At 48.3% G+C, this 107782-nt stretch carries 110 protein-coding genes, 4 tRNA genes and 1 pseudogene; 36 read left to right on the top strand and 79 right to left on the bottom strand.

Going from position 1 to position 107782, the window contains the following annotated elements:
- The 4 genes from B7990_RS14000 to B7990_RS13985 all read right to left on the bottom strand — a co-directional run.
- On the bottom strand, positions 1 to 178 hold a 178-nt coding region (locus tag B7990_RS14000), incomplete at its 3' end, for a GTP-binding protein (RefSeq protein WP_254917547.1).
- Between the two features lie 23 nt (positions 179 to 201).
- Positions 202 to 273 (bottom strand) — tRNA-Thr (locus tag B7990_RS13995).
- 42 nt (positions 274 to 315) lie between these two features.
- A tRNA-Tyr gene (locus B7990_RS13990) sits at positions 316 to 398 on the bottom strand.
- Positions 399 to 406: 8 nt separating this feature from the next.
- A tRNA-Thr gene (locus B7990_RS13985) sits at positions 407 to 479 on the bottom strand.
- Between the two features lie 385 nt (positions 480 to 864).
- Here B7990_RS13985 and B7990_RS13980 point away from each other — a divergent pair.
- The 6 genes from B7990_RS13980 to B7990_RS13955 all read left to right on the top strand — a co-directional run bounded on the left by B7990_RS13980 (position 865) and on the right by B7990_RS13955 (position 9141).
- Entirely contained in the window at positions 865 to 1278 is a 414-nt protein-coding gene (locus tag B7990_RS13980; RefSeq protein ID WP_088641493.1) for a thioesterase family protein, read from the top strand.
- 18 nt (positions 1279 to 1296) lie between these two features.
- Complete coding sequence (locus B7990_RS13975) at positions 1297 to 2592, top strand: replication-associated recombination protein A (RefSeq protein WP_088641492.1); 1296 nt, start codon at positions 1297 to 1299, stop codon at positions 2590 to 2592.
- Positions 2593 to 2720: 128 nt separating this feature from the next.
- On the top strand, positions 2721 to 4427 hold the full coding sequence (locus tag B7990_RS13970) for a DUF4153 domain-containing protein (protein ID WP_088641491.1): 1707 nt from the start codon (positions 2721 to 2723) through the stop codon (positions 4425 to 4427).
- Positions 4428 to 4430: 3 nt separating this feature from the next.
- Positions 4431 to 6017 carry a DUF4153 domain-containing protein gene (locus tag B7990_RS13965; RefSeq protein ID WP_088641490.1) on the top strand — a complete coding sequence of 529 codons (1587 nt, stop codon included), beginning with the start codon at positions 4431 to 4433 and terminating at the stop codon, positions 6015 to 6017.
- A gap of 206 nt (positions 6018 to 6223) precedes the next feature.
- Positions 6224 to 7684, top strand: a complete 1461-nt coding sequence (gene ahcY, locus B7990_RS13960; protein ID WP_088641489.1) for an adenosylhomocysteinase — start codon at positions 6224 to 6226, stop codon at positions 7682 to 7684.
- A gap of 311 nt (positions 7685 to 7995) precedes the next feature.
- A complete protein-coding gene (locus B7990_RS13955) occupies positions 7996 to 9141 on the top strand; it encodes a hypothetical protein (RefSeq protein WP_088641488.1) in 1146 nt (381 codons plus the stop codon).
- 392 nt (positions 9142 to 9533) lie between these two features.
- Here the strand turns inward: B7990_RS13955 and B7990_RS13950 are convergent, their stop codons facing one another.
- The 10 genes from B7990_RS13950 to B7990_RS13910 form a co-directional block, all read right to left on the bottom strand.
- On the bottom strand, positions 9534 to 9722 hold the full coding sequence (locus tag B7990_RS13950) for a hypothetical protein (protein ID WP_088641487.1): 189 nt from the start codon (positions 9720 to 9722) through the stop codon (positions 9534 to 9536).
- 44 nt (positions 9723 to 9766) lie between these two features.
- Entirely contained in the window at positions 9767 to 10615 is an 849-nt protein-coding gene (locus B7990_RS13945; RefSeq protein ID WP_088641486.1) for a hypothetical protein, read from the bottom strand.
- Between the two features lie 8 nt (positions 10616 to 10623).
- Positions 10624 to 10767 (bottom strand): hypothetical protein, encoded by a 144-nt coding sequence (locus B7990_RS14985; RefSeq protein ID WP_015731986.1) that lies wholly within the window; start codon positions 10765 to 10767, stop codon positions 10624 to 10626.
- A 21-nt stretch (positions 10768 to 10788) separates the two neighbouring features.
- Positions 10789 to 12126, bottom strand: coding sequence for an ATP-dependent 6-phosphofructokinase (locus tag B7990_RS13940; protein ID WP_088641485.1), 1338 nt, complete (start codon positions 12124 to 12126; stop codon positions 10789 to 10791).
- A gap of 69 nt (positions 12127 to 12195) precedes the next feature.
- On the bottom strand, positions 12196 to 14115 hold the full coding sequence (locus B7990_RS13935) for a cell wall metabolism sensor histidine kinase WalK (RefSeq protein WP_088641484.1): 1920 nt from the start codon (positions 14113 to 14115) through the stop codon (positions 12196 to 12198).
- Positions 14097 to 14825: a response regulator transcription factor gene (locus tag B7990_RS13930; protein WP_088641483.1), complete on the bottom strand. Its 729-nt coding sequence runs from the start codon at positions 14823 to 14825 to the stop codon at positions 14097 to 14099. The genes B7990_RS13935 and B7990_RS13930 overlap by 19 nt, the downstream gene beginning before the upstream one ends.
- Positions 14826 to 14870: 45 nt before the next feature.
- On the bottom strand, positions 14871 to 15656 hold the full coding sequence (locus tag B7990_RS13925; protein WP_088641482.1) for a hypothetical protein: 786 nt from the start codon (positions 15654 to 15656) through the stop codon (positions 14871 to 14873).
- A gap of 106 nt (positions 15657 to 15762) precedes the next feature.
- Positions 15763 to 17160, bottom strand: coding sequence for a hypothetical protein (locus B7990_RS13920; protein ID WP_088641481.1), 1398 nt, complete (start codon positions 17158 to 17160; stop codon positions 15763 to 15765).
- A 151-nt stretch (positions 17161 to 17311) separates the two neighbouring features.
- Complete coding sequence (locus B7990_RS13915) at positions 17312 to 17917, bottom strand: penicillin-binding protein activator LpoB (protein ID WP_088641480.1); 606 nt, start codon at positions 17915 to 17917, stop codon at positions 17312 to 17314.
- A 105-nt stretch (positions 17918 to 18022) separates the two neighbouring features.
- Positions 18023 to 18568 (bottom strand): PEGA domain-containing protein, encoded by a 546-nt coding sequence (locus B7990_RS13910; RefSeq protein ID WP_088641479.1) that lies wholly within the window; start codon positions 18566 to 18568, stop codon positions 18023 to 18025.
- Between the two features lie 145 nt (positions 18569 to 18713).
- On the opposite strand from B7990_RS13910, the gene B7990_RS13905 reads away from it, so the two are divergent.
- The 3 genes from B7990_RS13905 (at position 18714) to B7990_RS13895 (ending at position 22553) form a co-directional block, all read left to right on the top strand.
- Positions 18714 to 20450 (top strand): ABC-ATPase domain-containing protein, encoded by a 1737-nt coding sequence (locus tag B7990_RS13905; RefSeq protein WP_254917546.1) that lies wholly within the window; start codon positions 18714 to 18716, stop codon positions 20448 to 20450.
- 106 nt (positions 20451 to 20556) lie between these two features.
- A complete protein-coding gene (locus B7990_RS13900) occupies positions 20557 to 21978 on the top strand; it encodes a T9SS type A sorting domain-containing protein (protein ID WP_254917545.1) in 1422 nt (473 codons plus the stop codon).
- 137 nt (positions 21979 to 22115) lie between these two features.
- A complete protein-coding gene (locus tag B7990_RS13895; RefSeq protein WP_254917544.1) occupies positions 22116 to 22553 on the top strand; it encodes a hypothetical protein in 438 nt (145 codons plus the stop codon).
- A 34-nt stretch (positions 22554 to 22587) separates the two neighbouring features.
- Here the strand turns inward: B7990_RS13895 and murJ are convergent, their stop codons facing one another.
- Positions 22588 to 24180, bottom strand: a complete 1593-nt coding sequence (gene murJ, locus B7990_RS13890; protein WP_088641476.1) for a murein biosynthesis integral membrane protein MurJ — start codon at positions 24178 to 24180, stop codon at positions 22588 to 22590.
- A gap of 72 nt (positions 24181 to 24252) precedes the next feature.
- Between murJ and B7990_RS13885 the strand changes: the two genes are divergently transcribed.
- The gene (locus tag B7990_RS13885) at positions 24253 to 24831 is read left to right on the top strand and encodes a hypothetical protein (RefSeq protein WP_088641475.1); all 579 of its coding nucleotides are present in this window, start codon (positions 24253 to 24255) and stop codon (positions 24829 to 24831) included.
- A gap of 70 nt (positions 24832 to 24901) precedes the next feature.
- Here B7990_RS13885 and B7990_RS13880 read toward each other — a convergent pair whose 3' ends face one another.
- Complete coding sequence (locus B7990_RS13880) at positions 24902 to 26083, bottom strand: GDSL-type esterase/lipase family protein (protein WP_088641474.1); 1182 nt, start codon at positions 26081 to 26083, stop codon at positions 24902 to 24904.
- A 91-nt stretch (positions 26084 to 26174) separates the two neighbouring features.
- Positions 26175 to 27578, bottom strand: a complete 1404-nt coding sequence (pta, locus tag B7990_RS13875; RefSeq protein WP_088641473.1) for a phosphate acetyltransferase — start codon at positions 27576 to 27578, stop codon at positions 26175 to 26177.
- Positions 27579 to 27847: 269 nt separating this feature from the next.
- Between pta and B7990_RS13870 the strand changes: the two genes are divergently transcribed.
- Positions 27848 to 31753: a fibro-slime domain-containing protein gene (locus tag B7990_RS13870; protein WP_088641472.1), complete on the top strand. Its 3906-nt coding sequence runs from the start codon at positions 27848 to 27850 to the stop codon at positions 31751 to 31753.
- Positions 31754 to 32091: 338 nt separating this feature from the next.
- The gene (locus tag B7990_RS13865; protein WP_254917543.1) at positions 32092 to 35781 is read left to right on the top strand and encodes a fibro-slime domain-containing protein; all 3690 of its coding nucleotides are present in this window, start codon (positions 32092 to 32094) and stop codon (positions 35779 to 35781) included.
- A gap of 208 nt (positions 35782 to 35989) precedes the next feature.
- Here B7990_RS13865 and B7990_RS13860 read toward each other — a convergent pair whose 3' ends face one another.
- Positions 35990 to 37525 (bottom strand): Rne/Rng family ribonuclease, encoded by a 1536-nt coding sequence (locus B7990_RS13860; protein WP_088641471.1) that lies wholly within the window; start codon positions 37523 to 37525, stop codon positions 35990 to 35992.
- A gap of 416 nt (positions 37526 to 37941) precedes the next feature.
- Between B7990_RS13860 and B7990_RS13855 the strand changes: the two genes are divergently transcribed.
- Together B7990_RS13855 and B7990_RS13850 are read left to right on the top strand one after the other, a co-directional pair.
- The gene (locus B7990_RS13855; RefSeq protein WP_088641470.1) at positions 37942 to 38637 is read left to right on the top strand and encodes a hypothetical protein; all 696 of its coding nucleotides are present in this window, start codon (positions 37942 to 37944) and stop codon (positions 38635 to 38637) included.
- A gap of 10 nt (positions 38638 to 38647) precedes the next feature.
- Positions 38648 to 39331 carry a hypothetical protein gene (locus B7990_RS13850; protein ID WP_088641469.1) on the top strand — a complete coding sequence of 228 codons (684 nt, stop codon included), beginning with the start codon at positions 38648 to 38650 and terminating at the stop codon, positions 39329 to 39331.
- 35 nt (positions 39332 to 39366) lie between these two features.
- Here B7990_RS13850 and B7990_RS13845 read toward each other — a convergent pair whose 3' ends face one another.
- The gene (locus B7990_RS13845; RefSeq protein ID WP_088641468.1) at positions 39367 to 40188 is read right to left on the bottom strand and encodes a M23 family metallopeptidase; all 822 of its coding nucleotides are present in this window, start codon (positions 40186 to 40188) and stop codon (positions 39367 to 39369) included.
- Positions 40175 to 40456: a hypothetical protein gene (locus B7990_RS13840; RefSeq protein ID WP_088641467.1), complete on the bottom strand. Its 282-nt coding sequence runs from the start codon at positions 40454 to 40456 to the stop codon at positions 40175 to 40177. The genes B7990_RS13845 and B7990_RS13840 overlap by 14 nt, the downstream gene beginning before the upstream one ends.
- 63 nt (positions 40457 to 40519) lie before the next feature.
- On the opposite strand from B7990_RS13840, the gene B7990_RS14980 reads away from it, so the two are divergent.
- The 4 genes from B7990_RS14980 (at position 40520) to B7990_RS13825 (ending at position 43458) form a co-directional block, all read left to right on the top strand.
- Positions 40520 to 40669, top strand: coding sequence for a hypothetical protein (locus tag B7990_RS14980; protein WP_159462327.1), 150 nt, complete (start codon positions 40520 to 40522; stop codon positions 40667 to 40669).
- A gap of 3 nt (positions 40670 to 40672) precedes the next feature.
- A complete protein-coding gene (gene dnaN / locus B7990_RS13835; RefSeq protein WP_088641466.1) occupies positions 40673 to 41794 on the top strand; it encodes a DNA polymerase III subunit beta in 1122 nt (373 codons plus the stop codon).
- Positions 41795 to 41902: 108 nt separating this feature from the next.
- Positions 41903 to 42625, top strand: coding sequence for a tRNA 2-thiocytidine biosynthesis TtcA family protein (locus tag B7990_RS13830; protein WP_088641465.1), 723 nt, complete (start codon positions 41903 to 41905; stop codon positions 42623 to 42625).
- 137 nt (positions 42626 to 42762) lie between these two features.
- Entirely contained in the window at positions 42763 to 43458 is a 696-nt protein-coding gene (locus tag B7990_RS13825) for a hypothetical protein (RefSeq protein ID WP_088641464.1), read from the top strand.
- Here the strand turns inward: B7990_RS13825 and B7990_RS13820 are convergent.
- The 5 genes and pseudogenes from B7990_RS13820 to B7990_RS13800 all read right to left on the bottom strand — a co-directional run bounded on the left by B7990_RS13820 (position 43419) and on the right by B7990_RS13800 (position 46300).
- On the bottom strand, positions 43419 to 44147 hold the full coding sequence (locus B7990_RS13820; RefSeq protein ID WP_088641463.1) for a hypothetical protein: 729 nt from the start codon (positions 44145 to 44147) through the stop codon (positions 43419 to 43421). The genes B7990_RS13825 and B7990_RS13820 overlap by 40 nt on opposite strands.
- Positions 44135 to 44512, bottom strand: a complete 378-nt coding sequence (locus tag B7990_RS13815; protein WP_088641462.1) for a PEGA domain-containing protein — start codon at positions 44510 to 44512, stop codon at positions 44135 to 44137. Before B7990_RS13815 ends, B7990_RS13820 begins: the two co-directional genes overlap by 13 nt.
- Positions 44513 to 44552: 40 nt before the next feature.
- A complete protein-coding gene (locus B7990_RS13810) occupies positions 44553 to 45188 on the bottom strand; it encodes a fibrobacter succinogenes major paralogous domain-containing protein (RefSeq protein WP_088641461.1) in 636 nt (211 codons plus the stop codon).
- Between the two features lie 215 nt (positions 45189 to 45403).
- A pseudogene (rhuM, locus tag B7990_RS13805) lies at positions 45404 to 46069 on the bottom strand (RhuM family protein); the annotation flags it as partial.
- 69 nt (positions 46070 to 46138) lie between these two features.
- The gene (locus tag B7990_RS13800; protein ID WP_176407340.1) at positions 46139 to 46300 is read right to left on the bottom strand and encodes a hypothetical protein; all 162 of its coding nucleotides are present in this window, start codon (positions 46298 to 46300) and stop codon (positions 46139 to 46141) included.
- Between the two features lie 156 nt (positions 46301 to 46456).
- On the opposite strand from B7990_RS13800, the gene B7990_RS13795 reads away from it, so the two are divergent.
- The 4 genes from B7990_RS13795 to B7990_RS13780 are packed head-to-tail and all read left to right on the top strand — an operon-like array spanning position 46457 to position 51226.
- Complete coding sequence (locus B7990_RS13795) at positions 46457 to 47497, top strand: ATP-binding protein (RefSeq protein WP_088641458.1); 1041 nt, start codon at positions 46457 to 46459, stop codon at positions 47495 to 47497.
- Positions 47497 to 49713, top strand: a complete 2217-nt coding sequence (locus tag B7990_RS13790; protein WP_088641457.1) for a S8 family peptidase — start codon at positions 47497 to 47499, stop codon at positions 49711 to 49713. Before B7990_RS13795 ends, B7990_RS13790 begins: the two co-directional genes overlap by 1 nt.
- Positions 49714 to 49734: 21 nt before the next feature.
- Positions 49735 to 50517 (top strand): hypothetical protein, encoded by a 783-nt coding sequence (locus tag B7990_RS13785; protein ID WP_088641456.1) that lies wholly within the window; start codon positions 49735 to 49737, stop codon positions 50515 to 50517.
- 34 nt (positions 50518 to 50551) lie between these two features.
- The gene (locus B7990_RS13780) at positions 50552 to 51226 is read left to right on the top strand and encodes a hypothetical protein (RefSeq protein ID WP_088641455.1); all 675 of its coding nucleotides are present in this window, start codon (positions 50552 to 50554) and stop codon (positions 51224 to 51226) included.
- Positions 51227 to 51296: 70 nt separating this feature from the next.
- Here the strand turns inward: B7990_RS13780 and B7990_RS13775 are convergent, their stop codons facing one another.
- The 9 genes from B7990_RS13775 to B7990_RS13735 all read right to left on the bottom strand — a co-directional run bounded on the left by B7990_RS13775 (position 51297) and on the right by B7990_RS13735 (position 64554).
- The gene (locus B7990_RS13775; protein ID WP_088641454.1) at positions 51297 to 51599 is read right to left on the bottom strand and encodes an AbiH family protein; all 303 of its coding nucleotides are present in this window, start codon (positions 51597 to 51599) and stop codon (positions 51297 to 51299) included.
- A 101-nt stretch (positions 51600 to 51700) separates the two neighbouring features.
- Positions 51701 to 52681: a hypothetical protein gene (locus B7990_RS13770; RefSeq protein WP_088641453.1), complete on the bottom strand. Its 981-nt coding sequence runs from the start codon at positions 52679 to 52681 to the stop codon at positions 51701 to 51703.
- 1 nt (position 52682) lies between these two features.
- Entirely contained in the window at positions 52683 to 54887 is a 2205-nt protein-coding gene (locus B7990_RS13765; protein WP_088641452.1) for an ABC transporter ATP-binding protein, read from the bottom strand.
- 39 nt (positions 54888 to 54926) lie between these two features.
- Complete coding sequence (locus tag B7990_RS13760; RefSeq protein WP_088641451.1) at positions 54927 to 56732, bottom strand: hypothetical protein; 1806 nt, start codon at positions 56730 to 56732, stop codon at positions 54927 to 54929.
- Between the two features lie 149 nt (positions 56733 to 56881).
- Positions 56882 to 58084: a restriction endonuclease subunit S gene (locus B7990_RS14975; protein ID WP_176407338.1), complete on the bottom strand. Its 1203-nt coding sequence runs from the start codon at positions 58082 to 58084 to the stop codon at positions 56882 to 56884.
- A 60-nt stretch (positions 58085 to 58144) separates the two neighbouring features.
- Positions 58145 to 58420, bottom strand: a complete 276-nt coding sequence (locus B7990_RS13750) for a hypothetical protein (RefSeq protein ID WP_088641450.1) — start codon at positions 58418 to 58420, stop codon at positions 58145 to 58147.
- A 270-nt stretch (positions 58421 to 58690) separates the two neighbouring features.
- Positions 58691 to 60340 carry a class I SAM-dependent DNA methyltransferase gene (locus B7990_RS13745; protein WP_088641449.1) on the bottom strand — a complete coding sequence of 550 codons (1650 nt, stop codon included), beginning with the start codon at positions 60338 to 60340 and terminating at the stop codon, positions 58691 to 58693.
- Complete coding sequence (locus B7990_RS13740; RefSeq protein WP_088641448.1) at positions 60341 to 61366, bottom strand: Fic family protein; 1026 nt, start codon at positions 61364 to 61366, stop codon at positions 60341 to 60343.
- Between the two features lie 11 nt (positions 61367 to 61377).
- Positions 61378 to 64554, bottom strand: coding sequence for a type I restriction endonuclease subunit R (locus tag B7990_RS13735; protein WP_088641447.1), 3177 nt, complete (start codon positions 64552 to 64554; stop codon positions 61378 to 61380).
- Between the two features lie 209 nt (positions 64555 to 64763).
- Between B7990_RS13735 and B7990_RS14970 the strand changes: the two genes are divergently transcribed.
- The 3 genes from B7990_RS14970 (at position 64764) to B7990_RS13725 (ending at position 65605) form a co-directional block, all read left to right on the top strand.
- A complete protein-coding gene (locus B7990_RS14970) occupies positions 64764 to 64928 on the top strand; it encodes a hypothetical protein (RefSeq protein WP_170861492.1) in 165 nt (54 codons plus the stop codon).
- A 72-nt stretch (positions 64929 to 65000) separates the two neighbouring features.
- Complete coding sequence (locus B7990_RS13730) at positions 65001 to 65177, top strand: type II toxin-antitoxin system HicA family toxin (RefSeq protein ID WP_088641446.1); 177 nt, start codon at positions 65001 to 65003, stop codon at positions 65175 to 65177.
- Between the two features lie 8 nt (positions 65178 to 65185).
- Positions 65186 to 65605 (top strand): type II toxin-antitoxin system HicB family antitoxin, encoded by a 420-nt coding sequence (locus B7990_RS13725; protein WP_072830610.1) that lies wholly within the window; start codon positions 65186 to 65188, stop codon positions 65603 to 65605.
- Positions 65606 to 65643: 38 nt separating this feature from the next.
- On the opposite strand, the gene B7990_RS13720 is transcribed toward B7990_RS13725, so the two are convergent.
- Entirely contained in the window at positions 65644 to 66549 is a 906-nt protein-coding gene (locus B7990_RS13720) for a LysR family transcriptional regulator (protein WP_014546052.1), read from the bottom strand.
- A gap of 140 nt (positions 66550 to 66689) precedes the next feature.
- Between B7990_RS13720 and metE the strand changes: the two genes are divergently transcribed.
- The 4 genes from metE to B7990_RS13700 all read left to right on the top strand — a co-directional run bounded on the left by metE (position 66690) and on the right by B7990_RS13700 (position 72076).
- Positions 66690 to 68957 carry a 5-methyltetrahydropteroyltriglutamate--homocysteine S-methyltransferase gene (metE, locus tag B7990_RS13715; RefSeq protein ID WP_173468505.1) on the top strand — a complete coding sequence of 756 codons (2268 nt, stop codon included), beginning with the start codon at positions 66690 to 66692 and terminating at the stop codon, positions 68955 to 68957.
- A gap of 403 nt (positions 68958 to 69360) precedes the next feature.
- Positions 69361 to 70572 (top strand): cytosine permease, encoded by a 1212-nt coding sequence (locus B7990_RS13710; protein WP_088641445.1) that lies wholly within the window; start codon positions 69361 to 69363, stop codon positions 70570 to 70572.
- Between the two features lie 13 nt (positions 70573 to 70585).
- Positions 70586 to 71416 carry a pyridoxamine kinase gene (locus B7990_RS13705; RefSeq protein ID WP_088641444.1) on the top strand — a complete coding sequence of 277 codons (831 nt, stop codon included), beginning with the start codon at positions 70586 to 70588 and terminating at the stop codon, positions 71414 to 71416.
- On the top strand, positions 71417 to 72076 hold the full coding sequence (locus B7990_RS13700) for a TatD family nuclease-associated radical SAM protein (RefSeq protein WP_088641443.1): 660 nt from the start codon (positions 71417 to 71419) through the stop codon (positions 72074 to 72076).
- Positions 72077 to 72140: 64 nt separating this feature from the next.
- Here B7990_RS13700 and B7990_RS13695 read toward each other — a convergent pair whose 3' ends face one another.
- The 3 genes from B7990_RS13695 to B7990_RS13685 form a co-directional block, all read right to left on the bottom strand.
- Positions 72141 to 73025, bottom strand: a complete 885-nt coding sequence (locus tag B7990_RS13695; RefSeq protein WP_088641442.1) for a hypothetical protein — start codon at positions 73023 to 73025, stop codon at positions 72141 to 72143.
- A gap of 9 nt (positions 73026 to 73034) precedes the next feature.
- A complete protein-coding gene (locus tag B7990_RS13690; protein WP_088641441.1) occupies positions 73035 to 73445 on the bottom strand; it encodes a hypothetical protein in 411 nt (136 codons plus the stop codon).
- A gap of 114 nt (positions 73446 to 73559) precedes the next feature.
- Positions 73560 to 74879: an aspartate kinase gene (locus B7990_RS13685; protein WP_088630034.1), complete on the bottom strand. Its 1320-nt coding sequence runs from the start codon at positions 74877 to 74879 to the stop codon at positions 73560 to 73562.
- 259 nt (positions 74880 to 75138) lie between these two features.
- On the opposite strand from B7990_RS13685, the gene B7990_RS13680 reads away from it, so the two are divergent.
- On the top strand, positions 75139 to 76083 hold the full coding sequence (locus tag B7990_RS13680; protein WP_088641495.1) for a sigma 54-interacting transcriptional regulator: 945 nt from the start codon (positions 75139 to 75141) through the stop codon (positions 76081 to 76083).
- A gap of 10 nt (positions 76084 to 76093) precedes the next feature.
- On the opposite strand, the gene B7990_RS13675 is transcribed toward B7990_RS13680, so the two are convergent.
- The 3 genes from B7990_RS13675 to B7990_RS13665 all read right to left on the bottom strand — a co-directional run bounded on the left by B7990_RS13675 (position 76094) and on the right by B7990_RS13665 (position 79728).
- Positions 76094 to 77008 (bottom strand): PorV/PorQ family protein, encoded by a 915-nt coding sequence (locus tag B7990_RS13675; RefSeq protein WP_088641440.1) that lies wholly within the window; start codon positions 77006 to 77008, stop codon positions 76094 to 76096.
- Positions 77009 to 77128: 120 nt separating this feature from the next.
- The gene (locus tag B7990_RS13670) at positions 77129 to 78637 is read right to left on the bottom strand and encodes a phosphomannomutase (RefSeq protein ID WP_088641439.1); all 1509 of its coding nucleotides are present in this window, start codon (positions 78635 to 78637) and stop codon (positions 77129 to 77131) included.
- Positions 78638 to 78792: 155 nt separating this feature from the next.
- Entirely contained in the window at positions 78793 to 79728 is a 936-nt protein-coding gene (locus tag B7990_RS13665; protein WP_254917542.1) for a M48 family metallopeptidase, read from the bottom strand.
- A gap of 73 nt (positions 79729 to 79801) precedes the next feature.
- Here B7990_RS13665 and rsmA point away from each other — a divergent pair, with 73 nt between their 5' ends.
- The 3 genes from rsmA (at position 79802) to B7990_RS13650 (ending at position 82065) form a co-directional block, all read left to right on the top strand.
- The gene (rsmA, locus tag B7990_RS13660; protein WP_088641438.1) at positions 79802 to 80587 is read left to right on the top strand and encodes a 16S rRNA (adenine(1518)-N(6)/adenine(1519)-N(6))-dimethyltransferase RsmA; all 786 of its coding nucleotides are present in this window, start codon (positions 79802 to 79804) and stop codon (positions 80585 to 80587) included.
- A gap of 42 nt (positions 80588 to 80629) precedes the next feature.
- Positions 80630 to 81463, top strand: coding sequence for an MBL fold metallo-hydrolase (locus B7990_RS13655; protein ID WP_088641437.1), 834 nt, complete (start codon positions 80630 to 80632; stop codon positions 81461 to 81463).
- Between the two features lie 110 nt (positions 81464 to 81573).
- A complete protein-coding gene (locus B7990_RS13650) occupies positions 81574 to 82065 on the top strand; it encodes a hypothetical protein (RefSeq protein WP_088641436.1) in 492 nt (163 codons plus the stop codon).
- Positions 82066 to 82253: 188 nt separating this feature from the next.
- On the opposite strand, the gene B7990_RS13645 is transcribed toward B7990_RS13650, so the two are convergent.
- Positions 82254 to 83045 carry a YggS family pyridoxal phosphate-dependent enzyme gene (locus B7990_RS13645; protein WP_088641435.1) on the bottom strand — a complete coding sequence of 264 codons (792 nt, stop codon included), beginning with the start codon at positions 83043 to 83045 and terminating at the stop codon, positions 82254 to 82256.
- A gap of 281 nt (positions 83046 to 83326) precedes the next feature.
- On the opposite strand from B7990_RS13645, the gene B7990_RS13640 reads away from it, so the two are divergent.
- Both B7990_RS13640 and B7990_RS13635 read left to right on the top strand, forming a co-directional pair.
- Complete coding sequence (locus B7990_RS13640; protein ID WP_088641434.1) at positions 83327 to 83782, top strand: type II toxin-antitoxin system VapC family toxin; 456 nt, start codon at positions 83327 to 83329, stop codon at positions 83780 to 83782.
- Positions 83772 to 83993 (top strand): hypothetical protein, encoded by a 222-nt coding sequence (locus tag B7990_RS13635; protein ID WP_073442676.1) that lies wholly within the window; start codon positions 83772 to 83774, stop codon positions 83991 to 83993. Before B7990_RS13640 ends, B7990_RS13635 begins: the two co-directional genes overlap by 11 nt.
- A gap of 40 nt (positions 83994 to 84033) precedes the next feature.
- Here the strand turns inward: B7990_RS13635 and lon are convergent, their stop codons facing one another.
- The 5 genes from lon to B7990_RS13610 form a co-directional block, all read right to left on the bottom strand.
- Positions 84034 to 86385, bottom strand: coding sequence for an endopeptidase La (gene lon / locus B7990_RS13630; RefSeq protein WP_088641433.1), 2352 nt, complete (start codon positions 86383 to 86385; stop codon positions 84034 to 84036).
- 91 nt (positions 86386 to 86476) lie between these two features.
- Complete coding sequence (gene clpX, locus B7990_RS13625; protein WP_088641432.1) at positions 86477 to 87730, bottom strand: ATP-dependent Clp protease ATP-binding subunit ClpX; 1254 nt, start codon at positions 87728 to 87730, stop codon at positions 86477 to 86479.
- Positions 87730 to 88320 carry an ATP-dependent Clp protease proteolytic subunit gene (locus B7990_RS13620; protein ID WP_088630022.1) on the bottom strand — a complete coding sequence of 197 codons (591 nt, stop codon included), beginning with the start codon at positions 88318 to 88320 and terminating at the stop codon, positions 87730 to 87732. Before B7990_RS13620 ends, clpX begins: the two co-directional genes overlap by 1 nt.
- Before the next feature lie 12 nt (positions 88321 to 88332).
- Positions 88333 to 89592, bottom strand: a complete 1260-nt coding sequence (gene tig / locus B7990_RS13615) for a trigger factor (RefSeq protein WP_088641431.1) — start codon at positions 89590 to 89592, stop codon at positions 88333 to 88335.
- Positions 89593 to 89637: 45 nt separating this feature from the next.
- Positions 89638 to 89717: transfer RNA gene (locus B7990_RS13610), tRNA-Leu, on the bottom strand.
- A 66-nt stretch (positions 89718 to 89783) separates the two neighbouring features.
- On the opposite strand from B7990_RS13610, the gene B7990_RS13605 reads away from it, so the two are divergent.
- Positions 89784 to 91013, top strand: coding sequence for an oligosaccharide flippase family protein (locus B7990_RS13605; protein ID WP_088641430.1), 1230 nt, complete (start codon positions 89784 to 89786; stop codon positions 91011 to 91013).
- Here B7990_RS13605 and B7990_RS13600 read toward each other — a convergent pair.
- From B7990_RS13600 to B7990_RS13445, 32 genes are all read right to left on the bottom strand, one after another.
- Positions 90957 to 92312, bottom strand: coding sequence for an O-antigen polymerase (locus B7990_RS13600; protein WP_088641429.1), 1356 nt, complete (start codon positions 92310 to 92312; stop codon positions 90957 to 90959). The two genes, B7990_RS13605 and B7990_RS13600, sit on opposite strands and share 57 nt — an antisense overlap.
- Before the next feature lie 3 nt (positions 92313 to 92315).
- Positions 92316 to 93515, bottom strand: a complete 1200-nt coding sequence (locus B7990_RS13595) for a lipopolysaccharide biosynthesis protein (protein ID WP_088641428.1) — start codon at positions 93513 to 93515, stop codon at positions 92316 to 92318.
- 3 nt (positions 93516 to 93518) lie between these two features.
- Entirely contained in the window at positions 93519 to 94697 is a 1179-nt protein-coding gene (locus B7990_RS13590; protein WP_088641427.1) for a polysaccharide biosynthesis/export family protein, read from the bottom strand.
- Between the two features lie 201 nt (positions 94698 to 94898).
- On the bottom strand, positions 94899 to 95372 hold the full coding sequence (gene rplQ / locus B7990_RS13585) for a 50S ribosomal protein L17 (protein ID WP_088641426.1): 474 nt from the start codon (positions 95370 to 95372) through the stop codon (positions 94899 to 94901).
- 2 nt (positions 95373 to 95374) lie between these two features.
- The gene (locus tag B7990_RS13580; RefSeq protein WP_015732009.1) at positions 95375 to 96349 is read right to left on the bottom strand and encodes a DNA-directed RNA polymerase subunit alpha; all 975 of its coding nucleotides are present in this window, start codon (positions 96347 to 96349) and stop codon (positions 95375 to 95377) included.
- Positions 96350 to 96367: 18 nt separating this feature from the next.
- Positions 96368 to 96793 (bottom strand): 30S ribosomal protein S11, encoded by a 426-nt coding sequence (rpsK, locus tag B7990_RS13575; RefSeq protein ID WP_049858437.1) that lies wholly within the window; start codon positions 96791 to 96793, stop codon positions 96368 to 96370.
- Between the two features lie 26 nt (positions 96794 to 96819).
- On the bottom strand, positions 96820 to 97188 hold the full coding sequence (rpsM, locus tag B7990_RS13570) for a 30S ribosomal protein S13 (RefSeq protein WP_014546096.1): 369 nt from the start codon (positions 97186 to 97188) through the stop codon (positions 96820 to 96822).
- 9 nt (positions 97189 to 97197) lie between these two features.
- The gene (gene rpmJ / locus B7990_RS13565; protein WP_014546097.1) at positions 97198 to 97314 is read right to left on the bottom strand and encodes a 50S ribosomal protein L36; all 117 of its coding nucleotides are present in this window, start codon (positions 97312 to 97314) and stop codon (positions 97198 to 97200) included.
- A gap of 27 nt (positions 97315 to 97341) precedes the next feature.
- A complete protein-coding gene (infA, locus tag B7990_RS13560) occupies positions 97342 to 97560 on the bottom strand; it encodes a translation initiation factor IF-1 (protein ID WP_014546098.1) in 219 nt (72 codons plus the stop codon).
- Positions 97560 to 98921: a preprotein translocase subunit SecY gene (gene secY / locus B7990_RS13555; protein ID WP_088641425.1), complete on the bottom strand. Its 1362-nt coding sequence runs from the start codon at positions 98919 to 98921 to the stop codon at positions 97560 to 97562. The genes infA and secY overlap by 1 nt, the downstream gene beginning before the upstream one ends.
- The gene (gene rplO, locus B7990_RS13550; protein ID WP_088641424.1) at positions 98921 to 99361 is read right to left on the bottom strand and encodes a 50S ribosomal protein L15; all 441 of its coding nucleotides are present in this window, start codon (positions 99359 to 99361) and stop codon (positions 98921 to 98923) included. Before rplO ends, secY begins: the two co-directional genes overlap by 1 nt.
- Before the next feature lies 1 nt (position 99362).
- The gene (rpmD, locus tag B7990_RS13545; protein WP_073442653.1) at positions 99363 to 99542 is read right to left on the bottom strand and encodes a 50S ribosomal protein L30; all 180 of its coding nucleotides are present in this window, start codon (positions 99540 to 99542) and stop codon (positions 99363 to 99365) included.
- Positions 99543 to 99555: 13 nt separating this feature from the next.
- The gene (gene rpsE, locus B7990_RS13540; protein ID WP_015732010.1) at positions 99556 to 100038 is read right to left on the bottom strand and encodes a 30S ribosomal protein S5; all 483 of its coding nucleotides are present in this window, start codon (positions 100036 to 100038) and stop codon (positions 99556 to 99558) included.
- Positions 100039 to 100049: 11 nt separating this feature from the next.
- Positions 100050 to 100421 (bottom strand): 50S ribosomal protein L18, encoded by a 372-nt coding sequence (gene rplR, locus B7990_RS13535; protein WP_014546103.1) that lies wholly within the window; start codon positions 100419 to 100421, stop codon positions 100050 to 100052.
- Between the two features lie 9 nt (positions 100422 to 100430).
- Positions 100431 to 100970, bottom strand: coding sequence for a 50S ribosomal protein L6 (rplF, locus tag B7990_RS13530; protein WP_088630198.1), 540 nt, complete (start codon positions 100968 to 100970; stop codon positions 100431 to 100433).
- 2 nt (positions 100971 to 100972) lie between these two features.
- Positions 100973 to 101368 (bottom strand): 30S ribosomal protein S8, encoded by a 396-nt coding sequence (gene rpsH, locus B7990_RS13525; RefSeq protein WP_014546105.1) that lies wholly within the window; start codon positions 101366 to 101368, stop codon positions 100973 to 100975.
- 12 nt (positions 101369 to 101380) lie between these two features.
- Complete coding sequence (locus tag B7990_RS13520; RefSeq protein ID WP_014546106.1) at positions 101381 to 101566, bottom strand: type Z 30S ribosomal protein S14; 186 nt, start codon at positions 101564 to 101566, stop codon at positions 101381 to 101383.
- 9 nt (positions 101567 to 101575) lie between these two features.
- A complete protein-coding gene (gene rplE / locus B7990_RS13515) occupies positions 101576 to 102115 on the bottom strand; it encodes a 50S ribosomal protein L5 (RefSeq protein WP_014546107.1) in 540 nt (179 codons plus the stop codon).
- A gap of 9 nt (positions 102116 to 102124) precedes the next feature.
- Entirely contained in the window at positions 102125 to 102424 is a 300-nt protein-coding gene (rplX, locus tag B7990_RS13510; RefSeq protein ID WP_073442651.1) for a 50S ribosomal protein L24, read from the bottom strand.
- Positions 102424 to 102792 (bottom strand): 50S ribosomal protein L14, encoded by a 369-nt coding sequence (gene rplN / locus B7990_RS13505; protein ID WP_015732011.1) that lies wholly within the window; start codon positions 102790 to 102792, stop codon positions 102424 to 102426. The genes rplX and rplN overlap by 1 nt, the downstream gene beginning before the upstream one ends.
- Before the next feature lie 20 nt (positions 102793 to 102812).
- Positions 102813 to 103067 (bottom strand): 30S ribosomal protein S17, encoded by a 255-nt coding sequence (rpsQ, locus tag B7990_RS13500; protein WP_088630015.1) that lies wholly within the window; start codon positions 103065 to 103067, stop codon positions 102813 to 102815.
- A 17-nt stretch (positions 103068 to 103084) separates the two neighbouring features.
- Positions 103085 to 103276 carry a 50S ribosomal protein L29 gene (gene rpmC, locus B7990_RS13495; RefSeq protein ID WP_014546109.1) on the bottom strand — a complete coding sequence of 64 codons (192 nt, stop codon included), beginning with the start codon at positions 103274 to 103276 and terminating at the stop codon, positions 103085 to 103087.
- On the bottom strand, positions 103276 to 103689 hold the full coding sequence (rplP, locus tag B7990_RS13490; RefSeq protein ID WP_014546110.1) for a 50S ribosomal protein L16: 414 nt from the start codon (positions 103687 to 103689) through the stop codon (positions 103276 to 103278). The genes rpmC and rplP overlap by 1 nt, the downstream gene beginning before the upstream one ends.
- Positions 103690 to 103691: 2 nt before the next feature.
- Complete coding sequence (rpsC, locus tag B7990_RS13485) at positions 103692 to 104351, bottom strand: 30S ribosomal protein S3 (RefSeq protein WP_014546111.1); 660 nt, start codon at positions 104349 to 104351, stop codon at positions 103692 to 103694.
- A gap of 2 nt (positions 104352 to 104353) precedes the next feature.
- A complete protein-coding gene (gene rplV, locus B7990_RS13480) occupies positions 104354 to 104704 on the bottom strand; it encodes a 50S ribosomal protein L22 (RefSeq protein WP_014546112.1) in 351 nt (116 codons plus the stop codon).
- Positions 104704 to 104985, bottom strand: coding sequence for a 30S ribosomal protein S19 (gene rpsS / locus B7990_RS13475; protein ID WP_014546113.1), 282 nt, complete (start codon positions 104983 to 104985; stop codon positions 104704 to 104706). The genes rplV and rpsS overlap by 1 nt, the downstream gene beginning before the upstream one ends.
- A 3-nt stretch (positions 104986 to 104988) precedes the next feature.
- A complete protein-coding gene (rplB, locus tag B7990_RS13470; protein ID WP_014546114.1) occupies positions 104989 to 105819 on the bottom strand; it encodes a 50S ribosomal protein L2 in 831 nt (276 codons plus the stop codon).
- Positions 105820 to 105821: 2 nt separating this feature from the next.
- Entirely contained in the window at positions 105822 to 106124 is a 303-nt protein-coding gene (gene rplW / locus B7990_RS13465) for a 50S ribosomal protein L23 (RefSeq protein WP_088630014.1), read from the bottom strand.
- Complete coding sequence (gene rplD / locus B7990_RS13460) at positions 106124 to 106744, bottom strand: 50S ribosomal protein L4 (RefSeq protein ID WP_014546115.1); 621 nt, start codon at positions 106742 to 106744, stop codon at positions 106124 to 106126. The genes rplW and rplD overlap by 1 nt, the downstream gene beginning before the upstream one ends.
- Positions 106744 to 107361 carry a 50S ribosomal protein L3 gene (gene rplC / locus B7990_RS13455; RefSeq protein ID WP_014546116.1) on the bottom strand — a complete coding sequence of 206 codons (618 nt, stop codon included), beginning with the start codon at positions 107359 to 107361 and terminating at the stop codon, positions 106744 to 106746. Before rplC ends, rplD begins: the two co-directional genes overlap by 1 nt.
- A 5-nt stretch (positions 107362 to 107366) precedes the next feature.
- Entirely contained in the window at positions 107367 to 107675 is a 309-nt protein-coding gene (gene rpsJ, locus B7990_RS13450) for a 30S ribosomal protein S10 (protein ID WP_014546117.1), read from the bottom strand.
- Between the two features lie 9 nt (positions 107676 to 107684).
- On the bottom strand, positions 107685 to 107782 hold a 98-nt coding region (locus B7990_RS13445), incomplete at its 5' end, for a hypothetical protein (protein ID WP_141099263.1).

Here is a 107782-nt window from a genome sequence, read left to right as displayed (position 1 = left end):
CACGAGCCTTTTCTTCCGGAGCGTTGTCGATTTCATCGAAACGCTTTGCAGCGGCGAGACCCTTAGCAGCAAGAGTCGTGCAGATTGCTGCAGTAAGAGTGGTTTTACCGTGGTCAACGTGACCGATGGTGCCGATGTTGCAATGCGGCTTACTTCTGTCAAAATGTTCTTTTGCCATTATTCTATCTCCATTTTAGTGAGAGCCCAGATCGGGAGTCGGACCCGAGACCTCTTCCTTACCAAGGAAGTGCTCTACCACTGAGCTACCTGGGCATAAGCCCTACGATGCCTTAGACACCGTAGGGCTGATTGTCGTGGGCCGTCGTGGTTTCGAACCACGGTAGGCGTAAGCCAACGGATTTACAGTCCGTCCCCTTTAACCACTCGGGCAACGACCCATTATGCAAGCCAAAGATAGGAATCGAACCTACGACCGGCTGATTACAAATCAGCTGCTCTACCAGCTGAGCTACTTTGGCACTCTTTTGTTTCAGTTCACTTGAAGAACTAAAGCGTGGCAAATTTAATAAGATTTACCGTACCTTGTCAACAAGAATTGCGTTTTTTCTTGAAAAAAAATGAATTTTTTCAAAATACACGTAAACAAACTAGAGTAAAGAGTGTTGGTTGACTGTTGATAGATTTTTAAGTGAAAAAATGAGCACTATTTTTAGCGGTTTTTAGTCATTAGTTATTGGTCATTAGCTATATTTTGTTTAGTTATTAGAAGAGCTTATATCAAAATGCTTTAGCAACTATCGACCAACGACCATTGACTACTGACTAATGACTATTGACCAATGACTAAATTCTAATTAACTACTTTATACAACCGAACTTATACCCACCCCTATATAATTACACATGGAAAACAACTTTTCTTTCAAGACCCGCATTCAAGTCCGCTACGCAGAAACTGACGCTATGGGCGTCGTGCACCACGCCACCTACCCCATCTGGTTTGAACAGGCCCGCGTAGACTTTTTCCGCGCTGTAGGCGCCCCCTACGACGAAGTGGAACGCGAAGGGTTTGCAAGCCCGGTTCTCGAACTGAACGTGCAATACAAGCGTCCGTGCCGTTTTGGCGATTTTGTCGATGTCGAAACCAAGCTCGTCCACGAAGGCCGCTGCAAATACAAGTTCCTCTACCAGGTGACCTTGAACGGCGAAATCTGTACAACCGGCTATTCCGTACACGTATTCACGAAAGGCGGAGTTCCGACACGCGAAAAGCCAGAATGCATCAAGAAAGTCGAAGACAAGATCTTTAGCGACTAATTTTTATATAGTATAACCATGGACGCACCCTTAGCAGAACGCCTACGCCCGCAAAACCTCGACGAGTTTCTTGGGCAGAACAAGATTCTCGGGCAGCAGAGTTTGCTTCGCAAGAGTCTTGAAAACGACTCCATCCCCAGCATGATTTTCTGGGGACCTCCGGGTTGCGGAAAGACGAGCCTCGCCCACGTCATCAAGCAGCATACCAAGAAGCGCTTTGTTGCGCTCTCGGCAGTCGCAAGCGGCGTGAAGGAAGTCAAGGAAGTTCTCGCGGACGCGCGCCAGATGAAGCATGCGTTCATGGATACAATCCTTTTCATCGACGAAATCCATCGTTTCAACAAGGGGCAGCAAGACGCGCTCCTCGGCGCCGTGGAAGACGGCACGGTGACGCTCATCGGCGCGACTACGGAAAACCCAGGATTCGAGGTGAACGGGGCTTTACTCAGCCGCTGCCAGCTGATCCTTTTTGCGCCTCTCAGCAAGGAAGACTTGCGCACTTTAATTTTCAGCGCACTGCGGGACCACCCGCGCGGTTTACAGCTCAAGGACGTCGAAGTTGAAGACGCCGTTGTCGACAAGCTCATCGCACAGTCTGAAGGCGATGCAAGATTCTTGCTGAACCAGCTCGAATGGATTGGCAAGAACCTCGGCGACAATAAGATTATCGACGAGAAGCTGCTCGAAGAATTCCAGTACAAGAAGCCGCTGCGTTACGACAAGAGCGGCGAAGAGCATTATAACCTGATTTCAGCATTGCACAAGTCCGTACGCGGCTCTGACCCGGACGCGGCCCTTTACTGGCTCCACAGAATGTTGCAGGGCGGCGAAGACCCGCGATTCATTTTGCGCCGCCTGATGCGCATGAGCATGGAAGATGTGGGACTTGCGGATCCGAACGCGCTACTGCTTGCAACAAGCGCTCGCGAAGCGTACGACTTTATGGGCATTCCGGAAGGCTTGATCGCACTCGACGAGCTTGCGATTTACTTGGCGCTTGCGCCCAAGAGCAATAGCGTTGAACTTGCGGGAATGAAGGCGGATTCTATCGTAAAGCAAACCGGAACGCTCCCCGTGCCGCGAGCCTACCGCAATTCCGTCACCCGCGTCGGGAAACAGCTCGGCTACGGGATCGGCTACGAGTACGATCACGACAGCCCGGGCGGCTACTCTGCGCAGGAGCACCTGCCCACGCAACTTGTCGGCACGACGATTTACGAACCCAAGCCGTACGGGCGCGAAAAGGCGCTCGGTGAAAAACTCGCGCAGTTGAAGCAAATGAAGAAAGAGCGGAAAGAACGGGAAGGAAAGTAAGAAGTAAGAAGGAAACGTCATCCTGAACGAATGTGAAGGATCCAGTCATTTTTGTTTATGCGTTACAAGACTTCACTGGATGCATCGGCTTCGCCTCAGCATGACGGGAAAACAAGAGAGGAGGGAAAATGGACTTTACTAAAATCAAGAAATACCCGAGTCAAATCACGAGCGCGTTTAAGCGGTTTCCGCTTGCAGTGGCGTTTGCCATTTTCGCGACCATCGCTTTCATTTACGTTTATGAAAACAGCCTTTCGCCAACTCATAGCAAATTAACTTATTGGCTATTCATCTATCCGATTGCGGCCACGATGATAGCCCTCACGATTTCGCTGGTCCATGAATCCCGAAAAAAATTTAGCATCATTCCCCATATCGTCGCCGAAGCCGTATGGTTAGCCATTTCCATCGCACTAGTCTTTTACCATTTTTCAACCAACAACTATACCGAACACATTTATGTCTTGGTAACATGGCTATTTATCTATACAACCGTTTTCTTGAGCCTGTTCGTTGCCCCGTTCTTCAAGCAAAAAGACGAAAACGGATTCTGGATATTCTTGATGAGGAATGCCAAAGCCGCTGTCAACGCTATCACCATTTCTGTAGTCCTGATCCTCGCCATTAATTGGCTCCTATTCGGATTCTTCAACCTGTTCGACATTAAAGTCTCAGACAAACCTTATGCCTACTCGGCGATTATCGGTTTATGTACCATATTCCCCATCTTGTTTTTCTCTGGCATTCCCTCCATTGATGAATGCCTGCAAGAAACACCAGCTTTGAACAAGTTCCAAGCCAGCACGAACAAGTTCCTATTTTTGCCAGTACTTTCGCTCTACATCATCCTTCTTTACGCCTACATCGCAAAAATCATCATCCAGTGGGAAATGCCCAAAGGAATGGTCTCCTACCTCGTTTCGGCATCCATGATGCTCATGCTTCTGCGGGTCACGCTGACGCTCCCCGAACGCATCAACCCCAAGCCATCTTTCGAAAAGAAGCTCCTAAAAATTCTCCCCGCCGCCTGCATCCCCCTCGTCATCCTGATGTCCGTCGGCATCATACGCAGAATCTCCGATTACGGGATTTCAGAAGACCGCTATTACATCACGGCAATCAACATCTTCTATTACATCATTATTGCCATTTTGCTCATAGACAAAATCAAGTGCAAATCCAAGTACATCACCATCGTTTTTTGCGGCATGTTCCTTATCCTCACGAACGGCCCCCTGAGCGCCATTAACGTCACGCACCGCGTCTGGATAAATAGCGTCAAGGCCGCTCTCGTCGAAGAAGGCTACAACAAATTTCCGCTAAACGACGAGGACTCCAGAGAATTTATCAACCGATTAGAAGCCAAGAACACCTCCCAAACGGAAACAATCCTCTCACGAATAAAAGCACTCAATATAAGAGGAGACAAGGAACTTGCCCAATACGTAGATCACGGCATTGTAATATTACATATTGACAATTCTACACATCACAAAAAAAAGCAAGCCTCAGTCCTCAAAGCATATATTCGAGAGTCCAAAGACAACTTTTTCGACATTCCTCAAAACGTATCCAAAGTTTCTTACTTTTACAAGACTTTCCGTCAAGAGGATTACGAATTCCGCAACGACACGCTCTTTTTCCAAATCAAACCCCAAAAGCTCGACAAGACATTCAAGTTTTTTATAACAAAAGAAGTTTTGGAGCAAAAAAACGTGCGGTTCCTAGAAACCGAAGGGGCTAAAATCGGAGTCGAAAAATTAGACGTCAATATCATAAAAGACGACAAAAAAGAGAGCTATTTCAACATCCACGGTTTCCTTTTCCTAGAGTAAATTATGGTTTTAACAGCAATCAAAAAATACCCGAACCAAATTTCGAGTGCGTTCAAGCGGTTTCCGCTTGCATCATTATTCGCCTTTTTCACATTCATCGCGCTTGTCGCCGAAAGCGAATTCATTACAGCATTCAGCGGGGATCACACCAAGCCCTTTATATGGCTTGCCATCTATCCCATCGCAGCATTGCTCATTGCCCTCGCGACATCGCTCATCCAGGAATCCCGAAAAAGTACAAGCATTCGACCGCAAGCTATCGCAAGCGGCGCATGGTTCTTGATTTCCATCGCACTCGTTCTCGGCTTGCCAATCGACGACGATCCTTTTTACTTTGGATGCACCGTCACCCTCATTTACTTAATTGCCATCCTTGCAGTTTTTCTCGGACCATTCTGGAAACAGCCCAACGAAAACGGCTTCTGGAACTTTTTGCATAAGAACATCAAATCTGCGATAATCGCCATTCTCGTCTCGGCCATTTTGCTTGGCGCCATTGAAGGTTTCTTCTTTGGCTTTGCGGATCTGTTCGACTCCGACCCCGGCGAAATGCTCTACCTTTACATTTTCTATTTCTGCGCAAGCGTTGTCGCCCCAATACTTTACTTTTCCGGCATCCCGTCCATTGACGAATGCATTGAAGATGCGCCCACCCTGAACAAGTTCGCATCAAGCACCATCCGGTTCCTTTTCATTCCGGTGCTCGCCATTGGCATCCTCCTCTTTTACGCCTATATTATCAAGTTTATCATCTTGTGGGATATGCCCGACGAAGGGACCGCATCTGCATTCGTCTCGGGATTTATCATTTACTTGCTCGCGCTCATCACCGCCATGCACCCGATGCGACTCTCGACCGAGCAGACCACCGAAAAGAAGCTCCTGAAAATCTTCCCCGCCGCATGCATCCCGCTCGTCGTCCTGATGTCCATCGACGTCATGCACATATTCATCCAAGAAAGTCTCTCGCCAGAAATCATCTGGGTCATCGTCATTAACATCTACTTCTATATCATCATTGCCATCCTGCTGAAAGATAAAATCCAGCGCAAATCGAGATACATCGCCATCGCTTTCTGCGTACTGTTCTTCATCACCACCATCAGTCCGCTAAACGCACAGAACATCGCAGATTTTGCAGGAATGAAAATAATCGAGAACGAGCCAACCCAACAAAGCAACACCAAGACAACTCCAGTCAAAGAAGACACGACCGAAGCATTCAACTCCTTCGAAGCGGATATATCAAATTCCGACATCATTTCGTTCATCATTCCCGAAGGTGCCAAGGAAGTCGCCATCTTGGACCATTATTTTGACAAAAGCGAATTTGAATACCGGGGCGACACGATTACCTTCCGGATTACGCTCTCGGAAGATGACGAAAGTGTAGCGGATTCAAGTGTCGCAGATTCCGCAAAAACAAAAAGCAAGGTTTACAGCTTCTACACGACAAAGCAAGAGCTGAACGATTCGCTTGAATCCATCGCCTCGGACCACGCCGCCATCGGAATCAAAGAACTGCATACGAGCCAATGGTCCGAAAAAGGGCGCTCGCTCCGCATCAAGGGACTGTTGTTTACTGAGTAAACCTAGTTGTTGGTCATTAGTCAATAGTCATTAGTTGTTGAAACAGGCATCCTCGACCAACGGGAGGGGATCTATACAGCTCGAATCTATTTTTAGTCTTGACTGTATTTATGCATATAACTATATTTACGCATAAATAAGAAATGCGCGATTTTACGCAATTATGAATTGGTCGCAAAAATCGTGCCGCAAAAAAAGGATTCTTTATGGAATACAAAATTAAGGATATCAACCTTGCGATCGAAGGCCGCAAGGAACTCGACCTCGCCGAAACCGAAATGCCGGGCCTCATGGCTCTCCGCAAGGAATATGCAGGCAAGAAGCCGCTCGCAGGCGCCCGCATCATGGGTAGCCTCCACATGACCGTGCAGACCGCCATCCTCATCGAAACGCTCGTGGACCTCGGTGCTGACGTGCGCTGGGTCTCCTGCAACATTTTCAGTACGCAGGACAACGCCGCAGCCGCCGTCGTGGTCGGCAAGAACGGCAGCGTGAGCAACCCGCAGGGCGTACCTGTTTTCGCATGGAAGGGTGAATCCTTGGAAGAATACTGGGAAAACACCGCCCGCGCACTCGTATGGCCGGACGGCAAGACCGCAGACCTCATCGTCGATGACGGTGGCGACGCCACCATGCTCGTGACCTGCGGTGCCGAATTCGAAGACGCGGGTTCGGTGCCTGAATTCAACCCGGAAACCGACAGCGAAGAATGGGGCGTGTTCCTCGCCACTTGCCGCAAGATTTTCGAAAAGGATCCGAAGCAGTGGACCCGTGCCCGCGAAACTCTCCGCGGCGTTTCCGAAGAAACCACTACCGGTGTGCATCGTTTGTACCAGATGGCCCAGGCTGGCCGCCTGAAGTTCCCGGCAATCAACGTGAACGACTCCGTGACCAAGTCCAAGTTCGACAACCTCTACGGCTGCCGCCACTCCCTCATCGACGGCATCAACCGCGCCACCGACGTGATGATGGCTGGCAAAATCGCAGTCGTCTGCGGCTACGGCGACGTGGGTAAGGGCTGCGCCCAGTCCCTCCGCGGTCAGGGCGCTCGCGTGATCATCACCGAAATCGACCCGATTTGCGCACTCCAGGCCGCCATGGAAGGCTACGAAGTCAAGACCCTCGACGAAGTCGTCAGCTACGCAGACATCTTCGTGACCACCACCGGCAACACCGGCATCATCAGCGCCGCTCAGATGGAAAAGATGAAGCACCGCGCCATCGTCGGTAACATCGGTCACTTCGACAACGAAATCGACATGGCAGGCCTCAAGAAGATTCCGGGCATCAAGCGTAACGAAATCAAGCCGCAGTACGACGAATGGATTTTCCCCGACGGCCACAGCATCCTCGTGCTCGCCGAAGGCCGCTTGCTGAACCTCGGCTGCGCTACCGGCCACCCGAGCTTCGTGATGAGTGCCTCCTTCACGAACCAGACCATCGCACAGATCGACCTCTGGCTCAACGCCCAGGGCAAGGACACCGTCGCCGGCATCAAGTACGAAAGCGGCGTCGTCTATACGCTCCCGAAGATCCTCGACGAAAAGGTCGCACGCCTCCACCTCGAAAAGCTCGGCGTTCACCTCACCCGCCTCACGCAGGCCCAAGCCGACTACATCGGCGTGCCGGTCGAAGGCCCGTACAAGGCTGATCACTACCGCTACTAGTGGTTAGTGGCTAGTGGTTGGTGGTTAGGAATAACTACTAGAGACAAAAGAAGATAAAGTTCACGAAGGTCGGTGAGCCTGCCGAACCGCCGAAGTGAACTTTATTTTTTTAAGGGACTTTCTAAACATGCGTCATTTCGAGGGGCGAACGCGCCCGAAGCAAAAGTGTGCAAGGCGATTCCAGTAAAATATGCTTGCATATTTTTATTGGTGAGCCGTAGCCACGGACGCCAAAGGCGTCATTCCACCCCTGATTTGTCATCCCCGCCTCCGGGCGGGGATCTCCTTTTTTATTATATATTTCCATTGATATGAGTTCTAAAGAAGAAAAAATTATTGCGGCAATAAATACAACTGGATTTGTATTTGAAAATAAGGTTGTTGAACTTTTAAGGAAAAATAATTGGACTGTAATTGGGAACAAATATTATGAGGATGATTTAACACAAACAGTCCGAGAAATGGACATCCTCGCATATAAAAATTCTCACATTGATGAAAATAATGTTTCGGTTGTTACTACGTTACTCATCAGCTGCAAGAAGAATGATAAAAACTCATGGATTTTTTTCACGAGGCCATCAAATCCAGAAGATCCTAATAAAGATTGGAAACCCCTTCGTTTTTGGACCAATGAGAAAAGACTGAAATATTCCATAGAAAATTTAAAATTTGGTAAAAATTATCTTGACGGAATGGTGGATGAATGTTCTCCAATTTTTAGCATTCCTGAAAAAGAATGTTTCGCATTTCAAGAAGTTGAATTGGGGATTGATTGTGCTAAATGCATCACCAACAATAAGAAAGGGGCATCAAAAAATGATTCGAACATTTTCAATTCAATCACATCGTTATTGAAGTCTCAAGCTTACGAAATGAGTAGCTTGGACAAACGTATGAAAAAAAGCCGAATTTATCAGTTCAATTTATTATCATTATCTGATGTTCCGGGTATGTATGAAGTTGACTTTTCTGATGGGCAAAATTTGAATGTTAGAGAAATAGATAATGTTAACTATTTGTCCAGTTATATTATTAAGAGGCAAGAGTCCTTTAATCGAATTCGTTTTTTATCATATGAATCTTTTGAAAGGGCAATATCTCAATACGACGAACTTCACAAATATAATTGTGAAACATTGGATGATGTGCTAGAGGAATTCTATGCTAATCTTGATACTGGTAAATTACGATGCCTACAACAGGATTTTAAGGACGAAATCCTCCGCAATCTTTTCTTTTATATGTATAATCAAAAATATATTGATATCAGAAAAATATTTAACGAAGCGAGCCTATACTTTGATGAAGGCCAAGTTGAAATATGTGTTGATGTCGATGGCGAATTATTAATTGATTTACAAGAAAATCAAAAATTAACACGAATTATCGCAGATACATTGAAAAAAGTGTACCGCTATGAAGGAGGTTTTTCAATTGTAGACCTGCCATTTTAGGAAAATTCAATATGAAATTTTTTCCCCGCTGAGAATTACATCAACTTGATGAAATAACGCATCACTCAACACCAGTACATCTTTGGAATCTCGCAGATTCGCTGCGCATTAGCCCTTCTTCCTAAAGCATCTGAACTCGGCTAAATCAGAAATCATTTCTTGTTCGCTATCCCAGCCTTTGTCGTCGGCAAAAATTTTCTGGTTTTCGCAAGGATTTTCTTTGTGCCAGTAACCATAAAATTCCCCCTCACCCCGCCACTTTCAACAGTTTCGGGTTATTCTGGATATCCTTCTCAATAAGCCCGCTAGGGCAAAGTTGAAGGATCAAACACGAGATGCGCAGCACTTTATACAAAACGGGACTCCATAAGGAGTCCTATTTTTTATGCTTATCACCTATTCCACCCGGAATGTCCATCACCATAGACGACTCCGCCGCCGCCATCATCATAACCACCAAGCGACGAAGTGCTTTTCACGCCCAACCAGCCGCGCATGCGCTTGATACGTGCGGAAGAAGGCGCCTGAGACGGCGTAGCCTTATCTGCCGGAGTTTGTTTTTCGTTTATGGAATCAGCCATGTAAAGAAAGATAGAACTTTTATGGAGAGATAGAACAATAAATTTTATTTCTTCTTCCCAGCTCTTTGCGCTTCAATAGCTTTTTTAATCTGCTCGCTATCTTCCAGGTGCTTTTGAGAAATCTCGTCTTTATGCTTGTAGTAGATTTTTTTCCAGAGTTCTTTTAGATGCCAGCGGGCGCGTTTGTCTTCAAGAACATAACCTGGGCGCACACCTTCGTCAAGTCCCTGCACAATCAGGTCCATCGCATCGTCATAGCGGTCCTGGTCATAGCGCAGGTCAGCAAGGAAATAATAGTTGTAAATATCCTTGCGGTTCTTTTCAAGCGCCATAGTCAAGTACTTGTCGGCAAGCTTCTCGTCCGGCCACGACAGAAGCAACGGTACATAAGGCAATACAAAGTGCGCACGACCAAGAATCTGCCAGTCTTCTGCCGCAGTCGCGACATCGCGAACCTTGCCAGCAATGCCCTCCTTCAGCGAAGAAAGCACATTGCGTTCCGAACCCCACATCGAAAGAGTCGAGGCATAAATGTGCGCGATCTCCTTGTTCTTCGGGAATTTCTCGTAGGCGCTTGCGCTTGCCTGCATCAGCGTATCCAGATGGAGCTGGCGCTTCTTCTCATCGAACTGCACAAACCTGAAGCAAAAATACAGCGTCTTGACATAGCCTTCGGTCGCAGACTCCAAAACGGAGGAATCGCCCATCGCCTTGCGGTAGGCTTCCTTCATGATTTTTGCATTCTTTGCATCGGCCTTGTCGCCATTTGCGCGCAAAGCCCGTGCCGCATAGCAGGAATCCGCTATACGCAAATCTTCGTTTGCACCTGCAAAACTGATTGCAAGCAAAAGCGAAAACGAAATCGCAAAAACAATGTTGTGCGTAATTCTCATGAATACGCTTAGACTTTCCAGTTCTGGAGCAACTTGTTCACAGTGGCAATGCGAGTCTTTTCTTCATCGGTGCCATGGAATGTTTTGAACAAAAGATTGCGGTATTCCATCAATGCTGTGCGGATAATGACTTTTTCTTCTTTTTTAAGCATGGCGATAAATTGTTTAAAGGATTACTTGCTGCGTTTGCCCTTGCCGGAGAAATAGTCCTGCTGGCGCGTGATTCCGAGAACGGCATGCCACAGGGTCCCGTTGGGGTTGATTTTCTTGCGTTCGCTGACGGCATATTCGATAGGCACGTGCGAGAAGACATTGTTCATGCTGCCAACGACCATGTCCGTCTTACCAGCCATGCCTGCATGCACGGCAGCTTCAGCGAGCTGGAAACAGAAAATGGCGTCAGTGCCCTTGGCAGGGATGCTACGCACCATGTAGCTCGGGTCAAAATACTTGATGTTGATTTCCTTGCCGACTTTGTCGAAATGTTCCTTGATTTTGTGTGCGAGGAATTCACCGATATCGTTCTTCAGGATGTTGCCGCTTGCGTCCCTGCGTTCTTCCTGGTTCTTGAAAAGCTCCTGTCCAGCGCCTTCGGCAACAGCAATCACGGCATGCGTCTTGCCGTTTGCGTAACGGCTTTCGAGAGCCCTGAAGAGTCCGTCAAGCGTAAAGGGAACTTCTGGAACAAGGCAGATGTTCACGACGGTCGTTGCAAGCGATGCGTACGCCGCGATAAAGCCAGAGTCACGACCCATGAGCTTCACAAGCCCAAGGCCATTGTAGGCACCGTTAGCTTCAATGTGCGCACTCGTAATTACGTCTGTCGCACTGAGCACGGCGGTTTCAAAACCGAACGTCCTGTCGATCAGGTTCAAGTCGTTGTCGATCGTCTTCGGGATGCCGATAATCGAGATGGGCTGCTTACGCTTCTTGACTTCTTCAGCAATGGCATGTGCGCCACGGAGCGTACCGTCACCACCGATGCAGAACAGCACGTTGATGTTGAGTCGCATGAGCGTATCGACCATCACCGCCGGATCCTGCATTCCGCGAGAACTTCCAAGAATCGTGCCGCCATCTTCCTGAATGGCATCGACCACATCCGGGTCAAGCACTATAGGAGAGTAACCGTAGCTCGGGTTCAATCCGCGATAGCCGTACGGAATGCCGAAGATGTTCCTCACACCGTAGTCAAACCAGAGCACCTGAACAAGGCCCTTAATGACATTGTTCAGACCAGGGCAGAGGCCACCGCAGGTCACGATGCCTGCGCGCGTCCAAGCCGGGTCATGGAAAATTGTTTGGCGAGGGCCGGCCGCCTCAAGAGACGGAACCGGAATGCCCTTGGCAAGATATTCAGAGATGAGCTTGACGTCAGTAGTAAGGCTGACCTTGTCATTTTCGGAAACAAAAGGAACACCGTTCATCGGGGACTTTAAAGTGCCCTTACCAACAGTTTCGATAGAAAGATCATAATCCGACGGATTCTTAATGATATCGTCCTGTGTCATACCGCGCCTCTTTGAATTTTTAGGTAGCCGCTACTTGAACGGCACACCTCAAAAATACATAATGAAACCTTAAATGGACAAGCTCGGGAAGTGTATTTTTGTGCGCAGACCGGGATTCGCGTTTTCCAATTCTATGCTCATATTACATAAATTGCACAATTTCTTTACCATCGAAAGGCCAATGCCCGTACCGCTCGTCTGTCGGGTCATCTCATTTTCGACCCTGTAGAATTCCTGGAAGACTTTCTTCATTTCGCTTGGCGGAATGCCCGGACCGTAGTCGCGCACGGCAAGGTACATGTCGGTACCCTTGATGCGCAGTTCCACGTTGATCATCTTGTAGTCCGCATTCTTGGAGAACTTGAGCGAGTTATCGACAAGGTTCATCAAGATCTGCATGATAGCATCGCGATCGATCATGAGGCTTATGTTGTCGGCATCCGTGTCCGAAGAAACCGTAAGCTCGAATCCCTGCTTCTCGACATTCTTGCTGTAAGTCGAAACGAAATCATCGAGGACCTGCTTCGGCTTATCCATACGGAGCTGCACGTTCCAGCGGTTGCCATCGAGCTTCGAGAGATTCAACACGTTCTGGATGAGCCTGGAAAGGCGGTCCGCCTCGCTGGCGATTTGTCCGTAATACTTCTGCTTTTTCTCTTCGCTTGCGACCCAGGAGTTCTGCAGGAGTTCTGCATACATCTTGATTGCCGTGAGCGGAGTCTTGAGTTCATGCGTAATGGCAGAGACGAAGTCCTGGCGCTTCGCGGCAAGCTTCACGCGGCTCTGCGTCACATGGTAAATCGAAATAAGACCAATCGCAAGCACAGCAAGCATCAGAAAACCGATGAACACGACAAATTCACCGCCGGGAGCGCGCTGCGTGGTGTACATCTTGAACGTGATCTCAGAAAGCGGAGCCTGCAACGATTCCGAAAGCAGTTCCGTCGTGATGTTGTTGCGTTCACCGAAAGCGACAAACGGCTTGTTCTTGTGGATAAACGCAAGGACAAGCGGATCTTGCTGATTGCCCTTGGTAACGCCCTTGTACTTTTCAATTTCGTTCTTTACCAAGTTCGTGAGGTAAGCACGGGCATCGACAATAAAGCCCTGGATGAACACATCCGTGCCGCGCCTGACTGTACGATGGAAGATAATGTAGTTCGAGTCAACGATTGCCTGGAAGAAATCGATTTCCGCTTCCATCGAGTGCGTCGTTTCCGTATTGATCAGGCGAACCAGAAGACCGGTCGTGTCAAGCTTTGTCGATTCGACGCCAAAGGCAAAGTCGCCCGTCTCGGTAATTTGTTCAACACGCGGCTTGTTAACCTTCTTCTTTTTGCGCGAACTTGCAATATCGAGATCTTGTTTGTAAATCTGGTCAATGAGCCTGCTATCGTTCTTGCGAGTCGAATCAGCCTTTTTCTCGGAACTGCTCGAAGTCGCTACAACAGCGGACGAAGAAATAGCCGAAAAGCCCGACGTATTGAGGATCAGGCTAATCTTGTTGCGGATTGCAAGGCGCTTGTCCCTATCCATCATAGGGATTCTTTCAAGGACGCCATCCGGGAGAACCGGCGTACTCAAGTTTCCGGCGGGGTCCAGCTGGAAATGCCCGACGAGGCCGACGTAATGACTCCTCTGCGGAAATTCCGCAAGCTCGGACATCGTGATCTCTTCACCGCCAAACACAGGAACCGACCGGATGAATCGGTAGTCGGCGTAAGAACGCCTGTCTTCGATGGCGAGGTCAGCCGTGATGTTCTTGTTCAAATTCTGGAGCACAGAGAACGCATGTTCCTTGTAGCCAAAGAGCGACGACGTTTGCAGCTGTGCATAGGAATGGCTTAAAAGCATTATTACGGGAATCGCAATAATGATAAAAATCGCCACAAAAATGAGACGATCTTTGGAGGCAAGGATAAGGCTCCGAAGAGCCTTGTACTTGCTAGAGAGGTATGTAGAGAACTTGTTTATACTGTTTTCTCGCATTCTGGTGCCGAGCGCATCTGGTAACCTTCACCGCGGAAAGTGACGAGCAGCTTCGGGTGTGCCGGATCGTCTTCAATCTTCTTGCGGAGCTTGGTGATGTGAATATCAACCGTACGAGTATCCACGGATTCAGCGTTTTCGTAACCCCAGACCTTGCGGAGAAGTTCGGAACGCGGAATGGCATGGTCGCGATTGTTCCAGAGGTATTCAAGAATTTCAATTTCCTTGCGGGTGAACGCGAGTTCTTCCGTACCGCGAACGCCAGTGTATTCGCGGAAGTTCACGCGGAGATTGCCAGCAACAAGCTTGCCTTCGTTTTCCATCGTCTGGCGGCTACGGCGAAGCACGGCTTCGATACGTGCAAGGAGCATCGGCACGGAGAATGGCTTCGGGATGTAGTCGTCGGCGCCGAACTTGAGGCCGTTGATGATATCGTCATCGGAGTTCTTTGCAGAAAGGATGATGATCGGGAGGCTCTTGTCCTTTTCGCGGATCTTGTCGCAAACAGTAAACCCGTCCATGCCCGGAAGCATGAGATCCAGGAGTACAAGTCCATACTGTCCAGAAAGGGCTTCGGCAAGGCCGCTTTCGCCGTCAACAACGTGTTTAACGCGATAACCGTTGAGTTCGCAGAGATCTACGAGACCTTCGGCAATGGCAATTTCATCTTCGATGATGAGGATGTTTGTGCTGCTTGTATTTTGAGTCATTCTTGAATACCTACTCTCTTCTAACCAACTTTTTTATCTACAAAATTAAAGGGCAAAACCGCCACCGATTTCGAATGCAAAGTGACCCGCATCGATATCGTTATCGTATTCACCGCCGAGATAGCACTTCACGTTTGCATAGACAGAAAGCGGAATGAGAGGTGGCTTCACGCGCACACCGGCAAGCAGGTGGATGCCGACGCTCTTCTTGAGGCCTTCGTCCTTTGCGTAATCGACAACCTTCTTGGCAAGTTCCTTGCCCATGTTTTCCTGGTCCGGATTCAGGCCCTGAAGATCGCCAGCGCTGCCATAAGCGTCGTCAAAAACCTTTTCCACAAATTCCTTGTTCAGGACGAAAGTGTTCCAGTGGAAAGTAAGACCGCCACCAACGTACGGATGGATCGGGATAAGCGGAAGGTCGAACGGATATGCTGCGGAAAGGTCAGCATTCATAGCGATGTACTTCGGAGTAGCCTTGGCAAACGGAGTACCGCCAAGTTCGATCTGCATCGGGATTTCCTTGTAATCGCTCAGCGGATCCAGAGGATTCTTGGCCCAGAGAGAGGCATTGTAAGAAGCAAACTGGATATTGAAGGTCGCTTCGATATCAATGAACGGGAGAACGTCAACCCATGCTTTAAAACCGAAACCCTGAAGACCTGTGAAGTCACCATGGCTGAACTTGAGATTTTCATTGCCCTTAATTGCCGTCTTTTCAACTTTCTTGAGGGACGTTCCAGACATCGGGGCATAGTGGCCGCCAATGCCGGCAATGGCGAATGACTGGGTGGCAAGCAAGGCTGCCGCTGCAAAGATGATTTTAAAATTCATGGACTTATTGCTCCTAGAAATGTTTTGACTTGAAACTAAATAATTATTTAGCAAAATGGAGTTTACATTTCAGAAAATGGTGCTTTTTTGCCTGTTTATGACCAAATTATTTAACCGCAGGCACAAAGATGAACTTCTTTTCGCCCTTTTTTACAGGGACGCTGCCAAAATTAAAGACCTTGACCGTACCAGCATCGCCTTCCGCCGTAACAGTCACTTCATGCGAACCGGCTTCTACAGGGATTCTCGTCATCTGGAAGGAATTCGGCAAGAAGAGCGCAATGCGGAGGTCCGCCTTTTCGAGCTGGCTCTGGGCGACATCTGTACCAATGCTTGTAAAGAAGTTAATTAGGGCATTATCCGTCTTCATGGCCTTCTTGGCAGCCTGGGCTGCGATGGTGCGGAGAACAACGCGGATGGCTGTGCGCGTCATGGTTGCGGCAAAATCATCCTTGAGGTTCATTTCGAGTTCCTTGTCAAGCGCCATCACTTTCTCAGGGCGGATTCCAGACTGATCGTCCACGGTGACATTAAAATGATTCACCTTGCTCCTGAAAGAATGGGCCTCGGGAAGAGCCATGCTGATGTGGAAAGTCTGACCATTACCAGCACCAGCGACAGGCGGAGCGCCCAAGGTAACACTTTCCAGCTTGCCGGTCTTCCCGTCCTTGTACGTAAGGTTTAAAGCGCCCCCGCTAACATAAGTACCGGACATGTAAAGTTCATTAAGGATGGGGCCATGCCCCGCATAACCCACGACAATGATTTCCTGCCCGAGATCGCGAGCTGCTGTCGCTTTAGGAGTTTCTGTAATGTCGTCAAGCTTGAGCGTCCTGACGTCGTCTTCACGGTCTGCGCGCCTCAGGCTTTCAATGATAAACTCACGAGCTTCCTTCGGAAGGTTCAGTATGTTTTCGTTATAAGCCTTGACGGTCTTGTAATAAGCAATAGCCGCTTCATCCGGTTCGCCCGCCATTTCATAGACGATCGCCGTCAGGTAACGCAAAAATCCGTTATCGTTCGTCTTGCCTCTGTCTTTTTGGTAAAGCCCCATCATTGCCTTTTGTGCGCGGTTCACTTCAACCATCGCCCCGTCAATATCCTTCTGGGCAAGGAAATTCATGATCTGCATTTCGTAAAGTACAAGCAACTCAAAAGGACGCGCCCTGTACGGGCGGACATTGTCGTTGGTAACGATGGCAGCCGCCTCATTCGAGATGGAACGGGTGTAAAGGTCATCGTAAACCTTTTCTGCCTTGGCAAAATTCAAAGAGCTTTCTTTATAGTTTCCGTTATAATGCTGCAGGACGCCTAAATCAAAGTAATAGAGAAATTCAGTGTTGTCGCCGTAAAGATCATCGCGCTGCTTCTGGAGTTCGGCAATCGCAGATTCACAGCCATTATGTTCAAATACCGGAGCAAGCGCTTCGTAACGGGTGATAGACTTATTCGCACACGCCGTAAAAAAAACTGTTGCAGCAAGTAGTAAAATAAATCGTTTCATATAGATAAATGTATATAAAAAATGCCCGCGGAAGCGAGCTTGGATAATTCGGGATTAGGAGTTCGGAATGAGGAATTGTAATAATCGCGGCGAAGCCGCCAAACTAAATAATTCCTACTTCATACTTCCTAATTCCGAATTGCACGAAGGACTAGAACTTCACGCTGCTCTTGGACATGAACTTCTTGATCTTCTTGTCGCCGATCCAAAGCTTGCGATGGCTCTGGATGTCCGTGAGTTCCATATCGACCTGGTAGTAAACCACCTGTTCGCCCCCTTCCTGGTCGATGATGGAGTTGATGGTGCCGGTGAGCATCAGGTCTGCACCGATTTCCATGCCGGCATCTTTCTGGGTTTCTTCGGTGACATTACCCTGCTGGTCCGCAAGCTCATCGCGGAGGTCTGCACGTTCGTTGGAGTTGGCGACGAATTCAGCCTTGCCAGAATTGATAAGGGCGCGTTCGATATCCTTGATAAAAGTTTCAACACGGATGTGTTCATGGCTCTTATTGCGGACCTTGCCAATAACTATGGTCGGAACGGAGCCTTTCTGTGCAGCAAACTGGCTGTACCAAGGACGGCCGAGGCAGTCGTTGATCATTTCGTCGGCGACCAGTCGAGAATCCGTATCATTCCAGCTACCGGAGAGATCAGTTACAGAATTAACGTCGAGGCGGGTGACCTTTTTGCCACCATCGGCACAGCCGGAAAGGAAAGCAAGGCTTGCGCAAAGGGCTAAAATCCAAATTTTTGACATTTTTTCCTCCTAGATTGGAAATGTTATGTTATAAACATACAAAAAAAACATAAAAAAAACTCCCCTTTGGGGGAGTTCTTTGAAATTTTTGATGAAAAACCGCTATTAGCGTTTTTTCTTCTTTTTGCCGACAGTTGCATCGAGATGAACTTCGGTCGTTTCTTCGCCCTTGACCTTCACGAGTTCTTCGGCGCTCTTGCGGTTGCTGCATTCAGCGCGGATCACGTGGTCGCCAGCGTCGAGGCTGCGGATGACGAGTTCGGCACCGTCGGTCTTGTCAGCGAGATCGCCGTCAACGTAGATACGGCAACGCGGCGGATTCGTGGTCACCTTGACGCTACCCTTCGGAATCTTGGTGCTGAAGTCGAAGTTGTTGCGGCTGTCCTTGCCCGGCCAGATATTCACACGCTGATTCACGAGTTCAAAGCCCTGGTCGATGACGACGAGCGTCTGGCGGCCAGACTTGACTTCCTTATCCTTGATCGGACTCTTGCCGAGAGGTTCACCGCCGAGGAACACATCACTGTTAGGCGGTTCAGTAATGATGTTGACCGTTGCGGACTTGCCACGCGGAGGTGGATCATCATCGTCAGCGACGGCGGTCGTGAAGAGGAATGCCATCATCAAGGCAAAAATAAAAAGCTTTTTCATGGGTTGTACTCCTGCTTTTGCTTGTAAAAAAAGTTAGTTCACACCTAGAATTTAATTCTTTTTTTACAGGACAAATGTTAAAGTGCCGTAAAATGTGCGTAAATATTCGGTCTATAATCGATCGATATTAACTAACTTTATGAATATGAAAGCTCTTTACCAAAAAATTCGCAGTTTACAAGGGAAAAATTACGGCCTCTATAAATCTTTGGCAGACCGCTCATGGGATTTTGGAGACTTTGTGCTGGAATTCCTGCACGTGCAGGGAGACCCGTATGCGCCGGCATCTCGCGTGATGATCAAGGCGAGTCTGCTTATGCTTGGATTCCCGAGCGAATGGGGCGGCTCGTTTGAACGTCGCCTGGCACTGAGCGATTACCTTTACCGCAGGCTTTCATCACTTGTGCGCGAGAAGTACCCGGATAGGGATGCGGCGGTCGTCTTTGACACTGCTGGACCTGAAATGCTAGTGCGAAACGCGCTCTGGGTCGATAACGGCGAGCTGCGCGCTTGTCTGCAAGTGCGATTGCCGGGCGACGGCCGCAAGATTCAGGCGGAGGCCGCAGCCGAGATTTTGACGATGGTACTCCCGGACCTGGTTTCGGCTGCGCTCTATAATTCGGGCGAATCGAAGAAGGACGGCGTGGAGCCAGAACTTGTCGAGCATTACCGTGTGCTTGCCGAGCGCAAGGAAATCTTGTCGCAGCTCGAGGAACGTGGACTTTGTGCGTTTGTGCCGGATGGCGCCGTGCTCCCCCGTGCATCGGGACTTAGCGAACTCCCGATGGAAGGAGCTGTACCGTTTGTGGCGCCAGAGGAAATGGCGGTGACGCTTGTCGCAAACGGTCGCGAAATCCGCGGTATGGGAATCCCTAAAGGCATTACCGTGATTTCGGGCGGGGCGTTCCACGGAAAATCGACTTTGTTGCAAGCACTCACGAAAGCAGTTTACCCGCACATTCCGGGAGACGGTCGCGAGGGCATAGTCGTGAGCGAATCGGCGGTGCGCGTAGGCGTCGAAGACGGCCGCAGTGTGCGTGGCACGGACCTTTCGCAGTTTGTGCGTGACCTGCCGGGCGGAATCTCGACAAAGAACTTTACGACCGCCTGTGCTTCGGGATCGACGAGCGAGGCCGCGAACCTGATGGAAGCCATGGAAGCCGGGAGCGACGTGTTCCTGATTGACGAAGACTCCTCAGCCGTGAACTTCCTCATCCGCGATATCCGTGTGAGAAAGCTCCTGGGCGATGACCGCGAACCGCTTATCCCGCTGACGGACCGCATCCGTGAAATCAAGGGGCGCAGCTTTATTCTAGTGGCAGGCGCCTGCGGAGATTTTTTGGACCTGGCAGACAACATCATCGTGATGGCGTCGTACAAAGCGGAATGCGCAAGAATCAATGGAAAGAACGTGGCTACTGGATTGGTCGGCGGGGATGGCGCGAAAATCGTGCCGGGATTGCCTGCGTTTGTAGAACCGCAGTGTCGCGATTTTGCGGAATACGTGAAGCCGTTGCTCCCGTCACTTCGCCCTGCGTCTGCCGTGGAACGCCAGGTGAAAGTGAAAATTTCAGGCGATAGCTTATTGCAAATCGGGTTCCTCGTTTCAGATACGTCCAAGGCGGGAGCGCTTGTAGATAAGCAACAACGCTTTGGTGCAGGCTTTATGCTGTTGAATCTTTGCCAGAATGCCGCAAGCAATAACGATGCAAATGGCGAATCGGCGAAGGCGACTATCATGGAACGCATCAATGCGCTCTGCGAAAAAATCAAGAATGTCGGGTTCCGCAACTTGCCGCAAGGACTCAGCCGTGAAATGAGCCTACCGCGTCCGATTGATATCGCGTGCGTACTCTATCGCCTGCGCGACAACGGAAGGTAAGGAACATCTCTCGACAAAAATGTCCACACCTGAATCAATTTTTTGAGATATTTGCCCCATAATAATTTATTTTCCGAAAAGGTATTTAAGTTTTTGGGGTGAAAATATGGAAAAACAAAAGTTTGCGCGCGTATTTTTGAATGCCGCGCTTGTTTCTGCTTTGAGTGGAGCCTCCTTTGGGGCATTTGCAGCTACATCGAGTCCGAACGTGAGTCTGGGCAAGAACCTCTATGTGGCGGGCGCTGTCAATTCCAACTGGAAACCTGAAGTCTATACCGACGGAAAGCTTGACTTTAACCAGGTCTCGTCGGTGTCGGATTTTGCGTTGAACGTGGGCGAGGGTCCGACAAAGCTGTTCATCACGTGGGAGACTCGTGGTGACGAATCTTGGGCTGGCGAAAAATATGTCCACGCGGCAAGCTGCCAGCATTCCGTGGATGCATCGGCGAGCCTCCAGAATTTCAAGGTGATGACGTCTGCGAATTCGACAAACGGCGTCGATGGCGACTGGGAGACTGTTGCCGAGGTGGGCGAGAGCGGTGCCATGTCCCGTGGGCTTGCAATTGATTTTGCGGGGAAGTCCTGGTTCCGCATCGTGGCGGAATCCCCGGTGAAAAATCTCGAAGAAGTCGGCGCTTACGACATTAGCGATGGCGCAAATGATACGTGGTTCTTCATGGGCACAAGCATCAGCCAGATGGGCATGAAACAGTTCACCGTCGATTCGAATTTTGCGCAGTTGATTCACGCACGTTTTGAAGATTATTACCCGGCGATGCTTCGCGGCGGTATTGGATGCGTCACGAGTCAGGGAGTTGTCGATGCGCTTAAGTATTATGCAGAATACGTAGGGAACGTGAAATTCTGGGCAATTGAAATGGGAACAAACGATGCCTGGGGCGGCAGCAATGCGAATGTCGAAACATTCACGAAGAACTTGCAGACGATTATCGATACTGCAAAAGCGCATGGTGTGACTCCGATTATTGCCCGCATGATTGCGACGAATCCCGAAATTGCTAAGTGGCAGGTACATCAGGATTACCTCGATGCCATCGACAAGCTCACGAAAGATAACGAATTGCCGGCCGGCCCTGATTTCTACAATTACTTCTTGGAACATCCCGAAGAACTTTCTACAAGTGATGGCGTGCACCCGGCAGAACCTAAGGGCGGACAGTCGATGCACCGCTTGTGGGCAGAGGCCGTGGCGCCTTTGTACAAGGACGATCCGTGCGCCGGGAGACCGGATGTTATTGGCTGTGGAGCTACTTCGCTTTCGAAAATCCACAACGTGAATTTTGCATTGCCGAAAGTGAGTGTGAACGGTCGTGAAATTTCAATTTCCGGGTTGCGCGAGAATGACCGCGTGACGGTTATGGATGCGATGGGCCACGTCGTATGGAACGGTTCGGCGAACGTTTCATTTGGAACGTCGCAAGTTTTGCCGAAAGTGCGCGCGGGAAATTACTTCGTGAGTGTTCGCGGTGCAAATAGCAATTACTCGACGAAAATTTCGATAAAATAGAAGGTTCTGTAAATTAGGTGAGTCCGGCGGAAATCTGCCGGATTTTTTTATTGCGCTTTATCCTTAATTTTTGCTAGATTATCATAAAATTTTATTGTGCTATTGGCGAAATAAAGTCGTGGCTTTATATTACGAGTATGAGTTTAATGAGAGCCGTCATATGTATGTTGCTTGCGCTTAGCCTTGTAGGCTGTGCCGTGAGCAAGAATCCGAACCCCATGATTCGTTATGGGGCAAATACGGGTGCATCTTTGGCGGTGCCTGGCTTGGTGGGTGCTGTGGGCGTTACAGCGCTTGCTGCCGCGTTGGATGACGATGATGACGACGATTGTCATAGCTATAGCTGTAAGACCGAAAGCCAAAAGAAGGCTGAGGATGATTACATAATGGTTCTTGGAATATCGCTAGGTATTGCGGGTGCCGGTTATGTAATTGGAGCCATATTAGGTGGGACCGTTGGCTTTTTCAAGTGGATGTTCAACGGCTTTGAAAATGATGATATTCCCAAAGCTGATCCTTTGCCAGAAGAAATTTTACCGCCGGTGAAAAGTAATACGTACGGTGATAAGTTGTAGTACGATGTCATTCCCGACTTGATCGGGAATCTCCTTAATGAGCCAAATGCAGCTTGCGGAGGACCTTTCCTAAGAGTTCGTTCAGGATGTCCTTGGCGTCTTTACTGCCGAGGTAGCGCTGGATAATGAGCGTGAGCGTAAAGAGGGCTATGCCTGCGGCGCAAGCGTAAACGACAAGCGTGATAAATCCTGCATTGCGCACAAAATCACCAGAAACGTGGTCAAGCCCGATGGCGGCTGCAATCATGATGCCGAAGGCAACGAGTGCACGGAACATGTTCAATAGCGCGTCTTTCATGCCGTCGGTGCCATTCTTTTTAGCCCACATGAAAATCATCGAAATCACTTGCAGGATGGCGCCTGCAGCGCCGATAATCGGGACGCTCTTGATGCCGAGTCCCACTTCGGGGTCGCCGAGCAAAATGTAGGCGGGAATGGTTGCTGCAAAGATGCCGGTATTCAAAAGTGTCGGGACCCACATGCGTTCGCAAGCGTAGAAGCTGCGGACAAGCACGGCTTGCAAACAAAGCCCAAGGCTTACGGGCAAGTACCAGCGGAGAATTTCAGAAATCGCTTCGGTCGTTTCACGGTGGAATGCGCCACGTTCAAAGAGGATGCGCACAGCCGGGAAGCTCAAAGCCCACACGGCGACAACGGCCGGAATCAAGATGCAGAACATGCGCGAGAGGCTCTTCCAGATTTTGCGGTTGAGCTGCGGGAAATCGCCTTCCTTGACGAGACGTGCCATGTCGGGGTAGCTCGTGACACTGACCGAGAAACCGAAGACGGCGACGAGCGTGTACATGACGCGGTAAGCATAGTTGAGGCTCGAAATGCCGCTTGTGCCAAAGTTTGCACCAAAGCTACGGATGATAAATTCAAGGCCAAACATGGAACCCACGCCAAGAGACATCGGGAGCATCATCTTGAAGTAACGTGCGATATCTGGGTGCTTCGGTTCAATGATAAATTCATAATGGACTCCGCCGCGCTTGGCGCCAAAAATCTGGAGGGCAAAGAATCCGATGAATGCGCCGACAGGTACGCCCCAAGCAAATCCCGAGAGACCGTAATCGTTGCCTGTATGGTTGCTGAGCCAAAGGCCTGCGGCACCTCCGCCCACAATCGCGATATTGTAAATGAGACCCGTGAGGGAGGGAATCAGGAACTGCTTGCGAGTGTGCTGGACAGCAACAAGAATGCTACCGACAAAGATGAAAATCTGCCCCGGCAAAATAATGCGGCCGTAGTAAGTCGCGCGTTCCAAGAGTTCCGGCGTCACGCCATCGACAGTCAACAGCGCGATAAGTTCCTTCATCCATATAAATGCAGGAATCACGAGAATCAGGAGTGCAAGACCAAACGTGTTGAGCACGTTGCTGAAGAACTTCCAGCCCGCCTTCTCGTCACCTGCAACTTTGTAGCCCGTGAAAATCGGGATGAAGATTATCGATAAAAAACCGGTGCTTACGACGTGGTTCAAGATATCAGGAATCATGAACGCAAGGTCGAGGGCGTTTTTTTCGAGCGACACGCCGGCGGCGTGGGCAAGAAGCATTTCACGGAAAATCCCGAGTACGCGGCTCAGGAGCATCGAAACGGCAACAATAATAGCGGCTTTATTCATGTCGGTTGTAAAATATAGAATGGTTAAATGTTATTTGCACTTGTCGCGTAAACTTTTTGTATATTTCATATCATGAAAAAGATATTAATACTCATCACTTTCCTCGCTCTTGCAGCATTCGCTCAGAGCAACACCGCAGAACCGGAGAGAACTCTCCAGCGCCCAGTCTATAGTTTCCAAACAGTCGCATTCGGCTTTGGCTTTTGGAGCAACTATGAAGACGAAGTGAAAAACCCGAAAAAGGATTACGTAACGGCATTCCCGCTCATCCGTTACGGCCACATCTGGGAAATGACAACGCACGGCGCAATTACGGCCATCAGCACATGGAACTTCGAATTCGGCAAGATCTGGGAAGTTCACGGCAACGTGCTTGTAGGCGGTCGCTACTCATTCCTTGACGAAATCGTTTCTCCGTTCATCGGTGCTGGCCTCGGTCTCGGCATGCAGCTCGACTCCCACTTTGAAGACTGGAACTTCGGCGAACGCTGGGCACTCGGCATGAGCCTCGGCGGCGAAGTAGGCGCCTCCATTTTCCACAATTCCGCCATCCAGCTTGAAGTCGGCTTTGGCTTCGACGTTATCGCATCCAAGGTGGACTTTGGCAAGAGCTACAAGAGCTGGAACCTGTTCTTCGGAATCAACTACTAATTTAGACGCAAAGTGCGCGAATGCGCACAAGTGTTAAGATATTGCGCGGCATCATGTCCGCGCGATTTTTTTATTTCAGCAAATCTTCTGGAACGCATTCGGCCATGGCTTCGTATGCCTTAGCGCTCGGGTGCAGATGGTCGCCCGAGTCGAAGTTGTTGGCGAATCGCTTGGGATCGTCATGACCGCGGACCGCCTTATCAAAGTCGATACAACCATCGAAATCAGGCGCGGTGCGGAGCCATTCATTGAAAGCCATGCGGATGAAGTCGCGGTTCTCGTTGTAGGTGCGCCAGCCGTAAATCGGAAGGAGTGTACCGCTGTAAATCTTGAGGCCAATCTTGCGCGCATGCGTGATGTAAAACGACCGAACACCGTTGATGAGGTCATCGGCAGTAGGCATGTCACTCCACGGGCGGAACTTGTTGACTTCGACACCGACAGGATGAATGATGTCATTGATGCCGTGTTGCACAATGACGCTACGAGCGCCCGCGACGTTCATTTCGATCGGGAAGCGCGTGGCCCCCTTGAGGCCGTAAGCGGCGTAAGTAATGCAGCTGTATTCGCGAAGGATACGGGTGCCGCTTACCGCACGACGGATGATAGCGACGTTATTGAAACCTTCACGAGCGCAACGGAGCGTGAGGTAATCGGGCCAGTCCTGCGCCGTGATAGAATCGCCGAAGCAGACGAGTGCGAAGTTCTTTTCCTCAGTGAAGATATCAATCGTATTGAGGAAGTAGATCCAGTTCGTTTTGCGTGTAAGGTCGTCGGGTAATACCGCAGCCTTTGCAAAATTGCCGTAACTGTACTTGCCGCCAGAAAGCGGACCCGTGATTGCCGTACCGGCGTTCATTTGTGTAAAATCAGCGAAGTAAAGGCTGACATCGAACATTTCGCCTGCAACAATGTCGAACGGAATTTCATCGCTCAAGATTTCTTCGCCAGCAGGGATAGTTGCAGAAGGCTCTCCGCCAAACGTGATTGTTGTTGACGTGTAGGCCGCATTTGCGGATTGCGCGGCAGGCTGCACCGAGGATTGCGCAGACTTTGCAACGTACGCTTCGCTAATTTGTACAGACTCCGTCCCCGTGAGGTTTGAAAAATGGAACCGCAGCTTGCTCCCTGAAAAGCAAGCACGGATAGGATAGCGGAGTGTCAAGTCTTTTGCGTAAGTCGCTTCTTTGCGGTCGGTAATGGAAGTGGCATTGCCCCAGCATGCAACCCATTTTGAAAATTGTTCTGGCATGTTCCCAATTATAGTAAATAGCGCAAAGCGGAATTTATTACAAAAAGCGCCTCGTATTAACGAGGCGCAAATGGTCTTTTAAAGCGGTCGCCTACGCCTGTGCTTGCACAGCCGTCAAAGCAATCGTATAAACGATGTCTTCGACGAGGGCGCCGCGGGAAAGGTCGTTCACCGGCTTGGCGAGGCCCTGGAGCATCGGGCCGATAGCGATCGTGCCGTGGGCAGAACGCTGCACAGCCTTGTAACCGATGTTACCGGCAGAGAGGTCCGGGAACACGAAAACGGTAGCCTTGCCAGCGACCGGGCTGTTCGGGGCCTTGAGGGCGCCAACGCTCGGGACTGTTGCAGCATCGTACTGGAGCGGGCCATCGATGAGCATTTCCGGGCGGGCAGCCTTAGCAGCGGCAGTAGCAGCAACAACGAGGTCTGCATCCGGGCCCTTGCCCGAATTGATGGTGCTGTAAGAAAGCATGGCAACGCGGCTCGGGAGGCCGAAAGCCTTAGCCGTGTCATCGCACTGGAGAGCGATATCGGCGAGTTCTTCGGCAAGCGGGTTCAGGTTGATAGCGCAGTCACCGTAGATATAAGTCTTGTCCTTCATGCACATGAAGAACACAGAACTCACGGACTTCACGCCCGGAGCGGTACGGATAATCTGGAGAGCCGGGCGGAGCGTATCTGCAGTAGAGTGGATAGCGCCAGAAACGAGGCCATCGACTTCACCGAACTTGAGCATCATCGTAGCAAGCATAACGTTGTCAGAAAGAGCAACGCGTGCAGATTCCGGAGTCATGCCCTTCGCCTTGCGGAGTTCCACGAGAGTCGGCACGTACTTTTCAGCAAGTTCGGCGCTCGGCTCGATGATTTCGATGTTTGCCGGGAGCTTCACGCCAACAGACTTTGCTGTAGCTTCGATATCGGCCTTCTTGCCGATGAGGACCGGCACGGCGATGTTGCGTTCGACAGCGAGGCAAGCAGCCTGCACGGTACGCGGTTCAGAACCTTCCGGGAGCACGATGCGCTTCACGCACTTGGAAGCCTTGGAAAGGAGGCTTGCGCGGAACATAGCCTGGCTTACGCGGCGTTCAGCGGCCGGAGCGGCGAGGTCGCCAGCAACGCACTTTTCGCAACGGAGCAAGCGCTTCGGGCAGAAGAGTTCTGCATCTTCGCCATCGGCAAAAATCTTTGCATCGAGGGCGGAAGCGAGGTCGTCGTTGAACTTGTGAGCAATGACATCGTTCATGCCCGTTGCACCTTCGACGACAACGGCGTCAACTGCATCAAAATCCTGCTTGAGGAAATCGGCACAGATCTTTTCCATGAGAACGGCGGACTTGCCGGCCTTGATTTCTTCAACACTATCGGCGGCCTTGAAAACTTCGAGCGGCTTGTAGACTGTAGCGATAAGGCCAGCCTTGGTAACGGCTTCAACGAGTTCCTGGACTTTGGCTTCCATCTTGGAAGCAGCAGTGGCAACTAGGTAAACACGATTCATTTTAATCTCCATTTTGAATTTACAAGTGTAAAGGTAGGATTTTTTCGCCTGATGGACAAGAATATCCAATGACCAACGACAGACAACCAGTAACTAGCCACTACAACGTTTATTTTTATTTACGATGTCAAAAAATTTCTCAAATTTGCGCCTTTTCAATGTAATAATTATTTAAGCCCTCTTGACAAAGATTCTTTATTGTTATTTTTGGCGAAAGTGTATGGGAAACACTGTGGGCAAGGGGGGGAATCAATATCTAGGAGTCACGGATGAGGATCAGTGGGCTTATCAACAGGGTTTTGGTGTGTTTGGCGATATTCAGTGCCTGCGCTCTAGCGCAGACGGTTGCTGTTGCGCATATCATTTACGACGGCAACGTCTTGTTCTATGCCGACAACGAAAGCAATTTCGTTTACAAATCGCTTGAAAAAGGCGACGATGGAACATACACCATCGAATTCACCGACGAGCGCCTGGCCAATGGCAAAAAAGACGTACGTCACCTACAATTCGGGGTGGGCTGTAACGGCAGTACGTGCCATACGGACCTGAGTCCCAATGACAAGCCCTTGCTTGGAACGCTTTTCCCTAAATACAGGGAAAACTCCATCCAAGACGGCAAATACATTTACGGAGCAGAAGAAGTCTGGATCGTCATCAACGACGACAAGACTTTGACGATTTCCGACACGAAACCAGCGGTCGCGGTCAAGCCTAAAAAACACATCCGCTTCCTCACCCCGTGGACAAATACCAACGCCATCATGTTCCTGAATGGCATGGAAAACTACATGAGTCCGGTGGGTTCTCCGTATTGCGGCTGGTTCGAAAGCATGGTCACAAAGCCCTCCGACAGCGCATGGGTTTACTTCAAGCAGACCATCGGTACAACATATGTCGGAGCCGAAGGCACTACCGAAAGCGACTCCACGCTCGTTCCCATGCTGCTCGATTCCGCACTCGCCGTCAGCGACACCATCTGGGTTGTCGCCTACCAGTATGGCACTCCCGAAATCCATGTCGAATATCCGGGCGTTCTCGGCGAATGCCTCCCGAAGATTCTCCCCGTGATGATGTTCGACTGGTACGACGGCTCCATGAACTCCGACGGATCCAAGAACGGTCTCAGCTACGGTGAAGGCGGTGCCGGGCGTACAGGCTTTGATATCCGCGGAGTCCCGATGTTCGGCACAGGAACTAATGAAGACTTTGGGCAGGACGGCTGCAAGGGCGATCCGATGACAGGCATGGTCGAAAAGCAGCTCGGCGCAAACGGCGTTCCCGTGATGGCCAAGAACTTCCCGGCTAATTGCAAGAACGCAACGCACCTCAACAACTGGTTCCTCCCTGAAGTCATCGCAGAAAAGGACGGCAAGCAATATACAAACGTCACCTGCCGCGACCTCGAACTCACGCTGACAAACGACGGTTTCTGGCTCGGCCAGAAAGACGACGAAAGCCCGGAACACGGACTCTTCCTGCTAGACGACTTCCGCTGGCTCGATAGCGCCAAGACCGTTGAAAACCCCCACTACGATTCCCTTAGCGGTGGAAAAGACGCTCCCGGCTACCACAATTACGGCTTCACCATGAAGATCCAGGCAGAATTTGTCTATGTCAAAGGTCAGTACTTTGAATTCAACGGCGACGACGACGTGTGGGTGTTCATCAACAACAAACTCGTTGTCGATATCGGCGGCCTGCACAAAAAAGTCAAGAGATCCGTAAATCTCGATGACCTTGAACTTACACCGGGCGAAACCTATCCGTTCCACATTTTCTACGCCGAACGCAAGCGTACGCAGTCGAACTTCATGATGCGCACGTCCATCGACTTGAAGGTGGAATCCAGCATGCTCCTCACGAGCCTCTCTACGGACTCAACGATTATCAAGAAAGAAGTATGGCAGAACATCCGCGAAAAGACTCTCGCTTGCGACTTTTCCTCGAACTCGGAACAGAAGCGCACGGAACGCGGCCCGTCAAATTTTACGTTATTCGGAAAGAACCTTCCGATGACAGGCGTCTCTTTAAGCAAGCTCGACACAGCATACTATGGCGGCATCACGATTACAAACGATTACACGATGCTCACCATCAACACGACAATAATCGCCCGCATGCAAACGCTTCCGCCAGGAACCTACTATATCCGCGTTTCGCTCAAGAACAATCCTAGAGAATACAAGGATGTCTACTTTACGGTTCCTCCGACGGAACTGCCGAATATCGCTTTTGCAAACATCATCGACTCAAGCTACTGCTTCATCGCAGATATCGTCGAAAAAGATACGCTCTGCCTTGACAAGTACTGGAAGCCGCTTGGAAGCAAAACCAACCGCAACATAAATAGCGATACGCTCCCCATCAACTTGAACAAGAACGAAAAGCTCTGGGCCGGGCGCATCTACCCCATCAACGTCACATTTGTCGAGGACTGGGCCACAAACTACAACGGCATCGCCGTCAAGGTCACGCCTTCTGACCCGCACCTCGTTCCCTGCGATTCTCTCGGTTCCCAGCTCCCGAACAACGAATTCACGTTTACAAACGGAAAGAACACGTTCTACCTGAAGGCAACAGGCGCCGTCACAAACGAAAAGATTACGGTTTCCACGGCGGCCTCCAAGAACAAGAGCATCGAGTGGACAAACATCACCATCGCAGAACCGCCTGTTCCGCAGATCGAGACTGCGTTTATCTATGACAGAAACGGAGACGGCCGCGGCGACAGCGTCTGGGTCAGCTTCAACAAGCCTCTCGGCGGCAACAGCGTCCTGAATTCGCTTTCGTTCACTTTCGGCAAAACGCATTACGAACTTTCAAAGGTGAACTACAAAGACGGCGACAAGGCGCTTTCGTTTGTTGCAGATGGCGACGGTTTTGACATAGCCATCGCAACAGGAGGCGCCGTAGAGCCTTACGCCGGCAAGATTACCGCGCAGTACACCTACACAAACCCCGAAGACCACACCGTCTCGAATTTTGCTGTAGACGGACTTCTGAACGACAGGATCGGTGCCATTATCATGGCTGCTGAAATTTCCTATACCGAAGACGGAAAAACGCAGCTCACGCTCACCTTTAGCGAAGGTCTCACCGCAGAAAACATCAATTCCAGCCTGTTCGGCTTCCGCAGCTACGGAGGCGGCTCCCTCTCGACAGTCGTACAGGAAGCCGACTACATCGCAGCATCCCCGGCAAACCGCTGGAAACTCATTTTCTCGAAGAAGTCCGTTTCGGATGTCCTCCCAATTGTCGGCGACTCTGTACGCATCAAGTCACCTTCTGAAGGCGGCACCGCACTCGATCTCGTCGAAAATCCGGCCCACAGAGACAATCCTTGGGTACGCATCACCGGTGAACAGCGCATCACGGTCACAAGCCCGACCGTCGTGACAATCGACAAGGATTCACCGAACTTCGACAAGACTAGGGAAATCATCAGCAGCAAAAAGGCTACTGTTCCTATCATCGTCAAGAGCGACAAGCACCTTACCGCAAACCAGGTCGGCGAAATATATGGCACCCAAGGTCATTACCTCGGCGACATGAACATGTCCGAACTTGTCGAAAACGAGATTAGCGAAATTGTAAAAGTCGTAAAGAGCAATACGAGCTTCGAAGACAAGGAAGCCATCAAGAACGGAAGTCCTTCGACGACGGTCTCGCTTGAAACAATCATCTCCATGTTGGAAAAGAATGAAATTTCAGCCAAGGATGCCAAAAACAGGTTTGGCGTAAGCGACGTCATCCTCAACGCCGTTGACAACGGACTTTTGAACAGGAACAACCTGAACAACTATTTGCACGGTACGACAGAAGATATCAAGACTATCGCCGAATCGCTCGCAAGCAAGACGGAACTCAGCTACAAGACCATTTACTATTCAAGCCTGGGTCACTTCATCAACAACGATGAAGGCCGGATCGCCTGCTCTGACGACATCTTCAAGACAGACGGAGCCGAAAACTGCGTCGGAAACAACGGGCATCTCTACCTCGCCTGGAACGCGCGTTCCAAAAAAGGCAGGCTCGTCGGTACTGGCGTCTATATCGCCCGCCTCGAAATCCGCCTCATGGTAAACGGCAAGAAAATAACGAAGCGCACTCAGGATTTCCTCTGGGGACTTCGTCATGGCGACATCGCGATCATCGATATCGACCTGAACTAGCAATCCCATAACACAGAAGCTTAAAAGGCACCCTTCGGGGTGCTTTTTTGTTCAAAAAGCGGAACTTTTTCCCCTACTTACAAAAACACCTCTATGGTGTTGCACTGTTCGCAATTTATTTTACAAATAACAAAAAAAAATTTGATAAAAATCACAAGATTGAGTGTATTTTCTATAAGGGTAACATCTTCAGGGAGTTGTGGATGCGGTGTAAAAATATTGTCTTCAGTTTGATTTTAATACTCTTATGTGCAGCTATTCCGTCAATAGCCGCCGAGTACAATATTCTTGTCAAAAACGAAACGACCCAAAATAGCGGTGCCGATCTCTATGTCAAAATGCAATATAAGGACAGAGGGATTACCCGCTCAACCACATGCACCAAGCTCAGAAGCTATGGTGACAACAAGTTCTACGTCAAGGCGACAACAGATGCCGCCAGCGAGCCGAAACTAACATTCTACACCAACAGCACATGCTCTAACAGAAATTCCATAGGAAGCATATCCCCGTTAGAGGGCACTGATCCAGCCGCAGAGAACCTGATCGTCACTATTGACGATATTGGCGTTACACTGACCAACAGCCCGGAACCCATCGAACCGCCGGAGACCTCAAATCCAGGCGGACCTGGAGATGATCCGCGCCCACCCACGACGACCAGAAAACTGATCCGCTTCTTCACCCCCTGGACAAACACATCGGCAATCCTCTACGTTTCGGGCGGCGATTCTGTCAACATGACCTCCGTCAAGAACTATTGCGGCTGGTTTGAAGCAAGAATCACCCCGCCGCAAGGATCGCTCCAGGTTTACTTCAAGCAGACCATCGGCTACGACTATGTAGGCGATATCCATTACACCAAAATAAATCCAGCAACTCAAAGCATCTTGCTTTCTCTCGACAGCGCTGCAGCCAAAACCGACACCATCTGGGTCAAGGCCGGTAAAGAAGTCGGGAGTGCAACGACTGTTTACGAAAAATACCCAGGCATTCTGGGTGACTGCCCGACGAAAAAGCTCCCCGTGATGATGTTCGACTGGCTGCATGGCACCAAGGGCGATGGCGACATCAAGACATCGATCAACCGTCGCGATTCTACCGTGACGACGGCTTACGCCAACGGAGCCAAGGACCTCGACCCTGATTTCGGCCCCATGTACGCCACCAGTGACGACTTCGGCTCTGGCGGATGCGCCGGGAGCAATTCTCCGGAAGGCAACATGAAGGGCATGGTCGAGGAATATCTCGGGCCAAACGGAGTTCCCGTCCGTGCAGCGAACTTCCCCGAAAAATGCAAGATCACGGAACATTTGAACAACTGGTTCCTGCCGCAAGTCGTGGCCCAGAAGAACGGCAAGGAATACTCCAACGCGACCTGTCGCTCCATCGAACTGAATCTTGACAACAACGGCCTCTGGCTTGGGCAAAAAGACAACAAGAGCCCCGAAGGCGGCCTCTTCCTGCTCGACGACTTCCAGTACCTCGATGCCGAAAACACCGTCAAGAACCCGTTCTACGACAACATCTCCGCCAACGGCAAAAGGCACAACTACGGCTTTACGATGAAGATCCAGGCAACGTTCGAATACGTTCCCGGCCAGTACTTCGAATTCTTTGGCGACGATGACGTGTGGGTGTTCATCAACAACCGCCTCGTCGTGGACATCGGCGGACAGCATACCCAGGTTTTGGGCGCCGTCGATCTCGATACGCTCGGACTTACCGAAGGCAAGAACTATCCGTTCCACATTTTCTATGCCGAACGCCATACGTCCCAGTCCAACTTCATGATGAGAACTTCGATCGACCTGAAGACTGACGCAAGCCTGTTCTATCAGGGCGGAGACGTCAACGGCGTTCTTGATTACAAGATCTACCAGATCATCCGCGAACAGGCGCTCTCCTGCGACTTCTCCGGTGCAACTGTTAAAGACACCGTAGACGCCCCCTCGAACTTTACATTATTCGGCGGAGCCTACTCCGAAGGGATCGCCCTAGACAGTGTAGGAGTCTGGTTCGGAGGCATCACGATCAAGCCGGGCTACACAGGCTTCACCATCGATACCGCACAAATCAAGAGCAAGCGCGCTCTCCCACCGGGAACGTACCAATTACGCTTCTCATTGCAGAAAGACGAAACCCAGTATGACGAAATTACATTCGTTATCGACAAGTACACATCCCCTCCTATCGTCTACGCCCTTGTTGACGAAAAGAACAACTGGAACAATATCGGAAACGATGTTGACGGCAATACCGTTACGCTCGGCAAATGGGTGAACACGCGTTATCCGGTAAACGTCATGTTCGACGACGGGTCAGTATTTGACGACATCGTGTACGTCACTACATCCAACCCAAGACTTATCCCCTGCGACGAAAACGGCAACAGCATATCGGCAATCACCCTCAAAAAGGGAAAAGCGACATTCTACGTCAAGGCGACGGCCCCAGTTCAGGACGTCACGCTCATGGTGAGCAGCGCAGACGAAGCCCAAAAAGCTTACTGGAGACACATCTCGTTTATGGAACCGCCTGTACCGCAAGTTGTATTCGCATGCATCTTCGACAGGAATGGCGACGGCCGTGGCGACAGCGTCTATGCAAAGCTGAACAAGCCCATGAATTCACTGAACAATAACTTTGTCAGCATGGATTCCGTGCAACTTGAATTTGGTGAAAAGTTCCCGACAATTATCGGAAGCCCGGCAGTTCCAGGCAGCAACATCACGTCAAACGACCGCGACAGCTCCATCGCCATCGTTTCTCCCAATGGCGGCTTCGGAACTGTACCGTTTACCGGCGGTGCCGAGAAAATCTATAGCGGAAAAATTACACCGTTCTGGAAGTACTCCGAAGGTGGAGTTCCGACAGTCATCAATCTTACAAGTGACGTAACGGACTCCGTCGGTCCTGTAATTACGGCCGCTGAAATTTCATACAGCGAAGACGGTTCGACAATCCTTGCGCTCACATTCAGTGAAGGTCTCGACTGCGAAAACGACATCGATGCAAGCTACTTCATATACTTCTTCAAACAGACAAACCTGGAAAGGACAGATGTCGTTCCTGAAATCATCGCCAAGGATACAAAAGCAAAATGGAGGCTAGTCTTTAGAAGCACAAGCAACGACAAGGACAACATCCCGGTCATGGGCGACTCCATCAGGATGGTGCATGGCATCCACATGGACCTGCTCCACAGAACTACACCAGCAAACAATCCGTTCGTCCGCATCTCCGGCGAACAGAAAGTTATCGTTACAAGTCCTCCAGTCGTAACAATCGGCGAGTCGGATTCTTCAAAGGCAATTATCAGGAATCCAAACCCAACCGTGCCAAAGATTATTCAGTCGGATAAACCGATAACCGTGAAGGACCTTGCCAAGACCTACGGCACACAAGGACATTATCTCGGCGACTTGAGCCTTTCGAGCCTGGTCAAAGACGAGGTCACAAATCTTGTATCCGCCATCAAGAACGATAACGCCAAGTGCATCGAGCTATACGGCAAGACTCTTGAAGAAATTCTCAACGAAGTTCAATCAGGAGCCATAAGCATCAACAAAGCGAAAAAAGAATACAAGCTAAGCGATGAACTTGTAGATGCCTACAAGAACGAAATTATCAATACGGTTGATGTCACCGGTATCGCAAACGGCAACTCTTCTGTTATTGAAAAAATCACAAAAACAATTGCTGAGAAAACAGTTCTTGAATACAAGACCCAGTATTTCACAAGTCTTGGCATATTCGTGAACAGCAATTCCGGATCGCTCAGCTGTACGGATACGCTCTACAACGGCAACTGCCTTGACGACGACAAGGACGGCAAGATATTCCTCGCCTGGAACATGAAGTCCAAAAAGAACAGACTCGTCGGTACGGGCGTTTACATAGCAAGACTTTCGTACAAGATCCGAGTCGGGAAGAGCACCAAGGTGGACCGTACGCAAGATTTCCTCTGGGGTGTCCGACATGGCAAGACAAAGGGCTTTACCATCGACCTGAACACGGATGAGTAAGTTTCGTTCTCTCTAAAGGCGCCTGCCATGCAGGCGCTTTTTTTGTGCGAAATTTTAAGGATAAATGATAAAAAGGAGATTCCCGCTTTCGCGGGAATGACAGGATCCAGCGGGAATGACAGTGTAAAAAAAGAATTCGTCGGTGTTAGCCGGCGAATTCTTTTACGCTTATTGCGTGAATGCCTTCGCGAGAATCGCGGGAGACAACTTATGCAAAGTTGTACAGATCCGTGATGTCTTCGCCCGACTTGTCGTACATCCAGAACTGGTTGACATGAGCATATTCATCTTCCACGAGGGAAATCTTGATGTTGTGCTTGTATTCCAGATAGTTGAACATGCGGTTCAAGTCCTTGCAAAGAACATCGACAACCTGGGCGCTCACGACGAGAGTCACTTCGCGGAGACGACCCTTGGTGTGGGCGCGGGCGAGCCAGCGGTCGATCATGCCGAGCGTCGATTCGAGCGTTGCGATGCGGCCACTGCCGTTGCAAACCGGGCAGCATTCGGTCTTTTCAGTCATGAGGTTCACGCGGACGCGCTTACGGGTGACTTCCATGAGGCCGAACTGGCTGATCGGGGCCGGGCTAATCGGAGCCTTGTCGCGGCGGATCGCCTTGCGGAATTCCTGGTAGACGGCTTCGCGGTCTTCATCGGTTTCCATATCGATGAAATCGATGATGATGAGGCCGCCCACATCGCGGAGGCGCAGCTGCTTTGCGATTTCGTGGCAAGCATCGAGGTTTGTCTCGAGAATGATCTTGCCCTGGTCCTTGCCATGAACCTTCGGACCCGTGTTCACGTCGATAGAGACGAGAGCTTCGGTCTGTTCGATGACGAGGTTGCCACCGCGCGGAAGCGGTACCTGACGCTGCAAGGAGCGAGCGTAGTCGTTTTCAATCTTGAAGTATTCAAACAAGCTTTCACTGGAACTCCAGAGCTTGACCTTGTCGAGCTTATCCGGAGAAAGAACCTTCAGGTAATCGCGGAGAGCAAAGTACTCGTCGCGGTTGTCGATATACACGTAGTCCGTGTTGTCGCCGAAGTATTCGCGAACCGTCTGTTCGATGGAATCGGATTCTTCGTAGATGCAGGTCTCAGGCGGCATGGTTTCGAAGTTGTACTTCGTCTGTTCCCACTTGCTCTCGAGTTCGCGCATCTGCTTGTTGATTTCGAATTCGGATTCGTTGAGGCCGTTGGTACGGACGATGTAGCCCACGTCGCGGCCCTTGAGGCGGCGCACGACCTTCTTGAACTCGCGGCGCTTGACCGGATCGCGTTCACGCTTGGAGACGCCGACGAAATTAGTGCCCGGCATGCAGACCAGGAAGCGGCCAGCAAAGCTCAAGTGAGTCGTCAAACGGGCACCCTTGGTGCTGATCGGTTCCTTGACCACCTGCACCATGATTTCCTGGCCTTCCTGGAGAATTTCGTCGATCGAAATTTCCTTAGAAGCATCGCCTTCATCATCATCGTCACCATATTCGCGGCGCAACAGTTCGTTGCGATCCATGGCGTCTTCCTGATGCAAAAAGCCAGCCTTCTCAAGACCAATGTCAATGAATGCCGCCTTTAGTGCGGGAAGCACCTTCTGAACGACACCCTTATAAATATTGCCCAGAACTCGATTAGAGGAAACACCTTCAACAACCAATTCCGCAAGTTCGCCATCTTCCATGATAGCTATGCGCTTTTCGTACGGTGTTTTGCTAATCAAGATTCCGCGCTTACACTTATTTGCCATTAAAACTCCTAAAGGGTAAAGCAAAACTTGATAGATATCCCCAAGACCAGTCCAAAAGTATGGACCGCATCCGAGCTCCCGATGTTTCTTGACGGAAAGTACCGCCAGCCTGCAAAGCAGAGCCTGGGGACCTTAAATATAATAAGTAGGCAGTAGGCAGTAGGCAGTAGACAGTTAAAATGTAGGGAAAAATAGGAAGTAGGAGAGATTAGTTGGCAGTTGGCAGAACTTAGTTGGCAGTGGGAAGAGTTTAGAATTTAGGGACGTCATCCTGACACCGTAGGTGGAAGGATCCAGTAAAGTTAGACGAGAGGCGAGAGAACGCCCTTTGGGCTACAGACGAGAGAAATTTTAGCTTGCAGAACTTAGAGAATAACTATTGACCAATAACTAACGACTAATTAAATTAATCTGCGATGAGCCAAAAACCGTTTCCAAAAGACAAAGCATCCTTAAAAGCGTACGAGAGGCGAGTTCAAAATTTCACGCTCGGGCGGCTCGAAAAAGAATGGGAAGCCGTCAAAGATGACCCGACACCGGAACGTAGAGATATCGTCGCTAAGGAACTCCGTGAATGGGAGAAAATGCGAAACGAAGCAAATCGCGACTTCACAAAGTACACACTTCTCTTTGATCTAATAATTGGCGCATGCGCAACCAAATACCTTTACTTGTTCGTAGGCATTATCAAACGAATACTTGGCGCCCCTCCGCATCCAGAAATCCAATTTACGGATTACCTTCCCTATTTTCCATATTCTTGCGCCATCGTCTGCTTAACATTTTGCATTTATTCCGTTTGGAACGAAAAGAAAAAAAATTTTATTGACAAAATAAAAGAATTTGGTCATACCGTAATCACAGAAGTAATTTCCGTCTTTTTCACTGCAAACGGTCTTGTCGGGCTTATTTTTGGTAGCTATTACGGATTTTTCGTTACGCCGGGACCGGTTGTTTCGCGCTTCATTTCAGGCATCATCGTCGCTTTGTCCATCTTCTACCTCTATAACGATCAAGCAGGCAAGTACAAAGGATTTTTTTTCAAAAGCGCAATCCTGCTAGTTTTAATTTCACTTGCTTTGGAGCAAATCGGACGGTTGACAATTTTGTAAATTCATTCGCATGCAAGAAGAAAAGACTCAAACCGAAGAATCTTTAGAAGCGTTCAAGAACCGCATTCGCAAGCTATCGTACGATGAACTTTATGACGAGCTGGACGCCGCCGAAAAAGCAGAGTCCGAAGAACGCATTGCAATCGTCGAAAAAAGGATAGACGAACTTGAGCCTATTGAAAAAAAGAAAAAGGAACTCCAAAAGGAGCAGGAAAACTTCAAGAAAGCCATAACAATGTGGCCCCTAGGCACTGTTTTTGGAGGCATTTACGTGGCAGAGCAAATCGTTTATTTCATGCAAAATAAACAATTTGGTTCAAAGGAAGCACTCAAGTCAATCAGCCTCACTGATATTCTAACTTACACTCCTTACACAGGCGCAATTGTCGGCTTACTTATATTTTATTCATGGAGCTATCTGCGTCAAATTAAAAGACCACTAGATTTCGGCATCACCGGACTTTGTTTATCTAAAGCGGCACTGGGATTACTCACAGGAAGCTTTCCCGGATTTTTCATAACGCCGGAAGCCACTTTTTCTCGAGTTATCGGCTGTATCGTCGCTGCGCTTTCGCTGGTATTCATGTACAACATGATTACAAAAAAGCGAACTGGCGTTTTTTTCGACAACGCATGGCCATTGCTATTGATAACTATTGTAGTCGAACAGATTGGCTGGTTGAAATATTTATAACCAACAACCATTGACTAACGACTATTGACTAAAAACTACTTCGTAATAAAGTAATCTTCCGGATTGACAGGCGTACCGTTTACGCGGATTTCGTAGTGCAAGCCGAGACTTGACTGAAGTCCGCTCTGCCCAATGAGCGCAATCGGATCGCCGCGGCGAACTTTGTCGCCCTTCTTAACAAGAGTTTCACCAAGATGCGCATAGAACGTCTTCACGTGTTCCATGTGTTCAATCTTCATTGAAAGTCCAAAACCACGATGCTTGCGGACTTCGACAACGGTACCCGCGCCAGGCGCATAGACGGTATCGCCTTCGGCAGCCAAGAAGTCAACTCCACGGTGCGGAAGTTCCTGGTCCGTGAATGCATCAAAGACCATTTCAAAACGGCTCTTGATATCGTGATGGTTCTTGAGCGGATGCAAAACGGGAACATGCGCCGCGAGCGCAGAATCAGCCTCAAGCTTGTTGAGCGTCTTGCGAAGCGTCGATCTCATGTCATGCAAATTCTTTTTCGGAGACTCATCCTCCGACACCGCATTTTCAAGCGTAAAGCCAAGCCCGCCGAGTTTCAAGGTGCTATCGCGTACGATACGCGTTTCTTCGATTTTCAAAATTGTCGTATCGACCACGGTGCGGATTTTCTTGATTTCGTTCTTGATGACCGAATTCTGGTGATAGACATCCATCAGATTGCCATTAGACAAGTTCTCCACAATTTGCACTGGCGAAAACATAATGAATCCAAGAATCGCACAGACTGTTAAAACAAAGTAAATAATTACTTTTTTCACAGAGAAAGTGACATCTTTCCCGCGAGAATCCTTATTCGGGTAGATGTGGACCTCAAGCTTTTTCACTAGGACCTTCGGTTTTGTTCAATTTCTGTTCAAGTTCTGCGACCTGTTTCTTGATTTCAAAGATGGCACCCACAGCTTCGACAGCAGATGGATCATCCTTGATGGAGTCCAGACGGCCTTCCTGAATAGCCTCATAGACCTTTTGTCCGAGCAACTGGAACTTATTTCTGAGCTTACACTCTACCATCGACAATTCAACGCGAGAAAGCACGTTGGCAGCGCAGTCCTTTGCCGTATTTTTAAGCTTATTTAGAGTATTTTCATTCATAATATCTTCCGACTAGCCTTTAAAATAGTAGATTTTTCGATATAAAACAACGGAGATTTTTCTATGAGTCGCAGCGATCGCAGAAGAGCAAAGCAAAACGTCAAAAAATTCGTTCCAAAGAAGTCAAACGCGCTGGATAAACGAGTCATCGTACTCCTCGCCATCATTGTCGTTGTGTTTTTCGTAGGAACAATGATCATCCAGAGAGGCTAATTAATGAAGTTCACTATCCAGAAGAATGTTTTGCAGGATGCACTGCAAGCGGCAATTAGCGCCGTTCCGAACAAGTCCACCATCCAGATCCTCAACAACTTTTCGCTCCGCCTCGAAGGTAACTTCCTCGAAGTGAGTGCAACCGACCTCGACCTCGGTATCAGGGTCAAGGTGGAAGTGCAGGGCGAACGTGATGGCGCAGTCGTCATCAACGCACGCAAGCTGTTCGATCAGGTGAAGAGCCTCGTGGACCCGAGCATCACAAACATCACATTCGACGCACAGGATTACTTGGTCAAGATCCAGTGGAGTGAACGCGGTAAGGCAAGCATCATTGGCTTTGACGCGAACGACTTTCCGCCGTTCCCGGAAATTGAAAATGGCGAAACATTGAACATCGCCGCAAGCGAACTTGCATTCCTCGCCGAAAAGACATTGTTTGCAACATCTACCGACTCCACGCGCTTGAGCTTGAACGGTGTGTTCCTCGAAGCGAAGGACGGCAAGATTTCCATGGTCGCAACAGACGGTCACCGTTTGGGCCGCGCCGCCATCGACCAGGAAGGCGCAGAACTTTCGAACGGCGTCATCATCCCGCACAAGGCATTGCAGTACATCCTGCACATGGCGAAGGGCGACTCCACGGTTGAAGTCCGCACGTCTGCAACGCACATCCTCTTCAACACGGGTTCCATCCAGGTCATCTCGAAGCTTTACGAAGGACCGTATCCGAGCTACCGCTCTGTGATCCCGCAGCAGTTTGAACGCACCGCTCAGGCCAACACCACGGAATTCCAGAACAAGATCCGCAGCGTGATTTCCATGGCTAACGCACGTACCCGCAAGATCCGCTTGCAGTTCGACGGCAACATTCTCGAACTCAGCGCCACAGACCCGGATGTCGGCGGCGATTCTCGCGAAGCACTCGCTATCACGCACAACGGCGAAGGCAGCTTCTGCATTGGCTTCAACGGCCAGTTCCTCGCAGAAATCCTCGGCATGTGCAAGAGCGAAGAAGTCATCATGAAGATGAACAATCCGCTTGGCGCTTGCATCATCGAGCCGGTTGGCGAAAACATGAACTTCTCGTTCTTGTTGATGCCGACGCACCTCACCGACAACTAGTCGCGGTCGTGAAAAATTTAAAGGCTCTCGCGAGAGAGCCTTTTTTAATGAGTCATTTTAGAACCGCCGCGCGCAAAGAGAAATTCGCGAGCTTCGGATAAAGTAATTATGCCGAGTCAAATTCGTAAACGAGTCAATAAGAAAATCACAAAAGCCATTCACGACTTCAACTTGATTGAAGACGGAGACCGCGTGCTTATCGCCACAAGCGGTGGCAAGGATTCCAGTGTGCTGTTGATGGAACTCGCCGCACGACTCGGCAAATTCGGGCCCAAGTGCGAACTTGCCGCCATCCACATTCAAAGCGATTTTGCAGACAAGGCTCCCCGCGAATTTTTGCAACGAATGGCAGAAGAATACCCGCAAGTGCCGTTCTATTTTAAAGACGTCGCCGTAGAAGCACGTCTCAAGGAAGGTCGCAAGCTCAATTGCTACTGGTGCAGCACGCAGCGCCGCACGGAACTCATCAAGTTCGCAAGCGAAAACAACTTCAACAAGATTGCACTCGGCCACCACATGGATGACATCGTCGAGACGCTCTTGATGAATATGCTATACAAAGGCGAGTTCAGCGGCATGCCGCCCATGGTGCCATACGAAAAGTACCCGTGCAGCATTATCCGCCCGCTCTGCTACTGCGAAGAAAGCGAAATCATCGCGTATGCCGAAGACGCGGACATCCGCAAGTTCACCTGCACCTGCGAATTCTCGAAAGCAAGCCACCGCAAGACCATCCGCGAAGAAATCAAGAGCTTGACGAAAGGAAGCTCCACGCTCAAGGCAAATTTGTTCGAAAGCATGCGGAATATCAGGATGGATTATTTGTTGTAAGAAAAGTCTTTGTCATATACGCACTCGTTACATGCATAGGAGCGTTCCTATGCAGTTGCAGCTGGCAAAAAGCAAGCGTCAAAGAAGGCATATTCGATGTATATGCTCCAACGCCTTTTACTGGAGCGGCATTTTCCATGGATGAAAAATCCAGAGCCATGCGAGCAAGTGTACAAATCCGTTCTTACGGCAAGGAAACATGGCAACTCGAAGACATTCAAAACGACGACATCCACGAAGATGGAGTTAAATTACAAGGAGGGGATGCGAATATCGCTTACCGATTCAAAAGATTCCCCATAACAGGTTCATTTGATTATTTTAGCAAAAATGAACTTTCTTTATGGGGTGCAGGAATCGGGCTTGACCCATACCCTTTTATCCGAGGCTCTATTGGAATAAACTCACGATACATTGAAGTTGGTGTAACAGCATATCTAAACGCCAGCATGAACACATCCAACAACAAGATTGAATGGGTATCCCATGAATACCAAGGAATAGCGTACGGTTATGAAAACTATACTGGAAAAGAAGAAGGCGAATATCAAGAATTCAAACTCCACGGAGGCTTTGGAGGATTCATTAATTTTTTTCCGATAAAGTTCATCGCCATTTCATACGCGCCGTTCTTTTACAGGCCCTGGTGGGATGACGAAGTTCGCGATTACGAAATTTCATTCCGTTTTCCATTCATCATTTCGCAATATTTGGGGGTATCCATCCTCATAGCAAAGCACGTACAACTTTCTGCAGGAGCAACACTCTATTTGAGTCCAGCCGTTAAAGGAAGCTATTGGTTTTTCGATTCAGGAATTGGATTTGTATTCTGACGGCAAGAATAGCGACGATACCATTCTTTCACTTGCTCACCATCCCTAAAACGTTGGCATGCACGTTTATTATTTTTGTTTACCACCCCACCTACAATATACGCTGTAGGTAATCCAACAAACGCACCCATTGCAAAGCCTCCAGTGAAAGCACCTTTGCCTCCGCCAACAATAGCCCCCACAATCGCCCCAACTCCAGCCACTGCACCAAATCCAATCAATCCGGCTTTGATTTCACTTGTATATGAGATCGAATCCAAATCACATGGCAAAAAATCATTGCTGTAATAAGTATTTGTTTTTTGCAGATAAGGTTCATACGCCCAAACCAAATCAGACTTTAAATCATAGCAAACAGATGTTGCAGCTACAAAAATTGAGCTTTTTGTATTACGTGTAAACTTAAGGAATAAAATCTTATCTTTATCAACTTCGTACATCGCAGTTTCAGGCGACAAATTTTGGGATGGTAAGTTTTCCGAAATGTCATTATATTCGTGAATCATCGCATCATTTCTCGCCATGATTTCCGCCGAATCATCTACTAGAGAAACCGAAGATGAATATTCCTGTTTTGGCGTTTTTTTCTGCTCAGATTCATTCTCCATCGCAATTTTTGGGATGAAATCATTAACAATAATTTTATCTGCATATTCTCGTTCTGCCGTAAATGTCGTTATAGACGGCACAACATGGATACTAAATTCAACGGAAACGGCAAAAGAAGAAAAGGAACAAACCCACCGACAATACCACCAACTAAAGCGGTCGTCGTATTTCTATCATAATCATCCGTCACAACGATAGTTGAATCATAAATAATTTTTCCCAAATGGTTCAAAGTAATTCGATGTTCTCCCACTGGGAGTGGTGCGTTTAAAGGAGTCGTCCCTATAAAAACACCATCCATGCTTACAGCAGCATTTCCCAAAGCATTCGTAATAATGACTTTACCCTTCGTTCCTTTATTAGGAATATTTTTTGCGGTATTGAAAGAAGCCGCACACCCATACAGCAAAAACGAAAGCAAAATGACGACTAAATACTTGTACATTTCGATACCAACAGTATCAACAATTTAGAAACAAATTAGATTATCGGACACAGCGCACGGAGCGAAAGTCCTCTTTCGCAAACGCATTTAAACTCGCAGCATCACTGCTGAACAACAAGAACAAATAATACGCATTCGATTCCGGATTTTCAGCATCTTCGGTTGCGCTCCAGAAATACGCATAACCGCCGATGCCATCGAACTTGCCACCCATAATTGCACCATCATCCGCTTTCAAGATTGCGCCGCGATAGCCCGCCGGGAGCGCGTTGAATCCGAATTCATCAGAGCCGTTTCCTTTCTTGAACCAACCATCGCGAGATTTTAACGCCTCGCCAACTTTATTTGAGACCGCATCGGGAGCGCCAGCGTCGGGCTGCGCGAGGAGCTGCGCAAAGTCCGCCTTCGTTGGGAGGCGCCATCCCTCAGGGCAAATCGTTTTCGCCTCCGCCCATGTATAGAGCCGCCCCAACCGTTTGCAATTGCGAGTATCACCATCTGGGCAAGCACTTGTTTCCGTTTCGTAATTCAGATTTTCCGCCATCCACGTGAGATCGCCAATCTTCACAACATCATAACTCTGCCCGTCACGCCGATCCGTGAAAGACTCAGAACAAGCCGAGAGGAGGAAGGAAAGAGAGGCGATAAAGAAAGAGGTATGGAGTGAAATGCGCATAGGGAGAATTTAAAAAAATGTTTTTCATCATAAGAATTGCGGGGAACAGACCTATTCCTAATTTCCCAATATCCCGTTTTCTTAGAAACTATACGAACCACTTAAAATGTCAGGTTTGTATGATTTCAATATCATCGGGATTATCAAAGCCATTCAACAAAACTATACCGCAAGGCCGAAGAAGAAATTGTGTGGGGGTAAAGAAAACGAAGTCCCTACCCTCTACGCCCAACCTCTTGCTCGATTTGTCGCAATTCTTCCATGTCTGCTTTATCGGCATCAATGGCATCTTGCTTTTTGCGACGGAGGGCAAACTCGTCGTAAATTTCAGAAACATGCGATTCCATCTGCTTATTTGAAATACGCCCTGCATTGCGTAACACGTTTTTATTTTGGAAATTAAGCAAGGCATCTACATTATTGCGCCAGAAATCCAGCGTCAAGTCCCGGCGTTCCTTCACACGCAATTCCGCAGAGTCCAGGAACAGCACCGTCAAACGGTTCAGCGAATCGATTTCGTCGTGAGTCAGATAATTCTTGGCAATATAAATATCCTGCTTGCGGAGTTCATCGAAATAATCGGGCCTGCCATCTGGATTCTTGAGGCGCTCATCATCAATATCAAAACCCTTCACCAAGAACTGTTTTAAGTGCTGGTTCGCCCAAATTCGAAACTGAGTCCCCCGCTTACTACGGACCCTAAAACCAATGGCCAAGATCATATCCAAGGAGTAAAACCGGACATTGTAATTCTTGCCATCTGCGGCAGTTGTAAAGTAACACTTTACAACTGAATTTTCGTCCAATTCCTTGTCCTGCAAGACATTGGCGATGTGTATATTGATATTTGGAACCGAGGTGGCAAAAAGTTCGGCAATCTGGCCGTTAAATATACTTACAAGTGGATGACAGGAAATGACAAACTGATAAAAAAATCCATCACCACCCCCTCAATAGCAGCCTTCCAGTTTCTTTATTATCTCGCGCCTCGCCTGCTTAATCGGGTTGGAATCGTCAGCGACCGCCTCGTCAATATATTCGCGGATTTTGCAACTGAACTTGTCTTGGTCCAAAAGCTCGCCCATGGTCTGCTGGGAACCGGGCCAAATCATGCTACGCGCACGAGGAATTGTAAGGAACGGGGAAGACATGGGGATTTATAGCAAAAATCCTCGTCTAATAAATTTCCATAATTTTTACATTTTGTCCCAAAATGCTTGACTTTTGTCCCAATATTGTTTATATTAAGGACAAGGAAGGCCAAGTCCATGAAAAAGAAGAATGTCATCAATCTGATTCGCTATTACGCCGAGAAAAACGACCCCGCATTCCGCGAGGAGGCATACGAAATTGCCCGGGATTTTGACGCTAGCGGCGATTTTCAGCTTTCGGAATACATCATGGCCCTTATGTCCAGCGCGAACGCCTTTGTGCCGCAAATGCACGAAGACCAGATGACCTTTTTCCGCAAGGTCGCCCCTTCGCACGATTCGCTGCCGCTCCCCACGCCCATTGAAAAGGACGTTATCGGAATCATCAACGCCATCCAGCGGAACATGGGAATCAACAAGTTCCTGTTCCAGGGCGCACCCGGAACGGGCAAGACCGAATCCGTACGGCAAATCGCCCGCATTCTGGAGCGCGACCTGTTCTGCGTCGATTTCGACCCCATCATCGACAGCAAGCTCGGCCAGACGCAAAAGAACATCGCCGCACTGTTCGATGAGCTGAACCATTTTGCGCACCCTGAAAAAATTCTCGTCCTGTTCGATGAGATAGACGCCATCGCCCTCGACAGAACCAACTCTCACGACCTTCGCGAAATGGGCCGCGCCACGTCGGCCATTCTCAAGGGCTTCGACAACCTGAATGAACAGATTACCGTCATCGCCACGACGAACCTTTTCAAGCACTTTGACAAGGCGCTCTCCCGCCGTTTCGATTCCATAGTCGATTTCAACAGATACACGCAAGAAGACCTGCAAGAAATCGCAGAATCTATTTTAAACAGTTTCTTGACCAAGTTCAAAATTGCCGGTCGGAACACGAGGCTATTCTTCAAGATTATCAGCAAGAACGGAAGCCTCCCCAATCCAGGTGAACTCAAGAACATCATCAAGACAGCCGTCGCATTCAGCGATGCAAGCATTGAGTGCGATTACCTTAGACGCTTGTACGAAAAATTCATCGGCCACATTCCAAGCGATTTGCAGCAATTACAGGAACAAGGTTTCACCGTCCGCGAAATCGAAATACTTTCTGGCGTTTCAAAGAGCCAAGTAGCCAGAGCTTTACAAGGAGATAAATAATGAATGACGTTCTCCTTTTAAAAGGGCGATTTGAACACGCTCCTAATCCGACAACATCGGGTGCCCCAAAGCTCCCCAGCAAAGGTGCCGTAACAGCAAAGCATGTCGCATTGCTAATTCAGGAACTTAAAATCGAGCAATCAAGATGGTTGCACGATTCTACACTATCCAAGGCTTTGCTAGATGTACATTATAACCGCATTATTGCCAAAAGCAACCGTATGCGTAGTATCTTCGCATTCAATTGCGACGAGCATATTGTAGGTGCAAAATTTGATAAGACAAAAACAAAACATATCATCACCTACTGCTTTGACAAAGGCGAATTCACCAAGGCGATAGAGCGCCTAGATGACTGCCAAAAAATTATTGAAAACAATTTCGGCGGAGAAGTCACCGCCGAAGATCTAGAGCAATTATCTACGGACACATGGTCAATCAAAGTTATGCACAAAACGCCATTTATGCAGTGCGTAAAAGATTGCTTTTATATAAGTCATTTTGCAAAAGACCGCGCTCCGAAAAATTTAGACGAAACCTCCCTTATTTCCATTTATGACATCGGCGAAGACGCTGTGGATTTGCTAAGAAGTTTCGGCATCGTCATAACCAATGACAGAATCATCAACGGAACTACATTGCAATTAAATCCTCATGAAGTAAGCATCTTGAACAACAAGGCTCCTTACCTTATTGCAATGGCCGTTTCAGATATTTCCAAATACACTAAAGACGATTTTGAAACCGCCGAAGGTGTAAAGCCTCGCATTGCCGAGCCAACAAATGAACCGATTATCGGCGTCATTGATACCGTTTTCGATACAAACGCCTATTTTTCAAAATGGGTTGATTACGTCAACACTGTCTCCGATGAAATCGAAATCAAAAAGGAAGATTCCGAACACGGAACCACGGTTTCTTCAATCATCGTAGATGGCCCAGCGCTTAATCCGGAACTTGACGACGGTTGCGGCCATTTTCGCGTAAAGCATTTCGGCGTTCTTGCCGGAAATGTCGGTAGCACGTTTACCATATTAAAGACCATCAGGCAAATTGTCTCTGAAAATAAGAACATCAAAGTTTGGAACCTTTCGCTCGGTTCAAAACAAGAAATTCCCGAGAACTATATTTCTCCAGAAGCAGCCATCCTTGACAAAATCCAATACGAAAATGATGTAACGTTCATTATCGCAGGAACGAATAAGGATGTTGGCGAAAACGGTGAAAAGCGAATCGGAGCACCGGCAGATTCCATCAATTCCATTGTTGTAAATTCCGTAAATTTTGAAAAGAAACCGGCGTCTTATACACGTACTGGGCCCGTTCTCTCATTCTACAACAAGCCCGACCTCTGCTATTATGGTGGTGACTATAAGAAAAAAATGGTTGCATATGGCCCTAAAGGCATAACGCTAGTTTCTGGAACATCGTATGCGGCGCCATGGATTGCCCGAAAAATGGCCTACTTGATTTATGTCATGGGTTTACGTCGCGAAGTCGCCAAAGCGATGCTCATAGATTCTGCCGCCGGTTGGACCCCAAATGAAGAATCATCGACAAAAATCGGATATGGCGTTGCTCCTAGAAAAATCGACGACATCATCCGCAGTAAGGATGACGAAATCCGTTTTATTTTGATGGGCGAATCTCAACAATACAATACCTATAACTACGGCATCCCCATCCCAATAGCAAACGACACACACCCCTTTGTAGCAAGGGCGACACTCTGCTATTACCCCAACTGTGAACGGAACCAGGGAGTTGATTACACCAACACCGAGATGGAACTCCGATTCGGACGAATCAATGACAAAGGACGAGTGCAAAGCATCAAGGGCAACAAAGAAGAACCCGATGACATCGATGACTTGAATGACTTTACCGAAGAACATGTCCGCCGGTATTTCCGCAAATGGGACAACATCAAGTATATCGCAGACAACTTGACAAGCCGAAGCAAGCCCCGCAAGGTTTACGCCAATGGCAATGGGAATTGGGGTATTAAACTCACTACAATGAACCGTTTAAGACAGCATGACGGCGAAGGACTCCCCTTTGGCGTAGTTGTCACGCTTAAGGAACTTAACGGCAAAAATCGCATAGCCGAATTCATTCAGCAGTGCAGTCTGCGTGGCTGGCTTGTGAACCGAGTAAATGTTGAAATTCTTGTTGAAGTCCGCAACAAGGCTGAAGAAGATATCGTGTGGGAGTAAAACAAATAATAGGGAGAAATTATGGATATTGACGTCTCAATCATAACCACAGCAACAATCATCTCATCTAAGGACCTTTTAAAGAAAATCCTAGGCCCTACTGCAGATTATATAGGTGGAGAAATAAAAAATCTTGTTGAAAAATGTAATATAAATCTCAACAATATTTTTTCGAACGCAAAACAAAAACTTGGCGATAGAATTAACGACAACGGTCAAGTATCTCCAAGAGTTTTAAAAAATATTATAGATGATGGAAAATTTTGCGAAAACGAAATACTTACCGAATATTATGGAGGCGTTTTAGCTAGTTCACGAACTTCAATAGACAGAGACGACAGAGCTATATCTATATTAAATTTGATAAAAGCAATGTCTGTATATCAATTGCGATTGCACTATTTGTTTTATTATTCAGTCTTTAATCTTTTCAAAGATAATCCCATAAATTTAGGAACCGAACCAGACATACAGATTCTCATTTCACTTAATGACTATGATAAAGCTATGGACTTTTCGAAAGAAGAAAATAAAAGTTCCATTCTCCTTCATTCAATTATGGGTCTAAGAAGCCAAGGTTTAATCGGTGATTATTGCGCTATTGGTTCTGATTCTGACAAATCAAAATGTTTATTTCCCTTACCGAAGAATGGGATTATCATGGTACCAACAGTTTTAGGCGCAGAAATGTTTCTTTATGCGCTAGGATATCAAAACGCCTCTGGAATAGATTTAGCAAACGGGAGAATCAAAAGTCTTCCTGAATCTGTCATTGAAAACATTCCAAAGGCCAAAAGAGTTTAACAACGTTCCCAATCACATTCAAAAAAAGTTTTATATGATTCTCGATAACGATCCGCTCGGCCTTTATTGCACCGATATCAAATACGAAGGTTCGACTAGAGCGACCCAGTATTGCATTGACGATTTTATGAAGCGTCTTTATGGCAGTCGTAAAATTACGGACATGACCATTTTAACTTGCCAAAATTATCACGCCCTAATGCTATGCTTTGAAAATCGGGACCTCGTTGTCTTTATCAAAAGCGGATTGACATCAGGTTATCCAGGCACAGGCCCCAATGGAACATCTCTTATTATCCGCCTTGCCGAAGAAGCAGGAATTACTATTAAAGAATTAGATGCCGCACCTTCGCTATTCAAAAGAATCAATTCTTCTCTCGCTACAGTAAAGGATGTAGAATTCATAAAAAAGAACAGCAAGGAAAGTTTTGATTTCGACCGTCTTTGCCTAAAGAATGTCGATAAAGAATATGTCCAACGAGCAAAAGATACCTTCAAAAAGGACAAGGATATCATTTTCGTTAGAAAAGAAGACGAAAAGACGAAGGATGCTGTTGAGATTGATCTGGGGAAAATAAACAAAAAACTAGATATGCTCATAAAGAAATTGGACAAAATTGAAATTAATACCAATAATTCCGGCCTTTCACCAACACTAAAAGAAATCCTGACTATTCTATCGTCTATAAAAACAGTTTTCGGAAGTTAGACATTTGCACCACTAGCATTTTGCAAATTCTTCACCAAATAATCACAATACAACCGCATCATCTTATTCATCATTTCATAATCTGCATTGAAAAATTCATACGCATCCTTAATGATTTCGCACTTCTTTTTTCAATTCTGCGTATGCTTTTTTCGTGTGAATCTTCAAGCATCCGTTCATAACTGAAGAAAAGATTGTCTTCAACATCAGTCCAATAATCATCCTCATTCATTACACCGAAGAAGTATTCATTTTCAAGAATTCCCGGTACCACATCAGGATATTTTTCATCAAGAAATTTACGATAATCAGAAAAGCTTGTCGACAGATTATGATGCAAATCAAAACTATTTTCACAAATAATTAAACACATTGATTAATCCCTATATTCAAAGGCGGGAGATAAAAAAGCCAACTTTTATGCAATTTCCTTTTTTAAGTATGGCACCGCTCAGCACAATACCAAGGTACAATCTATTTAAGCATTCCAGTCTCTTTTCCAAAATCAATAGTCATTTTTACAAATCTATCTTTATGAATGTCTTCCACCTTATAGCAATCGCCAAGAACAAATTCAATTTCATCTTTTTTTGTAATGCCCAATTCTGAGCACGCATTTAATGTCGCAGGAAGACTTCCCATCTGATGTTTGTACTTATCTAATACGGATTTCAAATGTTTGCGAGCATCAGACAGCACATCATTATAACGACCTTCAATATCCAAACACGCATCGCCAATTTCTTCTTTTGCATATCCGCTAGGACTACTAAACTTTATGGTATGTTTTTCATTTTCATATGTTAAATAATCTTCCAAAATTTCCGGAAAATCAAATTTAAATGGGTTGCAATCCTCGGATTCCTTCTCCCGATATAAACAAAACTCATTTATTCCTGTCCATTTATTTTTTTTGCCATTACATCGTTTACATGACGGGAATAAATTAAAAAAAGATGTACACAAAAAAGGATACATAGCTTCTGGCTTAAAATGATCCATTTCCTGAATTTCTATATCATTGCAATAAATGCATTTTCTTATTTTTAAAGAATCTATCATAATTCTTCGTACATACTTTTTCACTGTGTTACAGCACATATATGAAGCAACGTGCTTATAAAACTCTTGATGTACATTGTCTATTTTAAATTTAGTTGACAAATTAACATCGGCGATATTGAAATAATCATCCTTAAACTTCTCAAATTGAGAAGGGCGTAGCGTAAGAATCTCATCATAATGATCTATAATATGTTGAATGTATTCCAAATATCCATCATCAGCATGGACATTTTTTAATTTTGACTTCAACAAGGCCAATCCTTTATATTCATCTACACTACCATCTTTTTTTCTTACAACAGGACGTTGTAGGCCTTTTACCCCATTAATTAATTTTTTCGCAACGTCGGAAGCATGGGTTTCAACATCATCAATAAAAAATCTATACATACTAAACTTTCTCTATTCGTTTCTTCATTTGGCTTTTAATAAATTCATCCCCTATCATGTTTATACGAGTTTCCAACTGATGCTGTTTAGTTTTCTTTTTTTTCATTATATCATCAATAATCTCTGCAATTTTTTTCTTCGCATAATCACCTATAAAACAATTCATGAAGAAACTTTGATTCAACAACACACTTACATTTTGCGCAAAGGTCTCTTGTAGCCCATATTTATTCTTATCCAACATTTGTCCATTTTCCATATACAAAATATTTGATGATGGTATATCCGACAGAATGAAAGGTGAATGAGTCAATATAAAAATGTTGAAATTGCAATTTTGTTCAAACCTACATAGAGCATTTAGCATAGCTAATAATCGAGAAATAAATTGTCTTTGGTATTCTGGGTGAAAACAAATTTCAACTTCATCAAAAACCATATTTATACTATGATACTTTATTGCATCATTTTTTACAGACATTATATTTCTTATATGGTATGCATGCGTTGAAAGGGTGTGCATCATCTGCAACTCTCCAGAACTTAATTCGCTTAGATTTATCTCATCTCTTTTCCAATATTCCCCATTCCATTTTATGTTTATTCCCCTGTTAAAGTATTCGTCACATCTTTTACCATTTCTTTTTGTATTCAACAAACCACCTTTCGTTGAAATAAAAAAAGCCTCTTTTGGAAGATTTTGCATTGATTTTGCAACATCAACAGCCATACATCCTAGATATTTTTTTTGTTTTTTATACTTATCCACATCATTTAAAACAATTCTATTTAAATAAACTTCATACTTAAATATTGGAGGCGGGAAACTTGCCACAATCTCATCTAAAGAAGCGTAAGAGCGAACAAATCCTTCCCTACAATATTGCTTATATGTAAATTCCTTATCAAGCCATTTTTTTGATTTAGTCTCATTTTCTTCAAAAAAATTATTTTTTCTACACGAAAGAAAATTTATCGTCTGTTTGATTTTGGTCACTACATGCGACGGATCATCTTTTATTTGCTTGCATAAATCTTTAAGGTGATTCTTTCTATTTTTGTTATTAGTGTCATATACCGATAATTTCTCATTAAACCTATACAATTTATATGATTCATAATTTTCTATAATTTTTTCCATTTTCTTCTGCAAATACGCCAATGCAATCAACTGCAATTTTATTGACTCAGAAACATAATTCAAATCACTATCTTTGTTATTCAATTGTTTTTTTATAAAATCAATTTCCAAATTAAATGATTCCACAATATTAAATAAATCACTATCTTTGTCCTCCAGTTGTTTTATTACAGAATTAATCAATTTCTTAATAGAATAATTAGGGAATTTACGCTTTACAAAATCCTTGTCTAAAGAAAAAGTTATTCTATCTAATGCATAGTCTCTAAATATATTTGTTTTGCTTTTTGCTCCATCAATCAGTAACGCTACTAATCTATACTTTGCAAGTTTTTTTTCTTTTTCCATATTAATAACACCATTATCTCGATATGGATTCAGCGTAATAGAACGAACATATCCGTCATTTTTATGAAAAATACTATTCAACCATATTTTTTCTTTTGAATCATTTTCGCTATCTCGATTATCAACCCAAGATCGTCCATAACTATTTACATTTTCGGAATCATCATCTCGGTGTTCATCTATGTTATAGACATTAGTATCACATGCATAATTAGATGAAATAAAAGATTGCATGGAATAATTAGAAACAATCGTGTAAAAAAAACTCTTTACGATGGTACGAATGGCATTATCATCAATTTCTTCCCTAGTTGCATTTCTTGAATTCAGATGAAAATTTGCAATAGTTTCTTCGGTATTGACTCGTATTAATTTAGTAGAATTCCCATCGCACGAAAGAACATATTGAACATCATCCAACGAATATTTAACATTTACATATAAACCCTTAACATAGCATAATGATGTTGCGGCGGCTCTGTGATGTCCTCGTTCGAACATATAGGCAAAATTGTTAATAGCCATATACAGAACATCCATTAACGAACTTTTGCCAGAGCCATTCTTTCCAACAATAGCTTGTATATTCACATGTTCACCCCATAAATTGGATGGTTCTATGGAATGAAATAGATACAATCCCGGTTTCAAATTCTTGTAAAGAGACTTGTTCGCCTCTTTATTTTTTCTTATTTCTAAAGAATCTATTTTAAACATTTGTTACCTGTTCTGCAAATTAAGTGGATGTTGACTTCATTACATTATTGAATCGACAGAAATTGGTTCGCCATTGTACTCAAATAGCTTTTTAAGAGCTTGTTTGATTACATTATTCTGTAATTTATAAACCATACTCTTTTCCAAAAAATCATTCGGATTATTAGGGTCAAATTTCAAATGATCCGCTTCATTGTGAATTGCAGAAACAATATAAAAAACATCTGGAACATCAAAACCATGATCTAAGCAAAAATCAAGTTTGTCTGTAGTTTTATGAATCTCTAAAAAATCATTTTTTAATGTTGATTCTATTTTCTCATAACAAATTTTTTCCACTCTATGTCTGAGTGCCATAGCTACAGCATAAGGCTCATACGGTTCACGTTCTGAAAAATACTTATTCAATTCCTCAATAAGATAATTTTTCAAGACTTCTGTTTTTCCAAAAGTTTTTCGGAAACCAGATTTTGAAGATGTTAATTCCGATGAATAATCAACCTTTTGCGGGTTGTAATGAAACAGATATTTGGACAAGTTGTTATAAAGGGAATTCGGCACATTCTTATTTGACAAACCTTCTCTATGTGCAATAAACATTTTCATAGCATTTCCTGAAATAGGTAAACTTTTCAAGAGATACTGAATATTGATTTTCTTTGATGAAAAAATATAACTTCTAAAATATTTTGGGTCCAAATGAGTCAATACACAAACATAAATTTCAGCAGATAAATCTTTATTTAAAAAATTCGTCAAATAGTATTGAGCAACTATTGTATTTGCATCATCTAAATAATCAAAGACTTCGTCTATTAACAAAAAATATTTCTTCCCTTCTTTAATTTTAGTCTTGAACTTAATCAATTCTGTCACAAAAGTCAAGACATCTCGCTGCCCATTAGACAATTCATTTGCATAAGGATATCGAACTACCAAGGATTTTTTTATTTCTTCTGTCTTTATACCTTTCCATTCAGGACTTAACAAATTCAATGAGTCATCAAAAAGGCGCTTTTCTTTTTCATAATTATAACGATCCATAAAACAGTTAATATATTTCTTTATTTCACCTCCCCATATTTTAATTATTTGATAGATTATAATGAATTCATCTAAAGCATCTTTAGCAAATCCATTTTCGTTTAATACGAGAGCAACTTGAGAATAACATTCATCTCTTTTTATTTCTGTAAATATAGACTCATCTATCAATGTTTTTATTTTTTCGGTAGTTCCCTTATAAGTATTTATTTTAGATACCACATTCTCTATCAAGGCCAAGCGCCGCCTTGTTGAACAAATTTTATCAAATAAATCCTTATAATTATCCAATATTTTAACAAATTTAGGATCACCAAATAAGTCTTTTATATTAAAAAGAATCTTGCCATTCACACCAAAAGCTTTCTTCTTGCTTTCAAACTTATACGATATCTCCGCTTTAGGAGGGATTGTATTTTTCACAACAATATCTGAGATATCCAAGTGATTTGTCACTGACGAAAACTTTCCCATATTTTTTTGAATTGAAGTCGCTTCTACATGGGATTTTATCACAACACACGTGATTTCATTCGATAATTTTGCGTCCTCCAAAATCTCCCCATTTAAGGTCATTGATAGAAAGGGCTCTCTAGACTCATCTTTCCTAAATTTATTTTCAACATCAACTCGTAATCCTTTTTTAGTCAATGAGGAAATAGCAGCGGCAAGCGAAGATTTGCCAAATCCATTTGGAGCAATCAGTATATTCACCTTATTTGGAACCAATTCTAAATCAATATTTCCCCTTGAAGAATCATCAAATCCTTTTATATTTTTCACTGTAATATTTGTAATCATCTTATTGACCTCATATAATATTTTTTACCCCACTATTACTTGGCCGTTCATTAGGAGCGGGAGGAGTTTGTCGTGGAGGGCGGTAAGTTTTTGGGAGTTGCCACACGGGTTTGGAATTGCAGACGCAATCCTATGGGAATATAATTGCATTAATTGACCTCCACTTGTCCGTTCATCAACAAGGGCAATAGTTTATCTCGTAGTTTTGTAAGGCGAGAGATTTCTTGTTTGTTCTTCGTGATAAGATTTAAAATGCTATCAAACTTTTCTGATAGTTGCGGATTATTCGGGACAAGGATATTAATCTGTTTCATATCCTTATCACTCAAATGTCCGACAGTTGATCCTTTCGCCTGGTCTTCCTTGAACTTGATAAAAGGGGCAATCTGATGATAAATTATCATAACAGACAACTCTTTTTGTCGAATACGAGTGATTCGCTGATTTACGTAATCATCATTTCTAGGCCAAAAGCTCATATGGAAGTAGCCGTCCATACCAATTAAAAGGTCATTCACTTTCGTCCTATACTTATCATCAACGGTTTCTGTTGTTTTGGCAGAAATTGTATTGTCCTTTATGTCACGAATACGAATTACAGAATATGGTTTCGTTGAAATATCCAAATTTTCTTCATCAAACGGCTCTGTCGCATATGGAAATCCATATAAAACATCAGAACAATCGAAAAGGCTTTTTACTTCCCAACCTTCGGGAATTTCCCTTTTGAGGATTTGGTTGTAGGTCATGGGGCCGCCGGTGGTTTTGTAGGGGCGGTCGTTTTTGTCGGGGAAGTCGTATTGGACGAACCAGTAGTCGTATAGGCGTTTTGCCATTGCTTCGAGTTTCTGGTTCATCTTTTTGTTCAGGGCGATTTTGTCGTCTAATGCGGAAAGGACCGAGGCGATTTTCTTTTGCTCCGGCAAAGGGGGAACAATAATGTCCGTATTTCGAATATCATCGTTATATAACCGAAGAATAGTGCTTCCTACAGATGTTGTCCAACGAATATTTTTATAGCAATAGAACAAATATTCATTTAAAACTTTGCTTTCATCATTTTCTATCCAAACGATATTTGAATCTTGGAAATAAGCATCTTTTCCATCAAATACAACAGTTCTTCCAATAGTTCCGGCTGCGGATATTAAAACATCCCCTTTTTTAGGATAGGAATAAGCATTTTTGTATTCTTGAAATTTTTCTCTAGTAATAAAAACATCAGCTCGACCACCAAAGGTGCCTATTTTAAAGAATGGAACACCACCAACAGAATTCGTTTCTTCTTTCAAAATCCGCTTGCACATACGGATTTCACCAATTTCACCTAATTTATATCGTTTCAATTCCATATTCAAATCTTTCCTAAATCCTTCGACTCCGTTGCACTCCGCTCAGGATGACACCCCGAGTTACCTTCTGCCTGCCTTTTTCTTCAGATAGTTTACTCTTGCAAGATCCATTCTAGTAAAGCCCGGAGCACCAAAAGGAATTACTCCAATTGCATCTAACTCTGCTTGAGCTTCTTTCCGTTCCATTTCAGCCATTTCTTTTTTAGCCAATTCTTCTTTTTCCGCTTTGTATTTCCGCTGCTGTTTTAAAATGACAAAAGGAACTATAATTGCACCGATTGCAGCAACAGCCGCAATCAAAGAAATTAAGCCAGAATAGTTATTCAGAATTTCCATCTACATTTCCATAAACGCCGTTAGGCGTGAACAAATCCGTGTGGCGTTATCGGGGCGTTGCGGGGTGCCCCCGCTAGAAGGGGTAGCGAGCAACGGAGTGCAAGCGAGGGGGAGACTTCCCCCTTTGTATATCCTTTCAATTTCATTCCCATCTTTACTAAACCTTTCCTAGATCCTTCGACTTCCCCTATCGCGCTTCGCGCTCCAGGGTCCGCTCAGGATGACACTTGCTCTTTGGATCCTATCGCTACGCTCCAGGATGACAGCACCCTAATTGAATTTTAAGTTGCCCAACTGTTTCTGGATTTCCTTTTCGAGTTTGTGGCTTTCGGCGAACATGGCGGCGAGTTCTTCGGTGTCGGCTTTCATCTGGGCGTTGAATTCGTCGGCGGTAATATCGACGTAGTCTATCTTGATGTCGAAATACTGGCCGGCGCTCAGGCTGTAGCCTTTTTCCTTGACTTCGCTGTAGGTCACGACCACGCTGAAGTCTTCGACGGCTTTGGCCTTGCGGAAGGTGGTCACGATTTTCTCGATTTCGTCGTCTTCGAGGCGGACTTTCTTGAGGCCATTCGCGTCCTTGTATTCCTTGCCGAGTTTGCTTGCGTCAACGAGGGTGACTTTGTCGTTGTCGGTCTTTTTGCGGGTCTTGTCGAAGAAGAGCACGCTCACGTTGGTGCCGGTGTTCGCGAATACGTTGCTCGGCATGCTGACCACGCCATAGACGATGTGTTCGTCAACGATGCGTTCGAGGATTTTGTGCTCGATGCCGGATTTCGCGGTGATGAACCCGGTGGGGATGACGATGGCGCCCTTGCCGCCAGCCTTGATGCTGTTTACCACGTGCTGGATAAAGCAGGTGTAGATGGCCATGCTCTCCTTTTTCTTGTTCGGGACTTTCGGCACACCTGCCCAGAAGCGAGCATTCCATTTCTTCTCGATATCGTCGCGGGTGTCGCTGAAATCCATCTTGAAGGGCGGATTGCTCACAACATAATCGAACTGCTTGAGGCTCTTGCCATCGTCGCTCTTGTGGTAGGGTTCCAGGAGGGTGTCGCCCTGCACGGCGTGATCGAGGCTAGATACGAGTCCGTTCAACAGCAGGTTCAATTTGAGCATCTTGTTACTGCGCTGCGAGATGTCTTGCGCAAAGATGGTGCAGCGGTCTTCGCCAATCTGGTGGCTGAGCGCCATGAGCAAGGTGCCGGTGCCTGCGCTGGGGTCGTAGCATTCTACGTTGTGCAAGTCGGCGTTGTCGCCCACCAAGAGGCGGGCCATGATTTTTGCGATGGCCTTGGGGGTGTAATATTCGGCGTACTTGCCGCCGCCTGCGGTGTTGTAGTCCTTGAGCAGGTATTCAAAGATGTCCGAGAAAAAGTCGTAGTGTTCGGCGAAGGCGTCTTCGAAGCTGAAGTTCACGAGTTTATCGACAAGTGCTCGGGCGAAGTTTGCACGCTGGGCGTCGTCGGTCACAAAGATGGTGAGCTTTTCGAAGATGGGGATTTTCGTTTCTTGCGCGGTCTTGGTGTAGAATACGTCCAGGTTGTCCTTTGCGATGGCGACCATGGTCTCGTCAAAGATGACGTCGAAATCGCCCTTGGCCTGCTTGTTCCAGAGGTTTGCAATCAGGTAGTCGGGCTTGAACACCGGGACTTCGGGCGGCAAGAAGAGGCTCACCTTTTCGCGGTCGGCCTTGGAGAGTTTCGCGTATTCCTCTTCCCACTTGTCGGATTTTTTGAGTGCCTTCAGGCAAGGGTCATTGATTTTCTTGAGTTCGTAGCCGAACTTGTCGGCCATAAACTTGTACAGAAACACCTGGGTGATAATCTTGTATTCGTTGCCGTCATTGCCCATGCCGTACGTTTGGCAAGTGGCCTTGAGAGAGTCAATAAGGGCAATGGTCTTGTCTTTGATGTTCATTTAGTTTCCGTTCCATTTTATCAGCCAAGAACCAGTCTTGTTGCTGCCTATACGTTCGATAATTTGTTTTTCTTTTAACGATGCCAAAACGCGCTGGATCTGGCGAGCACTCATTTCCAGTTTTTCGGCCATGGATGCCGCCGAAAGCGAAGAATCTCCTCGCAACATATCCAAAACCTGTCTTTCTATATCGTTTATTACGACATTTATTACGACATTTTCCGGTTTTATTACGACATCGCAGGTCATAGACCGTTTAAAATCGTCAATTTCCTTGCGTAAATTGGTCGCATGTTCGTTGAACAGAAAATCGCAAATAATACCAACATCGTCCTTTTCGCGAGATTTCTGCAACGCCATAATGTATTCAGCCTTGTTGGCCGCAAGAATTTTTGAAGGCACCAGACCAAATTCCATCTGCAAGAAATTCATGACCAAGCGAGACATTCTTCCGTTGCCATCCACCCACGGGTGAATCGTCACCAGGTAGTAATGTGCGCAAAAACTGAGTCGGTAAAGAGCAGCGATATCGGACTTATCAATTTGCGAACGTTCCCTGTTTAGCCAGTCGCAAAAATCTTGCAAACGTGAGGGCACTTTTTGAAACGCAAGGTAAGATTCTCCACCGACACCGGCTGTTACATTAACTAGGCGAAGGTCCCCTCTTGACGAATCGAATTCCCCTAACACCGTATTGTATTTTGAACCCGTGCTGTGCATGACAATCGAAGACAAATGCTTCAAAAAATCAATATCTATTTGAGGATGCTGAGGCGCCACCTTGATGCATTCGTCGTATGCCGCCTTAAGATCCAAGTTCATAAGCTGTTCTGCCATAGAACGACCCTTGGCAGAAATACCCTCATCGAACAACAGCCTGTTTTCGATTTCGGTGACAGTAGAACCTTCTATTGCGGTAGAATGGGTAATCAGGGAATACAGATAGAACTTGTTGTAATCTATCTGCTCATCTATACGAAGCGCCTTATATTCACTCAAGGTTTCAAGAAGTTTTTGTTCGTACATGCCAGACTCCTTTAGCTTCCGTAGTAGGCGTTATACTGGTTTATGTACTGCTTGGCGATGCGCTGCTGGATAAACAGGTAATCGGGCATTTCGGGCTTGATTTGCGGGAAGTGTGCGAGTCCGTCTGCAATTTCTTTCATCACGGTCTTGCCGAAGTAGGCGTCCTGTTTGAGGATGTCGTTGCGGTCGAAAACCTTCGCGTCAATCGTCCCCTTGATTGTCAAGAGAGCCTGCACAATTTCTTCGTCGAACTTCGAGATAATTGGTGCCTGGTGCTTGGGTTCGCGAGCCTTGTTCTCTTCGCGGATGCGCTTGTGAACGTAGGCGAATTTCGTGTCGCCATTGTACTTGCGCAAGAGGGCGTCGTTTGATTTGCGAAGATCTTCGAGGCGTTTCAGGATGTCATTCATCGCCTGGTTTTGCTCGTTATAAACGGCAAGGTTTTCCGGGGTAAAGCCGTGCTTGTCAAAGATGCGCTTGAACTCCTGTTCCAATTCAACAAATACGGGGTCTTCGTGATCGAAGTTATCCAGGAATCCGCGAAGAGCGCGTTTGTATTTTTCTCGCAGTTCCGTACCGTTATCGATGATTTTCAGTTCTTCAGTGCCAATGCAGCTAAAGTTGAACTCGATGTTCATCATGGCTTCGTTCACGGCAAACTGAGTCGCTTCGCTATTGGTCCATGCCTCTTTCTGGTTGATAATAGCAATGCGGTGGTTCACTTCCGAAAGCATGAGCGGCAACTTTTCGATGTTCAGCTTTTCAAAGTCCTTTTTAAGGGCATCGTCACCGAAAGTACGCACAAGGTTCATCGCGTCCTTGGCGAGTTCCAACGCCTTGCGCAGTTCAATCAGAACCTTCTTGTCTTCAAGGCTAGAAATCTCTGTAGAGAAAACTTCCGCGTTGTCGGTGGTATAACTGAACAGAGCCTGACGTGCCACCTTCATGTGGTTGATAAGGGCATCCTTGTCTTCCATGACTTGGTTGTACATGTCGGGCAAGTTATCGTCCGGGTCAGTATCGGCATCGTTGTAGCGGTTCAGTTCCTGCAAATACGCGGCATTGGTCTCGTCAAAATTCTTCTTGATGTCGGCAAAGTCAATCAAGAATCCGCGTTTCATATTCTTGTACGGGCGATTCACGCGTGTAATTGCCTGCAACAAATTATGATCTTCGATTTTGCGACCGAAATACAATCGCTTGAGGCGCGGTGCATCAAAACCCGTCAGCAACATGTTGAAGACAATCAGAATATCAATCGTGTAGTTCTTCTTGAAATCATTGATAATCTGCTTGCGGGTTTCCTTGTCATCGCTATCGAAGAGAATCAGGCCCGCTTTCAAGTTGATTTTCTGGATGCGGTTTTCATTGAGTTCGTCCTGAATCTCATTGAAGAACTTGTACAAGTTTCGTGCCTGTTCCGAAGATTCTGCAATAATCATGCCGCCAAGGTCGTTGTCGCCCTGCATGGCACGGAACTTCACCAAATCGTTGATGATGTAGCGGAGCAACGCCTTCACGTATGTGGGGTGCCGAATAATCATGTCCTTCGAGACAGAACCCTTCTCCACCAGTTTCTGCACGCTTTCGTAAGCATCGTTCAGCTTTTTGCGGTAACTGGTTTCGATATCTTCGCGGATAATCTTTAGCGTGTAGCCGTCTTGAATGGAACGGTCGTAATAATACGTGTGGAAATAATCGCCAAAAACCTTGCAACTCGCCTTTTCGCTCCCGATGAGCGGCGTGCCGGTAAGCGCAATCTTGATGGCATTCTTGTCGGCATTGAAAAGGTTCGAAAGGAAACATCCGCCCGGTTTGTAGCCGCGATGCGCTTCGTCCATAATGAACACGCGTTGCAAATTCGTGGCGTAATTCGGAAGATCCACTTTCTCAGTATCGTTTTCAAATTTCTGGATGTTCACCACGGTAATTTCATCGACACCGGCGTTGCTCTGCAAGGCCTGCTGCGTGCGGAACTGCTCCATGAGTTCCGTGCGGGAATTCGCCGTAGTCACCTTGAGGCCACGATTGCTCAATTCTTCGGTCGCCTGCTCTAGCAAATCCAGGCGGTCCACAATAAAGTAGAATTTCGCGACTTTGTTCTGCTTGGCGTAATAGTCCTTGAGGACTTTGCTCAAGTGGAAAGAAAGCGCCGTCTTGCCCGAGCCCTGCGTATGCCACACAATGCCGGATGTCGCACCCGCTGCCAGTTTTTCACGGATAATCATGGCCGCAAAAAATTGCTGGTAACGCATGATGTGCTTTTCGTGGCGGCTCTCGATTTGGCCATCCTTCTCTTTTTCAACATGCAAGTAAGCGATGCCGTACTTGAGCAAAAAGAGCAAACGCTCCGGGCTCACCATAGAAGTAAGTACGCGGTTCGTGGGCGTATTGATGTCTAGATTCGTCTTGTATTCCGGGTTCTCTTTCAAGACCGGAACATTGAAATCCATCAGGACTCTCTTTTCGAGATCCGCAGGAATCGGCAAATAAGGATAATTGGCGTGGAACGGCGCGATTGCCGCACGCTTGGGGTTTTCTTCCCTGAAGCAGTTGAAACGCGCTTCGTTTTTCGCCGCCGTGCAATAGAACACGCCTTCAATCGGGACAACACCGCCCTTGGCATCGTACTCCATGTTGTTGGAGAAAATCATCAACTGCGTGATGTTGATAAAGCGACGGAACTTTTTCTTCGGGAACCGCTCGTCGTTCATCCGCTTGCTTTCGGCCACCATGCCGCCTACGTTATTCGGCTTCTTGACCTCGATAAACACGAGCGGAAGCCCATTGATGAACAACGTAATGTCGGGGCGGAAACTTTCATCGCCATTCTTGCAAGTGAATTCCGCCGTGCAATGGTACGTGTTGTTTTCCGGGTGTTCAAAATCGACTAGGCGAAGCGGAGAATAGCTGGTCAAACGCTTGTAGAACTGCTGGCCCAAATCGTCGTCATCCAGTTCCTTCTGAATGTCTGAAAGCACGCTCTGTGCAGAAACAGTCGCAGCCGGATTCAGCTTCTTGAACTGCTCCGCAAAAATGTCCACAAGGATGTTCGTCTCTGAGTCGTAGGGAATCGCCGGCGTTGCGCCGGACTCTGAAATTTTTCCTAAATACGTGTAGCCGATGCGAGCCAAATGCTGAATCGCAGTCAGTTGAACGCGTGTCGCTTCCGTAAAAAGACCTGGCATAAAAACAATATCTGGGTGTATAAAAAGCTCTTCGAGAATATAAGTTTTTACGCTGTCAGTAAAGTGTCACGGCAAAAAAATTATTGACTTTCGGCGCATTTGAAAAATTCAATTTCACCTCTTGACAAATAGTGCTCAAAAGTGTAGTTTTAGATAGTCGTTTAAAAACATCTGCGTTGATAAAGCTTGTACGCAGAAAGGAGCACAAAATGTACAGTACCGCTAACGGCACAGTCACCGACGCCCAAGCCGCCGAAATCGATTCCCTCAACAACGAAATCTGGAAAAACTTCTGGAGCATCCCCCGCGAAAAGCGCACCAAAGCAGACTGGGAAAAGCTGCTTGATATTCAAATTTTGGTGAAAAAGGGGTGAAAATAGAGTGCTTCCCTCTATTTTTATAAACAAATATATTGACAATTAAATAAATATATTGTATTTTAAACAATGAAATTTAAAGAAATCTGCGATTACGCAAAGAAAAGAGGATGGGAACTAGGGCGAATCAACGGCGACCACCACATATTCGTGAAGCAAGGCAAGCGTCCCGTCCCCATACAACGAAACAAGCACGAGATAGAAGGCGTCTATCTCAAGCGCATCTTGAAACAATTTGACCAGTAGAGGCATCCATGAATTACGCAGCGAAAATTGAGAAAGACAAGGACATGGGCTTCGTGGTTTCGTTCCCCGATCTGCCCAACGTGAACGCGTTCGGCGACACGCAGGAGGAAGCACTCAAGCAGGCGAAGGACGCGCTGGACGGTGCGATGGAATGCGACCTGGATCTTGGCAACACAATGATTCTTCCTAAGACGATGCCTGATTCCGACAAGGGGCTCTACCCGGTCGAACTTTCCCCGCGAATCGAAATTGCATACAAACTCTTTGAAGCACGCAGGGGTCAAAAGAAAAGCGATGTGGCACGACGCGCAAACATCACCCCGCAAGCATACCAACGCTTTGAAACTCCGAAAGGTTCACCTTCCATCGAGACACTCTACAAGCTGGCACATGCTCTCGGCAAGCAGCTCGTAATTGAGTTCGTGTAATATCGGACATTGTCCTCCAGGATGACAGCGCCCCCCCCCTACTTGCAATGCTTCTTTAGTGCTGCAATGTACGCTTCGGCGTAGCGTGATTTCGTGACACCTTTGCGCATAACATAACCGACAGTCATTTTGTCGTGGACATCAAGGCGTTTTGCGATGATGTTCTTGCCGTTGAGTTTGTGGCTAATGACGCCGGAGCAAATGGTGTAGCCGTCAAGGCCGATAAGCAAGTTGAAAAGCGTGGCGCGGTCGCGGACTTTGATGTTTCGCGGGCAATCGAAATCGATAGCGGTGAGCGGTTCTTCGGCAAAGTAGAAGGAGTTGAAATCGCCCTGTTCGTAAGTCAAGTACGGGAACGGCTTGAGGTCGGCGAGAGTGATTTTTTCTTTTTTTGCGAGAGGGTTCTTTGACGACATGAACACGTGCAGCGGTGTTGCAAAAAGCGGTTCAAATACGAGGTTATTCTTTTGTATGAGCTTCGTGATAACCTTTTCGTTTTTATCGCTGAGGTAAAGCACGCCCATTTCACTTTTCATTTTGGCTACATCGTCAATGATTTCGTTTGTTTGCGTTTCACGGAGCGTAAAATCGTAGCTCGGGCCGCCGAACTTGCGGATAACATCGACAAACGCATTCACGGCAAAAGAATAGTGCTGGCAGCTGACGGAGAAAATCATGTTGCCGCCCTTGCCGCCTTTATAGCGGTCTTCCAAGAGCGTTGCCTGTTCCAGAACTTGCCTTGCGTACGAAAGGAATTCATCGCCTTCGTTTGTGATGGTCACGCCTTTGTTGGAACGGTTGAAAATCGTCACGCCCATTTCTTCTTCGAGTTCGTGGATAGCAGCGGTAAGGCTCGGTTGCGAGATAAAGACTCGCTTGGAGGCTTCGGTGATGTTTCGCGTGTCTGCAATGGCAATGGCATATTTAAGTTGTTGTAGAGTCATAAGTTTTCCTTATCGCTAGTTATAAATCACCATAGAAAAAATCTATAGTGAACGCATAAAAAATAGTATTTTACCGATGATAAAAAGTGAGGTATATTTGGAGCGTTCAAAAAACAAAGTAAAAAGGTAGGTAAAACACTATGAGCATTAAAACATCTGTAATTGGTTTCCCGCGTATCGGTAAGAATCGTGAACTCAAGTTCGCAAGCGAAAAGTTCTTCAAGGGCGAAATCTCCGAAGCAGAACTTCAGAAGGTCGCCGCAGAAATCCGCCAGTATGGTTGGCAGAAGCAGAAGGCCGCAGGTATCGACTTCATCCCGTCCAACGACTTCTCGTTCTACGATAACGTTCTCGACACCGCATTTTTGCTGAACGTCGTGCCGGAACGCTACAAGAGCCTCGAATTGAGCACACTCGAAAAGTATTTCGCAGCCGCTCACGGCTATCAGGGCGCAAAGGGCGACGTGAAGGCACTCCCGATGAAGAAGTGGTTCAATACGAACTATCATTACATTGTTCCGGAAATTGACGATGCTACCGAACTTAAGCTCGTCGGCAAGAAGCCTGTTGAAGAATTCAACGAAGCCAAGGCAGCCGGCATCGAATCCGTCCCGACTCTGATTGGCGCATACACGTTCCTCCGTCTTGCACGTTACAATGGCAACAAGAAGGCCAAGGACTTCGCAGCAGCAGCCGTCAACGCTTACGCAGAACTCGCTGAAAAGCTCGCCGCCGCAGGCGCCAAGTGGATTTCTTTCGCAGAACCGGCACTCGTCTTCGACGTGACTGCAGAAGAACGCGAACTCTTCAAGACGATTTACGCTGAACTCTTGAGAAAGATCGGCGAAAAGAAGAACCTCAAGATTGCATTGCAGACTTACTTCGGCGACATCCGCGATGTTTATCAGGATGTGACCGCACTCGGCTTTGACGCTATCGGTTTGGATTTCGTCGAAGGTCTTCAGTCTCTCGAACTTTTGAAAACAGGCTTCCCGAAGGACACGCTCCTCTTGGCTGGCGTTGTGAACGGCAAGAACATCTGGCGCGCTGATTACGCACAGAAGAACGCAATCCTCGCTGAAATCAAGAAATATGTCGCTGCAGAAAACGTTGTTGTCGGCACTTCTTGCTCTCTCTTGCACGTGCCTTACACGGTCGCCGCAGAACAGAAGCTTTCGGCTGACATTCTCAAGCACTTCGCATTCGCCGAAGAAAAGCTTGTGGAAATTGCAGAACTCGCAAGTGCTGACGCAGACGCACTCGAAAAGAATCGCGCGCTTTTTGCAAGTGCTCGTGTGCAGGCGAACGCCAAGGTGCAGGCTGAACTGGCCGCTCTCACTGCTGCCGATTTCGAACGCAAGCCGAGCCGTCTCGAACGCCGCGAAGTGCAGAAAGCTGAATTCAAGTTGCCGGCCTTCCCGACAACGACAATCGGTTCCTTCCCGCAGACTGCCGAAGTCCGCGCCAACCGCGCCGCATTCCGCAAGGGCGAAATTTCCAAGGAACAGTATGTGGCATTCAACCAGAAGAAGATTGCCGAATGCATCAAGTTGCAAGAAGAAATTGGCCTTGACGTGATTGTCCACGGTGAATTTGAACGTAATGACATGGTGGAATATTTCGGTTCCAAGATCGACGGCTTTGTGTTCACGCAGAACGCCTGGGTGCAGAGCTACGGTACCCGTTGCGTGAAGCCGCCTGTCGTTTGGGGTGACGTGAGCCGCAGCGCTCCGATTACGGTTGAATGGTCCGTTTTCGCACAAAGTTGCACCAAGAAGCCGGTGAAGGGCATGCTTACGGGTCCTGTCACGATTCTCAACTGGTCCTTCCCGCGCGAAGATGTTTCACTCAAGACGCAGGCTCAGGAAATCGGCCTTGCCATCCGTGACGAAGTTTTGGACCTCGAAAAGAACGGCATCAGAATCATCCAGATTGACGAAGCCGCTCTCCGCGAAAAGTTGCCGCTCCGCAAGAGCGACTGGCACAAGGAATACCTTGACTGGGCCATTCCGGCATTCCGCCTGGTTCACGCCAAGGTCAAGCCCGAAACGCAGATCCACACGCACATGTGCTATAGTGAATTCAACGATATCGTCCGCGACATCGACAACATGGATGCCGACGTCATCACGTTCGAAGCCAGCCGTTCTGACCTCAAGCTGCTCGACGCCTTGAACGACGCCAAGTTCGAAACGCAGGTGGGCCCGGGTGTTTACGACATTCACTCTCCGCGTGTACCGTCTGAACAGGAAATCGTTGACGCGCTCCACAAAATCATCGCAAAGGTTCCGCAACAGAATGTGTGGGTGAACCCGGATTGCGGCCTCAAGACTCGTGGCGAAACAGAAACCACAGCAAGCCTCAAGAACCTCGTCGCCGCTGCCAAGAAGCTGCGCGAAGAAAAGTAAAAAGTTACACCTCTGCTGTTGTTGCAAGGCTACAACTATCTTCATTGATAGACAGATTCCAAGTTCGCTCTAGTCTATCGATCAAACCCTTGCAATGACGGTAAACGAATCAATCCCCGTGTGCATAATGCCGCGGGGATTTCCATTTATACACAAATTTCATCAAAAACAATCTCTAACCAAATTCTATCACCACAGCGTTTCTATAGCAAAAATCTATAACAAAGCATAAAAAAGTAGTATATATAATAGGTCTTGCGACCACCCCACCCCATTGCTATCTTTGTGCCGCATTTGAAAGAAGCATCAAAAAACAAATGCAAGAAATAATGGATCCTATCGCCTTCGGCTTCAGGATGACGAAAGCGAAGCGACAAGCGAAAGAGACAACAGGAGGCGTAATATGGATAAACGCACAGGACTTTTTGCAAATGGAATTATATGGTTTGGCGTCGCCATCTCCGTTTCCGAAATCGAAGCGGGTATAGAAATTGGCGCTGCCGCCGCAAGGGATTCGCTTTGGCTCCCGCTTGTGCTCGGGCACATTTTTGGCGGCATCCTGCTCTTTTTCGTGGGCCTCATCGGAGCGCGCGTCCGCTTGAACGCCATGGAAACGACCAAATCCTCATTCGGCAAATACGGCTCCAAGTTCTTCGCTGCGTTGAACACGTTCCAGTTGCTAGCCTGGGTCGCCGTCTTGAACGCGCAAGGAGCTTCGGCTTTGGCAGGGCTCAACTTGCCGATATCCTTCCCCTTGACTTGCGTGATTCTCGCCGCACTTATCGCCGCATGGGTCTATGTGGGCATCCGCCGTTCCGCCAACGTGACAACAGTCGTGATGGCAGCCCTCACCGTTCTGCTCGCGATTCTTTCTGTGAAGTTGTTCGGACTCGGCAGCGGTTCAAGTGCAGCCGCTAATGTTGCAAGCGCCGCTGGGAACGCAGCGACCGCTACCGCGCTCAAGTTCTGGAACATTTTCGAAATTTCAATCGCCATGCCGATTTCTTGGCTACCCGTCATTTCTGACTACACGAAGGATGCCGAAAAACCAGTAAAGGCAACGGCAATTTCTGCCATCGCCTACACGTTTGCAAGCCTCTGGATGTACATTATCGGTATCGAAATTTCGGGCATTGGCGCAGGCAACAACATCGCGCAAGCCATTCTCCTTGCAGGCCTCGGCATTCCGGGCATCATCATCGTGGTACTTTCGACAGTGACAACAAACTTCCTCGCCGCCAATTCCGCAGGTGAATCTTCCAAGGCTATTTACAGTAAAATAAATCCGAAAATTGCAGGTGTCGTCGTGAGTTTCTTGAGCGCTGCTCTCGCCATTTCAGGAATCATGGAACATTACATCAGCTTCCTCTACCTGATCGCCTCCGTATTCGCCCCGATGGCTGCCGTACTTCTCGTTTCATTCTACTTCTCGAAGGAACGCACCGAATCGCTCGGCGCTTGGCTCTGGAACATTTTCGCCTGGCTCGCCGGTTTTATCGCCTACCAGGTCGCAGAACATTTCGATTCCGTTTTTCTCGGCCCCACGCTCCTTGCAGTCATCGTTTCGGCAGCATTTGCATCCGTGCGCGTACTGTCGGAAAAGAAAGATTTTTAACTTTTAGTTCGCCATGTCTCAAAAGAAAATCGCGTTAATTAATGATGTTACAGGATTTGGTCGGTGCTCCATCGCTGTCATGGCACCGATTGTTTCTGCCATGAAAATTCAAGCGGTAACAATACCAACCGCTGTTCTTTCGGCGCACACGCAGTTCCCCGAATACTACTTTGACGATTACACGTCAAAAATGCGCGATTACATTCAAACCTACAAAGATTTGAATTTATCATTCGACGCCATTGCTTCCGGGTTCCTTGGTTCCGAAGAACAGGTTGACATCGTCATCGATTTCTTCAAGACATTCAAGAAAAACGGATCGTTTACCTTGGTGGACCCCGTGATGGGCGACTACGGCAAGCTCTACGAGACCTACACGCCGAATTTGTGCGAGAAGATGAAGGCGCTTGTCCACTACGCCGACATCTTGACGCCGAACTTGACAGAACTTTGCACGTTGACCGATACAGAATACCGCGCCGAAGGATTCACCGACGCCGAGCTTAGCGAAATGTGCCGCAAGCTCACGGAACAAGGCCCAGAACACATCGTGGTGACCGGCATTCCGTACAACAGCAAGCAAATCATGAACTACGTCTACAGCAAAGGCGAAGAACCGCGAATCGTGATGGTGGACCGCATCGGCGGCGACCGCAGCGGAACCGGAGACGTCATCAGTTCAATCATCGCGGGCATGTACATGAACGGCCACGATTTTTACGAATCGGTCAAAAAGGCCGCTGAATTTGTAACAAAATGCATCCGCTACTGCGAAGACAATAACGTTCCCACGCATTGGGGACTGTGCTTCGAGATGTACCTTCGTGACTTGATGGAGGATTAAATGGTTGTTTATACTGTAACTGGAAATGTCGGGGAAGCCGGTTATTTGGACATTGCAAACAGCGGCGACATCACTGGCAAGAATATTTACGTGAACATGACAAACCGCTGCCCGTGCAGTTGCGTTTTTTGCTTGCGCCAGACAAAGAAAATGATGGAAGGCAACTCGCTCTGGCTCAAGGGCGGCGAACCGAGCGTCGATGGTGTCATGAGCATTTTCGACAAGTACGACCTCTCCGTCATCAACGAACTCGTCTTTTGCGGCTACGGCGAACCGCTCGAACGCCTCCACGACGTGTGCAAAGTCATCGACTTGCTGCACGGCAAATACCCGAAATTAAAGGTCCGCCTCAACACGAACGGACTTGCAAACCTGATCCACGGCAGAGACGTAACGCCTGAACTCGAAGGCCGCTTCAACACCGTTTCCATCTCGATGAACGCCCCGGACGCCGAAGAATTCCTGGAACTCACGCGTTCGAGATTTGGAATCCAATCCTTCGATGCGCTGAAAGAATTCGCAGTGCTTGCAAAAGAACATGTGCCAAACGTGGTGATGACCGTCGTCGAGAAAGTGATGCCCGAAGAAAAAATCGAGCGTTGCCGCAAGATTTGCGAAGAGCTCGGTGTAACGCTGAGAGTAAGGCCCTTCGAAAGCTAAGGAATAAAGCTAAGAAATGCTGCCGCCGACAAAATCGGCGGCATTTCTTTTTGCAACAATTACCTTACCCTTTAATCTTCTGCAAAATACCCTTCACCCATTCAGGTTTAGTAAAGAATACCGCAATGGCAATCACGGTTGAAGTATGGAAAAGCGTATGGGCAACAAGCGAGGCCGCCATATAAGGGTCTAATCCAGAGATGCGGATAAAATTGAATAAATTAAACAAAATATGAATAAGGATCATCAAAGACCCAGCCACCAAAACCGGCACATTCTTTTTCACAAGCGCAAATACACCGACCGCTAAATTAACAACACCGAAGAAAGCAAGTTGAAAAAGGGGAGATTGTGTACAAACGAAATAAACCAAGCTGTTCAACCCGCTTACAATAAAAAAGATGGCGCAAAGACGGAACAAGCCCAAATTAAAATCTTCATTCGCAACAGCCTCGCTTTCATCTCGCTTTTTCGAAGTTACAAAGAACGCCGCCACAGCAACAACAACATTTATGTTAAAAATCAAGCTAATGAAGCTCTGGGCAAGATTCACTTCTCGCATTTCATTCCCCAACAAACCGCTTATAGGATTCATAGCGAATGCACACAGCACAACCCAGATAAGGAACAGCACCGCCAATATTTTTAGCGCCTTCACGCTCTTTTTGACAAGCGCAAATATCCCTAGCGCAAGTAAAGCGACAACAGCTAAAACACCGAGCAGTACAAGCAAGCCAACTCCCGAGGCAATCAACAGTCCGACCGTCGCAAGCAAATCTTCAAACGACGAATTCGTAAGTGCACTCCACAAAGAACTGAAAAATCCACCGTGCCCAGCCATAAAGGACATATTGAAGACAAAGTTCAATACATTCACAATGTACACGATAGCGCAAACCCTAAGCAAAGCCAGGTTTCCGTTAAATTGAATTTTTTCTCCTTCGCTCATTTGACCCCTCTATTTTTGAATTAAATATTTTTCCAGTTCCGGGAAAGCGTCGGAAGTAAAATACATCCAATGTCCCTTAGCCATCAACCAACCTGCCCATCCCTTTTTAACATTCTTCGCTCTTGATATTTTAAAAGTTTCCTGTTTTATCGTAATGCTATTGCCAAGCAAATAGGTAATCCGGACAAGTTCATTTTCAAGGAATTCAACTTTCTGCGGGGCCAGATTGAGGGCAACAAAGCAAAAATAAAGCGAAAACAATTCCTTGAAAACCCACATAAAATTTATGGTATCATACGCACCAGAACGCACCATGACAACAAGGGAATACACAAATCCAAAGGCACCAAAAAGGAATAAAACCATGGATCCCCAAGTTATACTTTTGCTTTTCGCTTCATAGACTTTATTTTCAGTCATTTGATTACCTCGTTCTAAAAATACAAAAAACGGCCCGGATTTTATTCCGAGTCGTTTTTGAAATGTTACTGGATCCTTCGCGGTCTATGACCACTCAGGATGACGTCTGCGACGTCACTTCACGAAGGCGGCGTAGATGGCCTTGATAGCCTTTTCAGTATCGGCTTCGTCAACACCGGTGATGATGTTGATCTGGGAAGAACCCTGGTCGATAATGCGGACGTTCACCTTGTTTTCTGCGAGAGCCGTAAAGAGCTTTGCAGCAACACCGATCTTGTTCGTCATGCCGTGACCCACGGTAGCGATAAGAGCGATGCCCGGGAAAATCTTGATACGGTCCGGACGCATCTGCTGCGTGATATCTTCGAGGACAACGTCCTGCACGGCATCAAGAGCCTTGGAATCCACAACAATGCTCATGGAGTCAATAGCGCTCGGGCAGAGTTCGTAGGAGAGTCCTTCGCTTTCAAGTACAGCGAGCACGCGGCGGCCAAAGCCAACTTCCTTGTTCATCATGGACTTTTCGATGTAGATCATCGAGAAGCCCTTGCGGCCTGCAACACCCGTGATCGGGAGCTTTGCGCTTTCCGGAGTCGGGCCAATGATGGTGCCGGCGTCTTCCGGGCGGTTCGTGTTGCGGATGTTGATAGGAATCTTCTTGGCGCGGCACGGAGCGATGGATTCGTCGTGGAGCACGCTTGCACCGGAGTAAGCGAGTTCACGGATCTCGCGGTAGCTCACGTATTCGATCGGGAGCGGGCTTTCGACGATGCGCGGGTCAGCCATGAGCATGCCCGAAACGTCGGTCCAGTTTTCGTACTTGGCAGCGTCAATGCCGTTCGCGAGGATGGCGCCAGTGATGTCGGAACCGCCACGGCTGAAGGTCTTCACTTCGCCACGGAGATTAGAGCCATAGAAGCCCGGCAAGACGTACAACTGATTTTCGTCGCCGAGAGCCTTTGCAATTTCTTCGTAGGTCTTCGGAGCGATGCGGTACTTGTCATCGAAAGTGATGAGCGGGTAGCTATCGACGAAGTTTGCACCGAGATACTTTGCCATGAGGCGTGCGCAGAGGAATTCGCCACGGCTCACGAGGAAGTCCGTGCTCACGGATTCCGGATGGTTCTTGAGCTTGTCTTCGAGACTGTCGAGGTCTTCGGTAAGCTTGTCTTCAAGACCGAGGTCCTTGCAGATTTCATCATAACGCTGGCGGATGAGGTTCCACGGCGTGGAGAAATCGAGGCCCTTGGAGGCGAGATCATAGGTGCTGTAGAGGAGGTCGGTCAGTTTGGTTTCTTTCGGGTTACGCTTACCCGGAGCAGAAACGACGATGACTTTGCGGTTCTTGTCGCTTTCGACAATAGCCTTGATTTTTTTGAACTGACCTGCGTCGGCGACAGAGGAGCCGCCGAACTTACATACGATTCTAGACATGTTTTTCCTTTGGGCCGCTGACCTCTCAGCTTCAAGCTTGACCGCTTTCCTCGCGATCATACCCCGTTCGGGATATTGCCCAAGCTTACCCATCGAGCCAGCCACTTGGTTTTTATGCAATGTAGCAGCGGCACTTTACCGCCGCGCGCGAAAAATTAGAAAATGGCTAAAGCAATGTCAATGGTACACAATCGATAGATTAATAAAAATTTACGGGCCAAAACAGCGAGAAAAAGCGTGTTTATATAACGGAGGGTCTATGAAGAAACACGAAAAACTGATGCTTATCGCCGCGAAATCAAACATACCCGTGCTGCTACAGGGGGAATCGGGAGTCGGCAAGGAAATCGCCGCCAGATTCATACACGAGCACAGCCCGCGAAACAACGGGCCATTCATCGCGCTCAATTGCGGCGCCATCGCAAAAAATCTAGCTGAGAGCCTCCTGGAAGGCGCCAAAAAGGGATCTTTCACCGGAGCATCCTGCGACCAGCAAGGCATCGTACGCGCGGCCAATGGAGGTACGCTCTTTCTGGACGAAATCGGAGAAATGCCATTCGACCTGCAAAGCAAACTTTTGCGCATCCTGCAAGAACATTCCGTCCTTCCACTGGGCGCAACCCAAAGCGAACCTGTCGACTTTCGGCTTGTCTGCGCGACAAATCGCAACCTGCAAAATGAAATCCAGGACGGGCATTTCCGCAAGGACTTGTTCTTCAGGCTGAACGGATTTCCCATCGTAATACCGCCACTCCGCACACGGGAAGATTTTGACGACATCGTAAAAGACGTATGGAACGAAATTACAGAAAAGACTTACGCCGAACGGTTTTCTCTACGCCAAAGGGATTTCAATACTTTGTCCAAATTTAACTGGCCCGGAAACATCCGCCAGCTGAAAAACGTCCTCCAACGTTACGCACTCTTGATGCAGCACGACATTTCGCTCGAAGAAATTTTATCCGAGGAATTTTCCCAGAAAGGAGCAAGCGACATCAGCGAACAGTACACATACAATGCAATACATATTCCAGCCCCCAATTGGTCATTTATCCAAAAAGCCCTGACCGAAAACGAAGGCAACAAAAGCAAAGCCGCCAAGTCACTAAATATCAGTCGAGGCAGTTTATATTACCAGATAAAAAAGCACGAATTCCGCGAATGGATCTCGGGCGAAAAAATGAATCGTCCGATTGAGGCTTGAACTTACCGAACTAGAACTTTACGCCGATAGCAATGTAATGATTGCCGCCCTCAAATGCCGGACGCGGGCTGTAAGCGTAGTCAAACACGACCCTGCCAAAGGAGACACCGAGACCGCCACTGATAGCATCTTCGGTATCCGGGCGGAATGCATAGCCCATGCGGAACGAAAGCATGTCGAAATAGACCACTTCGCCACCAATCAAAAGTTGCGCCTTTGTATCGGCACGGCGATACGCGTCTACAGACAAGTGCACCATCCAGCGATCGAGAATCGGGATGAATCCCGTCACGCCCGCCTGGAGCGCAAGCGGAGCAGCCTCTTTCTCGGATTCATACTTGCTTGCAAAGCCGAGATTCGTGAAGTTTGCACCGAATGATAAATACTGATTCACGCGGAAAGAACCGCCGGCATCCACCGAGAACAAGAAACCCGTCTCGTCATCAATCGTCTGCGTGGCAAAACGCGCCGAGGCTGCCCAATTGAAAATCTTGGAACGGCTGCCGAAACCCGCCAAAAGCGACCAGGCATAAGAGCCGTATTCCGAAGTCTTGAGGCCATTCTCGTCACGGCCTTCAATGTTATCGTAACCCAAAAAGTCAACAGCAAAACCAACCGTGTACTTGTCGCCAACCGGGAGGCCATAGTATGCCGAGACAAAGTTGTCGGCACCGCCCTTGCCAAAAATCATCTGGCTGAGTCCAAATTCCGCATCGTCTGCAACGCTCATCGCAAGCGGATTGCGCGAAACTTCGGACACGCGACCGGGATCAGCAACGCCTGCACCCGAGAGCGCAGCCGTACGCGGCGAGACCTGCATCGAAAGGAACTTCATCGTCACACCGCCCGGGTCCAAATGCCAATACTCCCCTGCAAACGCGAGGGAACCAACAGTCAGTGCAAACGAAAGAAACTTTTTGAACATACGATTTATAAGATACTAAAAAAAGACGAGAGAGTAGAGACGAGAGACGAGAGATTTTCAAACAATATACGCGCAAAGCGCCACTATCACCTTTCGTCTCTCGCCTTACGCATTTGTCGTCTACTTCCGCCAGCCTTCCATGATCTTGAGGCATTCGGCGAGGAGTTCTGCACTGCGTTCCTTGCCTTCCGTTTCCACGTAGCAGCGGAATTCCGGAGCGTTACCGCTCGGGCGCAAGTGGATAATGTCGCCGGAATCAAATTCCATGCGATAGCCATCGACCTCGTTCAAGGAGACCATCTTGCCCTGGAACGTCTTGTCCTTTGCAAACTTCGAGGGCTTTGCAGCAAGAGCGCCGAACAGCTTTTCGCCGAGATTCTTTTCGCGGATTTCAGCGAGCTTCGCCTTCGACTTTTCGGTCGGAAATTCTTTGAGGCGGTCGCTCACGGTAAAGCGCTTGGGCAACTTGCGCAGCAAATCTACAACGCACATGCGTTCCTTGCGGACCATCACCATCACGGCAATCATCGGGAGGAGCGCATCACGTGTCGGGAGTGCCTTAAGCGTACGGCCATCGAGCGTCAAATCCGTCTCGAGCAAGAATCCACCATTCGCTTCGTAACCTGCAACCGTGAGGCTCTTGTCATTTGCATCGACCAGGCTTTCCATGCCGGCAATCACATACGGGCTTCCAATGCGGGTGCGGCAAATCTTTTCGAAACTGCCGGACTTTTCGAGCGAAGTGTTGCAGCTCACCGGAGTTGCAATGCGCTTAATGCCAAGAGACTGCGCTGCCAAAATGCCAAGCACGTCGCCGCGAAGCCACATGCCCACGTCATCAGCCAAAAGCGGGCGGTCCGAATCGCCATCCGTGCTAAACACGGCGTCCACATAATCCTTGTGCGTAAATTCACGGGCAAGTTCTTCATCTTCCTTGCGAATGGCTTCCGTATCGACCGGCACAAAAACATCGCTACGGCCAAACGGCTTGACCGTCGCACCAAGGCTTTCGAGAACCTTCACCACGATGTCGCGACCCACAGCGGAGTGCTGGTAAACGCCAATCGTGAGTCCGTGCAAAGCATCGCTACCGAAAAAGTCCGGGTAACGCTTGCAGTAATTTGCTTCGGCTTCCGCTTCGACCGCCGGGAGTTCCGGTGCAGCCTTCAGCATGCCCTTGTCGTCAAAAAGTGCTTCGTCAAAATCCACCGACTGCGACACGATTCCCTGTTCGTCGGCCTTCGTGATTTCGCCATTCGGGTGGTTGAACTTGATACCGTTACGGTCTGCCGGGATGTGGCTACCCGTCACCATGATGGTCGGCAAATGCTTGTCGATGCCGTACATCGCAATCGCCGGGCTCGGGATACGGCCGCAGTAAATGACCTTCCAGTTTGCATCGGCGCCAGCCTGCACGAGCGACTTCAAAATGCGTTCCGTACTCGGACGCAAGTCACCCGCAATCGCAATCGTGCGTTCGCACTTGTAAGACGCTTCGCAGTACTTGATAAAGGAACGTGCATACACATAGCACACACGGTCGGTCATAGCGCTCACGAGACCGCGGGCACCGCTCGTACCAAACGCTACCCCGGACTGTTTCATCACATCTTGCATTGCAACGGACATATTAAACCTCTAATAAGTAGGCGGTAGGAAGTAGACAGTAAAAAAGTCTCTAAAGCCGCCAATTGTTTTACAGAAAATAAGATAGAAAAAGCTGGGAGAAGCCTAGAGGCGTTCTTCGCATAATTGCATGACTTAGCGTTTTACCCAGGGGGGGATTAAATCAACTTGCGGTCCTTGAGATCGTCCATGATCCAGCTGGGCATCCACTTTTCAAGCTTTTTATATTCAGCGTCCTTGAGTTTATTACGTTGTTCACTAGCCTTGGTTTCATTGCCTGCATCATGGTAAATGCGGATAAGGTTCAATACCGAGCACCAGTAGCGTATGGATTTTCCGGTGCGAGCGAGATAATCGGCGGCACTTTTCTCGTAGGCAACGGCGGCTTCGTCATAGCGTTTGAGTCTATAGAGCATGTCCGCCTTGATTTGGAACATAATCGGATGATTCGGGGCCTTTTTAAGCCCGAGTTCAGCAAGTTCCAACCCCTTTTGAAAATCCTTGCGATCGAAGTATATCCAAATGAGCGGTGTCAAGAACAGCGGCCAAAAACGTTTCGACTTGAGAGATGCTTCACCTAGCATTTGAAGATATGTTTCGCGGTTATCCGATTTAAACGGAAGCCAAACTAAGCTGTTGTCTATAAAGTAAGCATAAACAGCATAAAATGCTTTCGCCTCCAGATCCGGGGATTCCTTGAACATCTTCGCGGCCGAACGCGTTTGCAACGCGCCCTTGATGGCATGACCAGTTTCCAGAAGGATATACCCGATTTCATAATTGCGGAGAGCGTCCCAAAGCCCTTCGGTCTTACAAGATTCCAGATTCTTAGCAGCCGCTTTTATCGAGGCCGTATCGCCCTTGTCATCGTACAGGCTTACACGAATGATGCCTTGAAAAAGGCAACCCACACCATCGTTTTCAAGGCGGAGCTTACGCGCCAAATTGAACGCTTCGACATAGTCGAGTTCCATCGTCTTTTGCGTAATCTGTTCGGCAAGTGCATTTTGCGATGGAGAAAGTGCAAAAGAAAGACCATCGGCAAAAGCTAGGCTGCACACCAAAAAACAAAATGTGATTATTCTCGAGAACATTGATTCCAATTTAGAAACTTTTGATGTAGCGAACCACACACATGATTCAACGCCATTTTCTATATTCCCCGTCATGGATAGAGCACGCCGTCGCAAATTTGGACAGAACTTTCTCGATGTTGAAACCGCCACCGCCATCGCAGGCGACTTGCCCGCCGGTGCTGGCGAATACGTTCTTGAAATTGGGCCGGGTCACGGCGCTCTTACGGAGCACTTGCTCAATCGCGGGCTGGAACTCACCGCTGTTGAAATCGACGAGCAATGCGTTGATGTCCTAAAAGAAAAATTCAAGGACTACAAAAACTTCAACATTGTCAACATAGACTTTTTGAAGTTTGACTTGCAGGCATTTCTGGACGCACACGCAAAGCCTTGGGTCACCGGCAACTTGCCATACAACGTAAGTACAGCCATTATCGCAGGGCTTATGCCGCGTTTGCACTTGACCAAGGGATTCATGGGAATGGTGCAGCTCGAAGTCGCCGAGCGCATTTGCGCAGAACCCTGCTCCAGCAATTACGGGAGCCTTTCCGTGCTCGTTTCTGCTTTTGCGAACACGCAGATTTTGCGCAAGATCGGACCGGAACATTTTACGCCAAAGCCAAACGTCGATAGCGCCACGATGCTTTTGACACCGCGCGAAGACGCCATTCAGGCGCCCGACGGATTCTTCGACTTTGTCCGTACCGCATTCACGCAAAAGCGAAAGACGCTCGCAAATTCCTTCGGACGTAATTACGACAAGAAGAAAATCCAGGCGACGATTGAACTTTTGGATTGGCCTACGACCATCCGCGCCGAAGAACTCAGCCCCGAGCAGTTCCTGAATTTCTACAAAGCGTTTAAAGGCGTCAACTAGTCATTTGTCATTCCCGCCTCCGAGCGGGAATCCCCTTATCCCATGATCATCAAAATTCTCATTGACAACATCAGCGGTTCCGAAAAGCAATTAAAGGGTGAATGGGGACTTTGCGTCTACACCGAATTCAACGGCAAGCGCATTTTGCTCGACACGGGAGCTTCTGCGCAGTTCGCCAAGAATGCCGCACTCATGAGCATCGACATTTCAAAAATCGATGCAGGCGTCTTGAGCCATGCGCATTACGACCACGCCGACGGCATGCAGGAATTCTTCAACAAGAATAACCACGCCAAATTCTACTTGCGTAACGCCGCCCGCGAAAACTGCTACCACACGCACAAATTCTTAAAGTTTTTCACGTATCAAGAATACATCGGCATCCGCAAAGGAACGCTCAAAAAGAACGCCAACCGCATCGTATTCGTCAACGGCGACTGCGAGATTTTCCCGGGAGTCACCCTCGTCGGTCACAAGACTCCGAATCTCGACGAAATTGGCAAGCGCGCCCACATGAGCGTCAAGGAAAACGGCAAGTACCGCCCCGACAGTTTCGACCACGAACAAAGTCTAGTCTTCGATACGCCCAAGGGACTCTTCATCATGAACAGCTGTAGCCACGGCGGCGCAGACAACATCATTAAAGAAATCGAAGCGACATTCCCCGGCAAACAGATTTACGCCATTCTTGGCGGCTTCCACCTTTTCCGCACGCCCGATGATCGCGTGAAAGCATTCGCGGAACGCCTCCGCGAATTGAACGTTCAAAAAATCTACACAGGGCATTGCACCGGAGGGCGCGCCTACGAGATTTTGCACAACGTTCTCGGCGACAAAGTCGAACAAATGCACACCGGCATGGAAATTGAAGTATAGTCTCGGAAACTGCGAAAACAGATTGATTATTCCAGGAAAAGGCTAATTCATTCTTTTATTTATTCTAATTTATCATTTAATATAGATTGTCTTTCAACAAGGTATTATAAATGAAAAATCTTTTCGCAGTTTTATTAGTCCTCTGCACCGCCACTCTTTCCTTTGCACAGGCCCCAAAACACACGCTAACCATGGATAGAGGCTTTTTTACAACCGATTATACCATTGACGGTCAAGAAGTCAATAGCGATATTTTCGAAAGAGAACTTGCCAATGTTCCAGAAGCCATCAGCAAATGGAACACAGGAAATACGATGAGATATATTTCGTGGGGAGTGGCATTCGGTGGTGGATTCCTATTAGGCTATGGAATTGCAGAAGGTTCCGGCTATCAAGCACCCAACAGCTATAAAATGAAAATACTTGCTGGTGGAGTAATCATCGTTGCCGCATTAATCGTCGAACGCATCGGCAACTCTAAAAAAGATAAAGCGGTGGAGATTTACAACAATTACAAGGGTGACATCTTAGGCAACGGCTCATTCAGCATGGGAATCGTCCCAACCGAGCAAGGCGGCATCGCCCTCGCTTTCAATTTCTAAAAAGAAAAGCCCCTTGCGGGGCCTACGAGATTTTGCACGATGTGCTCGGCGACAAAGTCGAACAAATGCACACCGGCATGGAAATTGAAGTATAAATTAGTACACTCTGTCATTCCCGCGAAAGCGGGAATCTCCCTTTCAACAACAAAACGGTGATGCCCGCACAGCGGCGGGCATGACAGCGTAGATTATACAGGATCGTTCACCGGCTTGCTGTAATCGCGTTCGCCAAAGAGCGCCGTCCCCACGCGAATCATCGTAGAGCCTTCTTCGATGGCGACTTCCAAATCAAGCGTCATGCCCATCGAAAGCTGATCGAACTTTGCAAAGGCGCCACCTTTCGCAAGGAACTTGTCGCGCAATCCACGCAAGAACGCAAAGCATTCGCGACTGTCTTCAGGAACACCCGTATTCTTGCCTATCGTCATGAGGCCGCGGAAACGCAAATGCGGGAAGTTTTCGCTCTTGCCATCCACTGCGGCACCCGCTTTTGCCGCAAGATCGTTCAAGAAAGCTTCGGCCTCGTGAACGTCCAAGCCGCTCTTCGTTTCTTCTTCGCCCGCGTTCACCTGGAATAAAATGTCGAGAATTTTTCCCTGACCATTTGCAGCTGCCGCACAGACCTTTTCAAGCTTTTCCACCGCTTCAATGCTTGCAATGGAATGGATGCAGTCGGCCACAAGCGCCGCCTTCTTGAGCTTGTTACTTTGCACAGGGCCAATCACATGGCAACGTACACGGCTTCCGTCCTTTGCCGTACGCGGTTCAGAGAACTTGAGTTCCGCTTCTTGTACACGGTTCTCGCCAAAGTCCGTCGCACCTAAAGCAATCGCATTTTCCACAGCTTCTGCCGGGTGGAACTTGCTCACCCACACAAGCTTAACCGATTCACGGCTGCGGCCCGCAATCTTGCAAGCCTCGCCAATCCTTGCTTCGAGAGCTGCAAGGTGCTCGCGCATTTCATCAAGTGTGAATTCCATAATTTTAGTAGACAGTAGGAAGTTGGAAGTAGACAGTGATTAGTGATTATGTTTTTCAGTTAAAAGATAATAAATCCTTTTCGGCCTAATATTAAAAAATTTATTCGCCAGTTAATATACTACTCTTCTCAAAAAGATTTTATAAATTACAAAGTACCAGTATCAACATACTGGATTTTGCTATATCCTTTCTTATATCTTTTCCTAAATCCTTTGCTATATCGTTTGCTAGATGAATCGACACTCCGATTCAATTTAATCAACTATATAATCTAAAGGATATGAAAATATATCTAGACAACTGCTGCTACAACCGGCCTTATGACGACCAAAGCCATTTGACCATTTCCATTGAAGCACAAGCTAAAATGCAAATACAATCTCTTGCAAAAGCACAAAAATTGCAATTGGCTTCATCATTTATTCTTGATTACGAAAATTCTTGTAATCCGTACACAGACAGAAAATCTGCTATAACAAAATTTTTGAATGATAATGTTTTCGATTATGTAGGAAGCGACAAATCAGATGTAATCGCCATAAATGCCAAGAAAATCATGACAACAGGGGTAAAAATGAAAGACGCTTGTCACATTGCCTGTGCAGAATTAATGAATTGTGATTATCTTTTAAGTACGGACAAGCGGATGCTTAAATATAAAAGTAATTCAATAAAATTGATCAACCCCATAGAGTTCCTTAATCTAATAAGCGGAGGTGCTGAAAATGATAACTGAAATCACTCCACCAGCAACAATCGAATTGCTTTCCAGAGGAATGGAATGCCTCATCCGTGAACTTGGGGTCGTTGACACTGAGTATTTTATAGCAGCGGTCCAAAGAGAACGATTTGACTATACCAAATGGCAACGTGAACATTTCGACAAAATGGATCTGCAAACCTTTGTTGACAAGGCTTCTGCCTACGCCAAAGAAAAAGGGAAATAGCAAAAAGGCCCGCGCACATCACTGTGGCGGGCACTTTTAATTACGCTTTCTTCGCGGTTTTCGCCGCCTTCGGCATTTTGAACAAAATCTTCACGATTTCATCAATGTGCTTGTGCGGGTAAATCTTGAGGCCCTTCTTTGCCGGTTCCGGGAGTTCAGCCACGTCCTTCTTGTTGCCTTCCGGCAAGTGGAGCGTCTTCACACCAGCAGCAAGTGCTGCAAGCGCCTTTTCGTTCAAGCCGCCAATCGGGAGGCAGGCGCCCGTAAGGCTCACTTCACCCGTAAACGCGATATCCGGTGAAATCGGCTGCTTCGTAAATGCACTCAAGAGGCAGAGCGTCAGCGCGATACCTGCAGAAGGTCCATCCTTCGGCACGGCACCTTCCGGCACGTGAATATGGATATCCGTCTTACGCACAATCGCGGGGTCAATGCCAAAGCGCTGCAAGCGTTCACGAACAAGCGAAACGGCAATCTGCGCCGATTCCTTCATCACGTCGCCAAGCTTACCCGTCAAAATCAGCTGGCCCTTGCCGCTCAAGAGCATGCATTCAATAGGCAAAATTTCGCCACCGACACTTGTCCAGGCAAGGCCCGTCACAACACCCGGGCGGCCCGGTTCCGGCAGCTGGTTGTCCAAGAATCTCGGAGCACCGAGGTAATCCTGAAGCACCTTCGCCGTCACTTCCGGCTTGATCTTCTTGCCCATCACAATGTCTTTTGCACGATGGCGCACAGCACTTTCAAGCACGCGTTCGAGTTCACGAACGCCCGCTTCGCGAGTCCAGCCGCGCATCACAGCGTTAATCATCTCGTCGCTAAAGCTCACCTGTTCGCCAAGCTTCACGCCCGTGCGTTCACAAATGCGCGGGAGCAAGTACTTGCCCGCAATCTGCAACTTCTCATGCGGATAGTAGCCCGGCAGACGCACCACTTCCATACGGTCGCGCAGAGCTTCCGGGATTTCGCCTTCGCTGTTTGCCGTCGCAATAAAGAGCACACGGGAGAGGTCGAGACCCACTTCCATGAAGTGGTCAGTAAAGTCGTGATTCTGTTCCGGGTCCAAAACTTCAAGCATGGCGCTTGCAGGGTCGCCTCTAAAATCGCTTGCCATCTTGTCGATTTCATCAAGCAAAATCACCGGGTTCATGCACTTTGCACGGCGCAAAGCGTGAATGAATCGGCCAGGCATCGCACCAATGTAAGTGCGGCGGTGACCACGGATTTCAGCTTCGTCACGTACGCCACCAAGCGTAATGCGGACAAAGTTACGTTGCATCGCTGTTGCAATCGATTCCACGAGAGTCGTCTTGCCAACGCCCGGAGGACCCACAAGGCAAAGGATCGGAGCACGACGTTCCGTACCGGTAAGCTTCAGCACGGCCACGTATTCCATGATGCGTTCCTTGACCTTGTCGAGGCCAAAGTGCTTGGAATCGAGTTCCGCCTTCACCTTCTTCATGTTCAAAACGGTATCAGTGTAAACGCCATACGGGAGCGAGAGGAACCAGTCCACGTAATTGCGGCTCACCGCGTATTCCGGGGAAGTCGGCTGCATCATGCGCATGCGCCCGATTTCTTCTTCGAGCTTTTCTTCAATCGCCTGGCTAAACTTCTTGGCCTTGATTTTCTTGAGCAACTGGTCCGGTTCTGATGCACCGCCATTTTCGCCATCCAGCTCATCCTGCAACTGGCGAATCTGCTCCGAGATAAACCATTCCTTCTGCTGCTGGGCCATCTTCTGGCGTACATTCTGCTGAACGCGAATCATCACGTTCTCGTTTTCCTGCGCAACCTGCATCAGGCTGATCAAACGTTCCGCAAGAGCATCAATCGTTTCGAGTTCCAAAAGCGCCTGCTTCTCGGAAAGCGAAATCGAGAGGAACGGGATCATCCCGTAAAACGCGTTGATGTGGCTATCCATCGTAAAGAGCGCTTCGACCATGCCATCAGCAATGTTCCTGTGCATGGCATATTCGCGGAACATGTTCAGCACGTCTTCAAACTTTTCGCTCTTGTCTTCGGCCTTGATAAAATGTTCCCTCGGCGAAACCATCACCTGCAAAAATCCGTCACGCAAGGCAATCGAACGAAGAACCACTATGGAATCGCCTTCCAGCACGACCTTCACGCAGCCATTCGGGAACGGCGTCACATTCGCCACGCGGGCAACCACGCCCACCGAGTAAAGGTCGAGCATCGGGTTGTCGAGCGTTTCCTGTTCCACGTTCTTCTGTGCAACCAGGATAATTTCGTTGTTATGATTCTCGGCAAATTCCAGGGCGCGGAGCGACATCTCGCGGCCCACCAAAATGCGTCTAGTCGTCAGCGGAAATACAACAGCGTCCCTCAGAGGGAGCAACGGGTACGTTTTATTAAAGTCAAAAGCCATATACTACAAAGATAGTATTTTGAAAGGTGAGGGAACAAAAAAGCAGTCACCGTTTTTCGGCAACTGCTAAAATTTGCGGCACAAGCAGCAACTAAGACTTTTTCTTGTTATGCTTGAGGCCTTCCTTCACCATTTCGACGGTCACGGTGAACTTCTTTTCGCCAGAGCCAGGCATCTTGAACATCGCCTGCTGCAGCACACGTTCCATCACGGAACGGAGGCCACGAGCACCCGTCTTGCGGGTCATTGTCTCGCGGACGATTTCCTTGAGGGCTTCGTCTTCGAATTCGAGCTTGATGTTGTCCATTGCAAACAAGCTCTTGTACTGTTTCACGAGAGCGTTCTTCGGTTTCGTCAAGATGTTGAGGAGAGCCGTCTCGTCGAGTTCTTCGAGCGCAACGGCAATCGGCAAACGACCGACAATTTCCGGGATAAGGCCGAACTTGATCAAGTCTTCCGGTTCGAGCTGCTTGAAGAGTTCGCTCAAGCTGTTTTCGCTTGCCGTGTGGATATCGGCACCAAAGCCCATGCCACCCTGGTTCACGCGCTGGGAAATAATCTTGTCCAAGGTTTCAAAGGCGCCACCGCAAATGAACAGGATGTTTCTCGTGTTCACCTGCACAAGCGGCTGTTCCGGATGCTTACGGCCACCCTTCGGAGGCACGGACGCAACCGTACCTTCCAAAAGCTTCAAGAGGCCCTGCTGCACACCTTCACCGCTCACGTCACGCGTGATGGAGGGGTTAGCGGTCTTACGAGCAATCTTGTCGATTTCATCGATAAAGATAATGCCGCGTTCAGCTTTGGCCACATCATAATCGGCAGCCTGCAACAAGCGCACGATAATGCTATCGACGTCTTCGCCCACGTAACCTGCTTCGGTCAAGACCGTCGCATCGGCGATCGTGAACGGCACGTCCAAAAAGCGGGCCATCGTCTGCGCCAAGAGCGTCTTACCCGAACCAGTCGGGCCGACCAAGAGCAAGTTCGACTTTTCGACATCGACATCGTCCTTGGACTTGTGCGTCTGCTTGTAACGCAAGCGTTTATAATGGTTGTAAACCGCCACAGAGAGCGCCATCTTTGCACGGTCCTGTCCAATGACAAAATCGTCCAGGTGCGCCTTGATTTCGGTCGGGAGCGGGAGCGGCTTCGAAGAAATTTCCTTCGCTTCCTGTTCCTGTTTCGTACGAGCCAAGTCTTCTTCAAGAATGCGGCTGCACATGCGTATGCAATCACTGCAAATATACGCACCGGCACCGGTGATCATCTTTTCGACTTGTTCTGCCGGCTTTCCGCAAAAACTGCAACTTACAGCCGGGTGGTTCTTGCCACTACGATACATTAAATACCCTCTTTACGCGGCACAAAAATTTCATCGATGACGCCAAAGGCCTTTGCTTCTTCCGGGCTCATGTAAAAGTCGCGGTCCGTCTTCTCGCGGACTTCTTCGACCGGCTTTCCGGTATGCTTCGCGACAATTTCGGTAAGGGTATCCTTCGTGCGGATAATTTCCTTGGCGGTAATCTGAATATCTGTAGATTGTCCAGTAGCAGCACCCGACGGCTGGTGCAACATGATGCGGGAATGCGGGAGCGCATAGCGCTTGCCCTTCGTCCCTGCAGCAAGGAGCACGGCGGCCATCGAAGCACAACTACCAATGCAGATCGTAGCGATATTCGGGCGTACGTGCTGCATGGTATCATAAATGGCAAGCCCTGCCGACACGTAACCACCCGGGCTGTTGATATACAGCGTGATATCCTTTTCCGGATTCTCGTATTCAAGGAAAATCAGCTGGGCCATGACGTTGTTCGCCACTTCGTCGTTAATCGGAGTGCCCAAAAAAATGATACGTTCCTTGAGGAGTCTGGAATAGATATCGTAAGCGCGTTCGCCGCGCCCGGTAGTTTCAATGACGGTAGGGATGATCATTTATTCCTCTTATTACTTTGTTTCTTCTGCAGCCGGGCGGATACCGACGATGAAGTCAGCAGCCATCTGGAAGCGAAGTTCGTCGCGCAGCTGGTTGATGCGGCCAGACTGGCGGAAGTGGTTCTTCAAGTTTTCGAATTCCACGTGGTAAGCGTTAGCCATCTGCTGGAGGCGTTCATCAACGGCAGCCTGAGTCGGCTTGATCTTTTCCTTCGTGGCAACGAATTCGAGGATGCGGTGCTTCTTGATTTCGCGGGTTGCTTCGCCGGAGAGTTCGTTTATCTGTTCTTCGGTCGGTTCGACAACGTCCTTTTCGCTCTGGGCATTGCGGTTCAAGGTCCACTTGATGAGGTCGTAGATACGAGCCTTCGGCACTTCGAACGGGTTAGCTTCGATGAGCTTGTCGATAGCTTCGTTGATGGACTTGTTCTTGGCAGCGTCCTTCTTCTGAGCAGCGAGGCTTTCGGCGAGGTTGTTTCTCAAGTCAGCTTCGTCCTTCACGCCAATCTGCTTGCAGAATTCTTCGTCCAAAGTCGGCGGAACGATTTCGCGAACGTCCTTGATTTCGACGTTGAACTGAGCGGTCTTGCCGCGGTAGCGTTCGTCCTTGTGGTCATCCGGATACTTGAAGTTGATTTCCTTCTTGTCGCCGGCCTTAGAACCCATGAGGCCTTCATCGAATCCAGGACTTGCGGATTCGCCGAGGAGGGAGCGGAATTCCTTGTTTTCCGGGAGTTCCTGCTTTTCACCATCAATAACAACTTCGATATAGTCGCCAACGACAACGTCGCCCTTCTTGGCTTCGCGGTCAACGTGTTCGTCCTTGCTCCACATCTGCATGAGGCGGTCGAATTCGGCCTGAACTTCTTCTTCGTGGACGGCGGTAGCCGGAACGGTGATGCCCGTGTCAGCGTAGCCCTTGATATCGATTTCCGGATCAACTTCGACTTCGACCTTCAGTGTGATGTCGTTCTTTTCGTCATCGTTGAATTCCTTCACAACCATCTTGCCAACCGGAATGATGTTAGCCTTCTTAAGAGAATCCTGAACAATCGTGTTCACGACTTCATCAACCGCTTCGTGACGGATGGAGGGTCCAAACTGCTTCAGGATCATGGACTTCGGAACTTGACCCTGGCGGAAGCCCTTCAAGGCGACCTGCTTCTTGTACTGGGAAAGCTTCTTTTCGAACGGTGCCTTGAGATCACCCTGCGGGATCGAAATTTCAAGGGTGCGCACGGTGGCGCTTGTTTCTTTGATTTCAGCGGACATATTTACTCCGATAAACGGTTGTTAAAAAGGTGATAAAAAAAGAACTGCGAGGGGTGGGAGTCGAACCCACACACCGAAGTACCAGATCCTAAGTCTGGCGCGTCTGCCAATTCCGCCACTCTCGCGATTTCAAGACCAAAGATACAAAATCTTAAAGACATAAGGAGCATAAACATCTATTTTATGGCACATTGCAAGCACTAAAGAACATTAAAATCGGTGTTTTTATATCCCTGGTCAACATCCTCATCCAGGGTGTTTCGGTTATTGTCCAAAATCTCATCGCCAATAACCTTGGAATCGTAAAGTTCGGATCCTTCGGAATCCTGCAAAGCGACTTCACCATTTTCAGTGCACTCGCCGACTTCGGCATGGCAACACTCATTCTCGCCTATTTCGGCAAACGCGCGACCCAGGGCCGACTGTTCATCAACGTACTCCAGCTCAGGCTCTTCATGACAGCCATAACCGCTCTTGCGATGGTCATATTCGCCTTTACCGTACGTAGAGGGAGCGCCGTTTTCGAGGCCGAACTGGTGCTTGTGCTCGGACTCCTCTTCCAGCACTCCTATTTCGACTGGTATTTCATCTGCGGGAACTTCTGGAAAAAGCTTTTGATTTCAAAGGTTCTCCACACGCTCTCCTACACCACCATCATGGGTATTGCGCTCTGGTGCTTCAAAGTAGATTCCCTCCCGGCAATAGCCCTTTCGATGGTCATTGCAGCCCTCCCCGCTTTCGGCTTCGGCGTTGGTCAGGCGTTCACCTTAAAAATTTTCAGCATCGGCGTTCACACGTTCCAGTTCTTCAAGCTGATGTTCAAGTCATCATGCCCCTACGCTATTTCGAGCATAGCAAGCTTTGCCTACCTGCCCGCCGGCCTTTACACCGTCGCGCACTTTGCAACACCAGAATTTTTAGGGGCGTACAGCTTTTCACACAAGCTCGTCATTCTCGCCTCAGGACTCATGGTGCACTTCATCTCGTCAAGCCTCATCACGCTGCACCAGACCGACAGCCGCATCCTTAGCCTGCGCGATCAGGTCGTCTTCACCCTATTCATCATTGGCGCAACGACACCCTTCTGGCTACTGCCGCAGTACACGCTCCGCATCATCTTCTTTGCAGCCCCATGGACAAGCGAAGCACTGGACACAAGCTGCTTCTGCCTTCGCATTTTAGCATGCTCCCTGATATTGCAGGCAACCCGCATGGGAATGATTTCAACACTTCTCAAGGAAAAGCGCACCTGGCTCTATGGCGCAATGATTACCGTCGGCGGCATCGTCAATATTGCGGTATGCATTGGCGGCGCAAGGATTCTAAAAGCCGACTACATTCCGGCGCTTACCCTCACCGGAGACCTATGCCTGAGCCTCTTCCTGCTCATTTACTTTATCAAGAACCACAGGCTCCGCTAGGCTGGATTTTTCCGATTTGTCGTCCTGCACACACCGCTGTTCTGTACAAATTGTTGAGACGACAAAAATAACCATGCCCCAGATGCAATAGATTCCCTGCTTGTATCCCGACGTAAAGAACCACCATCCGACAAAGTAGATGAAGTAAGTGTACATCAGGATCTGGCGCGGAGTAAATGGTCTGCATAGACGCAAATGCAGTACCGTCAGGCCAAGCCCGCACAGAAACGGCAAGAGCATAACACCGAACAAATGGAAATCCTTATAGACATCCCAGAGGTAGTTCACCGTATTAAAGCCCTGAACCTTCTGGATTCTATCGTTAAAGGCATTGTCCCAACGGAAACTGTTCCTGAACGATGTCGTCAACTTTGCATATTCAAATAAGCCGCTAAAGAAATCTATCCCATAGGTATGCGGATGTATTTCCTGATCGTTCATCGGATTCAGCACATAGTCCAAGTTCCAGTAATTGTTCGCCAAATACTTGTAAGGCAGTTCAACAACCACATCCAAAGCCTTCCCCTCGACTGAACCACCGCCGTACTGGTCGCGAATGCTGCCTATCGAGATAAACGCTATGATTGCAAAGACAAGCAGGGAGGCAATTATTATTGGCGATATTCGTTTGTACAAATAATTTATAAAGATGAGGAAAAAGCCGACATTAAAAAACAGCGAAGTCCTATTCGGATAGGCAAGCAGATTTACAACAATCGTCACAAACACCATCACAAACGAAACATGGCGCACCCATGCGACATTGTTGAACTTCTTGAAAGACGCGACGCCAAAAAGAAGTACGCACAGCGGCCCGCTATTAAACAACAGCGAATAGTAACCGTAATCCACATACTTCGTCATCCACTTTGCCGGATTCTGCGTAAAAATGATGAGATCCCCAACCTTCTGGTAAAGCCCATAGACGCCAACCAGAAAGACAAGGAACACCACAAAAGACAAAAGCAAGTGGTACGTCCAGTTATACTGTCTTGCGCACACCGCGGGATGCACCTGAACCGGGATCGCCTTTGACTTCGCATGGAGCCTAGCTACAATACAGCCTCCAGCAAACGAAAGCATGCCAAAAAGCCATACGCCCCATGTGTACAAATGAAAATCCGACATTGCCCTATCGATCTGGAAATACGAAATGGCAAGCGTAATGCACTGTGTAAAGCAGTAGACATTTAACGGGCTAAAGAAATCCTTCTTGAACCACCATGACTGAAATAGGCAAAAAATGACTACCAGAAAAAGGGCGGAACTGACCGGATATTCACTCACCCATGCAAACACAAACTAGACCTTTTTCTTTTGGAAGTAAGCCCTAAAAGCATTCCATTCACGGGATACAGAAGTCCCGCGCTTAGATTCGATTTCCAGATAGTCGAGCAAGTTGCAAATAATCGTCGCAATAATGCAGGCCACCAGGAATACAAAGACCAAGGTGACAGCCCTAAGCGGGTAGATCTTCTTGTTGTTTTCCCAAGGCGGTTCAAGCACATGGAGGTTCTTGAGCATCTTGGCTTCTTCCAGGCGCATCTGTTCGCTCTGCTGGCGGAGCAGCTTGTACAAAGTTTCCTGGATACGGATCTCAGACTCGCGCCTCAGGTACTCCGCGTAAAGCTCAGGAGTCTTCTTAAGCTCGATCATGCCGATGTTGCTATGCTTGCCCTTGAGCGCACTGCCAAGCGCCAAGTTCATTCCCTTGACACGCTTCTGGAGTTCCTGGTAACGCCTGCTATTCTCGCCGCGGTCGAGCTTTTCAAAGTCCATTTCCATGCCCATCTCTTCGCGCATGGCCTGCAACTCGCTCAAATACTTAATCGTCGCCCCGAGCTGGACCGACGGCTCATAAACATTGTTCCTCACCTGGAAGTCGACAAACGAATTCAGCACAGAATCCAGAACATGTTCGCAAGAATCCAAGCGCGTCTGGAAATATTCTCTGGACTGGCGAGCCTGATTCGTCTTAAACGAGTTAAAGGCAGAATCCGCTTTTTCAAGCATGAATTCTATAACCTGCACAGCGCGTTTCGGATCCGTGTCCCTGTAATAGAGGAAGAACATGTCCTCCTTGTTGTAGTTCAAGCCGAAATTCTTGCGGAACTCCTTCAGCAAGTCCGCATGGAACTTGCCCTTGAACTTGTAGTGCTTTGCGAGGTTGAACTGTTCGATAACCTTGTCGTGCAGTTCCCAGGAATTGAGGATGGTCCATACAACATTCGCATCCTCGTTATCCATGGAAATCCCGAGAAGGGAACTCATTCCAGTCCCGCCAATCAGGCCACTGAGCGCCCCCGACATGGGCTGAGTCGATGCAGGCGGAGTAACAACCGCAGTCGCTGCGTACCTAGGCTCAATAACCCACATGACCAAGACAAAAGCGACTATGGTCGGGATAGTCACAAACCAAGAAAAAAACTTGAAATGCTTCAGGTCGCTATTGACGACTCGAAGGCAAAATTCGATAAAACCTGTAGATTCCTGTTTTTCCATAAACTACTTGTAATTGACGTAAATGATGAACGCAGACGAGACCACACTTAAGAGTGACGCCATGAACAAGGTAAAGTCCTTGAACGACTCGTAATGGCTCTTCGGAATTTCAATAACATCGCCCGGCAGAATCTGATCCGTAGCCACGTTGATGGAAATGGCCTTCGGCTTTTCACCGCGCCAGACCTTAACCTGTCCCCAGTTGCCCGTTATCGTATTCATGCCGCCTGACGAAATGTAATCGATAGCATGCCATGTCGGATTGTAAGTATAGCGTCCGAGGAAATTCACGGCACCGCTCAGGTACACAAACAATTCCTTGATAAAGAATTCAACTTCGGTATTGGGTTCAACCGTCGTACTGCTCATTTCGTTAAGAGTAATCCAACGGGGTTCCTTGTCCGGTTCACGTACACACACGGCCTTGTAGCCATAGTTATGCATTCTATTTGCACCCGCAAGGTCGAAGTAATCCTGGAGCGTCCTATCGGAACGGTAAGCGACACTGGTCCTATATCCGGGGAAAACCAAGGTAACATTATCACCCATCGGGATAAAAGGAACAAAGATCTTGTCGCCCTGCTCGAGCATAATGTCATCATCAAAATTACCGTTTGTCGTCATGTTATTGTAGTTCACATGGATCGTATCCTTGCCGCGAATAATCTGGATATCTTCCTTGTTTGCATTCGGCAAGAGTCCGCCAATAGTGCGGATAAAGAAGGTAAGCCTGTTCTGGGGATCGACGACATGCTGTCCAACAGCAGCTACAGCGCCCATAACATTCACACGGAACCTTTTAAGGGCCGCAAGCTGCACAAAGCAGAACTCACGCTTGTAGCGCTTAGAAACCAGGTCCAGAATAAGTCTCTGGGCTTCGGCAAAGGTCTTTCCGCCCACGACAACAGAACCGCATTCTTCAACAGCCACCCTTCCGTCCGGGTAAATCTGAACAGAGAGATACTTGTCCTCGAGCATCAAGTCCAAAAAATCACCCGGACCGAGCACGTAATTGGAATCGACCGCCATTTCTGCAAACGCCGGCGAAAGCGATGCAGCACCGCGCATAGAAGGACCGTCATCGAACATGACATTTCTGCCATTGCTGGAATTGCCAAACATGGATTCCGAAGCAAAGACACACGCGCACATCAAGAGGATGCAGACAATAAAAGATCGCATATTACAAACTCATCCACTGTTGAGTAAAGGGACAACAAGTTTCCTAATTATACAAAAATTAAAATGAAGAGTTAGAACTAAGTTATTAGTTATTGGTCAATAGTCATTGGTTATTTGTCAATGGCCATTGGTCAATAGTTTTTTAGAAAACAAAAAAGGCACGGCATATAAGCCGTGCCTTTTTTCAAAGCGACTTTGATCTTAGTTAGCGGACTTGCCTTCGCCTTCGACCATGTCAACAGCAGCGTCAGCCTTGGCAGGTTCAGCAGCCTTCTTAGCCTTAGCAACGATTTCGTCTTCGACGAGACCGATAAGAGCCATTTCAGCAGCGTCGCCGGCGCGGTTCGGGCCGAGCTTCAGCACGCGAGTGTAACCGCCGTTGCGGTTAGCATAACGCGGACCGATCGTGTTGAACAAATCCTGGAGAACCTTCGGGTCCATCACGAAGCGAGCAGCTTCACGACGTGCAGAAAGGTCACCCTTCTTTGCGTAGGTAATCATGCGTTCAACAGCACCACGGACAAGCTTTGCCTTGTGGAGAGTGGTACGCACATAGCGCTTGTTCTGATCCGTTTCCATGCCCTTCTCGAGAATAGAAGTCGTGAGGGCGCGGAGGATGGCACGCTTGTGTTGGGCGTTAACACCCAGTTTCTTGTTTTTTACACCGTGTCTCATGTTTAATCCTTCAAGTAATCATCGACGTCCATGCCAAAAGAAAGGCCCATCGACGTCAACACCTCGTTAAGTTCAACCAAGGACTTCCTACCGAAGTTCTTGTATTTGAGCATATCGTTTTCCTTGTTGCGAACAAGCTCGCCAATGGTATGGATGTTTGCCATACGGAGGCAGTTGCTGGAGCGAACGGAAAGTTCCAGATCGTCCACGCGCATACGGAGGAGGTTAGCGATACGCTGACGTTCTTCATCCATTTCGAGTTCTTCAGGAGATTCGAGATCGCCTTCGAAGTTGATGAAGATTTCCAAGTGATCCACAAGAAGCTTTGCAGCATATGCAAGAGCGTCTTCCGGGTCAATGGAACCGTCTGTTGTAATTTCAAGTTCCAGACGGTTGTAGTCCGTCTTCTGACCAACGCGGGTATCGCTGATGTGCATTGCGACTTTCTGAACCGGGTTGAAGTTCGCATCCATGGCGATAACGCCAATCGGAGCGTCCTTGTCCTTAAGTTCGTCGGCAACAACATAACCACGACCGCAGGAGATCTTCACGTCCATCGACAAAGAAGCATTGCCGTTCAATGTCGCAATGTGAACATCCGGAGTCAGGATAGTGACATTTGGATTGTCCATAAAGTCCTTGGCCGTGACTTCGCCATCACCGGACATGTCCAGGTGAAGGGTTTCATCATGATCAGACAGGAGCTTTACACGGATGCTCTTGAGGTTGAGGATAATGTCAGTGACATCTTCCTTAACACCCGGAATCGTCGAAAATTCCTTGTCAACGCCTTCGATTTTCACGGAGACAATAGCCGCACCCTGCAGAGAGGAGAGGAGAACGCGACGGAGAGCGTTACCGAGGGTGATACCCCAGCCACGTTCCAAGGCTTCTACGACAAACTTGGCGTAGCGGCCATCTTCGCCGGTTTCCACTTTCTGGAAGCTGCGCGGCATCTGAAGTGATTTCCACATCATTGGCGATACCTCTTTGGATTAAATTCTTCTCTTCTTTTTAGGACGGCAACCATTGTGCGGAATGCCCGTCACGTCTCGAATAGAGAGAACTTCGAGGCCCGCATTCTTGAGAGCGCGGACGGCAGATTCACGGCCGCCACCAGCACCCTTAACGCGAACGTCCACCTTGCGCATGCCGAGATCGAATGCCTTGTGGGCAGCGGTTTCAGCGGCGAGCTGGGCTGCAAACGGTGTGCTCTTGCGGGAGCCCTTGAAACCGGAGTTACCCGGAGAACCCCAAGCGACAACGTTGCCACGAGCGTCGGTGATAGAAACGATTGTATTGTTGAAGGAAGCGAACACGCAGGCGATACCCTGGATGTCAATGCGCTTCTTGCCCTTCTTGATCTTGACTTCTTCAGCAGCAGCCGGAGCTTCAGCAGCGGCAGCAGCAGTTTCCTTGATTTCTTCTTCAGCCACGATGATACTCCTTACTTCTTCTTGTTAGCCACAGTCTTCTTGGGGCCCTTACGTGTGCGGGCGTTGGTGCGGGAACGCTGACCGCGGACCGGGAGGCCCTTGCGGTGGCGGATGCCGCGATAGCAGCCAATGTCCTGCAAACGCTTGATGTTCAAGGTAACTTCTGCGCGGAGCTGACCTTCCACAGAGTATTCATCTTCCAAAAGATGACGAATCTTACCTTGTTCTTCTTCAGTCAGGTCGTCACACTTCTTGTTCTTGTCAATGCCCAACTGAGCACAGACCTTGTTAGCGGTGAACAGACCGACACCATAGATTGCCGTCAGACCGTATTCAACAGTCTTGTTTTTCGGTAAATCGACACCAGCGATACGTGCCATACGATCTCCTTATCCCTGCTTCTGCTTGTGACGGGGGTTCTTCGAACAGATGATGCGCAATACACCCTTACGACGGATGATCTTGCAGTTTTCACATCTGGGTTTGATGGAGGCTTTGATTTTCATAGGTTTGACCTTCTTTTGTAATACCTATTACTTGTAACGGTAAGTAATTCGCCCGCGATTTAAATCGTACGGGGAAATCTCGACCAACACTTTGTCGTCCGGCAAGATTCTAATGAAATGCCGGCGCATTTTTCCTGAAACATGGGCCAGAATCTCGTGACCATTTCCGAGTTGAACACGGAAGAAAGCGTTGGGAAGAGCTTCCAACACAACGCCTTCTACTTGTATACCTTCTTCTTTAGCCACTAAGATGCCATCCTGCCGCGAATGCGGCCACGTTTCAAGAAACCTTCATAATTCTTGGTATGCAACTGGGCTTCGAGCTGACGAAGAGTATCCAGAGCAACACCTACCACGATCAAGACCGAGGTACCCCCAATATAGAAACTCATATTGAGAGCGTCTTTCATGTGCAGGGGAACAACGCTGATTAAAGCGAGGTAAAGAGACCCAGGCAATGAAATTCTGGTCAAAACGTGGTCAATGTATTCTGCTGTCTGCTTACCCGGACGGACTCCCGGAATAAACCCACCGCTTCTCTTGAGGTTTTCGGCAATGTCGTTCGGGTTGTACTGGATTGCCGTGTAGAAGTAGGTGAAGAATATGATGAGGAGGGCATCTACTACGCTGTAGGAGACGTGTCCCGGAATAAATGCAGAAGCAAAAGCCTGCATCGCAGATACGTTCGGGAACCAAGATGCAACCATGGCCGGAATGAACATGATGCAAGATGCAAAGATCACGGGAATCACGTTAGCGGTGTTCACCTTGAAAGGCAAATAGCTAGCCTGACCACCCAAGACCTTGTTTCCGACGGTCCTGCGAGGACTTTGGAGTGGAATGCGACGGGTCGCCTGCTCGACGAAAACGATAAATCCGACAATGACAACCACGAGCGCCAAGATAAAGACCTCGATCGCAAGCGGCTGGATGCCTTCATTAAACATTTCGAATTCGGCCAAGATGGCCCGCGGAAGGCCACCGACGATACCGGCGAAAATGATAAGAGAAATACCGTTACCCACACCGTGCGAGGTAATCTGCTCGCCAAGGTACATCAAGAAGATCGTACCAACGGTGAAGGTTAACGTCGCAAGGAGACGAAAGCCGATGTTACCGAGTCCGGACGAGAAGTTCTCGGAAAGGACCGAGATGCCCGTACCGGCGGCCGTCGTCACCTTGAGATTAGAAAGCCACATAGAAATGCCCCATCCCTGCAAGGCGGAAAGGACCACCGTGAAGTATCGGGTATACTGATTCAGCTTAGCGCGGCCTTCCTGACCCTCCTTCTGGAGCATCTGGATGGCGGGAATCACCGACCCCATCAACTGGAGAATGATGCTTGCGCTAATGTACGGCATGATACCGAGGGCAAATACAGTTGCTTTCGCAAATGCACCGCCGGTAAACGAGTCGTACAGACCGAACAGGTTATTCGAATTTTTGAAGTATTCTGCGAGAACCGCAGCGTTTACTCCGGGGATGGAGATGTGAGCGCCAATACGATAGACAATCAAAAGACCAAGCGTAAAAAGGATCTTCTTACGCAGGTCCGGAATCTTAAACGCATTGACGAACGCATCGATGGCTTTCTTGAGTGCTTCCATTAGATGATCTCAACTTTGCCGCCAGCAGCTTCAATGGCAGCCTTTGCCTTTTCGCTGATAGCGTTAACCTTTACGTTGATAGCCTTGTCGATAGAACCAAAAGCGAGGACCTTGACCGGCAGTTCGACGTTCTTGATGAAGCCGAGGTCGAAGAGGACCTTAGCATCGAAATCAACAGCGCTAACAGCGGCAAGCTTCTTCAGGTTCACGATCTGGAATTCAACACCAGCGTGCTTGAAGCCGCGCTTCGGGATACGACGGTGAATCGGCATCTGGCCGCCTTCGAAGGCGACGCGACCGGCCTTAGCGCTCTTACGAGCACCAGCACCCTTTTCACCACGACCAGCAGTAGTGCCCCAGCCAGAGCCCGGACCACGACCAATGCGCTTGCGGCTCTTGCCCTTGGCAGCCTTGCCAGGATTGAGAGTATTGAGTTCCATCTTAGATCTCCTCGACCTTGACCATGTCCTTCACGGCATTGATCATGCCAGCAATGGACGGGGTCAAATTGTGTTCAACAGTTTGTCCGATCTTGCGGAGGCCGAGTGCAGCCACGTTAGCGCGGTGCACCGGAAGGCGACGGACGATACCCTTGATCAAAGTAATACGAACTTTCTTCATTAGGTATTACTCCTTAGGCTTCAAAACCGCGCAACTTGGCGCAGTCCTGTTTGTTCTTCTGAGAAAGCAGGCCTTCCAAGCAAGCGCTGACGACAGTGCTCGGGTTAGAAGAACCGTGAATCTTCGTGAGGATGTTGCGTACACCGGCGAGTTCGAGAACAGCACGGGCAGCAGCACCGGCGATAACACCAGTACCCGGAGCAGCCGGCATGAGGAGGATGCGGGTAGAACCGCTCTTCACTTCGATGTCGTGCGGGATGGTGCCATCGAGGAGCTGGACTTCCACGATGTTTCTCTGGGCAGCTTCGGTACCCTTACGGATAGCTTCGGAAACTTCCTTAGCCTTGCCGAGACCGACACCGACCTTGCCGTTCTTGTTGCCGACGACAACGAGAGCGGAGAAGGACATGCGACGGCCGCCCTTGACGGTCTTAGCGCAACGGTTGATGTGTACAACCTTGTCTTCAAATTCAGAAACTTGAGCTTCGCGTTCCAAAGTGTACCTCACTAGAATTTGAGTCCGCCTTCACGAGCTCCCTCAGCGAGAGCCTGAACGCGACCGTGATAGATGTAACCGCCGCGGTCAAAGACCACGGATTCAATGCCCTTGGACTTGGCGAGTTCAGCAATCTGGAGACCGAGCTGCTTAGCCTGTTCGGTCTTCGTCATTTCACCAAACTTACCCTGGAATTCCTTGGAAGCTGTGGTGACCTGAGCGACAGACTTGTTGTTTTCGTCATCAAAGATCTGGGCAATCATGTGAGACAAGGAACGGCGAACAGCCAAACGAGGGCATTCTGCAGTTCCGACAACAGACTTGCGTACGCGTTCGTGGCGTGCGATTCTGGACTGGATTCTTTTTTTAGCAATTGCAGTCATAGTTTACCCTTATTTACCTGTCTTCTTACCTTGCTTGCGACGCACAATTTCGCCAGCGTACTTGATGCCCTTGCCCTTATACGGTTCAGGCTTACGGTACTTGCGAATTTCTGCTGCAGCTTGGCCAACCTTCTGCTTGTCGATGCCGGAGATCGTGATCTTCAGCGGATCAACAGCCTTCAGTTCAACGCCTTCCGGAGCCTTGAAGATCACCGGATGAGAGAAGCCGAGAACCAAGTTGAGGTCCTTGCCCTTCTGTTCTACGCGGTAGCCAACGCCAACGATTTCGAGAGTCTTCTGGAAACCCTTGGTCACGCCTTCGACCATGTTGTTGACGAGAGCGCGAGTGGTGCCGTGCATAGCGCGGGTGAACTTTTCATCATTCGGGCGGGTGAAGGAGAGCTTGTCGCCATCGAGCTTGATGGAGATGAGTTCGTGAACGTTCGTTTCGAGCTTGCCCTTCGGGCCTTCGACCTTGATGTTCTGACCGTTGACGTTAACCTTAACGCCAGCCGGGATAGTGATAATAGCTTTACCGATACGGGACATCTTTACCATACCTTTGCGATGACTTCGCCACCCACCTTGAGTTCGCGGGCTTCGTGGTCAGTCATGACACCTTTAGATGTGGAGATGATAGCATAGCCGAGGCCGTTGCGAACGCGCGGAAGCTTGGCCACGTCAACGTAGTGACGGAGACCCGGCGTAGAAACGCGCTGGAGGCCCTGGATAGCGGATTCGCCCTTCGTGTAACGGAGGAGGACCTTGAGGATGCCCTGCTTACCGTCATCGACGACGACGAACTTCTTAATGAAACCTTTTTCCTGCAACACACGTGCAATATCACGCTTCAGATTGCTGGCAGGAATGTCCACCACGGGGAGCTTTGCCGTAGAGGCATTGCGGATACGGGTGAGCATATCGGCGATAGTATCTGTCATTGCCATTTTATACTCTCCTTACCAAGACGACTTTGTGATACCGGGGATTTCGCCGGCGAGTGCCATTTCGCGGAAGCAAATACGGCAAAGGCCAAAGCGGCGCATAAAGGCGTGCGGCCTACCGCAACGCTTGCAACGGTTGTACCCACGAACGGTATACTTCGGAGTACGCTTGCATTTTTCAATCATTCTTCTGCTTGCCATGGTATTACCTTACTTCCTGAAGGGGAGTCCAAGTTCTTCGAGGAGGGCACGGCCTTCGTCGTCCGTCTTAGCGGAGGTGACGAAAGAGATGTCCATACCGAAGGTACGGGAAATCTTGTCAATGTCGATTTCAACAAAGATCGTCTGTTCCTTGATGCCGAGGGTGAAGTTACCCATGCCATCAAAGCCACGGCGTGCGAGACCACGGAAGTCACGGACACGCGGAAGGTCGATGTTGATGAAACGATAGAGGAAGTCCCACATGTTGTCGCCATGAAGTGTGACCTTAGCACCGATGCCGATACCTTCACGGAGGTGGAAGTTAGCGACAGCCTTCTTAGCGTTAGTGACAATAGCCTTCTGACCGGTGATAGCAGTGAGAGTGTCAGCAGCTTCGTCGAGAATCTTGCGGTTCTGGGAAGCGGCGCCCACGCCCATGTTGAGCACGATCTTTTCGAGACGCGGAATCTGCATCACGTTCTTGTAGGCAAACTTTTGCTGCAAGGCCGGAACGACCTTTTCGAGATAGAATTGCTTCATCTGGTTCATTGCGTTACCTTACACAGCCTTTCCAGTTTTTACACTGGTACGAACGCCCTTCTTACCCTTTTCGCGAACGATGCGGGTACGAACGGGAGTGTTGCCTTCGAGAAGCATCACGTTGGAAATGTCGATCGGCAATTCCTTTTCAACGATGCCACCAGTCTGATTGGTCTGAGACGGCTTTTCGTGACGCTTGCAGACGTTGACGCCAGAAACGGTCACCTTGCCATCCTTGACACTGATCACGGTGCCGGTCTTGCCCTTGTTGGCACCGGAAATCACCTTGACGTTATCATTCTTCTTGATGTTAGCCATTACAGAACCTCAGGTGCGAGGGAGATGATCTTCATGTACTTCTTGTCGCGGAGCTCACGAGCCACCGGTCCAAAAATACGGGTTCCACGCGGTTCGCCATCCTTGTTGATGAGAACCACTGCGTTGTCGGAGAAACGAATGAACGTTCCATCCGGACGTGCGATTTCTTTTGCTGTACGGACGACGACGGCGTCGGCCACGGAACCCTTCTTCACCTTGCTCTGGGGGATAGCGTCCTTAACGGCTACCTTGATGACATCACCGATGCTAGCATAGCGACGGTTTGTGCCACCCAAAACACGGATGCAGGCGACTTCCTTGGCACCACTGTTATCGGCCACGACGAGTCTGGTTTCTTCTTGAATCATATTCGCCTTACTCCAGGAGTTTACTTCTTCTTTTCCACAATGCGGACGAGGCGCCAGCGCTTCGTTGCAGAGAGGGGACGAGTTTCCATGATTTCGACCAGGTCGCCTTCTTGGGCTTCATTCTTTTCATCGTGAGCCTTGAGCTTGCTAGTCGTAGTCATGATCTTGTTGTACATCGGGTGACGCTTGCGGTTTTCGACCACAACCGTAATCGTCTTGTCCATCTTGTCGGAGGAGACGATACCCTGCTTGACTTTACGAAGGTTTCTTTCCATTTCCTGCTCCTGCCGGCTTATGCCTTGGCCTTTTCGCTGAGGATGGTCTTGATTCTGGCGATGTCCTTGCGGGCAGCTTGAATCACAGAGGGTTTTTCCAAATTACCGAGCTTCGCAGTCATGCGGTAATTGAACAAATCGAGATTCAACTGAGCCAGTTTTTCCTTGAGCTGGTCAACGCCCAGTTCTTTCAATTCACGTGCTTTCATTAGATCTCCGATTCTTCGATGATTTTGCACTTAAGGGGGAGCTTCTGAATTGCGACATGGAGAGCTTCCATGGCAAGTTCGCGTTCAACACCACCCATTTCAAAAAGGATGCGACCCGGGAGGATTACGGCTGCCCAGAATTCGACTGCGCCCTTACCCTTACCCATACGGGCTTCTGCAGGGTGACGGGTGATCGGCTTATCGGGGAAGACGCGAATCCACACGCGACCACCACGCTTGATCTTACGAGTCATGGCGATACGAGCAGCTTCGATCTGGCGAGCGGTGAGCCAGCACTTTTCAAGAGCCTGGATACCGAATTCGCCAAAGGCGATATAGTTGCCACGAGAGGCGACGCCCTTCATGCGCCCTTTCATTTGCTTACGATGCAATGTTCTTTTCGGACTCAGCATAATTACTTCTCTCTCTTGTTGTCGTTCATGACGTCCTTACCGATCTTTTCACCGTGCATGATCCACACCTTGATACCGATGGCACCATAAACGGTCTTAGCGATGGCAGTTGCGTAGTCGATGTCAGCACGAAGAGTGTGCAGAGGCACGCGGCCTTCAGCATACTTTTCAACGCGGGCAATTTCGGCACCACCGAGGCGGCCACCGCACTGCACCTTGATACCTTCCACACCCATGCGCATAGCGGACTGGATAGCGCGCTTCATGGCACGGCGGAAAGAAATACGCTTTTCGAGCTGGCGAGCAATGTTTTCAGCCACGAGCTTGGCATCAGTTTCCGGACGCTTGATTTCGTGGACTGCAATATAGATTTCTTTACCGGTGAGGAACTGGAGTTCGCCCTTCAAACGTTCCAATTCTTCGCCCTTTTTACCGATAACGATACCCGGGCGAGCGGTATAGAGGTTAACGTTCACCTTCTTGACGGTACGTTCGATGCCAACCTTGGAGAGGGAGGCATGTTCGAAACGCTTCATCAAGTAGCGACGGAGCACGATATCTTCATAGAGAAGATCGGCAAACTTGTCTTCGGCATACCACTTGGATTCCCAACCGCGGATAACGCCAAGACGAAGACCATTAGGATGAGTTTTGTGACCCATTGTTAATTCTCCTTGTCTGCGACAACGACGGTGATGTGGGAGAGCGGCTTTTCGATACGGAAAGCACGGCCCTGGGAACGCGGGTGAATGCGCTTCATGATCGTACCACCATCAGCGGTGATGGTCTTGATCACGATTTCTTCGGCGGAAACCGGAGCGGCGGACTTCTGCTTCAAGTTAGCGACAGCGGACTTGAGAGCATTTTCAACCAGCGGAGCACCCTTGGTCTGCGTACGGAGGATGGAGAGCATCGCGAAGGCTTCGCTGACGGACTTGCCACGAACGAGGTCGACTACGCGACGGAGCTTGCGAACGCCGTAACGGACGTTTTTAACTTTAGCAACAGCTTGCATTATTTCTTGCCTCCAGCAGTTTCAGTCTTGCGGTGACCGCGGAAAGTACGGGTCATGGAGAATTCGCCGAGCTTATGGCCAACCATGTTTTCGGTGACATAAACCGGAAGGAACTGCTTGCCGTTATAGACGGAGAACGTGAGTCCGACCATATCCGGGACGATTGTGGAACGACGGGACCAGGTCTTGATAGCCTGTTTCTTGTCGGAACCGGCCATCGCCTGGGCCTTGCTGAGAACGTGGGAATCCACGAACGCACCTTTCTTAAGGGATCTAGACATGAATTAGGCCCTCTTCTGACGATGACGTACGATGAACTTATCAGTACGCTTGTTGTTACGAGTTTTTGCACCCTTAGAGTTCTTACCCCAAGGAGAGCACGGATGACGACCACCAGAGGTACGACCTTCACCACCACCAAGGGGGTGATCGACCGGGTTCATAACGACACCACGGACGGCCGGGCGCTTGCCGAGCCAGCGAGAGCGGCCTGCAGAACCCGAGGATTCATTCATGTGATCGATATTGGAAACCTGACCAACGGTAGCGAGGCAGTCTTCCGGGATGTAGCGGACTTCGCCACTCGGAAGCTTGACCTGGCAGAGCTTGCCGTCCTTGGCAACCAGTTCTGCACCGGCACCAGCGGAACGAGCAATCTGGGCACCCTTGCCCGGCTTCATTTCGATGTTGTGGATAATGGTGTTGAGCGGAATGTCGCGGAGAGGAATTGCGTTACCTACGCGGAATTCAGCACCTTCACCAGCGTTCAGCACATCGCCAACCTTGATTTCGGCCGGAGCGATGATGTATGCGCGCTTGCCGTTTTCGTACTTGACGAGAGCGATGCGAGCGGTACGGTTCGGATCGTATTCAATCGTTTCGACAGTGCAGGAGAGACCGGCAAACTGACGCTTGAAGTCAATGATACGATACAGTTTCTTGTGACCACCACCACGACGACGGGAGGTAATTTCACCAGCATTGTTACGGCCGGAGCTACGCTTGATACCTTCGGTAAGCGGCTTGTACGGCTTTACAGCAGAGAGTTCCTTGCGGTCACCAATCTGCTTGTAACGCAGTGTCGGGGTAATCGGGCGATAAGATTTCAGACCCATGGTTATACTCCTTCAAACTCGGCAATCTTTTGCCCGGCCTTCAATGTGATGTAGGCCTTCTTCCAGTTCGGTTTCTTGCCAGCGACCATGCGGACGCGCTTGATCTTGCCGCGGTTGATCAAAGTGTTGACCTTAGCGACCTTGACGTCAAAGCGCTTTTCGATAGCGGCCTTGATGTCTTCCTTAGAAGCGTCCATGGCGACCTTGAACACGTACTTGTGCACGTTCGTACGCGGATTGACCATGTTCTTCATGGTTTCTTCGGTAACGTGCGGAGCAACGAGGATTTCGCGAATTTCTTTCATTAGCGGCCTCCTTCAAGTTCTGCGAGAGCAGCCTGAGAGATGACAACGTTATTTGCACGAACAACATCGTAAGTGTTGACGTCAGCTACGCGAGCGCAGCGGCACCAAGGAATGTTGTTAGAGGAAAGATAGAGGTTCTGATCCTTTTCGCTAACGATGAAGAGAACGTTGCGCTGTTCGATGCCGGACTTGGCGAGAACAGAGAGGAGATCCTTAGTCTTCGGAGCGCTGAAGCTGAGAGCTTCGAACACGGAGACCTTACCTTCGCTAGCCTTGTTGGCGAGAGCGGAGTAGAAAGCGATCTTCTTGACCTTCTTGTTCACCTTTTCGAAGTAGTCATGAGACTTCGGACCGTGTGCCTTAGCACCACGAACCCAAACTGCAGAGGTGTTCTGACCGGAACGAGCGCGGCCGGTACCCTTCTGCTTCCACGGCTTCTGGCCACCGCCACTGACTTCGCCCTTGGACTTAGTCTGAGCAGTACCCTGACGGTTGTTGTTCAGGATAGCCTTGATGTGGAGGTACATGCAGACCTTGTTGACTTCCTGGTCGAAGAGAGCCGGGAGCTGGATATCATTCTTAAAATCGCCAGTAGCGGCGAAAAGCTTTGCACTAGCCATTAGTCTTTCCTCACCACGATGATGCTGTTCTTCGGGCCCGGGACAGCGCCACGGACGAAGATCAGGTTGCGGTCGCCATCAACTTTGACGACCTGGAGGTGCTTCACGGTCACTTTCTTGTTGCCGTATTGACCAGCCATACGCTTACCCGGGAAAACACGACCCGGATAGGAGTGAGCGGACGTACCACCCGGTTCGCGCATATTGTGCGTACCATGGGAACGAGGACCGCTATGGAAACCGTGGCGCTTGATAGTGCCAGAGAAACCATGACCCTTGGAGATGCCAGAGACGTTCACAGTCTTTGCATCAGCGAAGTCGGCTGCGCCGAATTCCTTGCCAACCGGCCAGGATTCGAGATCAGCGACATCAAATTCAGCGAGGTGTTCACGAACAGCCACGTCAGCCTTCTTGAAATGGCCGACTTCTGCCTTATTGGCGCGCTGTTCCTTCTTGAGACCAAAGCCGATCTGGACAGCAGTGTAGCCGTCCTTCTCTTCTGTCTTATGGCAAACGACCACGCACGGACCGGCTTCGAGAACCGTGACAGGGACGCATTCGCCCTGTTCCGTGAACACTTGGGTCATTCCCAATTTCTTTGCGAGAATACCGTTCATTGTTATTAGACCTTAATTTCGACTTCAACGCCTGCCGGCAAGTCAAGTTTCATGAGGGAATCTACAGTTTGCGGCGTAGCATCAAGGATGTCGATAAGACGCTTGTGCGTACGGGATTCGAACTGTTCACGAGAAGTCTTGTCAATATGCGGAGAGCGGAGCACCGTATACTTCTGGATCTTCGTCGGGAGAGGGATGGGGCCTGCAATACGAGCCCCAGTGTTCTTAGCTGTATTCACGATATCTTGAGCAGAGCGGTCGATCATACGATGATCGAAGCTCTTCAAGCGAATACGGATGCGTTCACCAGCCATGATTATTCCTTACTTGATGATTTCGGTAACAGAGCCAGCACCAACAGTACGTCCACCTTCGCGGATAGCGAAGCGGAGCTGCTTTTCCATGGCGATCGGAGCGATGA

This window comes from Fibrobacter sp. UWB4 (genome assembly GCF_002210345.1).
Lineage (GTDB): Bacteria > Fibrobacterota > Fibrobacteria > Fibrobacterales > Fibrobacteraceae > Fibrobacter.
This window is presented reverse-complemented; position numbering and strand designations above follow the sequence as displayed.

Coding starts and splice junctions, on each gene's coding strand:
- rsmA (WP_088641438.1), top strand. CDS start 79,802: ATGGATAGAGCACGCCGTCGCAAATTTGGACAGAACTTTCTCGATGTT.
- pta (WP_088641473.1), bottom strand. CDS start 27,578: ATGAATCGTGTTTACCTAGTTGCCACTGCTGCTTCCAAGATGGAAGCC.
- B7990_RS13725 (WP_072830610.1), top strand. CDS start 65,186: ATGAATTACGCAGCGAAAATTGAGAAAGACAAGGACATGGGCTTCGTG.
- B7990_RS13815 (WP_088641462.1), bottom strand. CDS start 44,512: ATGTACAAGTATTTAGTCGTCATTTTGCTTTCGTTTTTGCTGTATGGG.
- B7990_RS13940 (WP_088641485.1), bottom strand. CDS start 12,126: ATGACACAGGACGATATCATTAAGAATCCGTCGGATTATGATCTTTCT.
- B7990_RS13975 (WP_088641492.1), top strand. CDS start 1,297: ATGGACGCACCCTTAGCAGAACGCCTACGCCCGCAAAACCTCGACGAG.
- B7990_RS13695 (WP_088641442.1), bottom strand. CDS start 73,025: ATGAGCGAAGGAGAAAAAATTCAATTTAACGGAAACCTGGCTTTGCTT.
- B7990_RS13965 (WP_088641490.1), top strand. CDS start 4,431: ATGGTTTTAACAGCAATCAAAAAATACCCGAACCAAATTTCGAGTGCG.
- B7990_RS13865 (WP_254917543.1), top strand. CDS start 32,092: ATGCAATATAAGGACAGAGGGATTACCCGCTCAACCACATGCACCAAG.
- B7990_RS13745 (WP_088641449.1), bottom strand. CDS start 60,340: ATGAACATCAAAGACAAGACCATTGCCCTTATTGACTCTCTCAAGGCC.
- B7990_RS13795 (WP_088641458.1), top strand. CDS start 46,457: ATGAAAAAGAAGAATGTCATCAATCTGATTCGCTATTACGCCGAGAAA.
- rplD (WP_014546115.1), bottom strand. CDS start 106,744: ATGGCTAGTGCAAAGCTTTTCGCCGCTACTGGCGATTTTAAGAATGAT.
- B7990_RS13945 (WP_088641486.1), bottom strand. CDS start 10,615: ATGAGAATTACGCACAACATTGTTTTTGCGATTTCGTTTTCGCTTTTG.
- B7990_RS13740 (WP_088641448.1), bottom strand. CDS start 61,366: ATGTACGAACAAAAACTTCTTGAAACCTTGAGTGAATATAAGGCGCTT.
- rpmJ (WP_014546097.1), bottom strand. CDS start 97,314: ATGAAAATCAAAGCCTCCATCAAACCCAGATGTGAAAACTGCAAGATC.
- B7990_RS13800 (WP_176407340.1), bottom strand. CDS start 46,300: ATGATTTGGCCCGGTTCCCAGCAGACCATGGGCGAGCTTTTGGACCAA.
- B7990_RS13580 (WP_015732009.1), bottom strand. CDS start 96,349: ATGATGTGGAAATCACTTCAGATGCCGCGCAGCTTCCAGAAAGTGGAA.
- B7990_RS14970 (WP_170861492.1), top strand. CDS start 64,764: ATGTACAGTACCGCTAACGGCACAGTCACCGACGCCCAAGCCGCCGAA.
- rplW (WP_088630014.1), bottom strand. CDS start 106,124: ATGAAAGAAATTCGCGAAATCCTCGTTGCTCCGCACGTTACCGAAGAA.
- B7990_RS13765 (WP_088641452.1), bottom strand. CDS start 54,887: ATGTTTAAAATAGATTCTTTAGAAATAAGAAAAAATAAAGAGGCGAAC.
- B7990_RS13710 (WP_088641445.1), top strand. CDS start 69,361: ATGGATAAACGCACAGGACTTTTTGCAAATGGAATTATATGGTTTGGC.
- B7990_RS13760 (WP_088641451.1), bottom strand. CDS start 56,732: ATGATTACAAATATTACAGTGAAAAATATAAAAGGATTTGATGATTCT.
- B7990_RS13675 (WP_088641440.1), bottom strand. CDS start 77,008: ATGTTCAAAAAGTTTCTTTCGTTTGCACTGACTGTTGGTTCCCTCGCG.
- lon (WP_088641433.1), bottom strand. CDS start 86,385: ATGGCTTTTGACTTTAATAAAACGTACCCGTTGCTCCCTCTGAGGGAC.
- B7990_RS13780 (WP_088641455.1), top strand. CDS start 50,552: ATGATTCTCGATAACGATCCGCTCGGCCTTTATTGCACCGATATCAAA.
- B7990_RS13645 (WP_088641435.1), bottom strand. CDS start 83,045: ATGGAATTCACACTTGATGAAATGCGCGAGCACCTTGCAGCTCTCGAA.
- B7990_RS14975 (WP_176407338.1), bottom strand. CDS start 58,084: ATGGAATTGAAACGATATAAATTAGGTGAAATTGGTGAAATCCGTATG.
- rplE (WP_014546107.1), bottom strand. CDS start 102,115: ATGAACCAGATGAAGCAATTCTATCTCGAAAAGGTCGTTCCGGCCTTG.
- B7990_RS13860 (WP_088641471.1), bottom strand. CDS start 37,525: ATGGCAAATAAGTGTAAGCGCGGAATCTTGATTAGCAAAACACCGTAC.
- B7990_RS13770 (WP_088641453.1), bottom strand. CDS start 52,681: ATGTATAGATTTTTTATTGATGATGTTGAAACCCATGCTTCCGACGTT.
- rplR (WP_014546103.1), bottom strand. CDS start 100,421: ATGACTGCAATTGCTAAAAAAAGAATCCAGTCCAGAATCGCACGCCAC.
- B7990_RS13970 (WP_088641491.1), top strand. CDS start 2,721: ATGGACTTTACTAAAATCAAGAAATACCCGAGTCAAATCACGAGCGCG.
- B7990_RS14980 (WP_159462327.1), top strand. CDS start 40,520: ATGAGTCGCAGCGATCGCAGAAGAGCAAAGCAAAACGTCAAAAAATTC.
- rplC (WP_014546116.1), bottom strand. CDS start 107,361: ATGAACGGTATTCTCGCAAAGAAATTGGGAATGACCCAAGTGTTCACG.
- B7990_RS13830 (WP_088641465.1), top strand. CDS start 41,903: ATGCCGAGTCAAATTCGTAAACGAGTCAATAAGAAAATCACAAAAGCC.
- rplV (WP_014546112.1), bottom strand. CDS start 104,704: ATGCAAGCTGTTGCTAAAGTTAAAAACGTCCGTTACGGCGTTCGCAAG.
- B7990_RS13930 (WP_088641483.1), bottom strand. CDS start 14,825: ATGACTCAAAATACAAGCAGCACAAACATCCTCATCATCGAAGATGAA.
- B7990_RS13895 (WP_254917544.1), top strand. CDS start 22,116: ATGAGTTTAATGAGAGCCGTCATATGTATGTTGCTTGCGCTTAGCCTT.
- rpsJ (WP_014546117.1), bottom strand. CDS start 107,675: ATGGCTGGTGAACGCATCCGTATTCGCTTGAAGAGCTTCGATCATCGT.
- secY (WP_088641425.1), bottom strand. CDS start 98,921: ATGGAAGCACTCAAGAAAGCCATCGATGCGTTCGTCAATGCGTTTAAG.
- B7990_RS13790 (WP_088641457.1), top strand. CDS start 47,497: ATGAATGACGTTCTCCTTTTAAAAGGGCGATTTGAACACGCTCCTAAT.
- B7990_RS13520 (WP_014546106.1), bottom strand. CDS start 101,566: ATGGCAAGCAGAAGAATGATTGAAAAATGCAAGCGTACTCCGAAGTAT.
- B7990_RS13680 (WP_088641495.1), top strand. CDS start 75,139: ATGAAGAAACACGAAAAACTGATGCTTATCGCCGCGAAATCAAACATA.
- B7990_RS13810 (WP_088641461.1), bottom strand. CDS start 45,188: ATGCGCATTTCACTCCATACCTCTTTCTTTATCGCCTCTCTTTCCTTC.
- B7990_RS13935 (WP_088641484.1), bottom strand. CDS start 14,115: ATGCGAGAAAACAGTATAAACAAGTTCTCTACATACCTCTCTAGCAAG.
- B7990_RS14985 (WP_015731986.1), bottom strand. CDS start 10,767: ATGCTTAAAAAAGAAGAAAAAGTCATTATCCGCACAGCATTGATGGAA.
- rplF (WP_088630198.1), bottom strand. CDS start 100,970: ATGTCCCGTATCGGTAAAGCTATTATCACTATCCCGGCTGGCGTTAAG.
- rplP (WP_014546110.1), bottom strand. CDS start 103,689: ATGCTGAGTCCGAAAAGAACATTGCATCGTAAGCAAATGAAAGGGCGC.
- B7990_RS13900 (WP_254917545.1), top strand. CDS start 20,557: ATGGAAAAACAAAAGTTTGCGCGCGTATTTTTGAATGCCGCGCTTGTT.
- clpX (WP_088641432.1), bottom strand. CDS start 87,730: ATGTATCGTAGTGGCAAGAACCACCCGGCTGTAAGTTGCAGTTTTTGC.
- B7990_RS13640 (WP_088641434.1), top strand. CDS start 83,327: ATGAAAATATATCTAGACAACTGCTGCTACAACCGGCCTTATGACGAC.
- rpsQ (WP_088630015.1), bottom strand. CDS start 103,067: ATGGAAAGAAACCTTCGTAAAGTCAAGCAGGGTATCGTCTCCTCCGAC.
- ahcY (WP_088641489.1), top strand. CDS start 6,224: ATGGAATACAAAATTAAGGATATCAACCTTGCGATCGAAGGCCGCAAG.
- B7990_RS13685 (WP_088630034.1), bottom strand. CDS start 74,879: ATGTCTAGAATCGTATGTAAGTTCGGCGGCTCCTCTGTCGCCGACGCA.
- B7990_RS13840 (WP_088641467.1), bottom strand. CDS start 40,456: ATGAATGAAAATACTCTAAATAAGCTTAAAAATACGGCAAAGGACTGC.
- murJ (WP_088641476.1), bottom strand. CDS start 24,180: ATGAATAAAGCCGCTATTATTGTTGCCGTTTCGATGCTCCTGAGCCGC.
- B7990_RS13905 (WP_254917546.1), top strand. CDS start 18,714: ATGAAAGCTCTTTACCAAAAAATTCGCAGTTTACAAGGGAAAAATTAC.
- B7990_RS13885 (WP_088641475.1), top strand. CDS start 24,253: ATGAAAAAGATATTAATACTCATCACTTTCCTCGCTCTTGCAGCATTC.
- rpsM (WP_014546096.1), bottom strand. CDS start 97,188: ATGGCACGTATCGCTGGTGTCGATTTACCGAAAAACAAGACTGTTGAA.
- B7990_RS13735 (WP_088641447.1), bottom strand. CDS start 64,554: ATGCCAGGTCTTTTTACGGAAGCGACACGCGTTCAACTGACTGCGATT.
- rplN (WP_015732011.1), bottom strand. CDS start 102,792: ATGATTCAAGAAGAAACCAGACTCGTCGTGGCCGATAACAGTGGTGCC.
- B7990_RS13870 (WP_088641472.1), top strand. CDS start 27,848: ATGAGGATCAGTGGGCTTATCAACAGGGTTTTGGTGTGTTTGGCGATA.
- B7990_RS13920 (WP_088641481.1), bottom strand. CDS start 17,160: ATGAAACGATTTATTTTACTACTTGCTGCAACAGTTTTTTTTACGGCG.
- B7990_RS13590 (WP_088641427.1), bottom strand. CDS start 94,697: ATGCGATCTTTTATTGTCTGCATCCTCTTGATGTGCGCGTGTGTCTTT.
- B7990_RS13635 (WP_073442676.1), top strand. CDS start 83,772: ATGATAACTGAAATCACTCCACCAGCAACAATCGAATTGCTTTCCAGA.
- rpmD (WP_073442653.1), bottom strand. CDS start 99,542: ATGAAGAAAGTTCGTATTACTTTGATCAAGGGTATCGTCCGTCGCCTT.
- rplB (WP_014546114.1), bottom strand. CDS start 105,819: ATGGGTCTGAAATCTTATCGCCCGATTACCCCGACACTGCGTTACAAG.
- B7990_RS13825 (WP_088641464.1), top strand. CDS start 42,763: ATGGATGAAAAATCCAGAGCCATGCGAGCAAGTGTACAAATCCGTTCT.
- B7990_RS13775 (WP_088641454.1), bottom strand. CDS start 51,599: ATGTGTTTAATTATTTGTGAAAATAGTTTTGATTTGCATCATAATCTG.
- rplO (WP_088641424.1), bottom strand. CDS start 99,361: ATGGAACTCAATACTCTCAATCCTGGCAAGGCTGCCAAGGGCAAGAGC.
- B7990_RS13955 (WP_088641488.1), top strand. CDS start 7,996: ATGAGTTCTAAAGAAGAAAAAATTATTGCGGCAATAAATACAACTGGA.
- B7990_RS13665 (WP_254917542.1), bottom strand. CDS start 79,728: ATGTTCTCGAGAATAATCACATTTTGTTTTTTGGTGTGCAGCCTAGCT.
- B7990_RS13880 (WP_088641474.1), bottom strand. CDS start 26,083: ATGCCAGAACAATTTTCAAAATGGGTTGCATGCTGGGGCAATGCCACT.
- B7990_RS13655 (WP_088641437.1), top strand. CDS start 80,630: ATGATCATCAAAATTCTCATTGACAACATCAGCGGTTCCGAAAAGCAA.
- metE (WP_173468505.1), top strand. CDS start 66,690: ATGAGCATTAAAACATCTGTAATTGGTTTCCCGCGTATCGGTAAGAAT.
- B7990_RS13720 (WP_014546052.1), bottom strand. CDS start 66,549: ATGACTCTACAACAACTTAAATATGCCATTGCCATTGCAGACACGCGA.
- dnaN (WP_088641466.1), top strand. CDS start 40,673: ATGAAGTTCACTATCCAGAAGAATGTTTTGCAGGATGCACTGCAAGCG.
- B7990_RS13910 (WP_088641479.1), bottom strand. CDS start 18,568: ATGAAAAAGCTTTTTATTTTTGCCTTGATGATGGCATTCCTCTTCACG.
- B7990_RS13595 (WP_088641428.1), bottom strand. CDS start 93,515: ATGGAAAAACAGGAATCTACAGGTTTTATCGAATTTTGCCTTCGAGTC.
- rplQ (WP_088641426.1), bottom strand. CDS start 95,372: ATGAGACACGGTGTAAAAAACAAGAAACTGGGTGTTAACGCCCAACAC.
- rpsH (WP_014546105.1), bottom strand. CDS start 101,368: ATGGCAATGACAGATACTATCGCCGATATGCTCACCCGTATCCGCAAT.
- B7990_RS13980 (WP_088641493.1), top strand. CDS start 865: ATGGAAAACAACTTTTCTTTCAAGACCCGCATTCAAGTCCGCTACGCA.
- B7990_RS13785 (WP_088641456.1), top strand. CDS start 49,735: ATGGATATTGACGTCTCAATCATAACCACAGCAACAATCATCTCATCT.
- B7990_RS13690 (WP_088641441.1), bottom strand. CDS start 73,445: ATGACTGAAAATAAAGTCTATGAAGCGAAAAGCAAAAGTATAACTTGG.
- B7990_RS13650 (WP_088641436.1), top strand. CDS start 81,574: ATGAAAAATCTTTTCGCAGTTTTATTAGTCCTCTGCACCGCCACTCTT.
- rplX (WP_073442651.1), bottom strand. CDS start 102,424: ATGGCTAACATCAAGAAGAATGATAACGTCAAGGTGATTTCCGGTGCC.
- B7990_RS13855 (WP_088641470.1), top strand. CDS start 37,942: ATGAGCCAAAAACCGTTTCCAAAAGACAAAGCATCCTTAAAAGCGTAC.
- B7990_RS13730 (WP_088641446.1), top strand. CDS start 65,001: ATGAAATTTAAAGAAATCTGCGATTACGCAAAGAAAAGAGGATGGGAA.
- B7990_RS13950 (WP_088641487.1), bottom strand. CDS start 9,722: ATGGCTGATTCCATAAACGAAAAACAAACTCCGGCAGATAAGGCTACG.
- B7990_RS13700 (WP_088641443.1), top strand. CDS start 71,417: ATGGTTGTTTATACTGTAACTGGAAATGTCGGGGAAGCCGGTTATTTG.
- rpmC (WP_014546109.1), bottom strand. CDS start 103,276: ATGAAAGCACGTGAATTGAAAGAACTGGGCGTTGACCAGCTCAAGGAA.
- rpsS (WP_014546113.1), bottom strand. CDS start 104,985: ATGTCTAGATCCCTTAAGAAAGGTGCGTTCGTGGATTCCCACGTTCTC.
- B7990_RS13915 (WP_088641480.1), bottom strand. CDS start 17,917: ATGTCAAAAATTTGGATTTTAGCCCTTTGCGCAAGCCTTGCTTTCCTT.
- B7990_RS13705 (WP_088641444.1), top strand. CDS start 70,586: ATGTCTCAAAAGAAAATCGCGTTAATTAATGATGTTACAGGATTTGGT.
- B7990_RS13850 (WP_088641469.1), top strand. CDS start 38,648: ATGCAAGAAGAAAAGACTCAAACCGAAGAATCTTTAGAAGCGTTCAAG.
- tig (WP_088641431.1), bottom strand. CDS start 89,592: ATGTCCGCTGAAATCAAAGAAACAAGCGCCACCGTGCGCACCCTTGAA.
- B7990_RS13925 (WP_088641482.1), bottom strand. CDS start 15,656: ATGAATTTTAAAATCATCTTTGCAGCGGCAGCCTTGCTTGCCACCCAG.
- B7990_RS13670 (WP_088641439.1), bottom strand. CDS start 78,637: ATGTCCGTTGCAATGCAAGATGTGATGAAACAGTCCGGGGTAGCGTTT.
- rpsC (WP_014546111.1), bottom strand. CDS start 104,351: ATGGGTCACAAAACTCATCCTAATGGTCTTCGTCTTGGCGTTATCCGC.
- B7990_RS13620 (WP_088630022.1), bottom strand. CDS start 88,320: ATGATCATCCCTACCGTCATTGAAACTACCGGGCGCGGCGAACGCGCT.
- B7990_RS13750 (WP_088641450.1), bottom strand. CDS start 58,420: ATGGAAATTCTGAATAACTATTCTGGCTTAATTTCTTTGATTGCGGCT.